75 protein-coding genes, 1 other RNA gene and 2 pseudogenes (1 of these 78 cut by a window edge) are annotated in these 85,699 nt (G+C 68.7%); 36 read left to right on the top strand and 42 right to left on the bottom strand.

Going from position 1 to position 85,699, the window contains the following annotated elements; translation table 11 throughout:
• The 4 genes from BM287_RS09365 to BM287_RS09345 form a co-directional block, all read right to left on the bottom strand.
• The coding region (locus BM287_RS09365) for a transposase (RefSeq protein ID WP_139230646.1) at window positions 1–276 on the bottom strand (276 nt) is incomplete at its 3' end.
• A gap of 45 nt (window positions 277–321) precedes the next feature.
• Window positions 322–591 carry a hypothetical protein gene (locus BM287_RS09360; protein ID WP_090038372.1) on the bottom strand — a complete coding sequence of 90 codons (270 nt, stop codon included), beginning with the start codon at window positions 589–591 and terminating at the stop codon, window positions 322–324.
• Between the two features lie 471 nt (window positions 592–1,062).
• Window positions 1,063–1,554, bottom strand: a complete 492-nt coding sequence (locus BM287_RS09350; protein WP_211772965.1) for a DUF4411 family protein — start codon at window positions 1,552–1,554, stop codon at window positions 1,063–1,065.
• Entirely contained in the window at window positions 1,554–2,702 is a 1,149-nt protein-coding gene (locus BM287_RS09345) for an ImmA/IrrE family metallo-endopeptidase (RefSeq protein ID WP_090038385.1), read from the bottom strand. The genes BM287_RS09350 and BM287_RS09345 overlap by 1 nt, the downstream gene beginning before the upstream one ends.
• Before the next feature lie 482 nt (window positions 2,703–3,184).
• Here BM287_RS09345 and BM287_RS18070 point away from each other — a divergent pair.
• Window positions 3,185–3,416: pseudogene (locus BM287_RS18070) on the top strand (recombinase family protein); the annotation flags it as partial.
• Between the two features lie 57 nt (window positions 3,417–3,473).
• Here the strand turns inward: BM287_RS18070 and BM287_RS09335 are convergent.
• The 4 genes from BM287_RS09335 to BM287_RS09320 form a co-directional block, all read right to left on the bottom strand.
• Complete coding sequence (locus BM287_RS09335; protein ID WP_244528101.1) at window positions 3,474–4,694, bottom strand: ammonium transporter; 1,221 nt, start codon at window positions 4,692–4,694, stop codon at window positions 3,474–3,476.
• A gap of 107 nt (window positions 4,695–4,801) precedes the next feature.
• The gene (locus BM287_RS09330) at window positions 4,802–6,085 is read right to left on the bottom strand and encodes an ammonium transporter (protein WP_090038394.1); all 1,284 of its coding nucleotides are present in this window, start codon (window positions 6,083–6,085) and stop codon (window positions 4,802–4,804) included.
• Between the two features lie 207 nt (window positions 6,086–6,292).
• Window positions 6,293–6,727 (bottom strand): SufE family protein, encoded by a 435-nt coding sequence (locus BM287_RS09325; RefSeq protein WP_090038397.1) that lies wholly within the window; start codon window positions 6,725–6,727, stop codon window positions 6,293–6,295.
• 47 nt (window positions 6,728–6,774) lie between these two features.
• On the bottom strand, window positions 6,775–7,692 hold the full coding sequence (locus BM287_RS09320; RefSeq protein WP_090038400.1) for a sulfurtransferase: 918 nt from the start codon (window positions 7,690–7,692) through the stop codon (window positions 6,775–6,777).
• A gap of 135 nt (window positions 7,693–7,827) precedes the next feature.
• Between BM287_RS09320 and zapE the strand changes: the two genes are divergently transcribed.
• Window positions 7,828–8,883 carry a cell division protein ZapE gene (gene zapE, locus BM287_RS09315; protein ID WP_090038402.1) on the top strand — a complete coding sequence of 352 codons (1,056 nt, stop codon included), beginning with the start codon at window positions 7,828–7,830 and terminating at the stop codon, window positions 8,881–8,883.
• An 833-nt stretch (window positions 8,884–9,716) separates the two neighbouring features.
• On the opposite strand, the gene BM287_RS09310 is transcribed toward zapE, so the two are convergent.
• Window positions 9,717–10,805 carry a hypothetical protein gene (locus BM287_RS09310; protein ID WP_139230645.1) on the bottom strand — a complete coding sequence of 363 codons (1,089 nt, stop codon included), beginning with the start codon at window positions 10,803–10,805 and terminating at the stop codon, window positions 9,717–9,719.
• 20 nt (window positions 10,806–10,825) lie between these two features.
• Entirely contained in the window at window positions 10,826–11,566 is a 741-nt protein-coding gene (locus BM287_RS18065) for a cell wall-binding repeat-containing protein (protein ID WP_280140940.1), read from the bottom strand.
• A 73-nt stretch (window positions 11,567–11,639) separates the two neighbouring features.
• Between BM287_RS18065 and BM287_RS17820 the strand changes: the two genes are divergently transcribed.
• The 3 genes from BM287_RS17820 to BM287_RS09295 all read left to right on the top strand — a co-directional run bounded on the left by BM287_RS17820 (window position 11,640) and on the right by BM287_RS09295 (window position 14,496).
• The gene (locus tag BM287_RS17820; protein WP_170857490.1) at window positions 11,640–12,200 is read left to right on the top strand and encodes a hypothetical protein; all 561 of its coding nucleotides are present in this window, start codon (window positions 11,640–11,642) and stop codon (window positions 12,198–12,200) included.
• 669 nt (window positions 12,201–12,869) lie between these two features.
• On the top strand, window positions 12,870–13,922 hold the full coding sequence (locus BM287_RS09300; RefSeq protein ID WP_175463927.1) for a sensor histidine kinase: 1,053 nt from the start codon (window positions 12,870–12,872) through the stop codon (window positions 13,920–13,922).
• Window positions 13,915–14,496 carry a response regulator transcription factor gene (locus tag BM287_RS09295; RefSeq protein ID WP_170857493.1) on the top strand — a complete coding sequence of 194 codons (582 nt, stop codon included), beginning with the start codon at window positions 13,915–13,917 and terminating at the stop codon, window positions 14,494–14,496. Before BM287_RS09300 ends, BM287_RS09295 begins: the two co-directional genes overlap by 8 nt.
• Before the next feature lie 31 nt (window positions 14,497–14,527).
• Here BM287_RS09295 and BM287_RS09290 read toward each other — a convergent pair whose 3' ends face one another.
• A complete protein-coding gene (locus BM287_RS09290) occupies window positions 14,528–15,802 on the bottom strand; it encodes an alpha/beta hydrolase family protein (RefSeq protein ID WP_090038416.1) in 1,275 nt (424 codons plus the stop codon).
• A 101-nt stretch (window positions 15,803–15,903) separates the two neighbouring features.
• On the opposite strand from BM287_RS09290, the gene BM287_RS09285 reads away from it, so the two are divergent.
• The 4 genes from BM287_RS09285 to BM287_RS09270 all read left to right on the top strand — a co-directional run bounded on the left by BM287_RS09285 (window position 15,904) and on the right by BM287_RS09270 (window position 21,145).
• Entirely contained in the window at window positions 15,904–16,515 is a 612-nt protein-coding gene (locus BM287_RS09285) for a DUF3000 domain-containing protein (protein WP_090038419.1), read from the top strand.
• Complete coding sequence (locus tag BM287_RS09280) at window positions 16,508–17,719, top strand: HRDC domain-containing protein (protein ID WP_090038421.1); 1,212 nt, start codon at window positions 16,508–16,510, stop codon at window positions 17,717–17,719. The genes BM287_RS09285 and BM287_RS09280 overlap by 8 nt, the downstream gene beginning before the upstream one ends.
• A 72-nt stretch (window positions 17,720–17,791) precedes the next feature.
• Window positions 17,792–19,000, top strand: a complete 1,209-nt coding sequence (locus BM287_RS09275; RefSeq protein WP_090038423.1) for a thiolase family protein — start codon at window positions 17,792–17,794, stop codon at window positions 18,998–19,000.
• Between the two features lie 6 nt (window positions 19,001–19,006).
• Window positions 19,007–21,145 carry a 3-hydroxyacyl-CoA dehydrogenase NAD-binding domain-containing protein gene (locus tag BM287_RS09270; protein WP_090038426.1) on the top strand — a complete coding sequence of 713 codons (2,139 nt, stop codon included), beginning with the start codon at window positions 19,007–19,009 and terminating at the stop codon, window positions 21,143–21,145.
• An 82-nt stretch (window positions 21,146–21,227) separates the two neighbouring features.
• On the opposite strand, the gene BM287_RS09265 is transcribed toward BM287_RS09270, so the two are convergent.
• From BM287_RS09265 to dxs, 3 genes are all read right to left on the bottom strand, one after another.
• The gene (locus BM287_RS09265) at window positions 21,228–22,208 is read right to left on the bottom strand and encodes an aldo/keto reductase (protein ID WP_090038429.1); all 981 of its coding nucleotides are present in this window, start codon (window positions 22,206–22,208) and stop codon (window positions 21,228–21,230) included.
• Window positions 22,205–22,621, bottom strand: a complete 417-nt coding sequence (locus BM287_RS09260) for a MerR family transcriptional regulator (RefSeq protein ID WP_090038431.1) — start codon at window positions 22,619–22,621, stop codon at window positions 22,205–22,207. Before BM287_RS09260 ends, BM287_RS09265 begins: the two co-directional genes overlap by 4 nt.
• Before the next feature lie 318 nt (window positions 22,622–22,939).
• Window positions 22,940–24,892 carry a 1-deoxy-D-xylulose-5-phosphate synthase gene (gene dxs / locus BM287_RS09255; protein WP_090038434.1) on the bottom strand — a complete coding sequence of 651 codons (1,953 nt, stop codon included), beginning with the start codon at window positions 24,890–24,892 and terminating at the stop codon, window positions 22,940–22,942.
• A gap of 189 nt (window positions 24,893–25,081) precedes the next feature.
• Between dxs and BM287_RS09250 the strand changes: the two genes are divergently transcribed.
• Window positions 25,082–25,768, top strand: a complete 687-nt coding sequence (locus BM287_RS09250) for a hypothetical protein (RefSeq protein ID WP_090038436.1) — start codon at window positions 25,082–25,084, stop codon at window positions 25,766–25,768.
• Window positions 25,769–25,825: 57 nt separating this feature from the next.
• Here the strand turns inward: BM287_RS09250 and acnA are convergent, their stop codons facing one another.
• From acnA to dut, 5 genes are all read right to left on the bottom strand, one after another.
• A complete protein-coding gene (gene acnA, locus BM287_RS09245; protein WP_090038684.1) occupies window positions 25,826–28,639 on the bottom strand; it encodes an aconitate hydratase AcnA in 2,814 nt (937 codons plus the stop codon).
• A gap of 155 nt (window positions 28,640–28,794) precedes the next feature.
• Window positions 28,795–31,170, bottom strand: a complete 2,376-nt coding sequence (locus BM287_RS09240; protein ID WP_090038439.1) for an HAD-IC family P-type ATPase — start codon at window positions 31,168–31,170, stop codon at window positions 28,795–28,797.
• 28 nt (window positions 31,171–31,198) lie between these two features.
• Window positions 31,199–31,975 (bottom strand): DUF3159 domain-containing protein, encoded by a 777-nt coding sequence (locus BM287_RS09235; RefSeq protein ID WP_090038686.1) that lies wholly within the window; start codon window positions 31,973–31,975, stop codon window positions 31,199–31,201.
• A gap of 9 nt (window positions 31,976–31,984) precedes the next feature.
• Complete coding sequence (locus BM287_RS09230) at window positions 31,985–32,686, bottom strand: DUF3710 domain-containing protein (RefSeq protein WP_090038442.1); 702 nt, start codon at window positions 32,684–32,686, stop codon at window positions 31,985–31,987.
• Window positions 32,683–33,141 (bottom strand): dUTP diphosphatase, encoded by a 459-nt coding sequence (gene dut / locus BM287_RS09225; RefSeq protein WP_090038444.1) that lies wholly within the window; start codon window positions 33,139–33,141, stop codon window positions 32,683–32,685. Before dut ends, BM287_RS09230 begins: the two co-directional genes overlap by 4 nt.
• Before the next feature lie 39 nt (window positions 33,142–33,180).
• On the opposite strand from dut, the gene BM287_RS09220 reads away from it, so the two are divergent.
• Window positions 33,181–33,639 (top strand): DUF3093 domain-containing protein, encoded by a 459-nt coding sequence (locus BM287_RS09220; RefSeq protein ID WP_090038450.1) that lies wholly within the window; start codon window positions 33,181–33,183, stop codon window positions 33,637–33,639.
• Between the two features lie 52 nt (window positions 33,640–33,691).
• Here the strand turns inward: BM287_RS09220 and BM287_RS17535 are convergent, their stop codons facing one another.
• The 8 genes from BM287_RS17535 to BM287_RS09185 form a co-directional block, all read right to left on the bottom strand.
• A complete protein-coding gene (locus BM287_RS17535; protein ID WP_139230644.1) occupies window positions 33,692–34,021 on the bottom strand; it encodes a hypothetical protein in 330 nt (109 codons plus the stop codon).
• A 246-nt stretch (window positions 34,022–34,267) separates the two neighbouring features.
• Window positions 34,268–34,624: a hypothetical protein gene (locus BM287_RS09215; protein ID WP_090107299.1), complete on the bottom strand. Its 357-nt coding sequence runs from the start codon at window positions 34,622–34,624 to the stop codon at window positions 34,268–34,270.
• A complete protein-coding gene (locus tag BM287_RS09210) occupies window positions 34,621–34,953 on the bottom strand; it encodes a hypothetical protein (RefSeq protein ID WP_090038453.1) in 333 nt (110 codons plus the stop codon). Before BM287_RS09210 ends, BM287_RS09215 begins: the two co-directional genes overlap by 4 nt.
• A 266-nt stretch (window positions 34,954–35,219) precedes the next feature.
• Window positions 35,220–35,516, bottom strand: coding sequence for a hypothetical protein (locus BM287_RS09205; RefSeq protein WP_139230643.1), 297 nt, complete (start codon window positions 35,514–35,516; stop codon window positions 35,220–35,222).
• Window positions 35,517–35,556: 40 nt separating this feature from the next.
• On the bottom strand, window positions 35,557–36,111 hold the full coding sequence (locus BM287_RS17530; protein ID WP_139230642.1) for a hypothetical protein: 555 nt from the start codon (window positions 36,109–36,111) through the stop codon (window positions 35,557–35,559).
• Between the two features lie 44 nt (window positions 36,112–36,155).
• Window positions 36,156–37,787 (bottom strand): C2 family cysteine protease, encoded by a 1,632-nt coding sequence (locus tag BM287_RS09195; RefSeq protein WP_170857492.1) that lies wholly within the window; start codon window positions 37,785–37,787, stop codon window positions 36,156–36,158.
• Complete coding sequence (locus tag BM287_RS09190) at window positions 37,777–38,064, bottom strand: hypothetical protein (RefSeq protein ID WP_139230639.1); 288 nt, start codon at window positions 38,062–38,064, stop codon at window positions 37,777–37,779. The genes BM287_RS09195 and BM287_RS09190 overlap by 11 nt, the downstream gene beginning before the upstream one ends.
• A 135-nt stretch (window positions 38,065–38,199) precedes the next feature.
• Window positions 38,200–38,493 carry a DUF4193 domain-containing protein gene (locus tag BM287_RS09185; RefSeq protein ID WP_026307201.1) on the bottom strand — a complete coding sequence of 98 codons (294 nt, stop codon included), beginning with the start codon at window positions 38,491–38,493 and terminating at the stop codon, window positions 38,200–38,202.
• A 205-nt stretch (window positions 38,494–38,698) separates the two neighbouring features.
• Between BM287_RS09185 and sepH the strand changes: the two genes are divergently transcribed.
• Window positions 38,699–39,829 carry a septation protein SepH gene (gene sepH / locus BM287_RS09180; protein WP_090038463.1) on the top strand — a complete coding sequence of 377 codons (1,131 nt, stop codon included), beginning with the start codon at window positions 38,699–38,701 and terminating at the stop codon, window positions 39,827–39,829.
• Between the two features lie 93 nt (window positions 39,830–39,922).
• On the top strand, window positions 39,923–41,221 hold the full coding sequence (locus BM287_RS09175; RefSeq protein WP_090038465.1) for an acyltransferase family protein: 1,299 nt from the start codon (window positions 39,923–39,925) through the stop codon (window positions 41,219–41,221).
• On the opposite strand, the gene BM287_RS09170 is transcribed toward BM287_RS09175, so the two are convergent.
• Window positions 41,169–42,302: an alkaline phosphatase family protein gene (locus BM287_RS09170; RefSeq protein ID WP_244528097.1), complete on the bottom strand. Its 1,134-nt coding sequence runs from the start codon at window positions 42,300–42,302 to the stop codon at window positions 41,169–41,171. The genes BM287_RS09175 and BM287_RS09170 overlap by 53 nt on opposite strands.
• An 82-nt stretch (window positions 42,303–42,384) precedes the next feature.
• On the opposite strand from BM287_RS09170, the gene BM287_RS09165 reads away from it, so the two are divergent.
• Complete coding sequence (locus tag BM287_RS09165; protein ID WP_090038471.1) at window positions 42,385–44,862, top strand: DNA gyrase/topoisomerase IV subunit A; 2,478 nt, start codon at window positions 42,385–42,387, stop codon at window positions 44,860–44,862.
• Window positions 44,863–45,007: 145 nt separating this feature from the next.
• Here BM287_RS09165 and BM287_RS09160 read toward each other — a convergent pair whose 3' ends face one another.
• Window positions 45,008–47,107 carry a DNA gyrase/topoisomerase IV subunit B gene (locus tag BM287_RS09160; RefSeq protein ID WP_090038475.1) on the bottom strand — a complete coding sequence of 700 codons (2,100 nt, stop codon included), beginning with the start codon at window positions 47,105–47,107 and terminating at the stop codon, window positions 45,008–45,010.
• Between the two features lie 218 nt (window positions 47,108–47,325).
• Between BM287_RS09160 and BM287_RS09155 the strand changes: the two genes are divergently transcribed.
• From BM287_RS09155 to BM287_RS09145, 3 genes are read left to right on the top strand one after another with little or no spacing between them, the layout of a single operon-like run.
• Window positions 47,326–47,562, top strand: a complete 237-nt coding sequence (locus BM287_RS09155) for a DUF7455 domain-containing protein (RefSeq protein WP_018191296.1) — start codon at window positions 47,326–47,328, stop codon at window positions 47,560–47,562.
• A gap of 36 nt (window positions 47,563–47,598) precedes the next feature.
• Window positions 47,599–48,315: an alanine racemase gene (locus tag BM287_RS09150; protein ID WP_244528095.1), complete on the top strand. Its 717-nt coding sequence runs from the start codon at window positions 47,599–47,601 to the stop codon at window positions 48,313–48,315.
• 10 nt (window positions 48,316–48,325) lie between these two features.
• Window positions 48,326–49,402, top strand: a complete 1,077-nt coding sequence (locus BM287_RS09145; protein ID WP_090038479.1) for an alanine racemase — start codon at window positions 48,326–48,328, stop codon at window positions 49,400–49,402.
• 33 nt (window positions 49,403–49,435) lie between these two features.
• Here the strand turns inward: BM287_RS09145 and BM287_RS09140 are convergent, their stop codons facing one another.
• From BM287_RS09140 to BM287_RS09120, 5 genes are all read right to left on the bottom strand, one after another.
• Window positions 49,436–50,152, bottom strand: a complete 717-nt coding sequence (locus tag BM287_RS09140) for a type 1 glutamine amidotransferase (RefSeq protein WP_090038481.1) — start codon at window positions 50,150–50,152, stop codon at window positions 49,436–49,438.
• Window positions 50,149–51,423 (bottom strand): MurT ligase domain-containing protein, encoded by a 1,275-nt coding sequence (locus tag BM287_RS09135; RefSeq protein ID WP_090038483.1) that lies wholly within the window; start codon window positions 51,421–51,423, stop codon window positions 50,149–50,151. The genes BM287_RS09140 and BM287_RS09135 overlap by 4 nt, the downstream gene beginning before the upstream one ends.
• 4 nt (window positions 51,424–51,427) lie before the next feature.
• On the bottom strand, window positions 51,428–52,828 hold the full coding sequence (locus tag BM287_RS09130) for an RNA polymerase sigma factor (protein WP_211772964.1): 1,401 nt from the start codon (window positions 52,826–52,828) through the stop codon (window positions 51,428–51,430).
• Between the two features lie 222 nt (window positions 52,829–53,050).
• Complete coding sequence (locus BM287_RS09125) at window positions 53,051–54,382, bottom strand: MFS transporter (RefSeq protein WP_090038487.1); 1,332 nt, start codon at window positions 54,380–54,382, stop codon at window positions 53,051–53,053.
• Between the two features lie 71 nt (window positions 54,383–54,453).
• A complete protein-coding gene (locus BM287_RS09120; RefSeq protein WP_090038488.1) occupies window positions 54,454–55,383 on the bottom strand; it encodes a proteasome assembly chaperone family protein in 930 nt (309 codons plus the stop codon).
• A 129-nt stretch (window positions 55,384–55,512) separates the two neighbouring features.
• On the opposite strand from BM287_RS09120, the gene BM287_RS09115 reads away from it, so the two are divergent.
• The 3 genes from BM287_RS09115 to sucB all read left to right on the top strand — a co-directional run bounded on the left by BM287_RS09115 (window position 55,513) and on the right by sucB (window position 60,131).
• On the top strand, window positions 55,513–57,015 hold the full coding sequence (locus BM287_RS09115) for a leucyl aminopeptidase (protein WP_090038489.1): 1,503 nt from the start codon (window positions 55,513–55,515) through the stop codon (window positions 57,013–57,015).
• Between the two features lie 104 nt (window positions 57,016–57,119).
• Window positions 57,120–58,493 carry a dihydrolipoyl dehydrogenase gene (gene lpdA / locus BM287_RS09110; RefSeq protein ID WP_090038492.1) on the top strand — a complete coding sequence of 458 codons (1,374 nt, stop codon included), beginning with the start codon at window positions 57,120–57,122 and terminating at the stop codon, window positions 58,491–58,493.
• A 78-nt stretch (window positions 58,494–58,571) separates the two neighbouring features.
• Window positions 58,572–60,131, top strand: coding sequence for a 2-oxoglutarate dehydrogenase, E2 component, dihydrolipoamide succinyltransferase (gene sucB, locus BM287_RS09105; protein WP_090038494.1), 1,560 nt, complete (start codon window positions 58,572–58,574; stop codon window positions 60,129–60,131).
• A 5-nt stretch (window positions 60,132–60,136) separates the two neighbouring features.
• Here the strand turns inward: sucB and BM287_RS09100 are convergent, their stop codons facing one another.
• The gene (locus BM287_RS09100) at window positions 60,137–61,651 is read right to left on the bottom strand and encodes a hypothetical protein (protein WP_090107297.1); all 1,515 of its coding nucleotides are present in this window, start codon (window positions 61,649–61,651) and stop codon (window positions 60,137–60,139) included.
• Between the two features lie 118 nt (window positions 61,652–61,769).
• Here BM287_RS09100 and lipB point away from each other — a divergent pair, with 118 nt between their 5' ends.
• The 3 genes from lipB (at window position 61,770) to BM287_RS09085 (ending at window position 64,240) form a co-directional block, all read left to right on the top strand.
• The gene (gene lipB / locus BM287_RS09095; RefSeq protein WP_090038500.1) at window positions 61,770–62,429 is read left to right on the top strand and encodes a lipoyl(octanoyl) transferase LipB; all 660 of its coding nucleotides are present in this window, start codon (window positions 61,770–61,772) and stop codon (window positions 62,427–62,429) included.
• A complete protein-coding gene (gene lipA / locus BM287_RS09090) occupies window positions 62,426–63,415 on the top strand; it encodes a lipoyl synthase (RefSeq protein ID WP_090038503.1) in 990 nt (329 codons plus the stop codon). The genes lipB and lipA overlap by 4 nt, the downstream gene beginning before the upstream one ends.
• Window positions 63,416–63,544: 129 nt before the next feature.
• On the top strand, window positions 63,545–64,240 hold the full coding sequence (locus BM287_RS09085) for a DUF4191 domain-containing protein (protein WP_090038505.1): 696 nt from the start codon (window positions 63,545–63,547) through the stop codon (window positions 64,238–64,240).
• 108 nt (window positions 64,241–64,348) lie between these two features.
• On the opposite strand, the gene BM287_RS09080 is transcribed toward BM287_RS09085, so the two are convergent.
• Window positions 64,349–64,771, bottom strand: coding sequence for an RDD family protein (locus BM287_RS09080; RefSeq protein ID WP_090038507.1), 423 nt, complete (start codon window positions 64,769–64,771; stop codon window positions 64,349–64,351).
• Between the two features lie 187 nt (window positions 64,772–64,958).
• Between BM287_RS09080 and glnA (BM287_RS09075) the strand changes: the two genes are divergently transcribed.
• The 4 genes from glnA (BM287_RS09075) (at window position 64,959) to BM287_RS09060 (ending at window position 67,726) form a co-directional block, all read left to right on the top strand.
• Entirely contained in the window at window positions 64,959–66,383 is a 1,425-nt protein-coding gene (gene glnA / locus BM287_RS09075; protein WP_090038510.1) for a type I glutamate--ammonia ligase, read from the top strand.
• Window positions 66,384–66,471: 88 nt separating this feature from the next.
• The gene (locus BM287_RS09070) at window positions 66,472–66,876 is read left to right on the top strand and encodes a hypothetical protein (protein ID WP_090038513.1); all 405 of its coding nucleotides are present in this window, start codon (window positions 66,472–66,474) and stop codon (window positions 66,874–66,876) included.
• An 86-nt stretch (window positions 66,877–66,962) separates the two neighbouring features.
• Window positions 66,963–67,262: a hypothetical protein gene (locus BM287_RS09065; RefSeq protein ID WP_090038515.1), complete on the top strand. Its 300-nt coding sequence runs from the start codon at window positions 66,963–66,965 to the stop codon at window positions 67,260–67,262.
• Window positions 67,259–67,726 (top strand): hypothetical protein, encoded by a 468-nt coding sequence (locus BM287_RS09060; RefSeq protein WP_090107295.1) that lies wholly within the window; start codon window positions 67,259–67,261, stop codon window positions 67,724–67,726. The genes BM287_RS09065 and BM287_RS09060 overlap by 4 nt, the downstream gene beginning before the upstream one ends.
• A 62-nt stretch (window positions 67,727–67,788) precedes the next feature.
• Here the strand turns inward: BM287_RS09060 and BM287_RS09055 are convergent, their stop codons facing one another.
• The 3 genes from BM287_RS09055 to glnA (BM287_RS09045) all read right to left on the bottom strand — a co-directional run bounded on the left by BM287_RS09055 (window position 67,789) and on the right by glnA (BM287_RS09045) (window position 73,566).
• Window positions 67,789–68,910 (bottom strand): acyltransferase family protein, encoded by a 1,122-nt coding sequence (locus BM287_RS09055; protein WP_090038520.1) that lies wholly within the window; start codon window positions 68,908–68,910, stop codon window positions 67,789–67,791.
• A 204-nt stretch (window positions 68,911–69,114) separates the two neighbouring features.
• Window positions 69,115–72,219, bottom strand: coding sequence for a bifunctional [glutamine synthetase] adenylyltransferase/[glutamine synthetase]-adenylyl-L-tyrosine phosphorylase (locus BM287_RS09050; protein ID WP_090038522.1), 3,105 nt, complete (start codon window positions 72,217–72,219; stop codon window positions 69,115–69,117).
• A 9-nt stretch (window positions 72,220–72,228) separates the two neighbouring features.
• A complete protein-coding gene (glnA, locus tag BM287_RS09045; protein ID WP_090038524.1) occupies window positions 72,229–73,566 on the bottom strand; it encodes a type I glutamate--ammonia ligase in 1,338 nt (445 codons plus the stop codon).
• 271 nt (window positions 73,567–73,837) lie between these two features.
• Between glnA (BM287_RS09045) and panB the strand changes: the two genes are divergently transcribed.
• Window positions 73,838–74,689 carry a 3-methyl-2-oxobutanoate hydroxymethyltransferase gene (gene panB, locus BM287_RS09040; RefSeq protein WP_090038526.1) on the top strand — a complete coding sequence of 284 codons (852 nt, stop codon included), beginning with the start codon at window positions 73,838–73,840 and terminating at the stop codon, window positions 74,687–74,689.
• A 23-nt stretch (window positions 74,690–74,712) separates the two neighbouring features.
• On the opposite strand, the gene BM287_RS09035 is transcribed toward panB, so the two are convergent.
• Complete coding sequence (locus BM287_RS09035) at window positions 74,713–74,922, bottom strand: SPOR domain-containing protein (protein WP_090038528.1); 210 nt, start codon at window positions 74,920–74,922, stop codon at window positions 74,713–74,715.
• 12 nt (window positions 74,923–74,934) lie between these two features.
• Between BM287_RS09035 and map the strand changes: the two genes are divergently transcribed.
• From map to BM287_RS08995, 8 genes and pseudogenes are all read left to right on the top strand, one after another.
• Window positions 74,935–75,801: a type I methionyl aminopeptidase gene (gene map / locus BM287_RS09030; RefSeq protein WP_090038529.1), complete on the top strand. Its 867-nt coding sequence runs from the start codon at window positions 74,935–74,937 to the stop codon at window positions 75,799–75,801.
• Between the two features lie 49 nt (window positions 75,802–75,850).
• Window positions 75,851–76,678: a polyphosphate--glucose phosphotransferase gene (gene ppgK, locus BM287_RS09025; protein ID WP_090038530.1), complete on the top strand. Its 828-nt coding sequence runs from the start codon at window positions 75,851–75,853 to the stop codon at window positions 76,676–76,678.
• Between the two features lie 350 nt (window positions 76,679–77,028).
• Window positions 77,029–77,118, top strand: a complete 90-nt coding sequence (locus tag BM287_RS17520; RefSeq protein ID WP_139230638.1) for a potassium-transporting ATPase subunit F — start codon at window positions 77,029–77,031, stop codon at window positions 77,116–77,118.
• Window positions 77,118–78,764, top strand: a complete 1,647-nt coding sequence (gene kdpA, locus BM287_RS09015) for a potassium-transporting ATPase subunit KdpA (protein WP_090038534.1) — start codon at window positions 77,118–77,120, stop codon at window positions 78,762–78,764. Before BM287_RS17520 ends, kdpA begins: the two co-directional genes overlap by 1 nt.
• A 1-nt stretch (window position 78,765) precedes the next feature.
• Window positions 78,766–80,943 carry a potassium-transporting ATPase subunit KdpB gene (gene kdpB, locus BM287_RS09010; protein ID WP_090038537.1) on the top strand — a complete coding sequence of 726 codons (2,178 nt, stop codon included), beginning with the start codon at window positions 78,766–78,768 and terminating at the stop codon, window positions 80,941–80,943.
• Window positions 80,944–80,984: 41 nt separating this feature from the next.
• The gene (gene kdpC / locus BM287_RS09005; RefSeq protein ID WP_090038541.1) at window positions 80,985–81,623 is read left to right on the top strand and encodes a potassium-transporting ATPase subunit KdpC; all 639 of its coding nucleotides are present in this window, start codon (window positions 80,985–80,987) and stop codon (window positions 81,621–81,623) included.
• An 18-nt stretch (window positions 81,624–81,641) separates the two neighbouring features.
• Window positions 81,642–84,143, top strand: a complete 2,502-nt coding sequence (locus BM287_RS09000; protein WP_090038544.1) for a DUF4118 domain-containing protein — start codon at window positions 81,642–81,644, stop codon at window positions 84,141–84,143.
• Window positions 84,140–84,823 (top strand): annotated as a pseudogene (locus BM287_RS08995) (response regulator); the annotation flags it as partial. The gene BM287_RS09000 and the pseudogene BM287_RS08995, both read left to right, overlap by 4 nt.
• A gap of 26 nt (window positions 84,824–84,849) precedes the next feature.
• On the opposite strand, the gene rnpB reads toward BM287_RS08995, so the two are convergent.
• Window positions 84,850–85,218, bottom strand: an RNA gene (gene rnpB, locus BM287_RS08990) — RNase P RNA component class A.
• A 49-nt stretch (window positions 85,219–85,267) separates the two neighbouring features.
• Window positions 85,268–85,699, bottom strand: the 3' portion of a protein-coding gene (locus BM287_RS08985; RefSeq protein ID WP_090038547.1) for a zinc ribbon domain-containing protein. Its footprint extends 303 nt past the window's final position; the window shows 432 of its 735 coding nt (coding positions 304–735); its start codon lies off the right edge, out of view; it ends in the stop codon at window positions 85,268–85,270.

Below are 85,699 nucleotides of genomic sequence, written 5' to 3'. Positions count from 1 at the left end.
CTTGCCCGCCGCGTCGGCGCGGGCCAGCAACAGTGAATGGACCCGGTCCCAGGTGCCGTCGCCGGCCATCCGCCGGTGCCATTTCCACACCGTCTGCCAGGGTCCGAACACCGTGGGCAGGTCCCGCCACGCGATCCCGGTCCGATAGCGATACGCGATGGCCTCGACCATCGTCCGGGCATCCGAGAACGGGCGCCCCCTCCGGCCGGTCGGCCCGGGAAGCATCGGGCCGATCAGATCCCACTGAGCATCCGAGAGCAACTGAAAACGTGACACCACTCCAGCATCACGGCATCAGCCCAAATATTTAGGAGACACGCCCTAGCTGTCCGTTGGGAGCGTGTGGCCTGTCTCGTCGACTGGCTCGCCGAGAGCGCGCCGGATTCGGGCACTCAGCCTGTTCAGTTGTTCCTGCTGCTCTTGCGGATCGTCGGTACCTGCTAGGCCGCGGTCGATCGTTGATTTAGCAATCTCCTGCTTGATGGTCGCCAGTATCGTGGCGGGGTCATCGACGAGGTAGGTGAGCTGCAGGTTACCGGTGATGCGAAGGAGGAGCCGAAGGTCGTCCGGCTCAAGGGGGATCTCATTCATGGGGTGTGTGCGGCGCCAAAGGGTTTTGCGCGCTTGACTCTTCTCGGAACTAGTTCGAACGATAGCCACTTTTCATCCATCAGCGGCTCGTCTTCGACGCGTGGGCGGTGGTGGAAGGAGCTCTGCAACCACATCACGGGATGTGTGAGCGGCTCTCCGTTGACGAATTGGTCAACTTCGGTTCCGCACGGCGGGTCGAAGTCTTGTGCCGCGATCTGCTCGCATGGGTTTTGATCGGTGACATAGACGTCATGATTTGTGTACGGGTGGTCCGCGCGCCGATAGGGGTCCGCGTTCTGCAGGAGCACCCCATATGAACGCGGACGATTCCTAACCACACAAGGCCCGGCGGGCTTACGTGTGACGTTTTGGCCTTTGCGGGACACTTCTTAGTGAGGGTTCTATGAGCGAGGCCGACGCGCGGGCAGATGCGTGCGCCGGAGTCCGGGTTCGGTTCTACGCCGCAAGAGCTCAGGCAGCCGCAAGCTCGAAGCGGGCGCGTTCCTTTCGGAGCATCGTGAACGGGTTAACGTAACGCACACTGACGCCACGGCAGGCATCCGGGATCTTCACCCGCGTCTGTGATGCCGGTGCCGGGACCTCATGGGTGACGACCGTGTCGCCGAAGGTCAACGCGTGAGCAACGAGAAAGTAGTCTGCACTATCAAGGAAGGTCGCCAGCGCGGCGGGCTGGTACTGCGGCTGCGATGTCGCCCAGCTTGCAATCTGGGTCAACGCAGGCGCCAACGGATCGGTGGAACGCCGGAACATGTCCGATCGGGTGTGCACCCACTCGCTGAGCTCATCCCGCTGGGCCCGGAGTTCGGTCTGGACGCGGTCGATGCTGACCGCCTCCCCGGCAGCCACCGACCGGTCGATCCAGTCCCAGAACCCCGGAACGACGGCGAAGTCGTAGTGGACGTTCTTCGCGGTGATGAAAACGTTCGCGTCCAACAGGTACATCAGGCGACCCCCAGCCGGCGACCGAGTTCATTGAATGTCGCAGCTTTGCGGAATCCCAACATCTGGAAGGCGTCCCGGTGCAGTGTGCGCCCTTCAAGCGTGTCGGCGATCACAGCTCGTGCGAATCGTCGGCTCATTTGGAACGGCGCGCTGTTGTAGTAGTTGCCGCCGTCGGACGTGTTCACGCCGATCTTCTTGAGCACGTACGCCGCCTCGGCCCCGTACCAGTCCTGGTACTCGTCCCACGGCAGGCCCCCGAGATCGAACACTCGGCTGAGCACGACGAGGGTGCTAACCCTGAACTTCGCAGCCATCCGATCGAGTTCCTGCCTGCGATCCGCGTTCGGATCCCACTCCCGCCGCAAGCTGTTCAGCGGGACGAGGATCTCGGCGGCAATCGCGTTGCAGAACCGTTCGTCGTCGTTCCCGGACCCTGCAGCAAGAGACGCATCAGAGAGGGCGCTCTCCCCGACCCAGACATGCACCACCTCATGCAGGAGCGTGAAGATCTGGGCCGCCTTGCTGTCCTTGCCGTTGACAAAGATCACCGGTGCCAACGGATCCGCCAGTGCAAACCCTCGGAACTCGCGCGGGTCCAACGCGCGTCGGGTATTCGCGCCCACGACGCCGCTGATCATCACCAGGACACCGATGTCCTCAATGAGATCAATGAGATCCCGGAGTGCTTCGGACCAAGATCGGTATCTCGCCCTATCTTCCACGGTGAACCGGACCCGATTGGCGATTTGATCGGCAACCGTTATTGGGTTGTCTCGAGTGCTGACGGAGCCCACGAAATCTAGTGGGGCACTTCCGACCGCTCGTTGATGCTCTCGGTACCACTCCTGACGTTGCTCAACGAGGTATATCTGATCGAGCAAATCCACAGACGGACGGTGCACGGCAGCGTCGCGGAAGGTTCGAAAGTCCGGGATCGGCAATGGCTCAATTGGGGGCTCTGGAAGGAGCAAATACCCGATAGGCGCGTGAGTGGCTTTGGCGAATTGCTGCAGCTGACTGAACGTGGGCGCAGCAGTACCGCGCTCCCACTCGGGCAGCGCGGGAAACTTCGCTTCGAGCGCCGCTAGGTCCACACCCGCGCGCTCACGCGCCCAGGACAACACCCCCGGGGCCACGTCCACGCTCATTGCTCTCCTCCGCAAATTGCTTGAAGCCTACCCGGTGCAGTCTCTCAATAACCCCGTATGGCAGCCGCAGTCGAACTCGCAACGCCGCACTTATGCGGTCCTCTCGTGCTGAAGGATGTCGCTTCTCGAATCGACGTCTGATGTCCAGAGGTGGGGCGGGCTGATCAGGCCCGCCCCTGCTACGTTGCCCATGCTCACCAAGCCTGGGTAGCTGCCAGGATTCTGTGGTTCGCGGTATTCGTTACCCATCAGGAGCAGAAAGCCTAGAGCGACACGGCAAATCACTCCGCGTCCAGCACTCTAGTGCACGTTGCACGAGCTCACAGGCATACGGTATGCCCGCAAGCCGGTCGATCGACGGGACTTCCGCCCCGGTCGGAAGCCGGTTCGGCGGATCGCGTATTTCCGCGGGCGGGAGATTCCCGTAAGACCTGCCCGCAAATATGCCCGGTGAGGGTGCCTCAAACGCGACGGTCCGAACCATGCTCATCGGTGGCGCCCGCGTCTCTACCTACGCGAACGATCTCACCACGCAACGCAACACCCTCCGGGACCTCGGCGTCGACGAGGACAACATCCACGTCGACCACGGTCTCACCGGCACCAAGCGCGTGCGGCCCGGACTCCGTGAAGCGGTAGCGGCCGTGCGTGCCGGCGACACCCACGTCGTCGCGAAGCTTGACCGGCTGGCCCGTTTCCCTGCCGGACGCACGCCGAGGGTTTCGTGCGTTCAGTGGAGCAGCGGCCGGGGGCTCGGCGCCCCCAGAGTCCTCATCGCCCGCGCGCGCGAACCACCTCCGACCGGCTCGGCTGCATTTCAGCAGCCGCACCGTGCGCAACCGAGCGGACGCGCGTCAGGCCGACGGTGAAACGCACCGCCAGCGCCAGGAGCAGGGACACCGTGGTCGAGTAGAGCAGGACCCCCATCCCGGCGATCCCCTGCGCGATGAACAGGTCGAAGTTGCCGCTGTCGACCATGCCGCCTCCCGTCGCGAACAGGCCGGGGAAGAGGAGGCCGACGAGGCCGCCGACGATCGCCACGACGCAGAGCGTCAGCGCGGGGCCGAAGCGTGCACGCGTCGCCAGGTCCACCATGGTGGCGCACGCCAGCGCAGACAGCGCGCCCAGCAGCATCGCCCAGCCGAGAGTGAGGACTCCGGAGGCGGCCGTCATGGCCACGAGGCCGGCGAACGCCCCGCACAGCGCGCTGGTGAGGGTGGGACGCCGCAGCAGGACCGCATCCACCAGCATCCACATCAGGACACCGGTGGCCGACGCGAGGAACGCTCCGATGGCGATCTGCGGCGCGTACGCGTCGAGCGCGCCCTCCGACCCCACCACCAGCCCGAGCCAGCCCACCCAGAGTGCGGCACCGCCGATTGCGACGAGGGAGGGCCTAGCCGGACGCAGAGGCAGGTGCTCACTCCGTCCACAGGCGATCAGGATGCCCACAGCGCTGGCACCCGCTGCCACCACCGGCAGCGCTCCCCCGAAATCGACGACGTGGAGTCCTGCGACCGCCCATCCGTCGTTCAGCGCGAAGACGCCGTAGCCGACAGGGACGAGCACCAGCGGCAGCCAGAGGACCAGGAGCACGATCCACGCGCGCACTGTCAGCCGCGACGCGACGCCGACCGCGGCGATCGCCGTGCACAGCACGAGCACGGCGATCAGGTATCCGGCACGCGCGGCCGGATACGGGGAGGACGCAGCGGGGTGGATGCCCACGACCGACGCCAGCCCCGGGTCGGGCCGCCCGACCATGCTCGGGAGGAGCGGCCGCCCGGCGACCATGCCGTAGCCTCCCAGCACGGCCAGCACCACGACGATGGCAGCGCCGACCAGCACGAAGCGGAACGAGCGCGCGGCCCGGGCACGGCCGGCCATTCCGCCGGCGAACAGCGCCAGCCCGAAGGCCGCAAGGACCACGAGTGCGCCGCAGAAGAACAGCAGCAGCGCATCCACCTGATCCGGTGTCGCTTGTGCCATCATGCTCCCTCGCCTGAATCGCTCCCCTCACCCTAGCGACGGTCCCCACGACGGCGGACGGGGCACCGCCTCTCGGCGACGCCCCGTCCGGGTCGTGGACTGCGCTCGGATCAGACCGTCTCGAGCGAGTAGCCCTCCTCGCCGTGCACCACGGTGTCGACGCCGGCCAGCTCGTCCTCGTTCTTGATACGGAAGCCCATCGTCTTCTGGATGGCCCAGCCGATCGCGTACGCCAGGACGAAGGAGAAGATCAGCACCGAGAAGGCGCCCAGTGCCTGCACGCCGAGCTGCTGGAAGCTGCCGCCGTAGAGCAGGCTCGAGAACTGCGAGGTCGCCTCGCCCTTGCTGTTGTAGGTGTGGGTGAAGCCGAAGACGCCGATCCAGAGGGTACCGATGATGCCGCCGACGAGGTGGATGCCGACCACGTCGAGCGAGTCGTCGAATCCGAGGCGGAACTTCAGGTCGATCGCCAGGGCGCAGACGGCGCCGGCGACAAGGCCCAGCAGGATGCCGAAACCGGGGGTCAGGATGTTGCAGGCCGGGGTGATCGCAACGAGGCCCGCGACCGCACCGGATGCGGCGCCGATGGAGGTCGGCTTGCCGTCCTTGATCTTCTCCACGATCAGCCAGCCGATCGTCGCCGCGGCGGGGGCAGCCAGGGTGTTGATCCAGGCGAGGGCAGCGACGCCGTCCACAGCGGCCTCAGAACCCGCGTTGAAGCCGAACCAGCCGAACCAGAGCAGGGCGGCGCCGAGCAGCGTCAGCGGGACGTTGTGCGGCTTGTTCATGCCCTTCTGGAAGCCGACGCGCTTGCCGAGCACCAGGGCCAGAGCAAGGCCGGCAGCACCGGCGTTGATGTGCACGGCCGTGCCACCCGCGAAGTCGTTCACGTGCAGGACGGCGGGGGCCCAGCCGTCGGCGAGGTTGAACACCCAGTAGGCGACCGGGAAGTAGACGACCGTCACCCAGATGCCGGCGAACACCATCCACGAGCCGAACTTCGCGCGGTCGGCGATCGCACCCGAGATCAGGGCGACGGTGATGATGGCGAAGGTGGCCTGGAAGCCAGCGAATGCAAGCCCGCCGAGGTCCGGCGTGATGCCGTCCTTGCCCATCAGGCTCGAGAGGAACCAGTCGGGCGTTCCGAGGAAGTGCGGGATGCTCGGCTTGCCGAACGACAGGCCGTAGCCGTAGAGGACCCAGAGGACGCCGACCAGGGCCATCGCGCCGAAGCTCATCATCATCATGCTGATGACGCTCTTCGCGCGGACCATGCCGCCGTAGAAGAAGGCCACGCCGGGGGTCATCAGCAGGACGAGGGCTGCGGCGACCAGGAGCCATAGGGCGTTGACCGTCCCGGTCGTTGCGTAGTCCGCTGCTGTGTGAAGCACCATGCGAATTGTCTACCTCTCTGTGCAAAGGCCCCGCGGGGTGACGCGTTCCCGATCCGGGTGGGGGGCGCTTTCGGGGTGCAGCCAGTCTCGGCTGGAGAGATTTCGACAGAGGGATGCGCGTGTTTCGCCTGTGTTACGCATTCCTGTGCTGTGTAAACACTGTGTTTCGGGAGGCTGCCGGTGTCCTCGGCGAGGAACGCCGCCGCCTCAGGCGGCGAGCTTCTCGCGGATCTGCCGCTTGGCGCGGCCGAGGAGCGCGGACATCCCGCGCAGGCGCAGCGGCGACACCGCCTGGGTCAGGCCCAGCGTCTGCGGGAAGTCGTCGGGCACGGCGAGGACCTCGTCGGCGGTCAGACCGGCGAGGCCTTGCACGAGGATCGACGCGAAGCCGCGCGTGGTGGGCGCCTCCCGGGGCGCGGTGGCGAACAGGTGGACGATGTCGTCGCCGTCGACCTCCACGAAGATGAAGACGGGCGCCTGGCACTCCTCCACCCTCTCCAGGAGGTCGGGATGGTCGCGATAGCGTTCGGGCAGCTCCGGCAGCTCGTCGGAGAACTCCAGCAGCAGCTGCAGGCGGTCGTTCTGCTCCAGCGCCTGGAAGTCGTCACGGATCTCGGCGAGCGCGCCCGTCAGTTCGGCCATCTTTCAAGCGTACGTCTTCGCAGGCGTGTCGATCTCGGATCGGCGGGTCAGCGCGCCGGGACCTCGCCCGGCTCGGCGCCGGTCGCGATCGGGACGCGCACGGCGGAGCCCCACTCGGTCCAGGAGCCGTCGTAGTTCTTGACGTTCTCGAAGCCGAGGAGGTGGGTCAGCACGAACCAGGTGTGGCTGGAGCGCTCGCCGATGCGGCAGTACGCGATGACATCGTCGCCGGGCTTCAGCCCGGCTCCGTCGAGGTAGACCTCTTCCAGCTCCGCGCGGCGCTTGAACGTCGCGTCGGGAGCGGCGGCCTTCGCCCAGGGGACCGACTTCGCCGACGGGATGTGGCCGGCTCGCAGCGCGCCTTCGGTCGGGTAGCCGGGGATCTCGGTCCGCTCGCCGCTGTACTCCTCGGGCGACCGCACGTCGATGAGCGCCCCTCCTCCCGAACGGACGAGTCCCAGGTGGGCGAGAACGTCTTCCTTGAAGGCGCGGACGACCGAGTCGTCGCGCTCGACGACCGGGTACTCCACCGGCGCGGGATGCGGCACCTCGCGGGTGAGCTCGCGACCCTCGGCGATCCACTTGTCGCGGCCGCCGTCGAGCAGCCGCACGTCCTCGTGGCCGAACAGGGTGAACACCCAGAGTGCATAGGCGGCCCACCAGTTGTTCTTGTCGCCGTAGATGACGACCGTGGTGTCGCGCGCGATCCCCTTCGAGCCGAGCAGCTCGGCGAAGCGCTCCGGGCTCACGTAGTCGCGGACCACGGGGTCGTTGAGATCCGTGTGCCAGTCGATCTTGACCGAGCCCGGGATGTGACCCGTGTCGTAGAGCAGCACATCCTCATCGGACTCCACCACCGCCAGGCCCGGTTCGCCCAGGTGCGCGGCGAGCCAGTCGGTGCTCACCAGGCGCTCGGGGTGCGCGTAGCCGGTGAACTCGGGCGACGGGTCGGTCTCGATGGTCATGCGTTGTGCCCTCCAGGGTCGGTCCGGAATCGCGGGGCTAGGCTGGGAGGCCTGCGACAGCTGCGAATCTATGTCCAGCGTAGGCGGCTGGTAACGGCCGCGGTAAGACTTCGACACAAAGGTGCACAACCCGTCATGACCCTCGAACAGACCGGCGCCCTCCCCCGACTCGCCGACCGTTCGCCCGCGATCACGGGCGCCGAGATCGCGGAGAGCCTGGTCCCGCCGTCGCAGTTCGAGCACGCGACCTTCGAGTCCTACCGGCCGGACCACGACTACCCGTCGCAGGCCGAGGCCGTCTCCACGCTGAAGCTGTTCGCGAAGACGTGGGAGCCGCAGCGTCCGGCCGGGCTGTTCAGCCGCAGCCGCAGGAAGGTGGAGGCGATGAAGCCCGGCGTCTACCTGGACGGCGGCTTCGGCGTCGGCAAGACGCACCTCCTGGCGGCGCTCTGGCACGAGGCGCCCGGACCCAAGTACTTCGGCACCTTCATCGAGTACACGGCCCTCGTCGGAGCCCTCGGATATGCGGGAGCTGTCAACCTGCTCCGCGGCTCCACTCTGATCTGCATCGACGAGTTCGAGCTCGACGACCCGGGCGACACCATGATGATGACCCGGATGCTCGGCGAGCTGGTCGCCTCCGGAACCCGGATCGCCGCGACCAGCAACACGCCGCCGAACGCTCTCGGCGAGGGTCGCTTCGCCGCGAGCGACTTCCTGCGCGAGATCCAGTCGCTGTCCGCCAACTTCCAGACCATCCGCATCGACGGCCTCGACTACCGCCGCCGCGACACGACCGGGCACGCCCTCACCGTCGAGCCGGCGGACTACCAGCGGGTCGTCGCGGCGATGGCCGAGCGCGGCGAGACCGTCACGAGCGACCGGTTCGAGGATCTGATCGCGCACCTGGCGACGGTCCACCCCTCCCGCTACATCAAGATGATCGAGGGCGTGGATGTGATCGGCCTCACCGACGTGGAGGTGCTGCACGACCAGATGGCGGCGCTCCGGCTCGTCGCCTTCATCGATCGCGTCTACGACGCCGAGATCCCGGTCGTGCAGACGGGCGTTCCGCTCAGCGAGGTGTTCGACGACGAGATGCTCGGCGGCGGCTACCGCAAGAAGTACCTGCGCTCGACCTCCCGCATGATCGCGCTCACCGCGGGCGAGCTCCCTCCCCACGACGAGTAGCGCACGCTGTCAGACGGTGCGCCGGCCGCCTAAACCGAATCGGGCTGCGACCGAGACGGCAACTCCCGCTACCCCCGTGAGCACGAGTGCGTAGATGAAGGCGATCGGAGCATAGTTCGAGTCTTCTGTTTAGGCATAACTCGTCCCGTCCACCAACCTCCATTGGCATCCCGTCGAGATCGCCTCATGCATGCGTATCGTCGTCCACATGTGCACGCCGGGCTGAGCGTTTAGCTAAGCGCGCGTATAGCAACACTGCCGCGCCGGCCGCCGTGACTCCGTACAGGGTCAAAGTCGACCCGTACATCGACGGGTCGACCACGGTGATCTTGCCGCCCCCCTCCAGCGACCACGTGCACTGCCGCCACAACGGCCACACGCCGAGCGATCGCGTCCCTTCATTGTCGACTATGATGCGGACGTTATCGGGAGCAAAAGGTCCATCTCTCGTGCACTGGTTCTTGTATGACCCCGCTGCCATTACAAAACACCCGAGCAGACCGATGGTCAGAAGCGCTATCGACAGCCCCGTCGCAAGCCGCAACAGGACTCGCTCATTGACCGAGCGCTGACTCATAGCTGTCCGGCTGAGTACTCGGGATGTGTCCGACGGGAGGCGAACAATTTCAGGGCGCGATCGTCGCGCATCAGGTGCGCGACTCCTGTTGCTCTAGGCACCGGCACGCTACTTGTTTGTGAAACATCCGCTTCCTCCGCTCGTGCTCAACGGAAATACCGGCAGAGGCGTTGCCGCACCGGAACTCCCCGATATCCAGCATCGGTTCGGCTTCGCCACCCAATTGCGGGTCTTTCCGAGAGTCGGGCGGTGCATGTCAGCCCCGTTCGCTGGCACCAGGCTGCTCCCGATCCCCATGCAGGCAGGTTGCAGCGTCCACCAATTGGACGTCTCCGCCCACTTTGCTCGACGCGGTCGCACCGCGTGGAGCGCGAATGGACACGAGGACAGAGTATAGCCCGGTCTTGAAAGCCGGTATCCGCTCAGGATGACGGAGACCAACTGTGATCGAATTCCTCCCGCAGCTGTCGAAGAGGTCGTTGTAGTCGGCATATGTTTCGGTTGAAACGCTCAAGTTCGTCGAGCCGAATGTGACCGCCCACGAGTAGTCCCGGTTCGCGGCAATGAACTGCTTCCTGAAATCTCCCGGACACCCTCCGAAGGGTGTCCGAGTTCCCGTGGCATTGTTGTACAAGTCGACTCCGAACTCCATTCCCCAGCCCACGGGGGTGGCGACCGGGGTGCTCCCACCGCTCCAAAGCGCGTACTGGCGAAATTGCATCGATCGGTTAGCCGGGTCCTCCTCGATATCCACCTCCACCAGGCTGGGCTTCCAGCTGTTTGGCGCTGCCGCAAGAGGCTTCAAGGAGGGCCCGTCGGTAGCAAGCTTCTCCGATCGCGCCGCAAAGGTCGCGGCCTGACTCGGCGCGAGAGCGGTCGCTGCGGAGAACGTCGCGAGCCCAGTCGTGACAACGGGCTCGTCCGGTACCACTTCAGGCGATCCGTCAGTTTTTACGGCCCGCTCCTTCTCGACGATCCAGCCGACGGCCTGCGGCGCAGTTCCGAACTCGCGCAGGAACCACGCATCGAACTGCTCAGACGTGAAATCAGGCTGGATGATGTACGCAGCCATCGAGGCGGCGTTCTGTACACGCACGCCTACGATCGACTGTTGGCGCGAGGCCGCGAGGTCTACAGCCTGACGAACCGTGATGGCATGGTCGAAGGGCGCGACAACCTGCACAGTCGGAAGCAGAGCGGCGTCCTTCCATGGATTCTCCGTGCTGGCTTCTGCAGTTGCAGCTGTAGCGGCGGCGTTCGATGGCGGCATGGCCAGGGCGCCGACGGCGAGCACTCCGACCGCGGCAAGGACCGCGCAACGAGTGCGACTCCGGCGTGACTTCATTGGAGTTCTCCTTCGATGCGTCAGCATGACGCGAGGTTCTTGGCGGCTTCGCTCACGACGGCGGCCCCCCCGAGGGTGATCACCGTGGTGGCTCCTCGGGCTGCGATGGACTGAAGTGTGGCGGCGGGCACGCACCCGCCGGGAACGAGATAGAGGGGGCTGCGGTTGCGGGCGGCGAGCGCTCCCCCGCTCAAGGCATCAGGGAATGACCCCGACGTTGCGATATACGCGGAAGCGGCGGTTTGGAAGTAGTCGTCGTTCACCAGCCGCGAGGTGTCCTCTCGGACACTCCCGGCAAAGCGACCGACGGTGAAACTTCCCGAGAGCTGGGTTTGAATCCCAGCCGATATGGCAACGGAGCCGCCCAAGAGTTTGATGGACGAGACCTTGAGAGCCCGGATTCGGTCGAGAGTCGGCTGGTCAACCGTGGAGAGCCTGCCGTCTATCAGGATCACTGGCGCTTTCCGGGCGCCTCCTGCTGCGGAAGCAGAAAGCGCGTCGGGAAAGTCGAGGCCGCTCGCCAGATAGGCGACCGAGGTGGCAGGGAAGCGTGCTGCCACTGCGCGTGATGTTTCGAATCGGTCCGCACCAGCGATCCGCGTCACGGACGCCAACGATGCGAGCTGATTGGAGACTGCGGAAGCCACCGCGGCTTCGCCTCCGACAACGACAATGCGGCTCGGCTTCAATCGTTGTATCTCGGCACGGGTTACATCGGACAGAGATCCACCAGGAGTGAGGAGCAAGGGGCCGCCCTCCATGCCAGCGGCGGCTGACGCGGAGAGTGCATCAGGGAAAGTCTCTCCGTTCGCCACGTAGACAACCGGCGCGGTTGTGGGAAAGGCCGCCTTGGATGCGAGCACCGAACCGGTCCACCGGTCCGCTCCGGCGATCCTCGTCGTCTCGATCACCGTGAGTGTCCCACTCACGGGAGTGGACTTGTTCGAGGTCCCCCAGCCCGCGGTCAAGGAGTACGAGTACCGGCCAGGCGCGATCCCCGACAGCGGTATCTCCCATGAGCCGTCAGGGCGAACAGCCGTCGTGATCGGCGGCTTTGACGATGGGGAAAGGGTGACTGTGTGGTTGCTGCCCCCGAAAGGAAGGGTTCCCCGAATACTCGATGTCGCAGCGATGGCGGTGCCCGCGGCGTTGGCGACCACCGGAGGCTCGACTGCGATCTGCGGTTCCCACCGCCCGGCGAGGGTGCTGAGTGCGGACGGCCGTCCCGATGCGCTCTTGATCGAGAGGAAGGACGAGTATGGCTGGCCGGCGTCCTGCGCGGCTGGGTTGCAGGTGTCTGAGAACGACGAACCGATCAACATACCGACCAGGGATGAGCCCACCATCCCCGGCGCTCCCGTTTCGCCGCGAGTTGAGCACAGGTCCAGCCCGTGATGTCACTCGACTTGCAGATGGGATCGCCCACCTTTGGCGCGACGACGTCGCGGATCTTGATCGGGGCTGAGGCGAGGGGCGCTCCGCTGCTGAGACCCCAGGTAATTGTTTCGGGCAACGTGGATGCGTCTGAAGCGGTGAGGTCGACAAGTCCGATACCGTCGGGCTCCCAGAGTGAGGTGCCGATCGCTTTCGAGCCCAGGTCGCCCGTACCCGAGGCGATCGCGGAGCCGCCCGCCGATGAGCGCTCGATGAGGGTGAATCGGTCAGAGCCTGTGATCGATCGGTCGCCGCACCATCCAGAGGTGAGCAGCTGCGGCTTCCCGTCGGAAATCCGGCGGCCGGGGACTGTGACCGTGCAGGATCGAAGACCCTCGTCGGATGATGCACCCCCGATTGACGACCCGGCTCGAAGGATCTTCGGCTGATCGCCCGCCTCGGCAGAGCTTGAAGCTGTGGCGATCACAAATGCGCTGACCACGAGAGCTACAGCGGCTACCGATGCGACGGATAGAGACGTTCTTGAGCCTCTGCTATACGCGCGGCCTTCCATCATCCAACTACTCCTTAAGTACAACTATCGCCGCGGCAACAGAAACCCCGAACACATCTGACCGTATTGGCCGGTCGCATCTACGATCAATGTGCCGAATTGTGTATATTGCGATGGTGCACGACGTCCGAATCCGCCCACACCCCCGAGCCGCCATCGATGAGATCCTTGATGCCTATGGGAGGGAACTTCTCAAGCACCCGGACATCGCTGACTACTTCACGACGAGCGACGATCTTCTGAAGCAGCAAACGCGTTCGATGCTCGTCGAGGCGTACCGCCGCGCCGAGCAGACACCTCACGAGCAGAGCCCACTGTCATTCGTCTATGCACTTGACACGGAATCCGTGGAGATCGGTGTCGAAGCGGCAGATCGCGTAGAACATCCCGCGGTGCCGCTCATGCTCGCGGAAATTCTCTTCGACATCGCCTTGCCTCTCATGGCGGAAGACCTTCGGAATGTCGCCGATCCCGTCCGTGTGGCGCAATCGCTGCATCGGGCGATCTGGCGACGCTTCCCGCAAGGAGCGATCGCGTACACGAGCGCGCTTCGGGAACGGCTGCTGACGTCGTCCGCCGATGCACGACTTGCGGTAGCCCGGGAGTTGCACGATCGTGTCGGGCCGGAAATCCTCGTCGCCATCCGAGCTTGGGAGGATCACCAGAGCGGCGGGTGCATCCTGGCCGACGACAGCTCCCTGACAGCGTTGAGAAACGCACTCCTCGATGTCCAGGACATCGCCACCAATCTGCGAGAGTCGCTCGATGGGCGTTCGATGTCTCAAGCGATCGAGGATTTCTGCTCCGATTACGTCGGCACCCCGACGGTCAGCCTTGAGGTGCTAGGCCACGAGCCGCTGATCAGGCAGGAAATCGCTGAAGAGATCTTCGCGATTACGCGCGAGGCGATCCGGAATGCTCGGGCTCACGCCGTCGACGCCTCACGGATCGACGTGAAATGCGTTTGGGAGCCGACCGCTTGCCATGTCACTGTTCACGACGATGGAGGCGGTATCCGTCCGGTCGAGCCGGGGCCGCGCACACCATGGGGACTCGTGGGGATGCGCGAGCGGTCTGCTGTCCTCGGCGCACGTTTCGAAGTGACAAGCGACAGCTGTGGAACGGCCATGAGCCTCAGTCTCCCTGTAGATGCGTCAAGCCGTGGATGACACTCGTATCGTCGTGGTGGACGACCACCCGATCTTGCGGGAGGGTCTGGTGACTGCGCTGGAGCGTTCCGGCCGTTTCCAAGTCGTAGGTGTCGGCTGCACCTCGGACGAAGCGATCAGGCTTGCCCTTGAGCACAACCCGGACGTTCTCTGCTTGGACATTGAGATGCCGGGCCCTCCGGTGGGCGACACGATTCGCGCTGTTCGTGCGCAGCACGCAGAAATGCGGATCGCAGTGCTCACGATGTACTCCGGCGGCTCCATGACGAGACAACTGGTGGCCGCGGGCGTGGACGAGGTCCTCTCCAAGACGACTCCAACCGCAGAGGTCCTCCAACGACTCGCGAGCATTCGCCGCCAGAGAGCATCGGATTCCGGCCCGGGCGTTCTGACTGTCCGCGAGACGGAAGTACTTCGACTTGTGGCGCACGGACATGGCAACCGCACGATCGCCACAATCCTGTCCATCGCTGAAGGGACGGTGCGCCGGCATCTCGCGAATGCGTTCGACAAGCTGCACGCGCACTCGCGCACCGAAGCCGTTCGTCTGGCCCGCCTCCTCGGGTATCTGTGACGACCGGATGCCGATTCTTGGGTGGTTTTCCTCAGGAGACCGCTTCGGACGCGCCCGCCACGTTCTCGGCGAGCCAGGCGGTGATCGCGGCGGACCATTTCGCCTCGTCGTAGTTCCACAGTTTCGTGTGGAGGGCGACGTCGAACGAGACGAGCGTGACGATGTCGCTGCGCGCCTCCGCCAGGGCACGTGAACCGGTGGAGGGAACGAAGCCGTCGTCGTCGCTGTGCAGGATGAGCATGGGGAGGCTCAGCTCGGAGGCGCGGGCGACGAAGTCCATGCTGCGGAGGTCGATCGGCGCCCCCTGACCGGTGATGGGTCCGCTCCACTCCGATTCGATCAGGCGCATCGCCCCGCGGGTGACGAGGTCCGGCAGCCGCAGCAGGTTGCCTTGGTACGAGAGCGTGTCGATCCAGTCGACCACGGGCGACTCCAGGACGATGCCGGTGACGTGCTCGAGGGCAGTGGACCGGGTGATCGTCTGCAGCACGACGGCGCCGCCCATCGACCAACCCATCAGGACGATCGAGCGTGCGCCGTGCTCCACCGCGTACCCGATGGCGGCCTCGATGTCGCGCCACTCCGTCCCACCCAGTCCGTAGCGGCGGTCCAGGCTCTCCGGCGCATCCCCGTCGTTGCGGTACGAAGCGAGCAGGCAGGTGAAGCCCGCATCGTGGTACGTGCGGACGGAACGCAGTCCTTCCTGTCGCGTCGCGCCCCAGCCGTGCACCTGGATGACCCAGCGACCCTCATCGGCATCGTCCGGCGCGGGGAAGATCCAGGCCGGCGCCTGACCCAGGTCGGTCGGGATCTCGACGCTCGCCACCGGCAGGCCGAGCTCCTCCGGCCGCAGGTAGTAGTAGCCGCTGATGCGCGCGCGACCCACGCGCAGCGCTCCGAACTCGACGCGCTCGAGCTCGCGCGTCACGGTCCCGTCACCGCGCTCGATCAGCCCGCCGACCTTCGCGAAGCACGTGTCCGAACCCCACCAGAGGCCGAAGCGCCCGGGCATGGACGCATCCGGCGTCGCACGCAGTGTCACCGTCCCGAGTTGCTCGTCGAAGGCGCGGATGGTCTGGTTCTGCGGTCGACGTCGCACGGGTGTGATGACGGTGCGGGCGACGCGCGTGGTCGCCACGGCGGCGAGCGCGGCGGTTCCGACCACCAGCCCCCCGGCGACGATGCCGACGGCGCCCAGGACGCCGGCGCCGATGCCCCGGCCCTGCGGCGGCTTCCGGCTCCGCGCCGTACCCGCCGCCGGCTTCGCCGCCGCCTTCGCCGCCGATCCCACGCCGCCTGCTGCCATAGTGAGCAGCGTACCGGCGGGTACGCCCCCCAGCCCTCAGGAGTTCCCCAGGCGGCGTGCCTTACAGACGGGATGCGGCAAAGGCTTCTAGTGTTCGAAGCGTGCCGACACCGACATCCCCACCGCAGCATCCCGCGGAGTTCGCCACGGCGCTGCAGTCGATCCGCGCCGCAGTGTCGCGACCCGAGCTCGTGATCGAGGAGATCCCCGCGCCTGCCCAGCTGGCCCCGTACTCCATCGCGCTCGCGGCGGACGTGCGGCCGGCCCGCCACGGCAGCGACTCGGACCTCGGCACCGGACGCTTCATCCTCCTGTACGACCCGGACGAGCCGGAGGCGTGGGGCGGACCGTTCCGCATCGTGTGCTTCGCGCAGGCGCCCCTGGAGACCGACATCGGGCTCGACCCGTTCCTCGCGGACGTCGCCTGGTCGTGGCTGGTGGACGCTCTGGATGCGCGCCACGCCCACTACACGGCGGCCAGCGGCACCGCGACCAAGATCATCTCCACCGGCTTCGGCGAGCTCGCCGCCCAGGGGGACGGCTCGCAGATCGAGCTGCGCGCCTCCTGGAGCCCGCTGGAGTCCGACGTGTCCGCGCACGTGGAGGGATGGGGCGAGCTGCTGTGCATGCTCGCCGGGCTTCCGCCGACCGGCGAGGGGGTGAGCCTGCTCAGCTCACGGGCGGCGTCCCCGAGGAAGGCGCCGCGTGGCTGAGCACACCGTCATCGACACGCGCGCAGGGTACTTCGCCGCGGTCGAGCGCATCGCTGCGGGCGAGGGCCCGATCGCGGTGGACGCGGAGCGGGCCAGCGGATTCCGGTACTCGCAGCGTGCGTACCTCATCCAGGTCTTCCGCCGCGGGTCCGGCACCTTCCTGCTCGACCCGCCGGCGATCGGACGCTTCGACGAGCTGAACGAGGCGATCCACGACCACGAATGGGTGCTGCATGCCGCGACGCAGGATCTGACCTGCCTGCGGGAGGTCGGGCTCGACCCGTCCATCATCTTCGACACCGAGCTCGCCGCACGCCTGCTCGGGATGCCGCGGGTCGGGCTCGGAACGGTCGTCGAGGAGCTGCTCGGCATCCACCTGGCGAAGGAGCACAGCGCGGCCGACTGGTCGACGCGTCCGCTCCCGGAGCCGTGGCTGAACTACGCCGCACTGGATGTGGAACTGCTGCCCGACCTGCGGGACGCCATCGCGGCCCTGCTGGAGGAGGCGGGGAAGCTCGACATCGCGCGCCAGGAGTTCGCGGACGAGCTGGTGCGCGACCTCACGCCGGTGCGTCACGAACCCTGGCGTCGCCTGTCCGGCATCCACTCCATCCGCGGCCTGCGCAACCTCGCCGTCGCCCGGGAGCTCTGGCTGAGCCGGGATGCGCTGGCGCGCGAGCTCGACACCGCGCCCGGCCGTCTGGTCCCGGACGCGTCACTCACCGCCGCGGCGAAGGCGATGCCGGAGAGCAAGCGAGCGCTTGCGGCGCTGCGGGAGTTCACCGGGCGGGCGAGCCGCACGGAGCTCGACCGCTGGTGGGCCGCCATCGAGGCCGGACGCACCACGAACGACCTGCCGGTGCTGCGGGGGAACGGCGAGACCCTTCCGCCGCCGCGCGCCTGGTCCGACCGCAATCCCGAGGCGGACGGGCGCCTCAAGGCCGCGCGGGCAGCGCTGACACTGGTCTCGGAGGAGCGCGCCATCCCGCTCGAGAACCTGCTCACGCCCGACACACTGCGACGCGTCGCGTGGACGCCGCCCGCCGAGATCACGCCGGAATCCATCAGGGAGGCGCTCGCCGCGCACGGCGCGCGCCCGTGGCAGGTTGAGGCAACGGCACAGGTGATCGCCCTGTCGTTCGTGACGGCGTCTCTTGTAGATGGCACCCAAACCGTAGACGAGGGGTCCGAGCCCGTTTCGTAGGAAGGATCAAACGATTCTTTTCGTGCACAACCGTGTACCTAGGATCGTTCCCGACCTGATTTGGGAGGCACTGTGGCCGAGAAGAACGATGTCGTGTTCGTAGACGGAGTCCGGACTCCGTTCGGGCGGGCCGGCGAAAAAGGGCAGTACTGGAACACCCGCGCGGACGACCTCGTCGTGAAGGCGATGATCGGACTGCTGGAGCGCAACCCCCAGGTGCCCAAGGACCGGATCGACGATGTGGCGATCGCCGCCACCACCCAGCAGGGCGACCAGGGGCTGACCCTCGGCCGCACCGCCGCGATCCTCGCCGGGCTGCCGAAGTCGGTTCCCGGATTCGCGATCGACCGGATGTGCGCCGGCGCCATGACGAGCGTCACCACGCTCGGCTCCGGCATCGCCTTCGGCGCCTACGACCTCGCGATCGCCGGTGGCGTCGAACACATGGGACGCCACCCCATGGGCTTCGGCGCCGACCCGAACCCCCGCTTCCTGTCGGAGAAGATGGTCGCAGAGGACGCTCTCAACATGGGCATGACCGCCGAGCGCATCCACGACCGGTTCCCGGCGCTCACCAAGGAGCGCTCCGACCGCTTCGCGATGCGCAGCCAGCACAAGCTGGCCGCAGCCTACGAGGCGGGCAGGATCCAGCCGGACCTGGTGCCGGTGGCGATCCGCTCCGAGTCGGGCTGGGGCCTGGCGACACAGGACGAGGGGATGCGGCCGGAGACCACGCTCGAGGGCCTCGCCACCCTGAAAACGCCGTTCCGCCCGCACGGGCGCGTCACCGCCGGCAACTCGTCGCCGCTGACCGACGGCGCCACCGCCTCCCTCCTCGCCTCGTCCGACGTCGTGAAGGAGTTCGGGCTGACGCCGAAGATGCGGATGGTGAGCTTCGCCTTCGCAGGCGTCGAGCCGGAGATCATGGGTCTGGGACCTGTCCCCTCGACCGAGAAGGCCCTGCGCAAGGCGGGGCTCGGCATCGACGACATCGGGCTGTTCGAGCTGAACGAGGCCTTCGCCATCCAGGTGCTGTCATTCCTCGACCACTTCGGGATCGACGACGAGGACCCGCGCGTCAACACGTGGGGCGGCGCGATCGCGATCGGGCACCCGCTCGCCGCGAGCGGCGTGCGCCTCATGATCCAGCTCGCCGCCCAGTTCGCCGAGCACCCCGAGGTGCGCTACGGCATCACCGCGATGTGCGTGGGCCTCGGCCAGGGCGGCACCGTGATCTGGGAGAACCCCACCTACGACAAGCGCGCTGCGCGGAAGGGCTGAGCCACAGTGACGGATTACAGCACGATCGATTTCGGCCCGCTCGCGGAGCTCACCGACGACGAAGTCGTCACCCACTCCTTCGTGAAGGATGTGCGGCTCCCCAGCGGCAAGACCCTCGCGCTCGTGACCCTGGACAACGGACGGGACCACACCCGGCCGAACACGATGGGCCCCGCCACCCTGCTGGAGCTGGGGAAGACGTTCGACGAGCTCACCGAGCGCGCGAAGCGCGGCGAGATCGACGCGGTCGCCGTCACCGGCAAGCCGTTCATCCTCGCCGCCGGAGCCGACCTCAGCCGCGTCAGCGACATCCCGAGCGTGGAGGTGGCCAAGCTGCTCCCCCAGCTGGGCCACTATGTGCTCGGAAAGCAGGCGACCTTCGGCGTCCCGTCGTTCGTGTTCACCAACGGCCTCGCGCTCGGCGGCGGCGTCGAGATCGGCCTCAACGCCGACTACCGCACGATCGACCGCAATGCGGCCGCGTTCGCGCTTCCCGAGGTCTTCCTCGGCCTCATCCCGGGCTGGGGCGGCGCGACCATCCTGCCGAACCTGATCGGGATCGAGAACGCCCTCAAGGTCGTCGTCGAGAACCCGCTGAAGCAGAACCGGATGCTGAAGCCGCAGGAGGTCTTCGACCTCGGGATCGCCGACGCGATCTTCGACTCGGCGAACTTCCTGGAGGACTCGCTGCGCTGGGCCGACACGGTGCTCACCGGCGACGTCGTCGTCAAGCGGCCGAACGAGCCCGGCAAGATCGAGCGGATGGTGAAGTGGGATGCCGCCATCGGCATCGCGCGGAAGATGCTCGAGTCGCGCATCGGCACCGTCCCGAAGTCCCCCTACAAGGCGCTCGACCTGCTGAAGGCCGCGAAGTCGAACGACCGCGAGGCCGGGTTCGCCCTCGAGGACGACGCGCTCGCCGAACTCATCGCGGGCGACCAGTTCCAGGCGAGCATCTACGCGTTCAACCTGGTTCAGAAGCGGGCCAAGCGCCCAGCCGAAGCGCCGGACAGGAAGGTCGCGAAGAAGGTCACCAAGATCGGCGTGATCGGCGCCGGCTACATGGCCAGCCAGTTCGCGCTGCTGTTCGTCCGCCGCCTCCGGGTGCCCGTGGTCATCACCGACCTCGACCAGGCGCACGTCGACAAGGGCGTCGCCTACATCCACGACGAGATCGGCAAGCTGCAGGAGAAGGGCCGCATCTCCCCCGACGAGGCCAACCGCCTGCGCGCCCTGGTCACGGGCACCACGAACAAGGCCGACTTCGCCGACTGCGACTGGGTCATCGAGGCCGTGTTCGAGGAGCTGTCCGTCAAGCAGGACGTCTTCGCCGAGGTGGAGCCGTTCCTCTCCGAGAACGCCGTCCTGGCGACGAACACGTCCTCGCTGTCCGTGGAGCAGATCGGCGCGAAGCTCGCGCATCCCGAACGCCTGGTCGGCTTCCACTTCTTCACCCCGGTCGCGGTCATGCCGCTGATCGAGGTCGTGAAGACGCCGCACACGGACGAGGCCACCCTCTCCACCGCCATGGTCACGGCCGCGGCGCTGAAGAAGAATGCGGTCATCACGGCCGACACGCCCGGCTTCGTCGTGAATCGCATCCTCGCCAAGATCCTGGGCGACGCCATGCACGCCGTGGACGACGGGACGCCGTTCGCTGTGGTCGACGAGGCCATCGCGCCGCTCGGCCTCCCGATGCCGCCTTCCCGTCTCCTCGACCTGGTCGGGCTGAAGGTCGGCGCGCACGTGCTCGACACGCACCATGCCGCGTTCCCGGACCGGTTCTACCGGTCGGAGAACCTCCACAAGCTGGCCGAGTACGGCACGCTGCTGGAGAAGGACGCCAAGGGCACGGTGAAGGGCATCGACAAGGGTGCTGCGAAGATCGTCTCGGGCGGCAAGAACCCATGGACGAAGGAGGAGATGCTGCGTCGGCTCGAGGACGGCCTGGCCGACGAGATCCACCGGATGCTGATCGACGACCATGTCGTGGAAGCACCGGAGGACATCGACCTCTGCATGATCCTGGGCGCGGGCTTCCCGTTCCAGATGGGCGGCATCACGCCCTACCTGGATCGCGTCGGAGCTTCCGAGCGCGTCTTCGGGGACACGTTCCACCACCCGCGGATCGCGGGCGTCGCGTAAGCCGAACCTCCGGGGACACCTACTGGTCCCGACATGCCGTCATGGATACGCTCCATACGGCATGTCGGGACCAGTCGTTTCGTCAGCGGTTGAGCGGGCTCATGTCCGCGTAGCGGTCGCCCGCGGGCGCGGCCACGGCATCCAGGCGGGCGAGCTGGTCCGGGCTCAGTTCGAGCTCGGCGGCCGCGACGTTCTGCTCCAGGTTCTCCACCTTCGTGGTGCCCGGGATCGGAGCGATATCGTCGCCCTTCGCCAGCAGCCACGCGAGCGCGACCTGGCCGGGCTTCGCCCCGAGCTCGCGCGCCACCTCATCCACCTGCTCCACGATCCGGATGTTCGCCTCCAGGTTGTCGCCCTCGAAGCGCGGGTTGAACCGGCGGAAGTCGTCGTCCGAGAGCTGGTCGAGCGACCGGATCGTCCCGGTGAGGAAGCCGCGGCCGAGCGGCGAATAGGGGACGAAGCCGATGCCGAGCTCGCGGACCGTCGGAAGCACCTCGGCCTCCGGGTCGCGCGTCCACAGCGAGTACTCCGTCTGGATGGCCGTGACCGGGTGCACCGCGTTGGCGCGGCGGATGGTCTCGGGCGCCGCCTCGGACAGCCCGTAGTGGAGGATCTTGCCCTGCTCGATGAGCTCCTTCAGCGCACCGACGGTCTCCTCGACCGGTGTGCCGGGATCCATCCGGTGCTGGTAGTACAGGTCGATGTGGTCGGTCTGCAGGCGCTGCAGCGACCCCTCGACCGACAGGCGCACGTTCTCGGGCGAGCCGTCCAACCCGCGCTCGTCGTTCTGCCGGTGGTTGATCGTCCCGAACTTCGTGGCGATGACCACGCGCTCCCGCCGGCCGTCGGCGAACGCCTTCGCCAGCAGCTCCTCGTTCTTGTAGGGGCCATAGATCTCGGCGGTGTCGAAGAACGTCACCCCGAGGTCCATCGCCCGGTGGATGGTGCGGATCGAGCCGAGCTCGTCGTCACCTGCCCCGGTGTAGAACGCGGACATCCCCATGCAGCCCAGTCCCAGCTGCGAGACCTGCAGCTTCTCTGTTCCCAGTGCGATCGTCTTCATACGTCGTTCCCTTCCATGACCTGCGCCGTGCGCTGTCCACCAGCGCTGTGCCGGTACAGGTCGATCTTGTAGTCGATGGCAGCGAGGCTCGCCGTCATCTCCTCCAGCTGGCGTACGACCGCCATCCGGTGCAGGAGCAGCAGTTCCAGCCGCTCCGCCTCCGTCCCCGCTCCCTGCCGTGCGAGCACCACGTACTCGCGCATGGTCCCGATCGGCATCGCCGTCGAGCGCAGCTTGGTGAGAAACGTCACCCAGGTGACGTCCGCCTCCGTGTAGCGGCGGTGGGACGAGGATGCGCGCTCCACGGGAGCGAGCATGAGTCCTTCCCGCTCGTAGTAGCGCAGGGTGTGGGTGCTGAGTCCGGTCCGCTCGGCGACATCCGAGATGGACATCGCCGTGTGTGTGTCGGTCATACCGTCACCCTAGAACTTAGAGCGCACTCTAAGTCAAACGTCCCTCGCCCTGCGCACATTCGACCAGCCAAGTCCAGACTCACAGTGACGAATGGTCGCTCTGGCCGCCTGCAAGTGCACATTCGTCACGAATGTCCACTCACGCCGCCTGTAAGCACACATTCGTCACGAATGTCCACTCACGCCGCCTGCAAGTACACATTCGTCACGAATGTCGCCTCCCCCGGCTGTAAATGCACATTCGTCACGAATGTCGCCTCACGCCGCCTGTAAGCGCACATTCGTGACGAATGTGCCGCGGGGAGGGGCAGGCCTGCGTCAGGCGCCGCGCTTCTTGGCCGGGGCCGCTTCGGTGCCGGGCGCGTCGTCCGGGAGGGGGCGGGCGATCGGGACGCGGCTGCCGAGTACCTGGGCCACGAGGTCGCGCGCGATCTTCTGCGGGGTGAGCCCCGCTTCCTCCAGGATCTGCTCCCGGGAGGCGTGGTCGATGAACGCGTCCGGCAGCCCCAGCTCGTCGACCGCGGTGTCGATGCCCGCCTCGCGGAGGTCCTGGCGGACGCGGGTCCCGATGCCGCCGACCCGGATGCCGTCCTCGACGGTCACGACGATGCGGTGCTCGGCGGCCAGGGAGAGGATGCTGCGCGGCACGGGGACGACCCAGCGCGGGTCGACGACGGTGGCGCCGATTCCCTGCGCGGCCAGCCGCTCCGCGACCTGGAGGCCCAGGTCCGCCATCGGGCCGACCGTGACGAGCAGCACATCCTTACGATCGCCCTCGCGGAGCACGTCGACGCCGTCGTCCAGTCGCCGCAGCGCGTCGATGTCGGGGAGCACGCCGCCCTTCGGGAAGCGCAGTACCGTCGGCGCGTCGTCGACGGCGACGGCCTCAGCCAGCTCCTCGCGCAACCGTGTGCCGTCGCGCGGTGCGGCCAGCCGGATGTTGGGCACGACCTGCAGGATCGCGAGGTCCCACATCCCGTGGTGGCTGGGTCCGTCCGGTCCTGTGACGCCGGCCCGGTCGAGCACGAACGTCACCCCCGCCTTGTGGAGGGCCACATCCATCAGCACCTGGTCGAACGCGCGGTTCATGAAGGTGGCGTAGATGGCGACGACGGGATGCAGTCCTCCGTACGCGAGGCCGGCGGCGCTCGTGGTGGCGTGCTGCTCGGCGATGCCGACGTCGTGGACGCGCGCCGGGAAGCGCTCGGCGAGCTTGTGCAGGCCCGTCGGCCGGAGCATCGCGGCCGTGATGCCGACGATCGTGGGGTCCTGTTCGGCGAGCCGGACGATCTCGTCGGCGAAGACGTCCGTCCAGGTCGCCTTGCCGGAGCTGCCGAGCGACTCGCCGGACTCGGGGTCGATCTGCCCGACCGAGTGGAACTGGTCGGCCGCGTCGCGCAGGGCCGGCGCGTAGCCGCGTCCCTTCTGGGTGATCGCGTGGACGATGACCGGGGCGCCGTAGTTCTTCGCCTGGCGCAGCGCCTCCTCCATCGCTCCGATGTCGTGCCCGTGGACGGGGCCGATGTACTTGATATCGAGGTTGGAGTACAGCGCCTCGTTGTTGGTGAACCGGCTGAGGAATCCGTGGAGGCCGCCGCGCACGCCGCGGTAGAAGGCGCGCCCGGGCGTGCCGAGCTTGTCGAATGCCCGCTGCGAGGTGAGGTAGAGGCTGCGGTAGCTCTTGCGGGTGCGGACCGTGTTCAGGAACCGTGCCATCCCGCCGATCGTCGGCGCGTACGACCGGCCGTTGTCGTTGACCACGATGATCAGCCGGCGATTGTTGTCGTCGGAGATGTTGTTGAGCGCCTCCCACGTCATCCCGCCGGTCAGAGCGCCGTCGCCGACGACGGCGACGACGTGGCGGTCCCGCTGGCCGGTCAGTTCGAACGCGCGCGAGATGCCGTCCGCCCACGAGAGGGAGGAGGAGGCGTGGGAGCTCTCGACGATGTCGTGCTCGGACTCCGAGCGCTGCGGATAGCCGGCGAGGCCGTCCTTCTGCCGCAGCTGCGAGAAGTCCTGGCGACCGGTCAGCAGCTTGTGCACGTACGACTGGTGGCCGGTGTCGAAGACGACGGCGTCCCGCGGCGAGTCGAACACCCGGTGGATGGCGATGGTCGTCTCCACCACGCCCAGGTTCGGGCCCAGGTGCCCACCGGTCTTCGCGACGTTCGCGACCAGGAAGGCCCGCACTTCGGCGGCGAGCTGGCCGAGCTCCCGGTCCGTCAGACGGTCGAGGTCGCGGGGACCGTGGATGGTCTCGAGAATGCCCATGGATTCGAGTCTAGGCTCGCTGAAATCGCCAGGAGACTCGGAACCGTTCATTCAGAGCCAAGCGTGACGGGAATCCTCACCATCTGACTACAGGACAAAGCAAAGCGGCCCGGTTTCCCGGGCCGCTTAGAGCGTAAACGTCGGTGCTTCTGTTCGACGTCTTCCCGAACAGCCTAATACGATCATCGGATGACTGTCGACATCTTGCCGTACCTGAGCGGCCCCCGGATGTCGACCTATCTCGCCGCGTGCGCGCATGACGAGTCCCGAGCACTGGAGCTGTACCGGGCGAACGCGCGCGTCAGCGGGATCGCCTACACGTCACTCCACTACGTCGAAGTGATTCTGAGGAACGCACTCGATCGCGAGCTGCGCGTGTGGAATCAGACGACGCACGGGACACCGGACTGGGCTTTGGATGCCGCTCCCCTCCTGCTGTCCGTGATCACTCCGGATCGATTGATGACTGCCAGGCGGGACGCCAGCCGGGCCGTCGGAGGCCGTAGGACAATCGGTCACGATGATGTGGTGGCGCAGCTGTCCCTGGGTACCTGGCGCTATCTGCTTCCCTCTCAACGACACCAGGGGAAGCAGAAGCTGTGGGACGATGCGCTGGAGCGTTCGTTCGCCAACCGCCATGGGGTCCGTCCTGATCAGGTCGCCCAGTCTCTCGCCATCGTCTACGACTTCCGAAACCGGATCGCCCACCACGAGCCGGTGTTCGGCCTCGATCTCCGGGGCAAGCGCAGAGCCATGCGGGACGTGCTCCACAGCGTGAGCGGATCGGCGCGCAAGTGGTTCGTCGAGCACGAGCCGTTCTCCGGGGCGGCCGACGACTTCTATCGGGAGTGGCCGGAATTCGAGCGCAAGAACTGAAACCCCCGGAATCCTGTATGGATGACCGGGGGTTTCCGTCCTAGCTCGGAACCATCCTCAGACGAGGCTCCGGAGCACGTACTGCAGGATGCCGCCGTTGCGGTAGTAGTCGGCCTCACCCGGGGTGTCGATCCGGACGACGGCGTCGAACTCGACGGTCTGCTTGCCCGCGGGCGAGTGCTCGCTCGGCTCCGCGACGACGTGCACGGTCTTCGGTGTCGTTCCCTCGTTCAGCTCTTCCAGGCCCGTGATCGTGAAGACCTCCGTGCCGTCGAGACCGAGCGAGTCGACCGACTCCCCCGCCGGGAACTGGAGGGGGACGACCCCCATGCCGATGAGGTTGGAGCGGTGGATGCGCTCGAAGCTCTCGGTGATGACCGCACGGACACCGAGGAGGCTGGTGCCCTTGGCCGCCCAGTCGCGCGATGAGCCGGAGCCGTACTCCTTGCCGCCGAGGACGACGAGCGGGATGCCCTGCGCCTGGTAGTTCTGCGAGGCGTCGTAGATGAAGGACTGCGGCGCGTCCGGCTGCGTGAAGTCGCGGGTGTAGCCGCCCTCGACGCCATCCAGCAGCTGGTTCTTCAGCCGGATGTTGGCGAACGTGCCGCGGATCATCACCTCGTGGTTGCCCCGGCGCGAGCCGTAGGAGTTGAAGTCCTTGCGGTCGATGCCGTGCTCGGTGAGGTACGTGCCGGCCGGGCTGTCCGCCTTGATGGAGCCGGCGGGCGAGATGTGGTCGGTGGTGACCGAGTCGCCGAGCTTGGCGAGCACGCGGGCGCCGGCGATGTCGGTGACCGGCTTCGTCTCGAGCGTCATGCCCTCGAAGTACGGAGGCTTCCGCACATACGTGGACTTCTCATCCCACTCGAACACGGAGCCTATCGGAGTGGGCAGCGAGGTCCAGCGCTCGTCGCCCTCGAAGACGGACGCGTACTGGTGGACGAACATCCCTTCGTTGATGGAGGAGTCGATCGTCTCCTGCACCTCGGCGGCGTCCGGCCAGATGTCCTTGAGGAAGACGTCGTTGCCCTCGGAGTCCTGCCCGAGCGGGTCGACCTCGAAGTCGAAGTTCATCGAGCCGGCCAGCGCGTACGCGATGACCAGCGGCGGGCTGGCGAGGTAGTTCATCTTCACGTCGGGATTGATGCGGCCCTCGAAGTTGCGGTTGCCCGAGAGCACGGCGGTGACCGCGAGGTCGTTGTCGTTGACCGCCTGCGAGATCTCGTCGAGCAGCGGACCCGAGTTGCCGATGCAGGTCGTGCAGCCGTAGCCGACCGTGTAGAACCCGAGCGCCTCGAGGTCCTGCGTGAGACCGGCCTTCTCGTAGTAGTCGGTGACCACCTTGGACCCGGGGGCCAGTGTGGTCTTGACCCACGGCTTGGCCTTCAGGCCCTTCTTCGCCGCGTTGCGCGCGAGCAGTCCCGCGGCGAGCATCACGGAGGGGTTCGACGTGTTCGTGCACGAGGTGATCGCCGCGATGGCGACCGCTCCGTGGTCGAGGACGAACGACTCGCCCTTGTCCTTCAGAGTCACCGGGGTCGGGCTGGATGCCGTCCTCGGTGCGTGACTGTGGTGGCTGTGCTGGTGGATGCTGCGGGCGTCCTCCGGCTGCAGCTCACCCGGGTCGGATGCCGGGAACGACTCGGAGATCGTCAGGTCGACGAGGTCGTGCGAGATCTCGGCGTAGTCGACGAGGTCCTTCTCGAACTGCTGCTTGGCGTGGTCGAGCTCGATGCGGTCCTGCGGGCGCTTCGGACCCGCGATGGAGGGGACCACGGTCGAGAGGTCGAGCTCCAGGTACTCGCTGAAGACCGGCTCGGTGGACGGGTCGTGCCAGAGGCTCTGCGCCTTCGAGTACTCCTCGACCAACTGGACCTGCTCCTCGCTGCGGCCGGTGAGGCGCAGGTAGTCGAGCGTGACGTCGTCGATCGGGAACATGGCGGCGGTGGAGCCGAATTCCGGGCTCATGTTGCCGATGGTGGCGCGGTTGGCGAGCGGGACCTCGGCGACGCCGGCGCCGTAGAACTCCACGAACTTGCCGACCACGCCGTGCTTGCGCAGCATCTGCGTGATGGTGAGCACGACATCCGTCGCGGTCACGCCGGTCGGGATGGCGCCGGTCAGCTTGAAGCCGACGACCTTCGGGATGAGCATGGAGACCGGCTGGCCGAGCATGGCCGCCTCGGCCTCGATGCCGCCGACGCCCCATCCCAGAACGCCGAGGCCGTTGACCATCGTGGTGTGGGAGTCGGTGCCGACGCAGGTGTCCGGGTATGCGAGCAGCTCGCCGCCCACCTCGCGCGTCATCGTGACGCGGGCCAGGTACTCGATGTTGACCTGGTGGACGATGCCGGTTCCCGGCGGGACGACCTTGAAGTCGTCGAAGGCCGTCTGCCCCCAGCGGAGGAACTGGTAGCGCTCGCCGTTGCGCTCGTACTCGATGTCGGTGTTGCGCTCGAGGGCATCCGGCTGGCCGAACAGGTCGGCGATGACGGAGTGGTCGATGACCATCTCGGCCGGCGCGAGCGGGTTGATCTTCTCGGGGTCGCCGCCGAGGGCGGAGACCGCCTCGCGCATGGTGGCGAGGTCGACGATGCACGGGACGCCGGTGAAGTCCTGCATGATGACGCGTGCCGGGGTGAACTGGATCTCGGTGTCCGGCTCGGCCTCGGGGTCCCACCCGCCGAGGGCGCGGACGTGGTCGGCCGTGATGTTGGCTCCGTCTTCCGTCCGGAGCAGGTTCTCGAGCAGCACCTTGAGGCTGAACGGCAGCCGCTGGTAGCCCTCGACGGTGTCGATCGCGAAGATCGTGTAGTCCCGCGACCCGACGCTCAGCTTCCTCTTGGCGCCGAAGCTGCCGTGCTCTGAGATTTCCGTTGCTGACACAGTGCCCTCTCCTTCATCGGCAGGCGATGTTCACGCACGCCTCGTTCATCTTCGTCGTCCGTCCAAGTGCCTTTCCAGCAAGGTAACCCTAATCCCGCGCTGAACGAAACTATCTTGACGTCGAGATAAAACTACCACGATCAGACGCGATCGAAGACCAGCGCGCGCCGCTTCGCGAAGCGGTAGAAGAGCTCCACTCCTGCGGCCCCGGCAGCGCCGACGACGACGCCCCAGGCGAGCGACCCGTCCAGCTGCAGGTGCATCTCGAAGAACGACGAGGTGAACGGGATGACGCACACCAGGACGAACGCCGTCGCGACCGCCGCGAGCAGCAGCCACCGCACTCCCGTGAGCGGCCGAGTCAGCACGCACAGGATCCACAGCGACACGCAGAACAGGGCGACGGTGGTGACGCTGCGCGCCTCGTGGAGCGGGATGCTGCGGTGCAGGGGCGCATAGGTCACGATCGCGGTCACGCCGGCGATCAGTCCGGTCGGCACGGAGTACCGCAGCACCCGGCCGAGCACCCCGGGCGTGTAGATGCGCTTGTTCGGCGTCAGCGCGAGGACGAAGGACGGGATGCCGATGGCCAGCGACGAGACGAGCGTCAGCTGCCGCGGAAGGAAGGGGAAGGGCCACAGCAGGAACGCGCTCACCAGCGCCAGCAGGATGCCGTAGGTCGTCTTCGCGAGGAAGATGTTCGAGACGCGCTCGACGTTGGCGATCACCCGGCGGCCGAACGCCAGCACATCGGGCAGCCGGTCGAAGCGATCGTCCAGCAGCACCACCCGCGAGACCGCCTTGGTGGCGGCCGTCCCGGTCCCCATGGCGATGCCGAGGTCCGCATCCTTCACCGCCATCGCATCGTTGACGCCGTCGCCGGTCATCGCGACCGTGCGGCCGCGCTCCTGGAGCAGCCGGACCGCCGCGCGTTTCTGGTCCGGGCTGACGCGGCCGAGCACGCTCGCGGTCTCCAGCGCGTCGGAGAGCGCTTCGTCGCTCGTGAGGGTGGACGCGTCCACGGCCTCGCCCTCGAGCTGCAGCTCCCGGGCGATCGCGGCGACCGTGACCGGGTTGTCGCCGGACATGACGACCACCCGGACCGACTGATCGCGGAAGTACGCGAGGGTGTCGCGGGCCTCGGGCCGCAGGGTCTCGGCGAGCAGCACGAGGAGGGCCGGCTCCACCCGCGTCCCGGCAAGAGGTACGTGGACCGCCTCGGGCAGCGGGTCGATCGCCCGCGCCAGGGCCAGCGTCCGCAAACCGGTCGCCGCGAGCGCGGTCGCCCGCTCCAGCGCGCCGGGATGCTCCTCCAGCACGAACTCGGGCGCGCCCAGCGCCCACGACGACTCCCGGCCGTCCACCGTCATCACCACGGCGCTGTACTTCGTCGCCGAGCTGAACGGGATGCGCCGCGAGACCCGGAACCGGTCGCTGCGGTACCGCGATCCCAGGACCCCCGAGGTCGCGTTGCCCGCCTCATCCGAGCCGAACGCGGCCAGCGCCGTCTCGGCCAGTTCCGCATCCACCGCGTCGCCGATGGGCTCGGTGCCGTGCAACGACAGCTCCCCCGTCGTCAGGGTCCCCGTCTTGTCGAGGCAGAGCACGTCGACGCGCGCGAGCACCTCGACCGCGGCCAGCTCCTGGACCAGCACCTTGCGGGCGGCCAGCTGGATGGCGGCCACACCGAATGCGAGGCTCGTCAGGAGCACGAGACCTTCCGGGATCATGCCAACGACCGCGGCCACCGCATCCAGCAGCGCGCGCCGCCAGTGGTCGTCGCGGAACAGGTGCGCGAAGCCGCCGTACGTGAGGACCCGCCCGATCAGGGTCACCAGGATGAGTGGCCCGAGGATCCAGGAGAGGTACACCAGGATGCGGTTGGTCGCGTCCCGCAGCTCGGAACGCACCAGCGAGTGCTTGCGGATCTCCCTGGTCAGCCAGCTCGCGTAGGAGTCGGCGCCGACGGCCGTCACAAGGGCGAGCCCCGTGCCGGTGACGACGTGGGAGCCGGACAGGAGCGGGGCCTCGGCATCCTTGAACACCGGGTCCGACTCCCCCGTCAGCATCGACTCGTCGAGCGAGAGACCCGTGCTCTCGACGACGACCGCGTCCGCCGGGATCTGATCGCCCGGACGCAGCACGAGCAGGTCGTCGAGGACCACGTCCTCCAGCGCCACGGTCGTGACCTCCCCGTCGCGTCGCACCCGGCTGTGCGGCGCCGCGAGGAGCGCCGCGCGGTCGAGCACGCGCTTGGCGCGGTACTCCTGCACGATGCCGATGAGGGCGTTGACGACGACGATCCCGAAGAAGAAGCCGTCCCGCAGGTCGCCGAGAAGCAGCACGGCGACGAAGCAGGCGGTGAGGATGCCGTTGAACAGCGTGAAGATGTTCTCGCGGAGGATGTCGCTCACCGAACGGGAGCTCGGCTGGGTCTGCGTGTTGACGCGGCCGTCCGCCACCCGTTCCGCGACCTGGGCGGCGTTCAGCCCCTCGGTCGTCTCGGCGTCCAGCATCCGTCCCCCTCGTCCTTCGTGGCGCGCTCTACCCGGCCGAGGCGCCCCGCGCGCGCTCGTCCTGCACCTGCGGGAACTGTCCCTTCACGATGAACCACGTCACCAGCAGCAGCAGCGCGTAGGGCGGAACACCGGTGAGGAGCCGGGCGAAAGCGAGCGCGCTCGTGGCCGCATCCGTGTGGGCCAGGTAGAGGGGAACCTCCACGAGCAGCCGGACGACGAAGAGCAGGAGCCAGAGGAACGTCACCGCCTGCAGGACCCGGAACTTCCGCTTGTCGCGGCGCCAGGCCACGCCGCCGCCCATGAGGTAGCCGGCGACCAGGCCGATGAGCGGCCAGCGCACGAGCATGGAGATCAGGATCGCCGCTCCGAACGCGATGTTGACCCAGATCCCGAACACGAAGTTGTCTTCTCCACGGCCCGTGATGAGCGCGAGGATCGCCGAGATCCCGACACCGATCAGGCCGGCCATGGCCTGCGTGACCGGGGTCTTCCCGACGATGCGCAGCACGGTGAAGACGACTGCGACAGCCACCGACGAGATGATCGAGACCGGGACGTTCTCGGTGAACGTGAAGAGGACGAGGAACACCAGGCCGGGCAGGATGGTCTCGCACAGCCCGCGGAAGCCTCCGAGGGCGCCCAGCAGCGCCGCCCCCGTGGAGGCGTCGCTCTCGGCCAGCTGCCCGAGTCCGGAGCGGCGCGCCGCGGCGGCGATGCTGTCGCCGAGGGCCGGGGTCTGCGGTTCCGGGGCCCGCGTTTCCGGGTTCTGTGCTTCCCGGTCCGGCCGGTCCTGATCGGTCATGCTCATGCCTTACAGAGAGGAGTAGTCGTTCTCGGTGCCCCCGGCGGGCGCGGCGGGCATCCGGAGCGGGATGAGGTCGCGCGGCGGCATCGGGACCGTGCCGCGCACCACGACGATGCTGCGGAAGAGGTCCTCGACCAGCGCGGCGGCCTCGGGCTGCACGGCCGCATCGCCGGCGATCACTCCGCGGAGGAACCAGCGCGGGCCGTCCACGCCGACGAACCGGGCCACGCGTGTCTCGACGGGGCCGCCCTGCGGGGCGGCGACGGGGATCTCGGCCACGAGCTCCGGCCCGAATGCACCGTCGCGCTCCGTCACCCGGCCGCCCTGGCGCTGCACCTGCTCCGAGATCTGAGCGCGGATCTCGTGCCAGAGACCCGAGGACCGCGGAGCGGCGAACGGCTGCACCTGAAGGGTCGAGCCCGCGTAGTCGAGGCCGACGGCGACGACGCGCTGCGACTCCTCCTCGACCTCCAGTCGCAGGTGGAGCCCCTCGCGCGGCAGGATCTTCACGCCGCCGAGATCGACATACGGGCGGACGGGATTGGCCTCGCTCTCATCGAGGGGGCCCTCGGTCTCGCGGTCCTCCGGCGCCGACTTCTCGAATTCGAGGGCGTCGCCCTCGAGCGCGTCGGCACCCGGAGCCTCCGCTCCCCGCTGCTCGAGCCCGGCGCCGTCGTCGGAGCCTCGGGGGGTACTGCTGTCGGTCACGCGTGTTCTCCTGACGTGGTCACGGTGTACCCGGAGGAGCCGAAGCCCGCGGTGCCACGGTGGCTGTCCGGGAGGGTGTCGACGGGGATGAACCTCGCCCGGGTGACCGGCATCACGATCAGCTGGGCGATCCGGTCGCCGACCCCGATATCGTAGGCCATCGACCTGTCCGTATTCAGGAGGGTGACCCGGATCTCGCCGCGGTAGCCCGCATCCACCGTGCCGGGCGCGTTGACGATGGTCAGGCCGTGGCGCATGGCGAGGCCGCTGCGCGGCACGACGAACCCGGCGTAGCCCTCGGGCAGGGCGATGGAGACTCCGGTCGGCATCGTGAAGCGCTCCCCGGGGCCCAGGGTGACCGCCTCCGCAGCGCACAGATCGGCGCCGGCGTCGCCGGGGTGCGCGTAGGCGGGAGGGAACTCGGCGATGATCGGCACGTCGACGGTATCTGTCACGTGTCGAGGCTAGTGCAGAAGTCTGATCGAATAGAGGTCATGGACCTCTACCGAGAACGACTGTGGGCGACGCCCTGGCTGTTCATCTCGACCCTGCTCGTCATCCCCGCCGTCATGCTCGTCTTCGCGCCGATCAACTTCGCGGTGGGGGTGGTGCTCGCCATCGTCATCTACGTGGCCTGGGCGATCTTCCTGGTCGCGACCACGCCGGTCATCCGGGTCACGAAGGAGGAGCTCGTCGCGGGGAATGCGCGCATCCCCCTCGGCCTCACCGGTGCGCCGGCCGCCTACCGGGGGGAGGAGGCGACCCAGCAGCGCGGCCGCCTGCTGGATGCGCGGGCCTGGCTGCTCATCCGCGGCTGGATCAAGCCCGTGGTGAAGGTGCCGCTGGCCGATCTCGACGACCCGACACCGTACTGGCTCCTCTCGACAAGAAACCCGGACCAGCTGGTCCGGGTTCTCGAAGAGGCTCGCCTCAGTTCTTCGGGTGCTGCCTAAGCGCCGGGAACTCGCACCGGTCCGCTCAGTGCTCCGCGTTGGATCGGCCTGCTCATTGCCCCGCGACCTCGACCGTTTCCGCAGGCAGCGGCGGGCAGACGATCTCGCTCTCGTCGAACGAGACATGCAGGTACCCACGCTTGTCGTCCGCGGACTTCGACGACTGCCACGTCCCGAGCACTCGGATCACGACCGGTCCATGACGATACGTATGACCCACTTTCGCCCCCTTCAATACGTACTGTTCACCCCACGTGTTCTGATTCGGGCCCGACACCCGCAACGGAGTCTCCTCGTCGCCCGGCGCATTCCACGCCCCTTGCCTGATCAAGACGGAAACCGAATCGGCGGTAATCCCAGCCACGCCGGTGATAAAACTCACGGTGCACCCGTTTGCGCCAGTTGCGGCCAGCACTCGTTTGTCTGGAGGGGAGATCTGGCACCGGCGCTCCTGGGCCGGTGCCCCGCGTCGTCAGCACCAGGTTCGTACCGGGCGGCATCGGGGGCGGATTCTCCGGAATATTCGCAATGACAACAACCGCAACGGTTGCCGCCGCAACGACAAGGACCGCAAGGGCGATCAACCACTTGCGTGCTCGGGGCCTACGTGGAGGCTGCACCGGGGCGCTCATTTCGGTGGCGCCCCGATGTTCGCGTACCAGCCTGCTCTGCACATCTCGTCGAATGTCAGATGCAAGTACTCCGGGTGGTCGTCGTCACCCGGTCCCCAGGGATTGCGCAGGGTGACATTACCCTGCTCGTCAATCCCCGTCACGGTATGGACGTGCCAGTCCACCATGTCCCCCGGGCCGGTGCCCCGTGTCGTCAGCACGGCATTCGTTCCCGCCGGCGACGGCGGCGGAGTCTCCGGAATGCCCACAAGAACGACAACCGCAATCATCACTGCCCCCGCAAGAAGAACGGCCGCGGTGATGTGCCACCCGCGAATCTGACGGGATCCCTCACGTTGGATCGGCCTGCTCATTGCCCCGCGACCTCGACCGTTTCCGCAGGCAGCGGCGGGCAGACGATCTCGCCCTCATCGAACGAGACATGCAGGTACCCACGCTTGTCGTCCGCGGACTTCGACGACTGCCACGTCCCGAGCACTCGGATCACCACCGGGCCATGACGATACGTATGACCCACTTTCGCCCCCTTCATGTCATACAGCTCGCTCCAACGGTTGCGGTTTGGACCTGACATCACAAACGGATGCGGCCTACCGCCCGGGGTGGTCTCGGGCACGTTCTCGGTGACCTGGGCGAACTGGAAGGCGACGGATTCGGCGGTGAGATACTTGGCGGCCACCACAGAGTCGCTCCGAACGCCCACCGAACACCCGTTTATGTCACGAGAGCTTGGCCCGGATTTACCGGGCGGGACATCCGGGACGGGTCTCCCTGGCCCCGTCCCGTGGGTCGTCACCACCACATTCGTCCCCGCCGGCATCGGCGGTGGAGTTTCCGGGACATTCACGATGATGACGGCCGCAACCCCTGCCGCCGCCACAACGAAGACCGCTAGAGCAATCAACCACCCCCGGACCCGGCGGTGCCCCGGAGACAGGACCGGCCCGCTCATTTCGGCGGCGCCCCGATGTTCAGGTACCAGCCTGCTCTGCACATCTCGTCGAATGTCAGATGGAGGATCTCCGGCTTGTCACGGTCACCCGGCCCCCAGGGATTGCGCAGGGTGACATTACCCTGCTCGTCAATCCCGGTCACGGTATAGACGTGCCAGTCCACCATGTCCCCCCGGCCTGTGAACGCCGCGGTGACGGTGGGTCGTAATCCGTTGCCATGCCCATCCACTTCTCGTCGTAACGGCCGATTCTCGCGATCGGCGGCCATAACCTTCGCCCGCTCCAACGCCACCCGCGAATCTGACGGGATCCCTCACGTTGGATCGGCCTGCTCACTGCCCCGCGACCTCGACCGTATCCGCAGGCAGCGGCGGGCAGACGATCTCGCCCTCATCGAACGAGACATGCAGATACCCCCGCCTGTCGTCCGCGGACTTCGACGACTGCCACGTCCCGAGAACCCGAATCACCACCGGTCCATGGCGATACGTATGACCGACCTTCGCCTGCTCCACAACGTATTCCTCGCCCCAGGTGTTCTGATTGGGACTGGAGGAATGCTCTGGAGAGCTATGACCGCCGAGCAGGCTCTTCGAATAGGCATTCGTGCTCTGATAGATCTTGAAACCATTCCTCAGGCCAGTGGTGCTCTTCCCAGGGGCGCCCCACCGGATCAGTAAACCGATCCAGCAGGCATTCACTTCCGCTGAGGAAGTCCCAGCCAACCTGAACTGAAGGTTTGGGCCGGGAGCCCCAAGCCCTGAGCCGGTTGCCGTTGCAGTCACATTCGTCCCAGGCGGCGGAGCCGGAGCAGCTTCCGGGGCGTTCATCACGGCTATGACCGAAACCCCTGCAGCCGCGACGGCAATCAGCGCGAAAGTGATCACCCAGCCCCTGACAAGCCGTCGTCGCCGAGACAGGACCGGCCAGCTCACTTCGGCGCCCCGATGTTCACGTACCAGCCTGCTCTGCACATCTCTTCGAAGGTCAGATGAACATACTCGGGCATGGTTCCGTCACCCGGTCCCCAGGGATTGCGCAGGGCGACATTCCCCTGCTCGTCAATCGCCATCACCGTATAGACGTGCCAGTTGACCATGTCCTCACGGCCTGGGAATGCCGTGGTGACAGTGATTGGTCGCCCCTCTTCCAGGTCGCCGCGAAGCTCGGACGCACTGTGCGTGTCCGCCCTGTGAGGGCCAGGAGGCGAGAACCAGTGGGCGGGATCCCCGGTCAGGGTCTCCATGGCCCCACCGGAGCCGAAGTCCTTGTTGAACACCGAGTAGAAGCCGTTGACAAAATCATACGACCCGGTATCCGGCATCGCCGCCCGCGCCTTCTCGAAGATCGACACCCAATTCGGCTCGTCGCCTCTATAGGCGCCATAGGGGTACGTCCTTCCATCCTTGCCCTTCACAGCGGGGAAGTAGTCGGTGACGGTGACCTTGATCGGTTTCCCGTCACGGTACAGCGTGACGGTGTAGCTGCCGTTTCCGTTGTCGTGGATGTGGTCCTTGAGCCAGTTCGCCCCTTCCGGGGTGTCGGCGTAGGCGGCGAGTGTCGCCAGCCACCAGCAGTCGTTCACGCCACCCTGGTTGATGTCTTCCGGCCCGAACGGCCAGGAGAGATCGATGTCGTCCCACTCGTTCCAGAAAGTCCCGCCCGGGATCTGCGGCTCAAGCGACGGCAGGTGGTCGTGGAGCCATGCCACATCCTTACGGGACCGGGCTCCCTCGAACAGCCACGACGCGAGACCCCCGGCGATGCCGCCATGGGCGATCAGCTGGTTGAACCGTTTGAGGTCGTCCGGCTTCATCTTCTTCAGCGCGGCGATCACCTCCGCTGGGGCGTACCCGTTCTTCTTCGCCCAGGCGGCCCACTCCGCCTCCGTGCGGCACGTGCGGTACTGAAGCTCGACCTCCTTCAGCAGCTTCTCGCTCGTGGCCTTCGTGGACTTCGTCGTGGTGCTGGCCGGGAGGACGAACGCCGCAGTGCTGAACGTATCGAGGAAGTCCTCCAACTGCCCGACCGGGACGCGGGGCCGAGCGCCGTGCAGCGTGGCGTCCAACGCTGCGACGAATCTCGCCTCAGCCTCGGCATGCTCCTGCTGCGCATGTCGCGCCTTGGCCTTCGCCTCCGCGACCCGCTGCTCGGCCTCGGCAACGCGGGCAGGAGCGCTCACCACGTCCGCCGGTAACGCCTTCGCCGTCGACAGATGCTCCAGCGCCTCCTCCGCCTCCCGCAGCGCGGCGTCGGCGTCCTCCTGCGCCGCCCACAACTCGCCGCACCAGCGTCGCGATGCGTCCGCCGCTTCCACATGCCGATCAGACGCCGCCTTCGCCCCGTCGGTCACCGCACGCAGCCGACCCGCGAACGCCTCCGCCGCGGCTCCGGACCAGTGCGAGCCATCGAGATCCGACAGGACCCGGGAGACCCTGTCCGACACGTGCCACAACCGCTCCGCCTCCGCCATCAACGCAGACGACAGCGCATCCACCGATTCCGGTTCCCCCGGCGTCGGATCGGACGACAACCCGACGGCAGACCAGTCCTCAGATCGCACGTGCACCTCCGTCGAACGACGAAGCGCTCTTCGCGTCCCGGCGCTCGTACGCGTCCGCCGCCGACCGCGCCGCCGTCGCCAGAGCGTCGACAGTGTCGGCCACCACCGACACCGCGGGCACCCAATACTCGGTGAACCTCTCCACCGCGCTCACGGACGCGCCAGAACCGATGTCGCGCCCGTCGGCCACCCGACGCCCACGTTCGGCCTGCGCCTCCGACAGCAACTGTCCCCACGCCCGCAAGCGGCCCGTATCGACCGCGACTCTTCCGCTCACACCACACCCCTCGCCCACGGACGCGCCCACTCCGACGAGTGGGCACCGACGCCCGTTACTTCTTGGGACGCGCTATGCGGCGAATCGTGATGCGAGAACGCGCGTGAGGTGAATGTCGATCAAGCGACCCGGTGCTTACGCAGCGCACTCCACGCAGATCGGCCCGAGCTTGGTCTCGTGGTCGATCTGCGAACGGTGCTTCACCAGGAAGCAGTTCACGCAGGTGAACTCGTCCGCCTGGGGAGGGAGCACCACGACATCGAGGTCGAGGTCGGAGAGGTCGGCACCGGGCAGCTCGTAGCCACCGGGATTGTCGGCGTCCTCGACGTCCACGACACCCGACATCTTGTCCGGGACACGCTCCTTGAGGGCCTCGATCGACTCGGAGTCGTCCTCGGTCTTCCGTGGTGCGTCGTAATCCGTTGCCATGCCCATCCACTTCTCGTATGTAGCGGCCGATTCTCGCAATCGGCGGCCATAGTTTGCATCAATCGCCCCCGAATAGCAAAACCATCCAGGACCCTTTCAGCGATCGCTGCCAGTGCAACTTCCGGCACGCCCGGGATATTCCCCGGATTGCCCGGTTCTCCGTGTCATCCTGGGCCCGTACGAACGAGCTCGGAAGGCAATCCACATGCAGGATTTGAAGGTCATCGGGGTCGAGAACGGTGCACTCGTCGCCGTCGGCGACGACGGTGAGCGGTTCCGCATCGCCGTCGACGAGGCGTTGCAGTCGAAGGTGCGCCAGGTGCGTCAGGAGACGCCCGCCGACGCGCCCAAGCTCTCACCGCGCGAGGTCCAGGCGCACATCCGCTCCGGCATGTCCGCCGAGGATGTGGCGGCCGTCACCGGAGCGCCGCTGGACTACGTTCAGCGTTTCGAGGGACCGATCATCGCCGAGCGCGAGCACATCGTGGCGAGCGCCCTCAGCGTCCCCGTCCACACCTCCGACGCGGTCGACCCGCTCGGCGAGCAGGAGACGTTCGGAAGCGTCATCCGCGAACGTCTGGCGTCCCTCGGTGTCGCCGGCGAGCGCTGGGCGAGCTGGAAGGACAGCGAGACCGGCTGGATCGTCAAGCTCGAGTTCACGGCGGACACCATCGACCACGATGCCCGCTGGTCGTACGACGCGCGCAAGCACGCCCTCGCGCCACTGAACTCCGAGGCGACCACGCTCTCCCAGGCGGGAGAGCTGCGCGGCGGGACGCTCATCCCCCGGCTGCGCGCCGTGCTGCCGCACGAGGGCGAGCCGGACACCTCCCGCTTCGACAGCGGTGCGTTCACCTTCCCGCCGCCGTCCGCGGACCTGCTCGGCCCCGAGGTCACCTCTCCGATCGAGCCGCTGCCGCCCCGGACGCCGGGGACCAACAACTCCATCGCCGTCTCGGCGATCAAGCGGTCGGATGACGCCCCTCGCGACCTCCACCAGACCGCCGACCTGCTGGAGGCTCTGCGCCGCCGCCGGGGCGAGCGCGAGGCGGCGGCCTACGAAGACGGTCCCGCTGCCGGCCAGCCGCAGCCGCCCGCTGCGACCACGCCGATCGAGATCCCGACGCCGTTCCGTCTCGTCGAGGAGCGTCCGCTGGCCGCCGAGCGTCCTCCCGTCGCCGAGCAGCCGCCGCTGCCCCTCGACGTCCCGGCTCCCCCGAGCGCCCCGTCGAACGACTCGGGCCCGCAGCCGTCGGCGCGCAAGAAGGGCCGCGCGGCCATGCCGAGCTGGGACGAGATCGTCTTCGGCGCCCGGACGGACGACGACCTGGCCTGATGCTCCAGCGGGCGCCGCAGCTGAGTCTCCGGGAGCGCTGAGTTCCCGCGCGCGGCGGAACGCCGACCGCCGATCGTCCCGTATCCTGTGGGAATGCTCTCAACGGACCCTGCACGGACGATCAGTTCTGCCCTCCGCGGGCATGACAACGCGCTCGGCCTGATCCGTCTCGTTCTCGCGCTGGCGGTCCTGGTCTCGCACACCTTCCCTCTCGGCGGCTTCGGCCACGATCCGGGAACCGGGATCACGCACGGCCAGTCGAACCTCGGCTCGCTGGCGGTGGCCGGCTTCTTCGCCATCAGCGGCTACCTGATCACGAAGAGCGGGATGTCGGCGGATGTGATGCAGTTCCTCTGGCGCCGCGTCCTCCGCATCTTCCCCGCGTTCTTCCTCGTCCTGTTGCTGTCCGCATTCGTCCTCGGGCCGGTGATCTGGACGCTCGACGGTCACGCGATCGCCGACTACTTCGCGCGATCCGCAGCCAGCCCCTGGCACTACCTCGCCTCCAACTGGACGCTGCATGTCGGCGCCTGGGGCATCCTCGACGTCTTCCGCTACTCCACCCCCTACGGTCTCGGCGCGCACGCCAGCGTCTTCAACGGCTCCACCTGGACCCTCTCGTACGAATGGGCCTGCTACCTGATGGTCGCGGTCCTCCTCGCCGCGGGAGTCCTGGCGAAGGCGCGACCGGTGGTCGTCGCGGTCGCGGCCGTCATCTTCGCCGGCCAGATCGTGCAACTGGTCAGCCCGGGGACGATGGGAGCGGTCTTCCCGCCGCTCGGCGACCCGCAGTTCCTGCTTCTGGCCTATCCGTTCGCCATCGGGTCGGTGTTCGCGGTGTACTCGCGCTCCATCCCGCTCACCCCGCGCTTCGGGATCGCCGCCGGTGTGGTGCTCGCGTGGACGCTGCTGAACGGCGGGTACGCCGTCGTCGGCGTTCCGGCGGGCGTCTACTTCATCCTGTGGGTCGGATCCGCCATCCCCGGCCGGCTGCGGACGATCGGGCAGAAGAACGACATCTCGTACGGCGTCTACCTGTACGCATTCCCGGTGCAGCAGACGCTCGCCTACTTCGGTCTCTACAAACTCGGCGTCATCCCGATGATCCTCGGCGCAGCGATCATCGTGCTCGCGCTCTCGTGGCTCAGCTGGCGGTTCCTCGAGAGCAAGGCGATGTCGCTGAAGGGCTGGGGACCCGGCCGCGGATTCGCCTACTGGATCGAGCGGTTCGGGATCGGGTCGCGCACGACCGCCGATGAGGTTCCGACGCCCGAGACGACGTCCGCCGCGGCAGCACAGCACGTGCCGCACCACGCCCCGCATCCGGTCGCGGGCGAGCTCAGCCTGCCGCTCCGAAGCGCAGCAGGGGAACCCGCGTCTCCTCCGGCGTGAGCGATCCGTGCTGGCCCACCATGTTGCGGCCGGTGCGCTGCGGGTCGCGTCCGTCGTAATAGGCGATCCGCTTGCGGGCGGCGACCAGCACATCCCCGATCCGCGGCGCCACCTCGGGATGGACGCTCGGCCCGAACCAGCCGGCACCGATCGCCTCTGACCGCGTCGCCACCCACGAGCGCTCGCCCTCGGAGTCGCGCCAGCGATCAGCCACGGCCTCGGGCGGGGCGCCGTCCTCCAGATAGAGGTGGAGGAGCCGCGGCTCGCCCGCGATCCCGGCGACACCCTCCAGAAGCTCCGGAGCGGTGTCGTAGAGGATGTGGCCGCTGTGCGGAACATCCACGACACCGTGATCGGCCGTGAGCAGGGCCCCCCGGCCGGGGCCGAGGCCACGGGCGAAGCCGGCGACCAGCGCATCCACCGTCTCCAGGGCGGCCGTCCACTCCGGGGACTCCCAGCCGCGTGCGTGCGCCAGTTGGTCGAGTTCGGCGACGTAGAGGTACGTCAGCCCGGGACCCGGCGACGCGACGATGTCGGCAGCGGCCGCGAACCGGTCGGCCAGCTTGGACACGCCGGTGAACTCCGCTCCACGCAGCACGGCCGCGGTGAAGCCGGTGTTCTCGAATTTGGGGAGCCCGATCGCCCGGGCCCGGACCCCCTGGTCCGCTGCGCGCTCGAACACCGTCCGCGAGCGCTGCCAGGTGTCCGGATGCATGGCCGCATCCCAGCCGCTCAGCTGGTTGGTGAGCCGTCCGGCCCCATCGCGGACGCGGTAGCCGACCAGCCCGTGCTCGCCGGGAGTCGTCCCCGTCGTCAGCGTCGCGAGAGCGGCGGCCGTCGTCGTGGGGAACCCGGCATCGATGGTGGTCGCCTTGCCCAGCAGCGGCGCAAGCGTGCGCGCATGCCCGGCTCTGGCGCGCAGCGACGCCGCACCGAGTCCGTCGACGACGATCACCACGACGTGCTCCAGCGGAGGCAGCCCCAGCTCGTTCGCACCGGCTGAGACGGCGGCCAGCGAACTCGGCAGAACCGTGGCGAGGCTCGCTCTCGTCGTGAACGCGGCCGGTAGCATGGGGGGCATCCGGCCCAGTCTGGCACAGCCATCCCCGGCCGGCCGAGGCGCCCCCACGGCCCTCCCCGCCCCTCCTGCACAGAATGCACGAATGACACCAGCAGACGACCAGCCCGCCGCCGGAACGACGGAACGCATCGAAGACGTCGACGTCACGACCGAGATGCAGGGCTCCTTCCTCGAGTACGCCTACTCGGTGATCTACTCCCGCGCCCTCCCGGATGCTCGCGACGGCCTGAAGCCGGTGCAGCGCCGCATCCTCTACATGATGACCGAGATGGGACTGCGGCCCGACCGCGGCCACGTCAAGTCGGCGCGTGTCACCGGCGAGGTGATGGGAAAGCTGCACCCGCACGGCGACAGCGCCATCTACGACGCGCTCGTGCGGATGGCGCAGGACTTCACCCTCCGCGTCCCCCTCATCGACGGGCACGGCAACTTCGGCTCGCTGGACGACGGGCCCGCCGCCGCCCGCTACACCGAGGCCCGCCTGGCCGCCGCCGCGCTGGCCATGACGGAGGACCTCGACGAGGACGTCGTCGACTTCGTCCCCAACTACGACAACCAGCTGATGCAGCCGGATGTGCTGCCCGCTGCCTTCCCGAACCTCCTGGTCAACGGCGCGAGCGGGATCGCGGTCGGCATGGCCACCAACATGGCGCCGCACAACCTCATCGAGGTCGTCGGCGCTGCCCGCCACCTGCTCGAGAACCCGGACGCGACCCTCGACGACCTGATGGCCTACGTCCCCGGTCCCGATCTGCCGGGCGGCGGGACCATCGCCGGCCTCGCCGGTGTGCGCGACGCCTACGCGACCGGCCGGGGAAGCTTCCGGATGCGCGCGAAGGTGGCCGTCGAGTCCATCACTGCGCGCAAGAGCGGACTGGTCGTCACCGAACTGCCCTACGGTGTCGGGCCCGAGAAGGTCATCGAGAAGATCAAGGACGGCGTCAACGGCAAGAAGCTGAACGGCATCTCCGACGTCACCGACCTCTCCGACCGTCAGCACGGCCTCCGGCTGGTCATCGGCATCAAGACCGGGTTCAGCCCGGAGGCGGTGCTGGAGCAGCTGTACCGGCACACGCCGCTGGAGGAGGGCTTCGCGATCAACAACGTCGCCCTCGTCGCCGGCGGCCCGCAGACGCTCGGCCTGCGGGACCTGCTGCAGGTCTACCTGGACCACCGGATCAGCGTGGTCACCCGGCGCTCGCAGTTCCGCCTCGCGCGCCGCAAAGAACGCCTGCACCTGGTCGAAGGACTGCTCGTGGCGATCGTCGACATCGACGAGGTCATCCAGGTCATCCGCACCTCCGACGACACGGAGCAGGCACGAGGCCGCCTGATGCAGGTGTTCGACCTGAGCACTCTGCAGGCGGACTACATCCTCGAGCTGCGCCTCCGCCGGCTCACCCGGTTCAGCCGCATCGAGCTGGAGACCGAACGCGACCAGCTGCGCGCAGAGATCGAAGAGCTGGAGGCCCTGCTCGCCTCGCGCCAGCGCATCGAAGACCTGGTGTCGGACGAGCTGGAGCGCGTGGCCGCGACGTTCGGCACGCCCCGTCGCACGCTGCTGACCGAAGCGAAGCCGTCGATCGCGTCCGCCTCCCGCAGCAAGGCGGCAACGGTGCAGCTGGAGGTCGCCGACGTCCCGACGCGGGTGTACCTCTCCACGACCGGTCGCATCCTGCGCGTGGATGCGGGCCCAGGTGAGGAGCAGGGCCTCGACCGCATCCAGCCGCCGGCCCGGCGCAGCAAGCACGACGCGATCCTGTCGCAGCTGGATACGACCAGCCGCAGCGAGATCGGCGCGGTGACGAACCGCGGGAGGCTCATCCGCTTCTCCCCCGTCGACCTGCCCGGAGTGCCGGCCAACTCCATCCAACTCGGCGCCGGCGTCAAGATCGGCGACTACTTGGCGCTCGCGGACAAGAAGGAGCGCATCCTCGCCCTGGTCGGTCTCGACTCGGAGCGGACCATCGCGCTCGGAACCGCCCAGGGCGTCGTGAAGCGCGTCGCCGCGGGCGATTGGGCGAACAAGCCCGACTTCGAGATCATCGCGCTGAAGCCCGGCGACCAGGTCGTCGGCGCCACGACGGTGACGGATGCGGACGAGTTGGTGTTCGTCGCAAGCGACGCGCAGCTGCTGCGGTTCGCCGCCTCGAGCGTCCGCCCGCAAGGCCGGGCCGCCGGCGGAATGGCCGGCATGAACCTCAGCGCGGGCGCGCGTGCGATCTTCTTCGGCTCGGTATCGGCGGAGGACGCCGAGCAGGCCGTCGTCGCGACGATCGCCGCCAGCGACGCGACGCTGCCCGGGGCCGACCCGGGGACGGCCAAGGTCAGCGACTACGCGGAGTTCCCGGCGAAGGGACGTGCCACCGGAGGCGTCCGCGCCCAGCGCTTCCTCAAGGGCGAGAGCGAGCTCGTGCTCGCCTGGGCCGGCCGCGGACCCGCCCTCGCCGTCGCCCCCGACGGCGTCGCGCGGACCCTCCCGGAGGGCGGCGCCCGCCGCGACGGCTCCGGCACCCCCCTCGACACCGTCGTCGGCTCCATCGGCCGCCGCATCGCCTAGCCCCTCGCCCCCCGCCCCCACCCGCGCGTGTCGCCCCCCGCCATCGAGTACACAAAGACTGCACGCTTCTATGCCGAAAAACGCGCAGTCTTTGTGTACTCGACGGTGGGGCTCGACGGTGGGGCTCGGCGGTGGGAGGCGGGGGTCAGGCGTCGATGCGGGCGCGGCTGAGGTCGTCGGCGCTCGCGATGAGGAACTCCTTGCGGGGGGCGACGTCGTTGCCCATGAGGAGCTCGAAGACGCGGTTGGCGGCCTCGGCGTCGGGCACGCGCACCCGGCGGAGGGTGCGGTGGGCGCGATCCATCGTCGTGGTCGCGAGCTGGTCGGCATCCATCTCGCCCAGTCCCTTGTAGCGCTGGATGGGCTCCTGGTACTTCTTGCCGCGCTTCTTCAGGTCGGCGAGAACCGCCTGCAGCTCCGCCTCCGAGTAGGTGTAGATGGTCTCGTTCGGCTTCGAGCCGGGGTTCACGACGACCACCCGGTGCAGCGGAGGCACGGCGGCGAAGACGCGGCCCTCCTCGATCATCGGCCGCATGTAACGGAAGAACAGCGTGAGCAGGAGGGTGCGGATGTGCGCACCGTCGACGTCCGCATCCGACATGATGATCACCTTGCCGTAGCGCGCCACGGACAGGTCGAAGCTGCGCCCCGAGCCCGCACCGATCACCTGGATGATCGCCGCGCACTCGGCGTTCGAGAGCATGTCCGAGACGGACGCCTTCTGGACGTTGAGGATCTTGCCGCGGATGGGCAAAAGCGCCTGGTACTCGCTGTCCCGTGCCCGGCGGGCGGTCCCGAGAGCCGAGTCGCCCTCGACGATGAACAGCTCGCTGTTGGCGACGTCGTTGGATCGGCAGTCGACCAGCTTCGCCGGCAGGGATGAGGTCTCGAGCGCGTTCTTGCGGCGCTGCGTCTCTTTGTGGGCGCGTGCCGAGATCCGCGACTTCATCTCCGCCACGACCTTGTCCAGCACGAGCGCGGCCTGCGCCTTGTCGTCCCGCTTGGAGGAGGTGAAGCGCTCGGCCATCGCCTTCTGCACGACGTTCGCGACGATCGCCCGCACGGCCGGCGTGCCGAGGATCTCCTTCGTCTGCCCCTCGAACTGCGGCTCGGGGAGGCGGACGGTGAGCACGGCCGTGAGCCCGGCCATCGCGTCGTCCTTCTCGAGCTTGTCCGTTCCGGCCTTCAGCCGACGGGCGTTCAGCTCCACCTGCTGGCGGAGGAACTTGAGCAGCCCCTGGTCGAATCCGGCCTGATGGCTGCCGCCCTTCGGCGTCGCGATGATGTTGACGAAGCTGCGCATGACCGTGTCGTAGCCGGTCCCCCAGCGCAGGGCGATGTCCACCTGGCAGTCGCGCCGCAGCTCGGTCGGCAGCATGGCGCCCGAGTCGGAGAGGACCGGCACCGTCTCGGTGAAGTGGCCCTCTCCGGTCAGGCGCCAGGTGTCGGTGATCGGGCTGTCCGGGGCGAGGAAGTCGACGAACTCCGAGATGCCGCCCTCGTAGCGGAAGGTGGTCCGTCCCGCGGGTCCTGCGCCGTCGCCGGAGGGCCGCTTGTCGTCGATCGAGATCGTGAGCCCGGGGACCAGGAACGCCGTCTGCCGCGCGCGCCCGACCAGGTCGTCGGTGGCGAACTCCGCGCCCTTCGTGAAGATCTGCCGGTCGGCCCAGTAGCGGATCCGCGTGCCGGTGACGCCCTTGGCCACCTTGCCCGCGATGCGCAGCTCGCTGCCGCTGACGAACGGGGTGAACGGGTTGTCGGGGCTCGGCTCGCCCTTGCCGTCCTCGAAGACGCCCGGCTCGCCGCGATGGAACGACATGGCCCAGGTCTTGCCGTCGCGGTCGACCTCGACGTCGAGCCGCTCCGAAAGCGCGTTGACCACCGAGGCCCCGACCCCGTGCAGACCGCCCGACGCCGCATACGAACCGCTGCCGAACTTGCCGCCGGCGTGCAGCTTGGTGAACACCACCTCGACTCCGGACAGACCCGTCTTCGGCTCGATGTCCACGGGGATGCCGCGAGCGGAGTCGCGCACCTCGACGCTCTCGTCGTCGTGCAGGATGACGTCGATGGCCGTTCCGTGACCGGCGAGGGCCTCATCCACGGAGTTGTCGATGATCTCCCACAGGCAGTGCATGAGCCCGCGGGAGTCGGTGGAGCCGATGTACATGCCCGGGCGCTTGCGGACGGCCTCCAGCCCCTCGAGCACCGAGAGGTGCCTGGCCGAATAGTCCGAACTCGCCACGGGTGCTCCTTGTGGATCGGGTGCCTCCCCGCCCGGGATGCGGGAGCACGTACACCACCAGCGTAAGCGCCGGGACCCGGGAGGCCATGCCGCGACACCCGGGCCGCTCGCGAGGCTACGCGTTGAGCGAAATAGCAGCCAATGCGCGCCTGGTTGCCGAGTATCCGTGGTTCTATAGAGGTATCGAGTTCAGCGGTTGCGACGGAAAGGAGCCTCACATGTCGACACTCACCTCGGAGAACGGGGCCGTTGACGAGCTCGCGTCGGGGCCGCAACTGACGGCCGCCGATCGTTGCGACAGCTGCGGCGCACAGGCGTACATCCGCGTCGTCGTCAACAACGGCGAACTCCTCTTCTGCGCTCACCACGGCAAGAAGCACCAGGAGAAGCTCTCTCAGATCGCCCACAGCTGGCACGACGAGACCGCCCGCCTGTTCGAAGAGCAGCGCGCGTAACGCGTCCGCATCGCGAACCGCGAGGCTGACCGGAGGATGGCGACAGGCACGAGCGTGCGCAGGCACGCCCACATCGACCTCTCCGCCATCCGCTCCACGGCATCCGCTCTCGCGTCATCGCTCCCCGGCTCCACCGCCGATCTCCGCGCCGATGCGTACGGCCACGGGCTCTTGCCCGTGGCAGGTGCGCTGACGGATGCCGGGGTCGGCGGTTTTCTCGTCTCCCGGGTGGAGGATGCGGCGGCCATCGCGGACGCGGGGCTCACCGCGCGTGTCACCGTCGGCAGGGATGGTGCTGCCGCCGGCACCGCGGTCCTCGGCCCGGCGCTGTTCGGTCTCGACCCCGCCCGTCCCTCCTTGCCCGCCATGCGCCTGGAGGGCGAGATCATCGCCGTGAAGCGCGTCCCCGCCGATCGTGGCGTCTCCTACGGCTACACCTACCGCACCCCGCGACCGACCACCCTGGTGCTGGTCGCTCTCGGCTACGCCGACGGCATCCTGCGCGTGGCATCCAACACGGCACCGGTGAAGGTCGGCGACACCATCGGCCGGATCACCGGGCGCATCGCGATGGACCAGTTCGTGGTCGACATCGGCGACGACTCCGCCCGGCCGGGCGACCCCGTCGTCCTGTTCGGCGACCCGGGCCGCGGTGAGCCCTCGGTGCTGGACTGGGCGGACGCCCTGCGCATCGCCGCCCCGGTCATCACGAGCCGGCTCGGCCGGCGCATCGAGAGGATCCACCGCTCATGAGGGCTCCCGCATGACCATCGTGGATGCGGTCGCCGAGCCGCTCCCCCGCGCCGTGATCGACCTCGCCGCGCTGCGGCACAACGTCGCGCACCTGACCCGGCTGATCGCTCCCGCCGAGACAATGCTCGCCGTGAAGGCGGACGCGTACGGGCACGGACTCCTCCCCATCGCGGAGGCGGGGCTCCAGGCCGGCGCCACGTCGCTGGCGGTCCTGGAGATCCCGGCCGGGCTCCTCCTGCGTCACGCCGGGGTCACCGTCCCGCTCCTCGCCTGGCTGCACGGACAGGACACCGATTGGCGGGCCGGCATCGAGGCGGACATCGAGCTCGGCGTCTCCGCAGCGTGGCAGCTGGATGCGATCGCAGCGGCGGGCGCCGACCGTCCCGCCGTCGTGCACCTGAAGGTGGACACAGGGCTCAGCCGCAACGGCGCCACCCGTGAGGAGTGGCCGGGCCTGGTGGAATCCGCCGTGGACCTTCAGCGCCGCGGTGTGGTCCGCATCCGCGCCGCCTGGTCGCATCTCGCGGACGCCTCGATCACCGCGGATGCGGCCGCACTCGCCGAGTTCCGTGCGGCGGTCGCGGAGGCGGAAGCGCTCGGCGCCCGGTTCGAGGCGCTGCATCTCGCAGCGAGCTCGGCCGGCATCCGGATGCCCGAGGCCCGCTTCTCGTTCGTGCGCTTCGGGATCGCCGCGTACGGATTCTCCCCGTTCGACGACTCGACCGGGGCCGAGCTGGGCCTCATCCCGGTGATGCGGCTCGAGGCGCCGGTCACCGAAGTGCACGTCGGCGGGACCGCTCGCGCGCGCCTGGGCATCGGCTATGCGGACGGCGTCCCGACGCTCGGCATTGCGAAGACCTCGGTTCTGCTGAACGGCCGTCGCTGCCCGGTCGTCGAGGTGGCGGCCGACAGCATGCTGGTGGATGCGGGACGGAGCCGCGTCGAGCTGGGCGACACCGCCATCCTCTTCGGTCCCGGCACCGCCGGCGAGCCGACGGCGGAGCAGTACGCCGACTGGGCCGAGACGATCGCCGACGAGATGGTCACCGGCGTCGCCGCCCGCGTCCCCCGCGTCTACGTCGGCTGACTCGCGGCCGGACGGACGGCGAACCCCCAGAGATCAGAGGGAGACGCTGAGGCGCTCGGCGATCGCGCGCCGCGCGTTGGTGGCGTAGCGGTCGACCCGCTCGGTCTGCGCCACGGGCGGGAGCTCGCTGCGCAGAGCCGTCCCCAGGAGGCGGTCCGCGAGCACGGGGTTCATCGGCAGGAGAGGTCCGTGCAGGTGCGTTCCGATCGACGCGCCGACGACCACACCCTCCACAGAGCCGTCGTTGCCCGTGCCGCTGAGGACGCGGCCCAGAGGCTCGGCACCGTCGAGCACGGTGCGGGCGGAATGGTTCTCGAACCCGGCGATCGTGGTGCCGTCCGCCAGGCGCACGACGATCTCGCCGACGTGCCGCTTGGCGCCGAGCGCCGAGCGGCTGGGGAAGACCGCGGCTCCCGCCAGCACCTCGCCCTCGGCCGTCTCGAGCTCCGTGCCCAGCAGCTGCCAGCCGCCGGCGATCGCGAGGACCGGGACGCCGGCGTCGCGCCAGGCGCGCAGCCGCGGCGCGATCCGCAGCACATCTTCGTGGACGGCGCGCTGCGCCGACAACGGTCCGGAGCCGATGTGGATCAGGTCCACGCTGGAGGGCAGCTCGCCACCGGGCGCGTGGGTCACCACGTCCACGTCGACACCCCGCCAGCGGGCGCGCTCGGCCAGGGCGAGCACGTTGCCCGCGTCGCCGTTGATGCCGAGCTCCGCCGGATAGAGGTGCAGGATGCGCAGGACGGTCATCGCTCCCCGCCCTCCAGATCGAGGAAGCCGAGCTGCTTGCGGATCAGCATCATCTGCTCGTAGTTCACGATCATGGTCTTCCTGCCGCGTGACGGCTTCGGCAGGGTGAGGAAGGCCTGCAGAGCGGGCTTCAGCTCGGGCACGACCTGATCGACCTCGACGCCGGCGTACGCGAACCGCGTCGCGAACTGCCAGGCCTTCGTTCCGGAGACCACATCCACGTGGCTGAGCTTGGACAGGTCGATGTCGTAGACCCACGACGGGTCGGGCGTGCCCTCGTCGACCGAGACGAACACCTGCTCGGGCGACTCGCTCAGATAGTCGAGGTTCAGCTGGAGGCTCGGCGGATTCTTCATCATGATGATCTCGAGCTCCTCGTCGCCCACGTGCAGCGTCTCGCCGCGACCGTAGACGGTGCGGAGCGCGGCCATGGCAGCGACCACGGCGTTCGGCTGAAACCGGTCGCCGAGCAGGCGCCGCGCCATCGCCGTCGCGCCCGCCGCATCCACGGCGTAGTGCAGGCCGCGGGCCGGCAGCCCGATGCGCACATTCTCGCCGCCGATGGTGAGCTGGGCGCTCTGCACCTCGAGTTTGCTGACGAAGACGGACGGGACGGGCAGCGCCGCCGCGGCGGCGCCCGTGAGGTCCTTGACGTTGGCGAGGCCGTTCGGCGAGGACTCGATGATGGATGGCGCCACCGCGAACGTGGTCACGTCCCGGTCCGCGGCGGCCAGCTCGCCACCGACGCGCGCGAGGCTGTCGTCGTCGGCGTTCACCACCACGAACTCGGAGGAGCCCTCGGCGATCGAGCGCAGCATCCCGATCACGCGGGCCGGCTCGAAGAACCGGTTCAGCTGGTCGATCTGCACGTTGAGCAGGAGGGAACCGCGCGGCTTGAGGACACGCGCCAGGTCGACGCCGTACGCCTCATCCACCTCGATCACGCCGACATCGCCGCGCACGTAACCGTCGAGGGGAACGTCGGCGAGGAGCGCCGAGGCGATGCCCTGCGGGAGATTTCCGCCGGAGGGGTTGGTGAAGACCTCCAGCCCGTGCTCCCGCAGGATCGCCGTGAGCATGTTCGTCGTCGTCGACTTGCCGTTCGAGCCGGACACGAACACGACTCCCAGCGGCAGCCGGCTGACGGCGCGCTCGAGAAACTTCGGAGCGATCGCGAGCGCGACGCGGCCCGGCACCGCGGAGCCGCCTCCCCGCAGGCGCAGAAGCCAGCGGGCGAGGCGGCCGGCGATGACCGCCAGTCGGTAGCGCACCGGTTTACTCGAGGTAGTCGCGCAGCGACTGCGAGCGGGACGGGTGGCGCAGCTTCGCCATCGTCTTCGACTCGATCTGGCGGATGCGCTCGCGCGTCACGCCGAAAGTGTCACCGATCTGGTCGAGGGTCTTGGGCATCCCGTCGCCCAGGCCGAAGCGCATGCGGATCACGCCCGCCTCGCGCTCGGACAGGGAGTCGAGCAGGCTCTCCAGCTGCTTCTGCAGCATGGTGAAGCCGACCGCATCCGCCGGGACGACCGCCTCGGTGTCCTCGATCAGGTCGCCGAACTCGCTGTCCCCGTCCTCGCCGAGAGGAGTGTGGAGCGAGATGGGCTCGCGACCGTACTTCTGCACCTCGATGACCTTCTCCGGGGTCATGTCGAGCTCCTTGGAGAGCTCTTCCGGAGTGGGCTCGCGGCCGAGGTCCTGCAGCATCTGGCGCTGCACGCGCGCCAGCTTGTTGATGACCTCCACCATGTGGACCGGGATGCGGATCGTGCGCGCCTGGTCGGCCATCGCGCGGGTGATCGCCTGACGGATCCACCAGGTGGCGTAGGTGGAGAACTTGAAGCCCTTCGTGTAGTCGAACTTCTCGACGGCACGGATGAGGCCCAGGTTGCCCTCCTGGATGAGGTCGAGGAACTGCATGCCGCGGCCGGTGTAGCGCTTGGCCAGGCTGACCACGAGACGCAGGTTGGCGCCCAGCAGGTGGCTCTTGGCGCGCTGGCCGTCGCGGGCGACCCACCGCAGCTCGCGCTCCAGCTCCTTGGTCAGGTTCGGGGTGTTGGCCAGCTTGTCCTCGGCGAACAGCCCGGCCTCGATGCGCATCGCGAGCTCGACCTCCTCTGCCGCGTTCAGCAGGGGGACCTTGCCGATCTGCTTCAGATAGTCCTTGACCGGGTCCGCGGTGGCGCCGGTGATCGTCGACGAGTAGACGGGGATGTCGTCGTCCTCGTCCACGGCGCGCAGCACGAGGGCATCGGTGGGCAGGGGGATCGCGATCGGCGTACCGCCGACGACGGCCTTGCCGTCCTCCGCGTCGGTGTCGTCGGCGTCGTCCGCTTCCGGGTCGACCGGCGCGGCCTCGGCCTCGGTGTCGGTGTCGGTGTCGGTGTCGTCGGTTGCTACGGCGTCATCGTCGACGACCACCGCATCCTCGTCGATCTCGATTTCGGCGTCGTCGTCGAGCTCCTCGTCGTCGCCCGACGCGCCTGCCTTGTCCTTCGCCGCTGCGGTCTGCTTCTTCGCAGCCGTCGTGGTCTTCGCCGCCGCCTTCTTGGGGGCGGCCTTCGCGCCCGCCTTCTTGGCTGCGGGCTTCGTCGTCTCGCTGTCCGCCGCGACGGTCACGGTCTCATCGACCTCGACCTCCGCGTCGCGGGCCTTCGTTGCTGCACGGGTTGCCATGTGAACACCTTTCATACCAAGCGGAGGGGCCGAGATCCTGATGGCCGAGCCTGGCTCAGGGTTTGCGTGCGGACACTACTAAGACCCATGTCAAGTCCGGGGTAGAGGCACCGGGCATCGTCGAATGCTCCGGCCCCGGGACATGAACGGGTCCAGACGTCAATTATTGCACGTTCCACGTGCGCCCCCGACCAGTTCGCGCGACCGGTCCGTCAGCACCCGCTACAGCGCCTCGCGTCCGCCGCGTCTCCTCCACGCTCCGACGAGTGCAACCCAGAGAGGGGCTACTTCTATTCCCTCTTCCTGCAGCACCTGCCGACGTGTGCGACGGCGGGCGCGGACGAGGAAGACGACACCGGCGCCCACGATGACGTACTGGATGGCGAACGCCCAGCGGAAGTGGTCGAGCTGGTAGAGCTGCGCGTCGCCGCCCGCGCCGTGGGCCTGTGCATCCAGAGACACCCCGATGAGGAACATCATCACGAAGCTGGCGAGGAAGCCGCCGACGTTCACGACCCCGTTGGCGGAGCCGAGGCTGTGCAGCGGGTTGAAGCTGCGCGCGAAGTCGAAGCCGATCAGGGACCCGGGCCCGCCGATGCCGATCGCCACGATGAGGACGATCACCGTCCACAGCGGCGGCGTCCCCGGCCAGAGCAGCACGAGCGTCCAGGCCGCCGCCATGAGCGCGACGACGCCGAGCACCAGATTGCTGCGGCGGGTCGGGAATCGCGCGGTCAGGATCCCGAGGATCGGACCGGAGATCAGTCCGGCGCCGACCAGCACGGTGAGCAGCGCCGACGCCGTCGCTTGCGGGATGCCGATCGCGAACACCAGGAACGGGATGCCCCACATCAGGCTGAAGACCGTTCCGGAGGACTGGGTCACGAAGTGCGACCAGAATCCGAGCTGCGTGCCGGGCCGCGACATGCTGACGCGCAGCTGCCGGATGGAGTCCGGCCAGGTCGCGGGCCGCGGCCCCTCGCTCGCACCCGCGGGACGATCCGTCACAGCCGCCGCGATCGCGATCGCGGCGACCACGGAGAGCGACGCGGCCGACAGGAAGGCGACGCTCCAGCCCGAGAGATGGAGCAGCAGGGCGAAGGGGATGGCCGACAGGACCTGCCCGAGCTGGCCGACGTTCCCGATCCACTGGGAGAGCTGGGGCACCAGCCTTCCGCGGAACCAGGAATTGGTCAGCCTCATCAGAGAGGTGAACACCGTGGCATCCCCGGCGCCGACGAGGATGCGCCCGATGATCGCGACCGCGATGCTCGGGGCCAGGGCGACGGCGACCTGCCCGACGACCATCAGCGACGTGCCGACCAGCATGAGGACCCGTGAGCCGATGCGGTCGATCAGCACGCCGACGGGCACCTGCATGCCGGCGTAGACGATCAGCTGCACCACGGCGAGCGCCGACAGGACGGAGGCGGAGACGTGGAACCGGTCGGTCGCGGCGACGCCCGCGACACCGATCGTGGTGCGCTGCATGACCGCGATCAGGTAGGCGAAGACGCCGATCCCATAGACGACCCAGGAACGACGCGAATTCACCGGACGATCCTACGCCCGGCAGCGGACGCGCTCCGGAACGCCGGGGCGGTGACGGATGGGACGGCGTGCGCTCAGCGCTCGCCGCGCCCGTTCTCCTCGTCGCCGTGGCGACGGAACGCCAGGAAGTTCTCGAGCTCCGCGGCGATCTCGTCCGCGCTGGGAAGCTCCCCGTCGCTGTCGGTCAGCGGGGAACGCAGCTGCGTGTCCTCCATATAGGAGTCGTGCCGCTCCTCCAAGGTGCCGACCAGGCGCCCGAGCTCCGGGTTGCCCGCGACCTGCTCGTCGATGTTGGCGACGAAGTCCCTGTCCTCCTGGCGCAGCCGGTCGGTCGGGAAGATCAGGCCGGTCGCGGCGCTGATCGAGTCGAGGGCCGCGACGGCCGCGGCGGGGTACTCGGTGTCCGCGAGGTAGTGCGGGATGAGCAGGATGAAGCCCGCGATGGGATAGGACAGCTTCTGGAGGCGGTACTCGAGCAGGTGGAGGGCGTTCGCCGGTACCTGGGTGTGCGGCTTCCAGATCGACATGGAGTCGATGAGCTCGGTGCGGTTGCCGCTCACCGTCACACCGATCGGGCGCGTGTGCGGGACGGGCATCGGGATGGAGTGCACCCACGTGATCGTCTTCACCTTGAACCGCTCGATGAGGCCGAGAACCGCGTCCGTGAACGCCTCCCAGCGGAAGTCCGGCTCGAAGCCGGAGAGCAGCAGGAACGGCTGGCGCAGCTCGTCGTACGCCAGGTACAGCTTGAGCGTCGCGGGCTGGTAGTCGGTCAGGTGATCCTGGTCGAAGTAGATGATCGGGCGGCGCGCGCGGTAGTCGAGCAGGATGTCCGCATCGAAGGTGGCGACCACCTCGCTGTCGAGGGTGCCCAGGAGGTAGGTGCCCAGCTGGCTCACTCCGGAACCCGCATCGGCGAAGCCGGTGAGGCCGGCGACCAGCGGCAGCCCTTCCGGCACCTCCAATGCCGGGTTGAGCTCGAAGAGTTCGCCGGGATCACGCATATGTCAACTCTAGAGCGGACCCCGGCACGCGATGAGGGATGAGGCCGCCCGCCCGGAACGCCCACAGCGAACACGCAGGGCGCTCCGCCTGGCCGGAGCAGCCCATCCACTGCGCGTTAGGGTCGTGGCATGACCGTTCCCGCGCTGACCTTGACCGACGCCTCTTCCCCCGAGACCTCCCCGGCCAACCCCGTCGAGGTGATCGTGGTCGCGGCGCGTGTCGCGCGCGACACCGTCACGGTCCTGTCGGGCGCCCGGCGGGAGGAGCTGGCGCAGCAGCTGCGCGCTGTCGGGTTCGGCGGCGGCAAGGATGAGGTGGTGCGGCTGCCCGGGCGCAGCGGCGGTCCGTCGGTCGCCGTTGTGGGACTGCCGGAGGGCGGCGCGGACGCCCTGCGCTACGCCGCGGGCAGCGCTGTCCGCCAGCTGGCCGGAACCCCGGCGGTGGCCATCGATCTTCCGGCCGAGCGGGACGGCGAGCTCGGCGCGGTGCTCGAGGGCGCGGCGCTCGGCGCGTACGCCTTCACCGAGTACCGCGAGAAGAGCCGGGCGGGAATCAAGGAGCCCGTCGCAACCATCGAGGTGCTCGGCTCCGCCCCGGCGGCCGAGGGGGACGCGCTGGTGTCCCGGGCCCTGGCCGTGGCCGAGGCTGCGGCGCTGGTCAAGGACCTGGTGAACACTCCGCCGCTGGACCTGTATCCCGAGACGTTCGCGGAGCGTGCCCGCGAGGTCGCCGCCGGCCTCCCCCTCACGGTCACCGTCTGGGACGAGGAGCAGCTGGCTGCGGACGGCTTCGGCGGCATCCTCGGCGTCGGCCAGGGCTCCACCCGCCCGCCGCGCCTGGTGAAGGTGTCCTACTCCCCCGACGGCGCAACCCGGCACCTGGCCTTGGTCGGCAAGGGCATCACCTTCGACTCCGGCGGACTCTCGCTCAAGCCGGCGGGTGGGATGGTCGGGATGAAGTACGACATGACCGGGGCCGCCACGGTGCTCGGCGTGGTGCAGGCCGTCGCTCGGCTGGCGCTGCCGGTGCGCGTCACCGCGTGGCTCTGCCTGGCCGAGAACATGCCCTCCGGATCGGCGATCCGCCCCAACGACGTGCTGCGGATCCGCGGCGGCCGCACGGTCGAGGTGCTCAACACGGATGCGGAGGGACGGCTGGTGCTCGCCGACGGCCTGGTCGCCGCCAGCGAGGAGCAGCCGGATGCGATCGTGGATGTGGCCACCCTGACCGGCGCCGCGATGGTCGCGCTCGGCACCCGGTACGCCGCCGTGATGGGCTCGGAGGAGCTCGTGGACGACGTGCTGGCCGCAGGGAAGGAGTCCGGCGAACTGCTGTGGCCCTTGCCGCTCCCGGGCGAGCTGCGCGCCAGCATCAACTCGGATGTCGCCGACATCGCCAACGCCAACCCGGGGAACACGGCCGGCGGGGCCCTGCTCGCCGGGGTGTTCCTGCAGGAGTTCGTCGGGCGGACAGGCGAGGAGGACGACGCGCCGCGCATCCCCTGGGCGCACCTCGACATCGCCGGGCCGGCGAAGAGCCCGCCGGCGCCGTACGGCTTCACCGGGAAGGGCCCGTCCGCGGTCAGCGTACGCGCGCTCGTCCGTCTGGCCGAGACCATTTCCGGGAAGTAGTAGGGTCGTATGGGCGGGAAATCCCGCCCATCAACACGTCTCCCGGAGCCACCCTCTGGGCGGCCAATCGTGTCACATGATCTGATGCGCGAGGGAGTAGCTGGGTGTCTGAGCAGAACTTTGACATTGTGGTGCTCGGCGGTGGGAGTGGAGGCTACGCAGCGGCGCTGCGTGCGGCCGAGCTCGGTTTCACCGTCGGCATGATCGAGAAGGACAAGGTCGGTGGCACCTGCCTCCACCGAGGGTGTGTCCCCACCAAGGCGCTGCTGCACGCGGCCGAGGTCGCGGACTATTCGCGCGAGTCGTCGAAGTACGGCATCGTGACCCAGCTCCAGGGCGTCGACATCAACGGCGTGACCGAGTACCGCCAGGGGATCGTCGCCAAGAAGTACAAGGGCCTGCAGGGCCTGGTCAAGTCCCGCGGCATCACGGTGATCGAGGGCGAAGGCCGTCTCACCTCCCCCACCACCGTCCAGGTCGGTGAGAACACCATCGTGGGCAAGAACATCATCCTCGCCACGGGTTCCTACTCGCGCTCGCTCCCGGGTCTCGAGCTCGGCGGTCGCGTGATCACCAGCGAGCAGGCCCTCGAGCTCGACTTCGTGCCGAACAAGGTCGCCGTCCTCGGCGGCGGCGTGATCGGCGTGGAGTTCGCCAGCGTCTGGAAGTCGTTCGGCGCGGACGTCACCATCATCGAGGCGCTGCCCCACCTGGTCCCGAACGAGGACGAGTCGATCAGCAAGTCGCTGGAGCGCGCGTTCCGCCGTCGCGGCATCGACTACCGCCTGGGCATCCGTTTCCAGGGAGTCACCCAGAACGAGAACGGCGTGGTCGTCACCCTCGAGAACGGCGACACCGTCGAGGCCGATCTGCTGCTCGTCGCCGTCGGCCGTGGCCCGCTGACCGCCGGTCTCGGCTTCGACGAGGTCGGGGTCACCATGGACCGCGGCTTCGTCATCACCGACGAGCGCCTCGCCACGAACATCCCCGGCGTCTACGCCGTCGGCGACATCGTCCCCGGCCTCCAGCTCGCGCACCGCGGGTTCCAGCAGGGCATCTTCGTCGCCGAGGAGATCGCCGGCCTCAACCCGATCGTGATCCCCGACGTCAACATCCCGAAGGTCACGTACTGCGACCCGGAGGTCGCCTCCATCGGCCTGACCGAGGCGAAGGCCGCCGAGAAGTATGGTGCTGACAGCGTCACCAGCTACGACTACAGCCTCGCCGGCAACGCCCGCAGCGAGATCATCGGCACCAACGGCTCGGTGAAGGTCGTGCGGGTGAACGACGGCCCCGTGGTCGGCGTGCACATGATCGGCGCCCGCGTCGGCGAGCTCATCGGCGAGGCGCAGCTGGTCGTGAACTGGGAGGCGTACCCGGAGGACATCGCGCCGCTCATCCACGCGCACCCGACGCAGAACGAGTCGCTCGGCGAGGCCTTCCTGTACCTCGCGGGGAAGCCGCTGCACACCCTCTAGGACCATCAGCCGGGTCCGCGCCGTGCGGACCCGGCTGCAATAAGCTACTGAACGATCAGGTTTGAAGGAGAGAAGCTCATGAGCGAATCCGTCAGCCTCCCGGCGCTCGGCGAGAGCGTCACGGAAGGCACGGTCACACGCTGGCTGAAGAACGTTGGCGACCGTGTCGAGGTGGACGAGCCCCTGCTCGAAGTCTCGACCGACAAGGTCGACACCGAGATCCCGTCGCCGGTCGCCGGCGTCATCGAGGCGATCCTGGTGCAGGAGGACGAGACCGTCGAGGTGGGGACCGCGCTCGTGACGATCGGTGACGGCTCCGGCGCAGGCGCCGGGGCGCCGGCCGCGCCCGCGGCCGAGGCCGCTCCGGCAGAGGCCGCACCAGCCGCACCGGCCGAGGCTGCGCCCGCGCAGCAGGCTGCACCCGCCGAGGCTGCGCCCGCGCAGGCTGCTCCCGCGCAGCAGGCGCCCGCGCAGGCCGCTCCGGCCCAGCAGGAGGCGCCCGCCGCACAGGCCGCCCCTGCCCCTGTTCAGGAGGCTCCGGCTCCCGCACAGGCCGCCCCGGCCGCCCCGGCCGAGACGGCCGAGACGACTCCGGCCCCTGCCGCGCCCGCTCAGCAGGCTCCGGCCGCACCTGCGGCTGCCGCACCGGCTCCTTCCCAGACCGCACCCGCCCCGGCCGCTCCACCGGCTCCGGCTCCGGCCCAGGCCGCTGCCGCCCCCTCGGGCGGCGCGCACGCCGGCAACGCCGGCTATGTGACCCCGATCGTCCGCAAGCTGGCGAACGAGCAGGGCGTCGATCTCTCGACCGTGACGGGAACCGGTGTCGGCGGACGCATCCGCAAGGAGGACATCCTCTCGGCTGCCGCGCCCGCCCCGGAAGCGGCCGGCGCCCCCGCCGCTGCTCCTGTCGCACCCGTCTCGCCGCTCCGCGGTACCACGCAGCCGATGTCCCGCCTGCGCAAGGTCGTGGCCGAACGCGCCGTCGTGTCGATGCAGTCGACCGCGCAGCTCACCAGCGTGGTCGAGGTCGATGTCACGAAGGTCGCTGCGCTGCGCGACCGCGTGAAGGGCGACTTCCTCGCCAAGACCGGCGTCAAGCTCTCCTTCCTGCCGTTCTTTACCCTGGCCGCTGCCGAGGCGCTGAAGAGCTACCCCGTCGTCAACGCGACGGTGGACGGCGACAGCATCGTGTACCCGGACCACGAGAACATCTCGATCGCCGTGGACACCGAGCGCGGCCTGCTCACCCCGGTGGTGCGGAACGCCTCGGATCTCGACCTCGCCAGCCTCGCGAAGGAGATCGCCGACCTGGCCGAGCGCACCCGCGACAACCGGCTCAAGCCGGACGAGCTCGCGGGCGGTACCTTCACGGTGACCAACACCGGTTCGCGCGGCGCCCTGTTCGACACTCCGCTCGTCTTCCTCCCGCAGGTCGCGATCCTCGGCACCGGCATCGTGTCGAAGAAGCCGGTCGTGGTATCGGCCGACGGGACCGACTCCATCGCGATCCGGTCGACGGTGTACCTGGCCCTGTCCTACGACCACCGCATCGTGGACGGCGCCGACGCGGCCCGGTTCCTCGTCGCGGTGAAGAACCGCCTCGAGGGCGGGAACTTCGAGGGCAACCTCGGTCTCTGACCCCGTCACGGGAACACCGCCCGCAAGCGCCATCCGGCCTCGCTCTTCACCAGTAAGAGCGAGGCCGGTTCGCTTTCCGGCGTCCGCGCCGCATCCGGGACGACATTCACCAGCGCGGCGGCGCCCCACCGCTCCAGCAGGGAGAACCGGGCGCCGGTGTAGTCCCGGGCGCCGTCCGCTCCCGGCGAACCGAGCGCAGCAGCCTCCTGCTCGGCGAACGCCGATGCGCCGTCCAGGATGTCCGCCAGGCAGGAGCTCGTCGCCGGCCGGGCCACGAAGCAGTCGTGGCGCGACCGGAGGGCGTCGCGCGCGGCATCCACGGGATCGTCGCCGCCCACGGCCGGAGCCGGCGCGGTCCCGGCAGCACCAGCAGCAGTTCCGGTCGGCTGGGCCGATGAGGCCGGCCCGCTCTCGCGGGTGGGCCTCACCGTGGGCCTCACCGTGGGCGCGCCGCCCTCGCTCGGATGCGCCGACACTCCAGGCGAATTCGCGGGCGTAACACCCGCAGCGGGCGCTCCCGCGGAGGGCGACCCGGGCAGCAGGACCGCAGCGGCGAGCGCCAGCGCGATCGGAACCGCGCCCGCCACGACGACCATCGGCCGGCGCCGGACCCAGGCACCGACGCGTCGCGCCGATTCCCGGATCGGCTGATCGTCCAGGAAGTCCATGACCACCCCGATGGCCGATGCCGGCCTGCCGACGGGTTTCGCGCTCCGGCTCCGCCTCCGGCGACCCGGTGCTTCCCGTGTCCGCGGGGCCGTGACGCCTCCGAGGCCGGCGCGGTCCCCCGCAAGACCGACCGGCTCAGGGGCGATGGCCGAAAGCACGGACGCTTCGACCGCCTCCCAGCGACCCACGCGCAAGCCCTTCTCGACGGCTGACAGCAGCACCATCCCGGTACCGTCCACCACACGCAGCGAGAGCATCCTGGCGAGCGCATAGAACGCATCCGCATCGGCGACCACAGCGGCCGGTTCAGACCTCACCACGCCGTCGAGAAGGTCGAGGGCCGGACAGCCGTCGCCGCCGAAGACGATGCCGGACGGCGACAGCTCGGGACTCGCCCAGCCGCCCGTATGCAATGCGGCCAGTCCTGCGGCCACCCCGAGGAGGATCGTCGCGGCCTCCCCTCCGCGAAGGCCTCTGCGTCGCTGGAGGAGCTGAGCCAGGTCTCCCCCATCCGCATGAGCGAGGACCACCGCATCCACCTCGCGCCCGCGGATCCTCCGGGTGCCGACCTCGGACAGCACGGCGATCACATGCTCGCTCCCTGCCGCTCGCCGGGCGAGCACATCCCGTGGCGGCCACACCACAGGGTCCGCCTCCCGCACCCGGAGCACCCCCCGCCCGGGAAGCGCCCCTCCCGATACGACGATCCGCCCTTCGCCCGGCCGGTCCTCCGGGGCACCGCCGGCGGTCGCACTCGCCTCCCACCCTTCGGAATCGGCGAGCACCCGCGCGACGCGCAGGAGTTCCGCTGGGGTGGCGGTGGAGGGACGGGAGGACAGGCAAGACGGCATCACGCATCCATCACATCGGACCAGCGTGCGCGACCGGGCCGGACGGGAAAACCGGTGGAGAACTCGCCCGTCGGCCGAGGTGTGAGCAGCGACCGGGTCGCGCGCATAGACTGACCCGGTGACCACGTATGACGTCACGGGGCTAAGCGCCAACTCCGTGCCGTATCTCGAGGCCCTTCAGCAGCAGCGTGCCGTGCACGCCGCTGTCGTCGCAGGCCAGGCGCCCGATACCGTCATCCTCCTCGAGCACCCGCCGGTGTACACCGCGGGCAAGCGGACCTCCCCGGACGAACGTCCGACCGACGGCACGCCCGTCGTCGACTCCGACCGCGGTGGCAAGATCACCTGGCACGGGCCGGGGCAGCTCGTGGGGTACCCGATCGTCCGCCTCCATGAACCCATCGACGTCGTCGGCTACGTCCGCTCGCTCGAGCGCGTCCTGATCGATGTGCTCGCCCGCGTGGGCGTGACGGGAGTGCAGGTCGAAGGCCGGTCCGGCGTGTGGATGCTGCCGGAGCACAACCCGGGAGCCGAGCAGGACGAGAAGATCGCCGCCATCGGCCTCCGCGTCGCCGAAGGCGTGACCATGCACGGGTTCGCGCTGAACTGCTCGAACAGCCTCGACGCCTACGACCACATCGTGGCGTGCGGCATCCGGGACGCCGGGGTCACGACGATCTCGCGCGTCCTCGGCCGCACGGTGACTCCCCAGGACGTGGCTCCCCTCGTGATCGAGGCCTTCGATCTGGAGTTCACCGCAGCGGAGGCCGTCGCATGAGCGCCGCACCCGAAGGGCGCCGCATGCTGCGCCTGGAGATCCGCAACGCCGAGACGCCGATCGAGCGCAAGCCCGCGTGGATCAAGACCAAGGCGAAGATGGGGCCGGAGTACCGGCAGCTGCAGAGCCTGGTGAAGTCCGAGGACCTCCACACCGTCTGCCAGGAGGCCGGCTGCCCCAACATCTACGAATGCTGGGAGGATCGCGAGGCGACGTTCCTGATCGGCGGCTCGCAATGCACGCGGCGCTGCGACTTCTGCCAGATCGACACGGGGAAGCCGGCCGAGTTCGACCGCGACGAGCCGCGCCGCGTCGGCGAGTCGGTGGAGCGGATGGGCCTTCGATACGCCACCGTCACGGGGGTCGCCCGGGACGACCTGGAGGACGAAGGCTCCTGGCTCTATGCGGAGACGATCCGGGAGATCCACCGGCAGTCGCCCGGCACCGGCGTCGAGATCCTGGTGCCCGACTTCTCGGGCAACCCGCGGCACCTGGCCGAGGTGTTCTCGGCCGAGCCCGAGGTCTTCGCCCACAACGTCGAGACGGTCCCCCGGATCTTCAAGCGCATCCGGCCGGCCTTCCGGTACGAGCGCTCGCTCGATGTGCTCACCCAGGGCCGCGCGGCCGGGCTGATCACCAAGTCCAATCTGATCCTCGGGATGGGCGAGGAGCGTCACGAGGTCAGCACAGCGCTGCGCGACCTGCACGACGCCGGGACGGACATCATCACGATCACCCAGTACCTGCGGCCGAGCCCGCGCCACCTTCCCGTGGCGCGCTGGGTTCACCCGGACGAATTCGTCGAGCTCAAGGAGGAAGCGGAGGAGATCGGCTTCCTGGGCGTCCTCGCCGGCCCGCTGGTGCGTTCGTCGTACCGGGCGGGACGTCTGTGGGCGCAGTCGATGCAGGCGAAGGGACGGCCGGTGCCGGACGAGCTGCGTCACCTGGCCGACGCGTCGCTCGGGTTCGCGCAGGCGGTCTCCTAAGGGTCGGCCGCCTCCAGAAGCACGCCGCGCGGGCCCGTCGCGGACCCGTCACGAACGAGCGGCGGGCGAGGCGTGGACGAGCATCGACTGAGTCGTCTGGAACCCTGCAGTGCCGGTATCCTTGGACCTATGGCAAAGGACAAGTCCACCAAGGAGCCCGGCCGTCTGAAGCAGATGTGGCAGGTGTTCCAGATGACCCGCCGGTACGACGACCGCGCGGTGCTCTACATCGCCTTCGGGGCTGCCTTGCCGATCGTCCTCGGCGTTCTGGTGGCGGTGCTCCTCTCCGGCGGCAACGTCTTCACCATGGTGCTGTGGATCCTCGCCGGCGTCCTCGCCGGCCTCCTTCTGGCGCTCATCATCCTCGGCCGCCGCGCCGAACGTGCCGCCTACTCGCAGATCGAGGGACAGCCGGGTGCGGTCGGCGCCGTCCTGCGATCGTCGCTGAAGCGCAGCTGGCGCGGCTCCGAAATGCCGGTGGCCGTGAACGGCAAGACCCAGGACGCGGTCTACCGTGCGACGGGCCGTGGCGGCGTGGTTCTCATCAGCGAAGGCCCGAAGACCCGGACTCAGCGGATGATCGACGAAGAGCGCCGCAAGGTCAACCGCATCCTCCCCAACGTCCCGGTCACCATCATCAGCGTCGGGCCGGACGCGGACTCGGTGCCGCTGCACAAGGTCCCGCGGCGGCTGTCGAAGATCAAGCCGACTCTCACCAAGGCCGAGGTGCTGGCGATCAGCAACCGGCTGCAGTCCATCGAGAGCCAGATGCCCATCCCCAAGGGAATCGACCCGATGAAGGTCCGCGCGCAGCGTTCGCGCTGACGCTCCCGCGCCCCTCCATCGACTACGCACAGACTGCACGGAATGCGATCAATTCCGTGCAGTCTTTGCGTACTCGGCGGTGGGTACTCGGCGGTGGGTACGTCGGCGTCAGGTTCGGATGAGGACGGTTCCGGCGACCTTGTCGTGGAATCCGCGCTGGTCCGAGTCCCAGACCAGGGCGGGAACGGCGAGGCACAGCAGCAGCGTGCGGACGACAGGGCGCCAGAGGCCGACCCAGCCGCCGCGGACCGCCACCACGCGCATCCCGAAGATGCGGTGTCCGACACTGCCGCCGATCGTCGGGATGAAGACGATCTGCAGCAGCGCGAAGAGCAGGATCGTCGCCCAGGAGTCGTAACGGAAGAACGCGAACGACAGGAACGACGCGATCGCCCAGTCGACCACGATCGCGCCGATGCGGCGTCCGATCCGGCCCACCGAACGCGGGCCGGCCTCCGGGAGGCCGAGGCGCTCCCCCGGGTAGCGGCTGGGGGCGATGTCGCCGGGACGGTCGGTCGGGTTCTGCGGCACGGCCTGAGTCTAGCGAGGCGGACCTGCGTATCCTGAGCACAGCGGGAGCGTCACATCCATGCCCGACCCGGGTACGCGTAACATGCCGGAAACATTTGCGTCACCGCCGGGAAACGGCCTCCCCCTAACGTTGTTCTGGGCTGCAGGCGCAGTCCGGTCACCCGCAAAGCCATTGGGAGTTGTCCGTATGTTCCGTGATTCGTCTGAGGTGCTCAAGTTCATCAAGGACACCGACGTGAAGTTCCTTGATATCCGCTTCACCGACCTTCCGGGTGTGCAGCAGCACTTCAACATCCCCGCCTCGACCGTGGACGAGGAGTTCTTCTCGGTCGGGCAGCTGTTCGATGGCTCGTCGATCCGCGGTTTCGCGTCGATCCACGAGTCGGACATGCAGCTCATCCCGGACGTCTCGACGGCCTACGTCGACCCCTTCCGGGCCGAGCGGACGCTGATCATGGTGTTCGACATCTACAACCCGCGCAACGGTGAGATCTACTCGAAGGACCCGCGCCAGGTCGCTAAGAAGGCCGAGAAGTACCTCGCCTCGACCGGCATCGCGGACACGGCGTACTTCGCCCCCGAGGCGGAGTTCTACATCTTCGACGACGTCCGCTACGAGGTGAAGCAGAACTCCAGCTTCTACTCCGTCGACTCCGAAGAGGGCGCCTGGAACTCCGGCCGCACCGAAGAGGGCGGCAACCTCGCCAACAAGACCCCGTACAAGGGCGGCTACTTCCCCGTGAGCCCCGTCGACAAGCAGGCCGACCTGCGCGACGACATCTCGCTGAAGCTGATCGACGCCGGACTCATCCTCGAGCGCGCGCATCACGAGGTGGGCACCGGCGGCCAGGCCGAGATCAACTACCGCTTCGACACGATGGTGCACGCGGCCGACGACATCCTCAAGTTCAAGTACATCGTCAAGAACACGGCGAACGAGTGGGGCAAGACCGCCACGTTCATGCCGAAGCCGCTCTTCGGCGACAACGGCTCGGGCATGCACACCCACCAGTCGCTGTGGAACGACGGCAAGCCGCTGTTCTACGACGAGGCCGGCTACGGCGGCCTGTCGGACGTTGCCCGCTGGTACATCGGAGGCCTGCTGAAGCACGCCCCCGCGGTCCTCGCCTTCACGAACCCGACGGTGAACTCGTTCCACCGCCTGGTCCCCGGCTTCGAGGCCCCGGTCAACCTGGTCTACTCGGCCGGTAACCGCTCGGCGTCGATCCGCATCCCGATCACGGGCTCCAACCCGAAGGCGAAGCGCATCGAGTTCCGCGCGCCCGACGCCTCCGGCAACCCGTACCTCGCGTTCGCCGCGCAGCTGATGGCGGGCCTCGACGGCATCAAGAACCGCATCGAGCCGCACGAGCCCGTCGACAAGGACCTCTACGAGCTCCCGCCGGAGGAGGCGCGCAACATCCCGCAGGTGCCGGCGTCGCTCGGCGAGGCCCTCGACGCGCTCGAGGCCGACCACGACTTCCTCCTCGCAGGCGGCGTGTTCACCCAGGAGCTCATCGAGACATGGATCGAGTACAAGCGCGAGAAGGAGATCAAGCCGCTCGCGCAGCGTCCGCACCCCTTCGAGTACGAGCTGTACTACGGGGTCTGAGAACCCGCACGAGTGCAGCAGGGCCTACCGGAATCGTCTTCCGATAGGCCCTTCTGCATTCACGAGAACTCCGGCGTACGCTTCCGGTGTGAGCGAGCTCGATCCGCGGAAGCGCGGGAGGCTGCGGAGATCCGGGAGCAAAGCGGTCGTTCCGCGGCATATCCCGAGCGAGGTCGTGCCGGTGGCGTTCGAGGAGGTGCAGGACTTCGTCCGCGACGCGCTGCGAGGGACGAGCCTCCGGGATCCGTTCGCTCAGATCCTCGGCGGCTACGCGCTCTTCAAGCCTCAACTCCGGTTCGTCCGGGTGGATGAGACGCACACGCGCGTAGAGTTCGACGCGCTCGGACGGGTCGGCGGTGCCGAGGCGCTGCTGTACACCCGTCGACTGGGTGAGATCGACCGCTTCTTCGTCGCGCTCCAGGATGAGCTGGATCGCCGTGAGCAGCGACACCGTCCGCCGACGGAAGGCCGGGCGATCGAGGGCCACGACTGACGTCGACGTCACCTCCGGATTGGACGGGCTGACCGCTTTGTCCACAGGGCGACGGAACAAGAGGACGACAGATGTATCGTGTCCGTATGACCGGCTTGAGCGAGTTCGAGGCCCTCACGCACGCTATCGGCGAGTACACCGTCGACACCCTGGGCAAAGAGAACCTGGAAGGTCTCCAGGTTATTGCGAACCCGCGGGAATCCACCGCCCTTGTAACCATCGCGCTCAAGGACCAGTCCAACGATGCGCAGCGTCAGGCCATCGCCACCATGTTCGACATCGAGCTTCTGTATGCGGACGAGATGGGACTGACGTATGTGTTCGTCGACCATATTCGGGACACGATCGACGCGACGCTCTCTGCTACCCAATACAGCTACGCGTGACGGAGACGACGCTGCAAACGCCTGACGCGTGCCGGCAGCGAGCGGCCGTGATGGCCAGTGATGCCGACCAGCTGTGTGCGCTCCCAAGCCAGTGGTACGCCGTCAGTTACTTCTACGCCGCCTACCACACGGTCCGGGCCGCTCTCATGCAAGACAGCGTTTTCTCCGATCTCAATCGGCTCAAGGCGCACAATATCCACTGGACGCCGGATGATCGTCGAGCCACACATCACCAGGCACGCAAGGGCCGCACTCAGGCGAACGCACCGGGCGTCAACGACCTGGTGAAGACGTTGTATCCCGAGATCGCGATCGAGTACATCCAGCTGCACAGCGCAAGCGTCGCCGTCCGGTACGTGCTTGGTCTCGGCGGTTATGACGCGAAAGCGCTCGCCACGGCGTACACCACGATCGCCGAAGCAGCGGAAGCGGGCACTCTCACCGCCCCAAAGGGCAGCGCGTAGGCGTCACTCCCCATCGCTCTGCAACGCCAACGGTACCGTGCGACGGTGCGGCATCGATCGGCTCAGCCGTCGACCGACGGACGAACCGACGGCCTCGCATCGACGGCCGGAAGGACGACCGCGGCAGTCGGCCGCGGCGCACGGGGCGGCACCGCAGGCGCGGCCACGACCGGGCGTCGACGCAGCATGTTCTTCAGCCGCATGGCGGGCTTCTCCACCCCGTACCAGCTCAGGGTCGCGACGCCGAGGGTCGCCGCGGTGGCCACCGTTGCGAACAGCGGAACGCCCAGCGCGGAGAGCCCCGCGCACGCCAGCACCTGCTGCACCGGGAACGCGTAGATGTACGTGCCGTAGGAGACGTCGTTCTCCAGGCGCAGCCTCCGCACCTTCACGAGAGCGCCGACCGTGATGAGGACATAGGCGAGCGGCAGAGCGGCGATCACCCGGTAGTCCGGGAGGAAGGCCGACCCCGCGATGACGAGGGTCGCCACGCCCACCAGCCACCAGCGCGCCGGAAGCAGCCGCTGGAACTGCTGGATGAGCGCACCCGCGGCGAACATGATGCCGAAGCGGGCGCCGTTCACGAGATAGAAGTTGTGCACGACACCCAGGTCGGACAGGACCATGACGACCAGACAGGCCACGAACGCCAGAGGGACGGTCACGCGGAATCGGAGCACTCGGGTCAGCCCGAGCGCCAGCACGACGAGGTAGCACAGGAACTCCCACCACAGCGTCCAGAGGGAGCCGTTCCACACGCCGGGGTATGGGACGCCTTGCGGCGTTCCCGCGATCCCGAACTCGTTGATGCGGAGCGCCGCGTTCTTCACCACGTACAGTGCCGAGTCCGTCACGTAGCTGTGCGGGAAGCCGTGCCCGGTGAGGAGCACGCCGATCGGCGCGAGCACCAGAACGGTCACGACGAGGCACACCCAGAACCCGGGGAGGATGCGCAGGATGCGCGCCCGGAGATACGGCCACCAGTGCGGCCGCCGCAGCCAGCTCGACACGATGAGGAAGCCGGAGATCGCGAAGAATCCGTCCACGCCTCCGTCGCCCAGCAACTGCGTCACCGGGGCGGGCGGATGCGCAGCGCCCGTGACGGCGAAGGTGTGCCACACGATCACGCTGACGGCGAGCACCAGCCGGAGGGCGTTCAAGGCGTTGAGTCGCAGGTCGAGCACGTCCGGCCAATGTTGATTTTTTCTCAGCTTTCCCCATGGGGGCCACCTTAGGCTCCCTTTTCCACCCACCGCCGAGCGCCACCGTCGCCCCCCACCGCCGAGTACACGAAGATTGCACGTTCTGGCGCCGTAAACGTGCAATCTCCGCGTACTCGGCGGTGGGGCGCGACGAGCGGTGGGGCGCGAGGGTGAGGCGAGGGCGGGTCAGCCGGTGGGCGCGGGGCGCTGCGGGAGGCCGTAGAAAGAGCGCTCGAAGACCTGGCGGGCACGGCGCGTCACGGCGAGGTAGTCCTCCTCGAGCCGGCTGGCGGATCCCGGCGGATACTCCATCAGGCGCGCCACCCCATCCAGCGCGCCACGGTCGGAGGGAAGCACATCGGCCGTCTTGTCGGCCCAGAGGGTCATGGCGGAGCGGGTCCGGGAGGCGAACAGCCACGCATCGCGCAGCCGGGCGGCGTCTTCGGCCGAGACGAAGCCGTGCTCGGCGGCGGCGGCCAGCGCATCCAGAGTGGAGGTGGTCCTGAGCTCCGGGATCCGGGCGGCGTGCTCGAGCTGGATGAGCTGGACGAACCACTCGACGTCGCTCAGCGAACCGCGCCCCAGCTTGAGGTGCCGTGACGGGTCGGCACCCTGCGGGAGCCGCTCGTTCTCGACGCGCGCTTTGATGCGCTTCACCTCGCGCACGGCCTGCTCGCCGATGCTGCTCGGGTAGCGGACCTCGTCGGCGAGCTGTTCGAAGTCGGCGAGGAGGGCGGTGTCTCCGGCGAAGCCCCGGGCGCGCAGCAGTGCCTGCGCCTCCCAGGTCAGCGACCACCGCGCGTAGTAGGCCCGGTAGGACTCCAGGGAGCGCACGGGCGGCCCGTTCTTGCCCTCCGGGCGCAGGCCGATGTCGAGGTCGAGTGGGAGGCGGTTGTCCTCGGTGAGCCGGTTCAGCTCGGAGACGATCGCGAGCGCGCTGCGATTCGCCGCCTGTTGCGCGGCCGCATCCGGCTCCGCGGCCGCATCCGGCTCCGCGGCCGCATCCGGCTCCCCGGCAGCTGCTCCAGCGGCTCCGGGTCCGGACGCCTGCGCACGGAAGACGTACATGACGTCGGCGTCCGACCCGAAGCCGAGCTCCCGGCCGCCGAAGCGCCCCATGGCGATGACCGCGAACTCCAGGGCGTCGGCGTCGCCCCGCGCCATGCGGATCGCCTGCAGGACGCCGGCGATGAGGTTCTCGGTGACGTCCGTGAGTCCGTGCGCGAGCTCCTCGATGGTGGCGAAGCCGAGGATGCCGGAGAGCGCGAGCCGCAGGATCTCGCGCCGGCGCACGGCACGCAGGGCAGCCGCAGCAGTATCGGCGGACTCGTGCCGGGCGAGGATCGCCGCGGTCTCCTCCTGCAACAGGGAGGCGGCACGCGGCCGCAGCTCGTCCTCCGACTCCAGCCATGCGACGGACTCGGGGATGCGGCCGAGCAGCTCTCCGGCGAAGCGCGAGCCGGACAGCACCCGCGTCAGCCTCTCGGCGGCGCCGGTGGAGTCGCGCAGCATCCTCAGGTACCAGTGGGTGCTCCCGAGTTCCTCGCTGAGGCGACGGAAGGTCAGGAGTCCGTAGTCCGGGTCGGGACCGTCGGCGAACCACTGCAGCATCACCGGGAGCAGATGGCGCTGGATGGCCGCGCGGCGCGAGACGCCCGAGGTGAGGGCTGCGATGTGGGCGAGCGCGCCTCGCGGGTCCCGGAATCCGATCGCCGCGAGCCGCGCCTCCGCCTGGGCGCTCGTGAGGCCCGCTCCCCCGGCGAGCCGCGCATCCTCGGAGGACGTGCTGGCGACCGCGCTCAGCAGCGGACGGTAGAACAACCGCTCGTGCAGGCCGCGCACGCGGTGCTTGATCTCGTTCCACTGCGTCATCAGCTCGCCCGCGTTCGGCGCGAGGCCGGTCGCGCGGGCGAGGATGCGGATGTCGGCCTCATCGCGCGGCATGAGGTGCGTGCGGCTCAGCCGGCGCAGCTGAAGCCGGTGCTCCATGAGCCGCAGCGCGCAGTAGTCGCGCGAGAACGTCGCGGACTCCTCGCGGCCGATGTAGCCCTGGGCGGCCAGCGCGGCCAAGGCACCGAGGGTGTCCCGCTGGCGCACCTGGTCGTCGGTCTGGCCGTGGACGAGCTGCAGCAGTTGGACGGTGAACTCGACGTCGCGCAAGCCTCCGGGGCCGAGCTTCAGCTGGAAGTGGACCTCGTCGTCCGGGATGTTCTCGGTGACGCGCTCGCGCATCCGCTGCACGGACTCGACGAAGTTCTCGCGGGAGGCGCTGCTCCAGACCTTCGGGGCGAGCGCGGCGACGTAGCGCTCCCCCAGGTCGAGATCGCCGGCGAGCGGCCGCGCCTTCAGGAGCGCCTGGAACTCCCATCCCCGCGCCCAGCGGTCGTAGTAGGCGAGGTGCGAGTCGAGGGTGCGGACGAGCGCGCCGTCCTTGCCCTCGGGCCGCAGGTTCGGGTCGACCTCCCAGAGCCCCGGCTCGATGGCGGGCTCGTGGATGCCGCGCATCGTCAGCATCGCCAGGCGCGTCGCGATGTCCACGGCCCGGCCGGGCTCGAGTCCGGCCTGCTCGACACCCTCCGTCACGAAGATCACGTCGACGTCGCTGAGGTAGTTGAGCTCGCGGGCGCCGGCCTTGCCCATCCCGATGATCGCCAGCGGTGTGGCGCGCACCTGGGCCTCGGGGAACCGGCCGGGGCCGGTACCGATCGTCATCCGCCGGGCGACGGCGAGGGAGGCCTCCAGCGCGGCCGCCGCGAGGTCGGAGAGGGTCGCCGCGACCGCGTCGAAGCCGTCGACGGGGTCCGGCTGCTCCAGGTCGAAGCTCGCCAGCTGGACCAGCCGGCGGCGGTAGCGGATGCGCAGAGCGGCCCAGGCCGCCTCGTCGTCGTCGCGGGCCACCCCGTCGACGGCGGACACCGCATCCATCAGGTCGGCGCGCAGCACGTCGAGGTCGGGCAGGCCGCTGACCGGGGCGGCGAGCGCATCCAGCTGGGCGGGCTGGCGGAGGAAGAACTCGGCCACGCCCTCGGAGGCGCCGATCACCCGGAACAGGCGCCGGGCGTTCTCCTCGGATCCGAAGGCGGCGGTCGCTCGCGCGGGCGCCTGTCGCAGCAGGCGGAGCGCCCACGACAGCGCAGCGTCCGGATCCGCCGCGGCGGAGAGGGCGGCGATGAGCGCCTCGGGGTCCAGGCCCGTCCGGTCGGCGAGCTCATCCAGCTCGTCGCGAACAGAGCTCAGCCCCACGAACCCGGCGCGCGCCAGGGACGTGAGGGAGAGCTGCTGTCGCGTCACGACGAACGGTCAGAGGATCTCGAGGTTGGTCAGCAGCTCGTAGGGGGTGACCTGCGCCCGGTACTCCGCCCACTCCTTGCGCTTGTTGAGCAGGACGTAGTTGAAGACCTGCTCGCCCAGCGTCTCGGCGACGAGCTCCGACTCCTCCATCAGGGAGATGGCGTGGTCGAGGCTCGCGGGGAGCTGGTTGTACCCCAGGGCGCGGCGCTCGGCGTCGGACATTCCCCAGACGTTGTCTTCTGCCTCCGGCGGGAGCTCGTACTGGTTCTCGATCCCCTTGAGGCCGGCGGCGAGGAGCAGCGAGAACGCCAGGTACGGGTTCGCGGCCGAGTCGATCGCCCGGTACTCGACGCGCGAGCTCTGGCCCTTGCTCGGCTTGTACAGCGGGACGCGGACCAGCGCGGAGCGGTTGTTGTGACCCCAGCAGACGAAGCTCGGGGCCTCGTCGCCGCCCCAGAGGCGCTTGTACGAGTTCACGAACTGGTTCGTGACCGCGGTGATCTCGGGCGCGTGGCGCAGGAGACCGGCGATGAAGTGCCGGCCGATCTTCGAGAGCTGGTACTGGGCGCCCGGCTCGAAGAACGCGTTCGTGTCGCCCTCGAACAGGGACATGTGGGTGTGCATCCCCGAACCCGGGTGGCCCGACAGGGGCTTCGGCATGAACGTCGCGTACACGCCCTGCTCGATCGCCACCTCCTTGATGACCGTGCGGAAGGTCATGATGTTGTCCGCCGTCGTCAGTGCGTCGGCGTAGCGGAGGTCGATCTCGTTCTGGCCGGGGCCCGCCTCGTGGTGGCTGAACTCGACCGAGATGCCGAGATCCTCGAGCATGCGGACGGAGCGACGGCGGAAGTCGTGCGCCGTGCCGCCCGGCACGTTGTCGAAGTAGCCCGCGGAATCCACGGGCTCCGGGCCCTCCGTGCCGAACTGGGACGACTTCAGCAGGTAGAACTCGATCTCGGGATGCGTGTAGAAGGTGAAGCCGCGGTCGGCCGCCTTCTCGAGCGTGCGCTTGAGCACGTTGCGCGGGTCGGAGACCGAGGGCTGGCCGTCCGGTGTCGTGATGTCGCAGAACATCCGGGCGGTCGGATCGATCTCGCCGCGCCACGGGAGGATCTGGAACGTGGTCGCATCGGGCAGCGCGAGCAGGTCGGACTCGTAGGCGCGCGTCAGGCCCTCGATCGCGGAGCCGTCGAAGCCCAGACCCTCGCTGAATGCTCCCTCGACCTCGGCGGGCGCGATGGCGACGGACTTCAGCGTGCCGACGACATCGGTGAACCAGAGCCTCACGAACTTGACGCCACGCTCCTCGATCGTACGAAGAACGAAGTCGCGCTGCTTGTCCATCCTGCCCCTTTCCTCGGCCGATCCCAGACTAGTGGGTGAGAGCCCCGGCCGAATCGTGGCGGGCTGGGGCGGGCGAACATTCGTCACGAATCGTCGCTTCACGCGAGCGGAACGCGACATTCGTCACGAATCACCGCTTCACGCGAGCGGAACGCGACATTCGTCACGAATCGTCGCTTCACGCGAGCGGAACGCGACATTCGTCACGAATCGTCGCTTCACGCGAGCGGAACGCGACATTCGTCACGAATCACCGTCCTAGACTGGCCGCATGACTGAGCAGTCGCCGGTGCCCTCCGTCCATCCCGCCACCTCGTCCATGCAAGCGCTGAAGCGGGTGCGCACGCGCCACTTCCAGGCGGCGAAGGAGGAACGGTCGCCGTTCACCGGGCTGACGAGCTACGACATGCTCACCGCGCAGATCTTCGACGAAGCGGGGATCGACTTCCTGCTCGTCGGGGACTCCGCCGCGAACAACGTGCTCGGGTACGACACCACCCTTCCCGTGACGGTCGACGACCTCATCCCGCTCACCCGCGCGGTGGCTCGTGCCGTGAAGCGCGCGTTCGTGGTCGCCGACATGCCGTTCGGCTCCTACGAGACCGGGCCGCTGGAGGCGTTGCACACGGCGGTGCGGTTCATGAAGGAGACCGGCGCCCACGCGGTCAAGCTCGAGGGCGGGCGTCGCAGCGCCGAGCAGATCCGGCGCATCGTGGATGCGGGCATCCCGGTGATGGCGCATGTCGGCTTCACACCGCAGAGCGAGCACGGGCTCGGCGGTCACCTGGTGCAAGGCCGCGGGGATGCAGCGGACCAGCTCCTGGCCGACGCGCACGCCGTCGAGGACGCGGGAGCCTTCGCCGTCGTCCTCGAGATGGTGCCGGCGGAAGTGGCCAAGCGCGTCACGGCCGAGCTGCGCATCCCGACCATCGGCGTCGGCGCCGGTCCGGATGTGGATGGACAGCTGCTGGTGTGGACGGACTGGGCCGGCTTCACCACCGGTCGCGTCCCGCGCTTCGTGAAGCAGTACGCCGACCTGAAGACGGTGCTCGCCGACGCTGCCCGCGCGTACAAGGCGGACGTCCAGGCCGGCTCGTTCCCCACGTCGGAGCACAGCTTCTGACGCCGGGCGTCGACCGACACGCGTCAGCGGTTGTCGGCGGCGTCCTCCTCCGCCCACTTGGCGGAGTTCTCGCGCAGCTTCTCCAGCGCGTGCTCCGCCTCCTCGCGGGTGTCGAACGGACCGACACGGTTCGGCGCGGGCGACAGGAAGCCCTGCTCGACCTCGCCGGTCTTCATGTTGTACCAGAACTTGTGCTCGGCATCCTGCTTGATGCCGTACTCGTCGCTCGTCATAGAGTTGATGGTATGCCCAAGGATTCCGCCGGTCACCTGGTCCCCGGCCGAGTGAGCCCGATGCGTCCGGTGCCCAGCCGGATCGCCCGCCCCGAGTACGTGGGGCGGCCGGGACCGGCGCCTCACACGCGCGGCGACGTCTACACGCCGGACGAGGTGGAACTGATCCGCGAGGCCGGCCGGATCGCCGCGCAGGCCATCGAGCGGGTCGGCCAGGCGGTCCGCCCGGGCGTCACCACGGAGGAGCTGGATGCGATCGGGCACGAGTTCCTGCTGGCGGCCGGCGCCTATCCCTCGACGCTCGGCTACCGCGGCTACCCGAAGTCGATCTGCAGCTCGGTGAACGAGGTGATCTGCCACGGCATCCCCGACGACACGGTGCTGGAGGACGGCGACATCGTCAACATCGACATCACGGCGTACAAGGACGGCTTCCACGGCGACAGCAACCAGACCTTCATCGCCGGGACGGCCACCGACGAGGTCGGCCGGCTGGTCGAGCGGACCCGGGAGGCGCTGAACCGCGGCATCAAGGCCGTCGCCCCCGGCCGGCAGGTGAATGTGATCGGACGGGCGATCGAGTCCTACGCCAAGCGTTTCGGCTACGGCGTGGTCCGTGATTTCACCGGTCACGGTGTGGGCGCCGCATTCCACTCGGGCCTGATCATCCCGCACTACGACGCGGCGCCCGCCTTCGACGACGTCATGGAGCCCGGGATGGTGTTCACCATCGAGCCGATGCTCACCCTCGGCACGCACGAGTGGGAGATATGGGCGGACGACTGGACCGTCGTCACGCGCGACCGCAGCCTCACCGCCCAGTTCGAGCACACGCTCGTGGTCACCGAACGCGGCGCCGAGGTCCTCACACTCCCCTGAGGGCTGTGCGGCGATCCTCTCCTCCGTGGAGGCGCGGTAGATTCGACGCATGACGCAGAAGCACGCGATCGGCATCGACATCGGCGGTACGGGGATCAAGGGGGGCCTGGTCGATCTGACGACCGGCGAGCTCCTCAGCGACCGGGTGAAGCTGCCGACACCGGCCGGCGGCAAGCCGGACGACATCGTCGAGACGACGAAGCTGATCGTCGACCAGCTCGCGAAGGAGGAGCCGGATGCCCCCGTCGGCATCTGCTTCCCCGCCATCGTCAGCCACGGCGTCACGCTCTCGGCCGCGAACGTCTCCAAGGACTGGATCGGCCTGCGCGCCGAGGACCTCTTCGAGAAGGCGCTCGGCCGCGACATCCACTTCGTCAACGATGCGGATGCGGCGGGCTACGCCGAGACGCGGTTCGGCGCGGCCAAGGGCAAGGACGGCCTGGTCATCATGACGACGCTGGGCACGGGCATCGGTTCCGCACTCATCTACGACGGCATCCTCATCCCGAACGCCGAGCTCGGCCACCTGGAGGTCGACGGTCACGACGCGGAGTCGCGGGCGGCCTACTCGGCGAAGGAGCGCGACGACCTCAGCTGGGAGAAGTGGGCGAAGCGCCTCCAGAAGTACTACACCACGGTCGAGTTCCTCTTCACCCCGGACCTCTTCATCGTGGGCGGCGGCGTCTCCAAGCACTACGAGGACTTCCTGCCCCTGCTCGACCTGAAGACGCCGATCGTCCCGGCCGTGCACCGCAACAACGCGGGCATCCTCGGCGCCGCGGCCCTGGCCGTGCGCGACGAGCGCCGGGAGCGCGGCGAGCGCGGGCGCACCGCGGAGGTCGGCACGCCGGACGACACGCCGGCGGTCGCGCGCTAGCCGGCGGCGCGCGGCGCCGCGCCGCGTATCGAAGGAGATCGGGTGCCGAATCTCCTTCGAATGGCAGTAGTGAAGGAGATTCGAACGCGGTTCGTTCGAATCTCCTTCGCTTCCCACTCGGGCTGATCGGCCTGGGCGTGAGCATCCCGCATGGATTCGGCGGGAGTCCGTTAGGGACGCGTTAGGACCCCGGCCGGGCGCATCCAAGCGGGTGTGGAATCTCTCCTGCCATCGCCGAACGGCATGGCGTCCTCTGGATGGAGAGAAGTCATGCTCGACGTCGTCTACCTGCTCGCTGTGGCCGTGCTCGCGCTCGGCGTCGGCCTGGTCGCCCGGGCGGTCGAGAAGCTGTGATCGTCCTCACGATGGTCGCGGCCCTCCTGGCCGTCGCCGCGATCGGCTACCTGCTCGTCGCGCTCGTGAAGCCGGAGCGGTTCTAGTGGAGGGCTGGCTCCCGGTCGCGAACCTGGCGACGCTCGTCCTCCTGCTGGGGGTCGCCTACCGGCCCCTCGGCGACTACATGGCCCGCGTGTTCACCTCCGAGCGCGACGCGCGCGTGGAGCGCGGCGTGTACCGGCTGATCGGTGTGGACCCGCGCGCTTCGCAGTCGTGGCCGGCCTACCTGCGCGCCGTTCTGGCGTTCTCGGTCGTCGGCATCCTCCTCGTGTACGGCCTGCAGCGGCTGCAGCAGTTCCTGCCGTACTCGCTCGGCCTGCCCGCCGTCCCGGAGGGGACGGCGTTCAACACGGCCGTCTCGTTCGTCACCAACACGAACTGGCAGTCCTACTCGCCCGAGCTGACCCTGGGCTACAGCGTTCAGGCGCTGGGACTGGCGGTGCAGAACTTCGTGTCGGCGGCCGTCGGGATCGCCGTCGCCATCGCACTGGTGCGCGGGTTCGCGTCGCGCTCCACCGGCTCCATCGGCAACTTCTGGGTGGATCTGCTTCGGGCGACCGTGCGCATCCTGCTGCCGCTCTCGCTCGTCGCCGCTGTCGTCCTCGTCGCGGGCGGAGCGATCCAGAACCTCAACGGCTTCCAGGACGCGCACACCCTCGCGGGCGCGACGCAGAGCATCCCCGGCGGACCTGTCGCCTCGCAGGAGGCGATCAAGCTGCTCGGCACGAACGGCGGCGGCTTCTTCAACGTCAACTCCGCGCATCCGTTCGAGAACCCGACGGCCTGGACGAACCTCCTGGAGGTGCTGCTCATGCTGCTGATCCCGTTCTCGCTCCCGCGCACCTTCGGGACGATGGCCGGCGACACGCGGCAGGGGTACGCGATCCTCGGGACGATGGCGCTGCTGTTCACCGCCTCCCTCGCCGCCATGAGCCTGTTCGAGGCGGCGTCGGGAACCCTGGAGGGCAAGGAGACGGTGTTCGGGATGTTCGGCTCGACACTGTTCGACACGGCCAGCACCGCCACCTCCAGCGGCGCCGTCAACTCGATGCTGGACAGCTACAGCCCGCTCGCCGGGATGATGGCGCTGATCAACCTGATGCTGGGCGAGCTCGTGCCCGGAGGCGTCGGCTCCGGCCTGTACGGCATCCTCGTCATCGCGATCGTCGCCGTCTTCATCGCCGGGCTCATGGTCGGCCGGACACCGGAGTACCTGGGCAAGAAGCTCGGCGCCCGGGAGATCAAGCTGGCGAGCCTCTACATCCTCACGACGCCCGCGATCGTGCTGCTCGGCACGGGGCTCAGCTTCGCGATCCCGGGCATCCGCGCGGACGTCCAGCAGACCTCGATCCTCAACCCCGGGCTGCACGGCTTCACCGAAGTCCTCTACGCGTTCACCTCGGCGGCGAACAACAACGGGTCGGCCTTCGCCGGCCTGACGGCGGCGACCCCGTGGCTCAACGCCTCACTGGGCGTCGCCATGTTCCTCGGGCGCTTCCTCCCGATCGTCTTCGTGCTCGCGCTCGCCGGCTCCCTGGCAGCGCAGGGCCGCATCCCTGTGACGGCCGGGACACTGCCGACCCACCGCCCGCAGTTCGTCGGTCTGCTGGCCGGGACGATCCTGCTGGTCTCGGCTCTCACCTACTTCCCCGTTCTCGCGCTGGGTCCCCTCGCAGAAGGACTGCACTGACATGACCACCACCACCGCTCTCCGCTCCGAGCCGAACGCGACGACCGCTCCGGCCGGCGCCTTCTCCCCCGGCCAGCTCGTCTCCGCCCTTCCGGGTGCCCTGCGCAAACTCGATCCCCGCTTCCTGTGGCGCAATCCGGTGATGTTCATCGTGGAGGTCGGCGCAGCGCTCACCACCGTCATCGCGGTGGCGCAGCCCTTCGTCGGGCCGGGCGCCGGCGGCGCGGAGGCCGCCTCCCTCCCCTTCACCGGGAGCATCGCCGCCTGGCTCTGGCTGACCGTCGTCTTCGCCAACCTCGCCGAGTCCGTCGCCGAGGGCCGCGGCAAGGCCCAGGCGGCCACGCTCCGGCAGACCCGCTCGACGACGCCCGCCCACCGGGTCACCGCGTACACCGACGACGATCCGGAGGCGCGGCTCGCCCCGCTGGAGCGGATCGCGTCGAGCGACCTCCGGCTGGGCGACGTGGTGGTCGTCGCGGCGGGAGAGCTCATCCCCGGCGACGGGGACGTCATCCAGGGCATCGCGACGGTCGACGAGTCGGCGATCACCGGCGAGTCGGCACCGGTGGTGCGCGAGTCCGGAGGCGATCGGAGCGCCGTGACGGGCGGGACCCGCGTGCTCTCGGACCGCATCGTGGTGCGCATCACGAGTAAGCCGGGCGAGACGTTCGTCGACCGGATGATCGCTCTGGTGGAGGGTGCCGCACGCCAGAAGACACCGAACGAAGTGGCCCTGAACATCCTCCTGGCCAGCCTGTCGATCGTCTTCACGATCGTCGTCCTGGTGCTCCCGGCCGTCGCAGGCTACTCGAATGCCTCCCCGTCCGTCCCCGTGCTCGTGGCGCTGCTGGTGTGCCTCATCCCGACGACCATCGGCGCCCTGATCTCGGCCATAGGCATCGCCGGGATGGACCGCCTCGTGCAGTACAACGTCCTCGCGATGTCGGGACGTGCGGTGGAGGCGGCGGGCGACGTGACGACGCTGCTCCTGGACAAGACGGGCACGATCACCTACGGCAACCGGCGCGCGACCGAGTTCACGACGGTCGGAGAGACGGCGGGCCAGACGCTCGTGCGTGCCGCCGCGCTGTCCTCCCTGAGCGACCCGACGCCGGAGGGCGTGTCGGTGGTGCAGCTCGCGGAGAGCCTCGGCTTCGAGAAGCCCACCGGCGCCACCGGATCCATGGGCGCGTCCGGCGCGTCCCGCCCCGACGGGTCCACCGTCGTCCCCTTCACCGCCCAGACACGCATGAGCGGCCTCGATCTCGCCGACGGCTCCCAGCTGCGCAAGGGTGCGGCGAGCGCCGTCGTCACCTGGGTCCGCGAATCCTCGGCCCTCTCGCCGGGCGAACTGGAGGAGCTGGATGCTGCGGTCGAGCGGATCTCGCGGACCGGCGGCACCCCGCTCGCCGTGGCCGTGCGCTCGCCGCAGGGCGCAGCATCCCTTCTCGGCGTCATCCAGCTCCGGGATGTGGTCAAGTCCGGCCTCGCCGAGCGGTTCGCCGATCTGCGGAGGATGGGCATCCGTACGGTCATGGTCACCGGCGACAACCCGCTGACCGCCCAGGCGATCGCCGCAGAGGCAGGCGTCGACGACTTCCTCGCGGAGGCGAAGCCGGAGGACAAGCTGGCTCTGATCCGGCGCGAGCAGGAGGGCGGGCGCCTCGTCGCGATGACCGGCGACGGCACGAACGATGCGCCCGCCCTGGCGCAGGCCGATGTCGGCGTGGCGATGAACACCGGAACCTCCGCGGCGAAGGAAGCAGGCAACATGGTCGACCTCGACTCGGACCCCACCAAGCTGATCGACATCGTACGGATCGGAAAGCAGCTCCTCATCACCCGCGGCGCGCTGACGACGTTCTCCATCGCCAACGACGTCGCGAAGTACTTCGCCATCATCCCCGCGATGTTCGTCGCCGCGTTCCCGGGGCTGGGCGCACTCAACGTGATGGGACTGCATTCGCCGGACTCGGCCATCCTGTCCGCCGTGATCTTCAACGCGATCGTGATCGTGCTGCTGATCCCGCTCGCGCTGCGCGGCGTACGGTATCGCCCCGTGTCGGCGTCGTCGCTGCTCACCCGGAACCTGCTGATCTACGGGCTCGGAGGGATCGTGGCGCCGTTCATCGGGATCAAGCTGATCGACCTCGTCGTCTCGCTGATCCCCGGGTTCTGACACCGCTTCCCGGCCCGCTCCCTTTCGAAAGGAACACCCGCATGAATCCCCTCCGCGGCGCGTGGCGTCGCTACTGGGTCGCCCTCCGCGCGATGCTCGTCTTCACGGTGGTCCTGGGCGCGGCGTACACGCTGGCCGTCACGGCCGTCGCCCAGCTCGCCCTCCCCACTGCGGCGAACGGGTCGACGGTCTCGTCGGGCGGCAGGATCGTCGGCTCGGTCCTCATCGGCCAGTCGTTCACCGATGCCGCAGGGAGGCCGATCCCCCAGTGGTTCCAGTCCCGCCCCTCGGCGGCGACCGCACCCGGGAGCACCGGGGGCACCGGGAAGCGGGGATACGACGCCGGCGCTTCCAGCGGCAGCAACCTGGCCGCCTCCAACCCCGCCCAGCAGAAGGCTGTCGACGAGCGTACGCGGGTCATCGAGACGACGGACGGCGCCACGCCGTCCCAGATACCGGACGACGCCGTCACCGCCTCCGGCTCCGGGCTCGACCCGCACATCTCCCCCGCCTACGCTCTCCTCCAGGTGAAGCGCGTGGCGGAGGCGCGCGGGCTGCCCGAGGAGGCCGTCCGGCGCCTGGTCGAGTCTAGGATTCAGGGACGGGACCTCGGCTACCTCGGGGAACCGACCGTGAACGTGCTCCAGCTGAACCTCGCCCTGGCGGGGCTCCGGCGCTGACAGCAGATGGGCCGATAGATGCCTCGTGGTCACCTGCGCGTGATGCTCGGCGCCGCTCCGGGCGTCGGCAAGACCTTCGCGATGCTCGAGGAGGGCAAGCGGCTCCTCGCTGCCGGCAAGGACGTGGTGGTCGCGGTCGTGGAGACTCACGGCCGGGCGGCCACGGCGGCCATGCTGGAGGGCCTCGAAGTCGTGCCGCGACGCCGGATCGAGCACCGCGACGTGACGCTCAGCGAGCTGGACCTGGATGCGGTCCTCGCACGCGCGCCGCAGGTCGCGCTGGTCGACGAGCTGGCCCACACCAACGTGGGCGGCGCCGGGAACGCCAAGCGCTGGCAGGACGTCGAGGCGATGCTGGAGGCCGGCATCAGCGTGATGTCGACCGTCAACATCCAGCACATCGAGTCGCTGAACGATGTCGTGGAGCAGATCACCGGCGTGCACCAGCAGGAGACCATCCCGGATGCGGTGCTGCGCCGGGCGGACCAGATCGAGGTCGTCGACCTGGCACCGCAGGCGCTCCGCGACCGGCTCGCCGAGGGCGTCGTCTACCCGGCCGCCCGGATCGACGCAGCCCTCTCGCACTACTTCCGGCTCGGCAACTTGACCGCGCTGCGCGAGCTGGCCCTGCTCTGGCTCGCCGACGAGGTCGACAGCGCACTGCAGCAGTACCGCGCCGAGCACGGGATCGCCGGCGCCTGGGAGGCGCGCGAGCGCGTCGTTGTCGCCCTGACCGGCGGACCCGAGGGCGAGACGCTGCTCCGCCGCGGCGCCCGGATCGCCGCCCGCAGCTCCGGAGGCGACCTCCTCGCCGTCCATGTCACGAGCGAGGACGGCCTGCGCGAGACGGCTCCCGATGCGCTGGCGGCTCAGCGGGCGCTGGTGGAGCAGCTGGGCGGCAGCTACCACCAGGTCGTCGGCAGCGACATCCCGACGGCGCTCGTGGAGTTCGCCCGCGCGGAGAACGCCACGCAGCTGGTCATCGGCGTGTCGCGGAGGAGCCGGCTCGCCGCGCTCCTGACCGGGCCTGGGATCGGTGCGACGGTCATCCGCGAGTCGGGTCCGATCGATGTGCACATCGTCTCGCACGACCGGGCGGGCGGCCGCTTCTCGCTGCCGCGGCCGAAGGGCGGGCTGACCGTCCGCCGGCGGGTGTACGGGTTCGTGCTCGCCCTGCTCGGCGGTCCCCTCCTGACCCTGTTCCTCACGACCAGCCTCCGCTCACGGGAATCGATGACCGCGGATGTGCTGAGCTATCAGCTCCTCGTCGTGGTCGTCGCCCTCGTCGGCGGGATCTGGCCGGCGATCTTCGCGGCCCTGCTGTCCGGCCTCACCCTCGACTACTTCTTCGTGGATCCGCTCTACACGATCACCGTGGGTGAGCCGCTGCACCTGGTCGCGCTCATCCTGTACGTCGTCATCGCGATCCTGGTGAGCCTCGTCGTCGACCAGGCGGCCCGCCGAAGCCGCGCGGCGCTGCGGGCGGGGGCGGAGGCCGAGCTGCTGGCGACGGTCGCCGGCGGGGTGATCCGCGGCGAGGACGCACTGCAGGCGCTGGTGACCCGCACGCGGGAGGCGTTCGGGCTCACCGGGGTTCGCCTCCTGATCGCGGATGAGGGCGAACCCGCGGTCGTCGCGACGTCCGGGGAGCCCTCGATCCCGCCGCGCGTCCAGCCGGTACCGGTCGGCACGCGCGGGACGCTGGAGCTGTCCGGCCGCGACCTCGAGGCGAGCGACCACCGCCTCCTCGCCGCGATCGTGGCGCAGCTGGATGCGGCGCTCGAGCACCGGGAGCTCGCGGCGACCGCGTCCGAGCTCGGTCCCCTGGCCGAGGTCGATCGGGCCCGCAGCGCGCTGCTCGCCGCCGTCGGCCACGACCTGCGTCGTCCGCTCGCGGCCGCGACCGCTGCGGTCACGACGCTGCGGCAGGCGGACCTGAAGCTGAGCGACGACGACCGCGAGACCCTGCTGGAGACGGCCGAGGACAGCCTCGGCAACCTCGCCACCCTGGTCACCAACCTGCTCGACGTGAGCCGGGTGGAGGCGGGCGTGCTCGGTGTCTCCCTCAGCGCGACCGAGATCGACGACATCGTGCTCCCGGCGCTCGACGAGCTGGGACTGGGACCGGCCGACGTCGAGCTGGATCTTCCTCCCGGCGTCCCGCCGCTCCTGGCCGACGGCGTCCTGCTGCAGCGGGTGCTGGTGAACCTGCTCGGCAACGCGCTCCGCTACAGCCCGCGGGACCGGCCCCCGGTCGTCGCGGCGAGCGAGTTCGCCGGCACCGTGCAACTCCGGGTGATCGACCACGGCCCGGGAATCCCCGGCGAGCGCAGGGAGGCGGTGTTCGTGCCGTTCCAGCGGCTCGGCGACACCGACAACGACGCCGGCATCGGCCTGGGCCTCGCCCTGTCCAAGGGATTCGTCGAGGGCATGGGCGGAACGCTCGACGCCGAGGACACCCCGGGCGGCGGACTGACGATGGTGGTCTCCCTCCCGGCGGCCGGGGAGGAGACGGCATGAGGGTGCTGATCGCGGACGACGACCCGCAGATCCTGCGCGCGCTGCGCATCCTGCTGACAGCGCGCGGGTACGAGGTGCACACCGCGCGCACGGGCGCCGAAGCGCTGTCGCTCGCGGTCGAACAGCATCCCGACCTGGTCATGCTCGACCTCGGGATGCCGCAGCTCGACGGAATCGAGGTGATCGAGGCGCTGCGCGGCTGGTCGAGCGTGCCCATCCTCGTCGTCTCCGGCCGCACGGGCTCCGCCGACAAGGTGGATGCGCTCGACGCGGGCGCCGACGACTACGTCACCAAGCCGTTCGCAGCCGACGAGCTGCTGGCGCGCATCCGGGCCCTCACCCGCCGGCAGGCGGCGGCGACGGACGAGCCGGTGGTCGCGTTCGGCGACATCACGGTCGACCTCGCCGCACGCCAGGTGACCCGTCGCACTGGGGACATCACCGAGACCGTCCGACTTACTCCGACCGAGTGGGCCATCGTCGAGGTGCTCCTGCGCAATCCCCGCCGCCTCGTCACCCGCCAGGCGCTCCTCACCCAAGTGTGGGGACCGCAGTACACGAGCGACACCGGCTACCTGCGGCTGTACCTCGCCCAGCTGCGGAAGAAGCTCGAACCAGTGCCCTCGCACCCCCGCTACCTGCTCACCGAACCCGGGATGGGGTACCGGTTCGTGCCCGACGGCGACGGAGCCCCCGGCAGGGAAAGGGAATGGGCCGGCTGATACGCCGGGTTCTGTCACGGTGCGCTGCACCGCGGACGGCCATCTATCTCGGGACGACGTTGCCGCCGCCCTCCAGCGGTCTACCCGGGGACGAGACGAGCAGCCTCATGGTCCCCTGTCCGACCTTGCTCCGGGCGAGGTTTACCCAGCCGGCCGGGTCACCCCGGCCGCTGGTGGTCTCTTACACCACCGTTTCACCCTTACCTCAGGCCGAGGCCTGCGGCGGTCTGCTTTCTGTTGCACTTTCTCGCGGGTTGCCCCGGGTGGGTGTTACCCACCGCCCTGCTCTGCGGAGCCCGGACGTTCCTCGGCGGCCCGCTCTCGCGGACCGACGCGACCGTCTTGCCGACCCATTCCGGCCTCAACGATAGCGCAGCCGGCTGCGACGGCCTCGCGCACGGATCAGAAACCGGAGTCTTCTCCGCGGACCAGGATGGCCCCGCTGTCCGGGCAGAGTACGACCTCGTCGGCCGCAGCGCGGCGGATGTCCGCGAGATCCGACTCGGTCAGCGAGACGTTCGAGCCCATCGACACGCCGCGGATGAGGGCGGCCGCACCGATCCCGTAGCGGGCGCGCTGGCGCTCGTACAGCTCGATCAGGTCGGCCGGCAGAGCGCCCGCGATGGTGGAGCGGTCGGCGACGAGCGCCTTCCGCTGCGCCTCCAGCTTCGCCGCCTCCTCGTCGCGCTGCGCCTCCAGAACCTCGACGCGGGCGCTCAGCTCGGCCCGCTCGGCCTCCACAGCGGCGAGCGCCTGCTCCAGGCCCTCGACGCGCTCCATGACCGTGAGCTCGATCTCCTCGAGGTCGTTCTTGCGCTTGGTCAGCGAAGCCAG

This window comes from Leifsonia sp. CL147, from assembly GCF_900114565.1.
Taxonomy (GTDB): domain Bacteria; phylum Actinomycetota; class Actinomycetes; order Actinomycetales; family Microbacteriaceae; genus Leifsonia.
The sequence above is the reverse complement of the archived record's forward strand: the minus strand, read 5'-3'. Positions and strand labels throughout refer to the sequence as shown.

What these genes read in the sequence shown, in the direction of transcription:
- BM287_RS09260 (WP_090038431.1), bottom strand. Translation starts at nt 22,621, where the DNA reads ATGACCGACACACACACGGCGATGTCCATCTCGGATGTCGCCGAGCGG.
- BM287_RS09215 (WP_090107299.1), bottom strand. Translation starts at nt 34,624, where the DNA reads ATGAGCAGGCCGATCCAACGTGAGGGATCCCGTCAGATTCGCGGGTGG.
- BM287_RS09130 (WP_211772964.1), bottom strand. Translation starts at nt 52,828, where the DNA reads ATGGCAACCCGTGCAGCAACGAAGGCCCGCGACGCGGAGGTCGAGGTC.
- glnA (WP_090038510.1), top strand. Translation starts at nt 64,959, where the DNA reads ATGTTCCGTGATTCGTCTGAGGTGCTCAAGTTCATCAAGGACACCGAC.
- BM287_RS09335 (WP_244528101.1), bottom strand. Translation starts at nt 4,694, where the DNA reads ATGATGGCACAAGCGACACCGGATCAGGTGGATGCGCTGCTGCTGTTC.
- lipA (WP_090038503.1), top strand. Translation starts at nt 62,426, where the DNA reads ATGAGCGCCGCACCCGAAGGGCGCCGCATGCTGCGCCTGGAGATCCGC.
- BM287_RS09360 (WP_090038372.1), bottom strand. Translation starts at nt 591, where the DNA reads ATGAATGAGATCCCCCTTGAGCCGGACGACCTTCGGCTCCTCCTTCGC.
- BM287_RS09155 (WP_018191296.1), top strand. Translation starts at nt 47,326, where the DNA reads ATGTCGACACTCACCTCGGAGAACGGGGCCGTTGACGAGCTCGCGTCG.
- map (WP_090038529.1), top strand. Translation starts at nt 74,935, where the DNA reads ATGCCCAAGGATTCCGCCGGTCACCTGGTCCCCGGCCGAGTGAGCCCG.
- BM287_RS09290 (WP_090038416.1), bottom strand. Translation starts at nt 15,802, where the DNA reads ATGGCAGCAGGCGGCGTGGGATCGGCGGCGAAGGCGGCGGCGAAGCCG.
- BM287_RS09100 (WP_090107297.1), bottom strand. Translation starts at nt 61,651, where the DNA reads ATGCCGTCTTGCCTGTCCTCCCGTCCCTCCACCGCCACCCCAGCGGAA.
- BM287_RS09325 (WP_090038397.1), bottom strand. Translation starts at nt 6,727, where the DNA reads ATGGCCGAACTGACGGGCGCGCTCGCCGAGATCCGTGACGACTTCCAG.
- BM287_RS09330 (WP_090038394.1), bottom strand. Translation starts at nt 6,085, where the DNA reads ATGGTGCTTCACACAGCAGCGGACTACGCAACGACCGGGACGGTCAAC.
- BM287_RS09220 (WP_090038450.1), top strand. Translation starts at nt 33,181, where the DNA reads ATGGACCTCTACCGAGAACGACTGTGGGCGACGCCCTGGCTGTTCATC.
- panB (WP_090038526.1), top strand. Translation starts at nt 73,838, where the DNA reads ATGACTGAGCAGTCGCCGGTGCCCTCCGTCCATCCCGCCACCTCGTCC.
- BM287_RS09145 (WP_090038479.1), top strand. Translation starts at nt 48,326, where the DNA reads ATGACCATCGTGGATGCGGTCGCCGAGCCGCTCCCCCGCGCCGTGATC.
- glnA (WP_090038524.1), bottom strand. Translation starts at nt 73,566, where the DNA reads ATGGACAAGCAGCGCGACTTCGTTCTTCGTACGATCGAGGAGCGTGGC.
- BM287_RS09350 (WP_211772965.1), bottom strand. Translation starts at nt 1,554, where the DNA reads ATGTACCTGTTGGACGCGAACGTTTTCATCACCGCGAAGAACGTCCAC.
- sepH (WP_090038463.1), top strand. Translation starts at nt 38,699, where the DNA reads ATGCAGGATTTGAAGGTCATCGGGGTCGAGAACGGTGCACTCGTCGCC.
- BM287_RS09170 (WP_244528097.1), bottom strand. Translation starts at nt 42,302, where the DNA reads ATGCCCCCCATGCTACCGGCCGCGTTCACGACGAGAGCGAGCCTCGCC.
- BM287_RS09240 (WP_090038439.1), bottom strand. Translation starts at nt 31,170, where the DNA reads ATGCTGGACGCCGAGACGACCGAGGGGCTGAACGCCGCCCAGGTCGCG.
- BM287_RS09140 (WP_090038481.1), bottom strand. Translation starts at nt 50,152, where the DNA reads ATGACCGTCCTGCGCATCCTGCACCTCTATCCGGCGGAGCTCGGCATC.
- BM287_RS09085 (WP_090038505.1), top strand. Translation starts at nt 63,545, where the DNA reads ATGGCAAAGGACAAGTCCACCAAGGAGCCCGGCCGTCTGAAGCAGATG.
- ppgK (WP_090038530.1), top strand. Translation starts at nt 75,851, where the DNA reads ATGACGCAGAAGCACGCGATCGGCATCGACATCGGCGGTACGGGGATC.
- BM287_RS09185 (WP_026307201.1), bottom strand. Translation starts at nt 38,493, where the DNA reads ATGGCAACGGATTACGACGCACCACGGAAGACCGAGGACGACTCCGAG.
- zapE (WP_090038402.1), top strand. Translation starts at nt 7,828, where the DNA reads ATGACCCTCGAACAGACCGGCGCCCTCCCCCGACTCGCCGACCGTTCG.
- BM287_RS09265 (WP_090038429.1), bottom strand. Translation starts at nt 22,208, where the DNA reads ATGAAGACGATCGCACTGGGAACAGAGAAGCTGCAGGTCTCGCAGCTG.
- BM287_RS09065 (WP_090038515.1), top strand. Translation starts at nt 66,963, where the DNA reads ATGACCGGCTTGAGCGAGTTCGAGGCCCTCACGCACGCTATCGGCGAG.
- BM287_RS09115 (WP_090038489.1), top strand. Translation starts at nt 55,513, where the DNA reads ATGACCGTTCCCGCGCTGACCTTGACCGACGCCTCTTCCCCCGAGACC.
- kdpB (WP_090038537.1), top strand. Translation starts at nt 78,766, where the DNA reads ATGACCACCACCACCGCTCTCCGCTCCGAGCCGAACGCGACGACCGCT.
- BM287_RS09120 (WP_090038488.1), bottom strand. Translation starts at nt 55,383, where the DNA reads ATGCGTGATCCCGGCGAACTCTTCGAGCTCAACCCGGCATTGGAGGTG.
- BM287_RS09235 (WP_090038686.1), bottom strand. Translation starts at nt 31,975, where the DNA reads ATGACCGATCAGGACCGGCCGGACCGGGAAGCACAGAACCCGGAAACG.
- BM287_RS09320 (WP_090038400.1), bottom strand. Translation starts at nt 7,692, where the DNA reads ATGACCATCGAGACCGACCCGTCGCCCGAGTTCACCGGCTACGCGCAC.
- BM287_RS09000 (WP_090038544.1), top strand. Translation starts at nt 81,642, where the DNA reads ATGCCTCGTGGTCACCTGCGCGTGATGCTCGGCGCCGCTCCGGGCGTC.
- BM287_RS09165 (WP_090038471.1), top strand. Translation starts at nt 42,385, where the DNA reads ATGACACCAGCAGACGACCAGCCCGCCGCCGGAACGACGGAACGCATC.
- dxs (WP_090038434.1), bottom strand. Translation starts at nt 24,892, where the DNA reads ATGGGCATTCTCGAGACCATCCACGGTCCCCGCGACCTCGACCGTCTG.
- BM287_RS09150 (WP_244528095.1), top strand. Translation starts at nt 47,599, where the DNA reads ATGGCGACAGGCACGAGCGTGCGCAGGCACGCCCACATCGACCTCTCC.
- BM287_RS09345 (WP_090038385.1), bottom strand. Translation starts at nt 2,702, where the DNA reads ATGAGCGTGGACGTGGCCCCGGGGGTGTTGTCCTGGGCGCGTGAGCGC.
- BM287_RS18065 (WP_280140940.1), bottom strand. Translation starts at nt 11,566, where the DNA reads ATGGAGGGCGGCCCCTTGCTCCTCACTCCTGGTGGATCTCTGTCCGAT.
- BM287_RS09175 (WP_090038465.1), top strand. Translation starts at nt 39,923, where the DNA reads ATGCTCTCAACGGACCCTGCACGGACGATCAGTTCTGCCCTCCGCGGG.
- kdpC (WP_090038541.1), top strand. Translation starts at nt 80,985, where the DNA reads ATGAATCCCCTCCGCGGCGCGTGGCGTCGCTACTGGGTCGCCCTCCGC.
- BM287_RS09035 (WP_090038528.1), bottom strand. Translation starts at nt 74,922, where the DNA reads ATGACGAGCGACGAGTACGGCATCAAGCAGGATGCCGAGCACAAGTTC.
- sucB (WP_090038494.1), top strand. Translation starts at nt 58,572, where the DNA reads ATGAGCGAATCCGTCAGCCTCCCGGCGCTCGGCGAGAGCGTCACGGAA.
- BM287_RS09310 (WP_139230645.1), bottom strand. Translation starts at nt 10,805, where the DNA reads ATGAAGTCACGCCGGAGTCGCACTCGTTGCGCGGTCCTTGCCGCGGTC.
- BM287_RS09250 (WP_090038436.1), top strand. Translation starts at nt 25,082, where the DNA reads ATGACTGTCGACATCTTGCCGTACCTGAGCGGCCCCCGGATGTCGACC.